The sequence below is a fragment of the Streptomyces cynarae genome (assembly GCF_025642135.1).
GTDB lineage: Bacteria > Actinomycetota > Actinomycetes > Streptomycetales > Streptomycetaceae > Streptomyces > Streptomyces cynarae.
The window spans coordinates 2164853-2279483 of sequence record NZ_CP106793.1 but is presented as its reverse complement, the minus strand read 5'-3'; the positions used below and the strand labels follow the sequence as shown (position 1 = coordinate 2279483).

Here is a 114631-nt window from a genome sequence, read left to right as displayed (position 1 = left end):
TCGTCCGGGTCCAGCCGCCGCAGCTCCTCCGCTATCAGCTCGGCCGTCTCCCGGCGCTTGAGCGCCACGGCACGGTCCGGCTGGCCCTGGATGGACAGGGTCGCGAGCGAGCCGTCCGCGCGGCCCAGGGTGATCGGGCCGCAGCTGGTCTCCATGCGGACAGCGGTCAGGCCGGGGCCCGAGGAGAGCGAGCGCTTCACCGGGACGTGCAAGCGGTCCGCCAGCCACATCGCCAGGAGCTCACAGCTCGGATTGAACTCCTCGCCCTCCACCTCGACCTTGCGCACCTCGCAGGTGACCTGGTCGAGGGCCGCGGCCAGCATCGAACGCCAGGGCGTGATGCGGGTCCACGACAGGTCCGTGTCGCCGGGTGTGTAGGCATCGGCCCGGGCGCTCAGCTCCTGTACCGGCGCCTCCGCCGTGTAGGAGTCCGTCACCCGGCGCTGCGCGAGCGCGCCGAGCGGGTCGTTCGCCGGGTCGAGCGGCGCGTTCACCGGCCACCAGGCGACGACCGGCGCGTCCGGCAGCAGCAGCGGCAGCACCACGGACTGGGCGTGGTCCACCACCTCGCCGTACAGCCGCAGCACCACCGTCTCGCCGGTGCCCGCTTCCGCGCCCACCCGCACCTCCGCGTCCAGACGCGAGGAGGTGCGGTCGCGCGGCGAACGCGAGACGCGCTTGATGACCACGAGGGTGCGCGAGGGGTGCTCGCGCGAGGCCTCGCTCGCGGCCTTCAGCGCGTCGTAGGCGTTCTCCTCGTCGGTGACGATGACCAGCGTGAGCACCATGCCGACGGCGGGCGTGCCGATCGCTCGGCGACCCTGCACCAGCGCCTTGTTGATCTTGCTGGCCGTGGTGTCCGTGAGGTCTATCTTCATGGCCGGCGCCAGCTCCGTCCGTCTCGCTGAAGCATCTCGTCCGCCTCGACGGGCCCCCAGGTTCCGGCCGGGTACTGCGCGGGCCTGCCGTGCTCGTCCCAGTACTCCTCGATCGGGTCGAGGATCTTCCAGGACAGCTCGACCTCCTCCGTCCGCGGGAAGAGGTTGGCGTCACCCAGCAGCACGTCCAGGATCAGGCGCTCGTACGCCTCCGGGCTGGACTCGGTGAACGACTCGCCGTAGGCGAAGTCCATCGAGACGTCCCGGATCTCCATCGACGTACCCGGCACCTTGGAACCGAAGCGCACGGTGACGCCCTCGTCCGGCTGGACGCGGATGACGACCGCGTTCTGGCCCAGCTCCTCGGTGGCCGTGGTGTCGAAGGGGGAGTGCGGGGCCCGCTGGAAGACGACCGCGATCTCCGTCACCCGGCGGCCCAGCCGCTTGCCGGTGCGCAGGTAGAACGGCACGCCCGCCCAGCGGCGGTTGTCGATCCCCAGCTTCACCGCGGCGTAGGTGTCGGTCTTCGACTTCTTGTCGATGCCCTCTTCCTCGAGGTACCCGATGACCTTCTCGCCGCCCTGCCAGCCGGCCGCGTACTGCCCGAACACGGTCGAGGTGCCCAGGTCCTTGGGCAGCCGGACCGCGCCGAGCACCTTGGTCTTCTCCGCGGCGAGCGCGTCGGCGTCGAAGGAGGCGGGCTCCTCCATGGCCGTCAGCGCCAGCAACTGGAGCAGGTGGTTCTGGATGACGTCCCGGGCGGCACCGATGCCGTCGTAGTAGCCCGCGCGGCCGCCGATGCCGATGTCCTCGGCCATGGTGATCTGCACGTGGTCCACGAAGGACCGGTTCCAGATCGGCTCGAACATCGTGTTGGCGAAGCGCAGCGCCAGGATGTTCTGGACGGTCTCCTTGCCCAGGTAGTGGTCGATGCGGAAGACCTGGTCCGGGGCGAAGACCTCGTGCACGATCGCGTTGAGCTCCTCGGCCGACTTCAGGTCGTGGCCGAACGGCTTCTCGATGACCGCGCGGCGCCAGGAGCCGGCCTGCTGGTCGGCGAGGCCGTGCTTCTTCAGCTGCTGGATGACCACCGGGAAGGACTTGGGCGGCACGGAGAGGTAGAAGGCGAAGTTGCCGCCCGTGCCCTGCGCCTTGTCGAGCTCCTCGATCGTCCCGCGCAGCCGCTCGAACGCGTCGTCGTCGTCGAAGGTGCCCTGGACGAAGCGCATCCCCTGGATGAGCTGCTGCCAGACCTCCTCGCGGAACGGCGTACGGGCGTGCTCCTTGACGGCGTCGTGGACCACCCCGGCGAAGTCCTCGTGCTCCCAGTCGCGGCGGGCGAAGCCGACGAGGGAGAAGCCCGGCGGCAGCAGGCCGCGGTTTGCCAGGTCGTAAACGGCCGGCATCAGCTTTTTACGTGACAAATCGCCCGTAACGCCGAAGATGACCAGGCCCGACGGCCCCGCGATGCGCGGGAGCCGTCGGTCCGCGGCGTCACGAAGCGGATTCGCTCCGTGTACGGATGTCAAGATGTCAGCCCTCCGAGGGCGCGAGGCGCTGCAGTTCCGCCTCGGTCGACTTGAGCAGGTCGTTCCAGGAGGCCGCGAACTTCTCGACGCCCTCGTCCTCCAGGAGCTGGACCACCTCGTCGTACGAGATCCCGAGCTTCGCGAGCGCGTCGAGGTCGGCGCGCGCCTGCTCGTAGGTGCCGGCGACGGTGTTGCCGGTGATCTCGCCGTGGTCCTCGGTGGCCACCAAGGTGGCCTCCGGCATGGTGTTCACCGTGTTCGGCGCCACCAGCTCGTCCACGTACAGGGTGTCCTTGTACGCCTTGTCCTTCACGCCGGTGGAGGCCCACAGCGGACGCTGCTTGTTCGCGCCCGCCTTCTCCAGCGCGCTCCACCGGTCCGAGGAGAAGACCTCCTCGTACGCCTCGTAGGCCAGGCGGGCGTTGGCGACGGCGGCCTTGCCGCGCAGCGCCTTGGCCTCGTCGGTGCCCAACTTGTCGATCCGCTTGTCGATCTCGGTGTCGACGCGGGAGACGAAGAAGGACGCCACCGAGTGGATCTTGGAGAGGTCCAGACCCTTCTCGCGGGCCTTCTCCAGGCCGCTGAGGTAGGCGTCCATGACCTCGCGGTAGCGCTCCAGCGAGAAGATCAGCGTGACGTTGACGCTGATGCCGTTGCCGATCGTCTCGGTGATCGCCGGCAGGCCCGCACGGGTCGCCGGGATCTTGATGAGGGTGTTCGGACGGTCCACCAGCCAGGCCAGCTGCTTGGCCTCGGCGACGGTTGCCCGGGTGTTGTGCGCGAGCCGCGGGTCGACCTCGATCGACACCCGGCCGTCCTGGCCCTCGGTGGCGTCGAACACCGGACGCAGGATGTCGGCGGCGTCCCGGACGTCCGCCGTGGTGATCATGCGGATCGCCTCTTCGACGGTGACCTTGCGGGCGGCGAGGTCGGCGAGCTGCTGGTCGTAGCCGTCGCCCTCGGAGATCGCCTTCTGGAAGATCGTCGGGTTGGTGGTGACGCCCACGACGTGCTGCTGGTCGATCAGTTCGGCGAGGTTGCCGGACGTGATCCGCTTGCGCGACAGGTCGTCCAGCCAGATCGCGACGCCTTCCTCGGAGAGGCGCTTGAGTGCGTCTGTCATGGAAAATGCATCTCCTACGTGTCGTGTATCAGCGTCAGCGCTGGGCTGCGGCGATCGATTCCCGGGCGGCGGATGCGACGTTCTCGGCAGTGAAACCGAACTCGCGGAAGAGCACCTTGCCGTCGGCCGAAGCACCGAAGTGCTCCAGGGAAACGATGCGTCCCGCATCCCCGACGTACTTGTGCCAGGTGAGGCCGATCCCGGCCTCGACCGCGACCCGCGCCCTCACCGACGGCGGCAGGACGCTGTCCCGGTACCCCTGGTCCTGCTCCTCGAACCACTCCACGGACGGCATCGACACGACCCGCGTGGGAACGCCGTCGGCCTGGAGCTGCTCGCGCGCCTCGACGGCGACGTGCACCTCGGACCCGGTGGCGATCAGGATCACCTGCGGCTCGCCGCCTTCCGCCTCGAACAGCACGTAGCCGCCGCGCGCGGTGTCCTCGTTCGGCTCGTACGTCGGCACGCCCTGACGGGTCAGCGCCAGACCGTGCGGGGCGCCCTTGCCGAACTCCTTCGTCCAGCGCTTGAGGATCTCGCGCCAGGCGATGGCGGTCTCGTTGGCGTCGGCCGGGCGCACGATGTTCAGGCCCGGGATCGCGCGCAGCGAGGCCAGGTGCTCGACCGGCTGGTGGGTGGGGCCGTCCTCACCGAGGCCGATGGAGTCGTGCGTCCACACGTACGTCACCGGCAGGTGCATCAGCGCGGACAGGCGCACGGCGTTGCGCATGTAGTCGGAGAACACGAGGAACGTGCCGCCGTAGATGCGGGTGTTGCCGTGCAGCGCGATGCCGTTCATCTCCGCGGCCATGGAGTGCTCGCGGATGCCGAAGTGGATCGTGCGGCCGTAGGGGCTCGCCTCCGGCAGGGGGTTGTCGGCCGGGAGGAACGAGCTGTTCTTGTCGATCGTGGTGTTGTTCGACCCGGCGAGGTCGGCGGAGCCGCCCCACAGCTCGGGGATGACCGCACCGAGGGCCTGGAGCACCTTGCCGGACGCGGCACGCGTGGCGACGCCCTTGCCCGCCTCGAAGACCGGGAGCTTCTCCTCCCAGCCGGTGGGGAGCTCGCCCTTGCTGATCCGGTCGAACTCGGCGGCGCGCTCGGGGTTGTTGTCCCGCCACTGCTGGAAGGACTTCTCCCACTCGGCCTTGGCCTCACGGCCCCGCTGAAGCGCCTCGCGGGTGTGCGCCAGGACCTCGTCCGCGACCTCGAAGGACTTCTCCGGGTCGAAGCCGAGGACCCGCTTGGTGGCCGCGACCTCGTCCTCGCCCAGCGCGGAGCCGTGCGCGGCCTCGGTGTTCTGCGCGTTCGGCGCGGGCCAGGCGATGATCGAACGCATCGCGATGAAGGAGGGCCGGTCCGTGACCTTCTTCGCCGCCTGGATGGCGTTGTAGATCGCGTGCGGGTCCAGGTCGCCGTCCGGCTTCGGGGCGACGCGCTGCACGTGCCAGCCGTAGGCCTCGTACCGCCGAGCCGTGTCCTCCGAGACAGCGGTCGCGGTGTCGCCCTCGATCGAGATGTGGTTGTCGTCCCACAGAAGGATCAGATTGCCGAGCTTCTGGTGCCCGGCCAGCGAGGACGCCTCCGCGGAGATGCCCTCCTGCAGGCAGCCGTCACCGGCGATGCAGTAGACGAAGTGGTCGAAGGGGGACTCGCCCTGCGGGGCGTCCGGGTCGAACAGACCGCGCTCGTAGCGGGCGGCCATGGCCATGCCCACGGCGTTGGCGACACCCTGGCCCAGCGGGCCGGTCGTCGTCTCCACGCCCACCGTGTGCCCGTACTCGGGGTGGCCTGGGGTCTTCGAGCCCCAGGTGCGGAAGGCCTTCAGGTCGTCCAGCTCCAGGCCGAAACCGGCCAGGTAGAGCTGGGTGTAGAGGGTCAGGGACGAGTGGCCGGCGGACAGCACGAAGCGGTCACGGCCCACCCAGTCGGCGTCGGCCGGGTCGTGGCGCATCACCTTCTGGAAGAGGGTGTAGGCGGCCGGAGCCAGGCTCATCGCCGTACCCGGATGGCCGTTTCCGACCTTCTGTACGGCATCGGCGGCCAGGACACGCGCGGTGTCGACCGCACGCTGGTCCAACTCGGTCCACTCGAGGTCTGTGGTGGTCGGCTTGGTGCTCACCCTGGGTCAGGGCTCCTCTCCACATGTCGAATGCCGGTGCACTGGGCGCCCACCGGCCGCTGCTGAGCCTACCCCTGTAAGTACGTGCGTCTTTTCGGGTCATTCCAGACTGCCGGGAGTCTTGGACGTCCGCCTCCCGACCCGCCATATCCGTAGTCGGCAACTGAATACGGACCCGCTCATCCGATCGCTCAATCGAGCTCTGCCCGGCTCTTCCTTCCCTCTCCTCCACCAGCGGCACGGCCACCGTCCAACACGACCCACCCCCCGCGAAGGGCGCGCTTCGGGCAACGTCTAAAGTTGCGTGAGTACGCGCGAGCCTTTACTGGGCGTTCACAGCCACGGCTCGCTGGGATGTCTCTGTCAGGGGTGTGCGTGACGGCCGTCGAATCCCGTCCAGCGGGTGGGGGTACCTCCCACGCCCTCAAGGCTGTGGGGGAGCTCGGTGCGCGCCAGAGCCCGAGCCACCGGCCGTTCGGGGCCCGTGTCAAGGCGTTCGTGGCACTGACCAAGCCGCGGATCATCGAGCTGCTGCTGATCACCACGGTCCCGGTGATGTTCCTCGCCCAGCAGGGCGTGCCGGACCTGAAGCTGGTCCTGCTCACCTGCATCGGCGGCTACCTGTCCGCGGGCGGCGCCAACGCGCTGAACATGTACATCGACCGCGACATCGACGCGCTCATGGACCGCACCTCCCAGCGCCCGCTGGTCACCGGCATGGTCAGCCCGCGAGAATGCCTCGCCTTCGGCATCACGCTGGCGGTCGTCTCGACGCTCCTGTTCGGTTTCACCGTCAACTGGCTGTCGGCGTGGCTGTCGCTCGGAGCCCTCCTTTTCTACGTCGTCGTCTACACGATGATCCTCAAGCGCCGTACCTCGCAGAACATCGTGTGGGGCGGCATCGCCGGCTGCATGCCGGTGCTCATCGGCTGGTCCTCCGTCACCGACTCCATGTCGTGGGCGCCCGTCATCCTCTTCCTCGTGATGTTCTTCTGGACGCCGCCGCACTACTGGCCGCTGTCCATGAAGGTCAGGGAGGACTACGCGCGCGTGGGCGTGCCGATGCTGCCGGTCATCGCCTCCAACAAGGTGGTCGCCCGGCAGATCGTGATCTACAGCTGGGTGATGGTCGTCGTCTCCCTGCTGCTGACCCCGCTCGGCTACACCGGCTGGTTCTACACGGCGGTCGCGCTGGCGGCGGGCGGCTGGTGGCTGTGGGAGGCGCACGCGCTGCAGAACCGGGCGAAGGCGGAGGCCACCGGGGCCAAGCTGAAGGAGATGCGGCTCTTCCACTGGTCGATCACGTACGTCTCGCTGCTGTTCGTCGCGGTGGCGGTGGATCCGTTCCTCCGCTGACGAACACCTTCGGGCAGCCGACGTACGTCACAGGGCACCGCTCTCGCCAGTCGATCTACTCGTGGGTAGCATCCTGACCATGGCAGACACGCAGCAGGTTGACCCCAAGGACGAGCGCAGGGCGGCCCGGATCGCCCGGCAGATCGACTCCTTCTCCAAGGCCCACGGCGGCGCCGAGGGCCAGGTCGCGTACATCGGTCAGCGCGGGGCCCGCATCGTGCTCGTCGGCGAGGACGGCACCTGGGGCGACCTCGTGGCGCCCACCTACGCCGTGGCCGAGAAGGCGGTGGAGAAGTCCGGCATCACCGTCCACGAGGCGTTCGACGGCGAGTTCGCGGGCAAGGTGAAGACCGGCCCGTACGAGTGGACGCGCATGGCGGGGATCCAGGTGGGCGGCACGCGCACCGCCCAGTAGCAACACCTCACGCCGGGTTCACCCGTTAGGACCTTCAGGAGGCACGGTCCAGTCACGGGAGTCCGGATGATCGAAACGCCGTCCCTGGTGGACCAGTACTGCCACGGCGTGGTCCGTACCGAGCTGGGCCTCGGCACGTTCGAGGCCCACCTCGCCCGTACCGAGGGCCCGCCCGCCGCCGGTACGACCCTGTTCGACACCCAGACGGGCTTCGCCGTACGCCGCTGGTGTCCGCCGTTGCTCGGGCTGGAGCCGCACTGCCCGCCGGCCCGCTATCTCGCCCGGCGGCGCGAACTCGGCGTCCTGGAGGCGGGGCGCAGGCTGCTGCGAGGCAGCGGCATCACCACCTACCTCGTCGACACCGGGCTGCCCGGCGATCTGACCGGGCCCGCCGAGATGGCGTCCGCCGGGGAAGCCGAGGCACACGAGATCGTCCGCCTGGAGCTGCTCGCCGAACAAGTGGCCGACACCTCCGGCACGGTCGAGGGATTCCTCGCCAATCTCGCCGAGTCGATCCACGGGGCGGCGGCCCACGCGGTGGCGTTCACCTCGGTGGCGGGCGTACGGCACGGTCTGGCGCTCGCGCCGGAGCCGCCGGGGCCGGGGAGGTGCGGGGCGCGGCGGGCCGCTGGCTGGCGGGACGCAGAGTCGGAGGCACCCTGTCGGACCCGGTGCTGCTGCGCCATCTGCTGTGGAGCGCGGTGGCCTCGGGCCGGCCGCTCCAGCTCCACGCCGGCCTCGGAGAACCGGGCCTGCGCATCGACCGCACCGACCCCGTCCTGCTCACCGACTTCGTGCGCGCCACGGCCGGTCTCGGCACGGACCTGATCCTGCTGCACGGCTATCCGTACCACCGGCACGCCGCGCATCTTGCCGGGGTCTTCCCGCACGTCTACGCGGACCTGGGCGCGGCCCTGGTGCGCACCGGCGCCCGGGCCGCGGCCGTCCTGGCCGAGGTCCTGGAGCTGGCGCCCTTCGGCAAGGTCCTCTTCTCCAGCGGCGCCCACGGCCTGCCCGAACTCCATGTGATCGGCGCCCGTCTGTTCCGCGAGGCGCTGTCCCGACTACTGGGCGGCTGGGTCGCCGAGGGCGCCTGGTCGCTCGTGGACGCGCAGCGGGTGGCGGGGATGATCGCGGCGGGGAACGCGCGGCGGGTCTACGGGCTGGAGTGAGCCGTACGGCCGGGGCGTGGGGGCCGTCAGGCGTTGGTGAGGGCCGACTCCGTCGAGGGACCGGGAAGGCCGGCGGTCACGCCGGTGCGTTCCCGGAGCGACAGCAGCACCCGGAGGACCCCGATCCACACCAGGCAGGAGCCGAACATGTGCAGGCCGACCAGAAGCTCCGGCAGGTGCGTGAAGTACTGGACGTAGCCGATGACGCCCTGGCCGAGCAGGATCAGGAACAGCTCACGGGTGCGGTGCAGCGGGCCGCTCGGCGCGTCGACCGCCTTCAGGACGAACCACAGGGCGAACGTCAGCGTCACCACGATCCAGGCGAGCACGGCGTGCAGCTTGGCGACGGTCTCCCAGTCGATCGGGATGCGCTCGACCTCCCGTGAGTCGCCCGCGTGCGGTCCCGCACCGGTGACGACCGTGCCGACCGCGATCAGCAGCACCGAGGCGACGACCAGGAACCACACCAACTGCTGGACGGCCTTGCCGACCAGCGGGCGAGGCGCCGCGTCGCCCTCCCGTGTGCGCTGCCACATCACCGTGGCCACCGTGATCAGCGCGGTGGACAGCAGGAAGTGCGCGGCGACGGTGTACGGGTTGAGGCCGACGAGGACCACGATGCCGCCGAGGACCGCGTTGCTCATCACGATCCAGAACTGTGCCCAGCCGAGCCGGGTGAGGCTGCGCCGCCGCGGCTTCTCCGAACGGGCCGCGATGATCGCCCAGCCGACGGCCGCGCACAGCACGTACGTCAGCATGCGGTTGCCGAACTCGATGGCGCCGTGCCAGCCCATGGCGCGGGTCGTGGTCAGCGAGCCGTCCGTGCACTCGGGCCAGGTGGGGCAGCCCAGCCCGGAGCCGGTCAGGCGCACGGCACCGCCGGTGACGACGATCACCACCGACATCAGGAGCGCGGCGAGCGCCGCCCGCTGAACCGTCCTGGGATTCGGGGTCCAGCGTGCGGCGATGAAGACGAGCGGGTTGCGCACGGCCGCTACGGCGTCGGCGCGGGTCACGTTTGGCACGCCTTTCATGGTAGGGGGCCGCTTGTGCACGCTTTCACGAGGGGTCGGCCCGGGCGGAACGGGTCACTCCCAGCGGAAGAACCTCCCGGCCGCGGCCAGCCCCACCACGGCCCACAGAGCCAGGATGCCCAGGTCGCCCCAGGGTGTTCCGGCCCCGTGCTGCAACACGGACCTGAGGCCGTCGGAGAGGGCGGAGATCGGAAGCAGACCGAGGACGTCCTGCGCGCCCGGGGGGAACTTGTCCAGCGGCACGATCACGCCGCCGCCCACGAGCAGCAGCAGGAACACCAGGTTGGCTGCGGCCAGGGTGGCCTCCGCCTTCAGCGTGCCCGCCATCAGCAGGCCGAGCCCGGAGAAGGCGGCCGTGCCGAGGACCAGCAGGAGCAGCACGGCGAGGGGGTTGCCGTGTGGCGACCAGCCCAGCGCGAACGCGATCACCGTCAGCAGGACCACCTGGAGGACCTCGGTGACCAGGACTGAGGCCGTCTTCGCGGACATCAGCCCCCAGCGGGGGAGCGGGGAGGACGCGAGCCGCTTCAGCACGCCGTAGCGGCGCTCGAAGCCGGTCGCGATGGCCTGTCCCGTGAACGCGGTCGACATCACGGCGAGCGCCAGGACGCCCGGGGCGAGGAAGTCGACGGCCTTGCCCGCGCCGGTGTCGACGATGTCGACCGAGCTGAAGAGGACCAGCAGCAGCGTGGGGATGACGACCGTCAGGAGCAGCTGCTCGCCGTTGCGCAGCAGCATCCGCGTCTCGAGCGCGGCCTGCGCGGCGATCATGCGGGGCAGCGGGGCGGCGCCGGGCTTGGGCGTGTAGGTGCCGACGGTGGTCACGAGCGCAGCTCCTTGCCGGTGAGCTCCAAGAAGACGTCCTCCAGGGTGTGCCGTTCGACCGAGATCCTGTCCGGCATCACCCCGTGCTGCGCGCACCAGGAGGTGACCGTGGCCAGCAGCTGCGGATCGACCTTGCCGATGACGCGGTACGCGCCCGGCGTCAGCTCCGCCGCCGAACAGTCGGCCGGCAGCGCCTTCAGCAGGGAGCCCACGTCGAGGCCGGGCCGCCCGGTGAAGCGGAGCGTGTTCTCGGCGCCGCCGCGGCACAGCTCCTCCGGGTGGCCCTGGGCGATGACCCGGCCCGCGTCGATGATCGCGACGTCGTCGGCGAGCTGCTCGGCCTCGTCCATGTAGTGGGTGGTCAGGATCACGGAAACCCCGTCGGTGCGCAGGTCGCGGACTAGGTCCCAGGTGGCCCTGCGGGCCTGCGGGTCCAGGCCGGCGGTCGGCTCGTCCAGGAACACCAGCTCGGGGCGGCCGACGACGGCCATGGCGAGCGCGAGCCGCTGCTGTTGCCCGCCCGACAGGCGCCGGTACGGCGTCCGCCCGCAGCTGCCGAGCCCCAGCCGCTCGATGAGCGCGTCCACGTCGAGGGGGTGCGCGTGCAGCTTGGCCACGTGGCGGAGCATCTCTTCCGCCCGGGCACCCGAGTACACGCCGCCGGACTGGAGCATCACACCGACCCGCGGGCGCAGTGCGGCGGCCTCCCGGACCGGGTCGAGGCCCAGGACGCGAACCGTGCCGGAGTCCGGCTTCCGGTAGCCCTCGCAGGTCTCGACCGTGGTCGTCTTTCCCGCCCCGTTGGGGCCGAGAACAGCGGTGATGCCCGCCCGGGCCACCAGGTCGAGCCCGTTCACCGCGGTCTTCGTGCCATACCGCTTCACCAGGGCCTGTACCTGGACGACCGGCTCACTTCCCATGGGTCCAGAGTCTAGGTAGGCGCGCCGGGCACCGGACGAGGGGGGCCGGAAACCGATTGCACCGGGTACGACCACGTCCGGAAACTACTCGTCACGCGGCCTGTGCAGTGCCAGCCACCGCTCCGCATACGCCACCGCGTCCGCGACCGGGAACAGCCGCGCGTCGGCCGCGCAAACCTTTCCCCGTGTGACGGGCCGGTCCCGCTCGAAGTCGTGCCCCAGCTCGTCGAAGCGCTCGGAAGTGATCGACACCTCGGTCACCACTTCCCATCCGTTCGGTCCCGGCCGTCCCACCCGGACGAGCGGCGAGGGTATGCGGTACTCGGCCAGATGGAAGCAGGTGCAGGAGTCGTATCCGGCCCCCAGCAGCAGCACGCGGGCGCCCAGGGCCTCCAGCCGGGCCAGCGGGCTGCGCTCGCCCAGGCGGCAGTCGGGCGAGTGGCCCTCGACGATCTCCGCGGCGTGCGGGCCGACCGCGGCGAAGGACGTCTGGGGGTGCGCGCTGCGCAGGGCGCCCGGCCAGGTGCGTACGGTCTCCGGGATCACGCCGACCCCGCGCGTGGGCGTGGTCCGCGGGTCGTACGCGGGCATGGTGGCCCGGATGGTCTCCCACCATTCCTCGGGCACCGGCGGATTTCCCCACAGCGCCGGATCGGACAGATCGCCGGACTGCGTCGGCACCACCAGCGTGCCGTCCGGGCCGAGGGCGTCGAGCAGTGCCTGGACGACCGTGACGGCGCCTCCGTTGACCCAGCCGAGCGCGCTGAGCGAGGAGTGCACGAGGAGGATCCCGCCGGGCGTGACGCCGAGCGCGCGCAGCTGTGCGCGAAGACCGTCCCTGGTGACAAGAGGGCCGGTCGGAAGGGGTGTGGGCATGGGCTCGGAGTCTTGTCCACACCGCCGGTGACCGCCACCGGTTTGATTGACCGCCCAGCGTTTCCGCAGGTCGGCTTAGGTATGCCTAAGTGACGTACCGCACCGGCCGCCCGTCCGGACGGCGCTTGTCAGCTTCTGCGGAATTACGCAACAATGGCGTTGTGAAAAACGTCGGCGAGGCTCGGGAGACCCCGGTGGGGGCCCCTCAGGAGGAGCTCGCGGCTGGGATGCGCTCGGACCGCTCGACGCGCAACCGGGTCGCGCGGTCCATCCTGGACCACGGCCCGTCGACCGTCGCCGAGCTGGCCGGACGGCTGGGGCTCACCCAGGCGGCCGTACGCCGTCATCTGGACGCGCTCGTCGCCGACGACGTCGTGGAGGCGCGCGAGCAGCGTGTGTACGGCACGCGCACGCGCGGACGGCCCGCCAAGGTCTTCGCGCTCACGGACTGCGGCCGCGACGCATTCGACCAGTCGTACGACAAGCTCGCCGCGGACGCCCTGCGCTGGATCGCCGAGCACGAGGGCGGTGAGGCGGCCGTCGCCGCGTTCGCCCGCGCCCGGATCGCCGCCCAGGCCGGCGCGTACCGCGAGGCGATCGAGGCCGCCGCTCCCGAACGGCGCACCGAAGCACTGGCCAAGGCCCTGAGTGCGGACGGGTACGCTGCTACGGCGCGCAGCGCACCGGTCGGCGAGCAGCTGTGCCAGCACCACTGCCCGGTCGCCCATGTCGCGGAGCAGTTCCCGCAGCTGTGCGAGGCCGAGACGGAGGTCTTCTCCCAGCTGCTCGGCACGCACGTCCAGCGACTGGCCACGATCGCGCACGGCGACGGCGTCTGCACGACGTTCATCCCCAAGGCGGCGCACCAGACGCCCCACAAGGCTTCGAAGATTTCCGAGACCACCCACAACGCATCCGCTAGCACGGCCGGGAGGAACCCCGCATGACTCTCCCCACGGAGACTGCCCACCCTGAGCTCGAGGGCCTGGGCAAGTACGAATACGGCTGGGCCGACTCCGACGTGGCCGGTGCCTCCGCCAGGCGCGGCCTCAACGAGGAGGTCGTCCGCGACATCTCGGCGAAGAAGTCCGAGCCGGAGTGGATGACCAAGCTGCGCCTGAAGGGCCTGAAGCTCTTCGAGAAGAAGCCCATGCCGAACTGGGGCTCGGACCTGTCCGGCATCGACTTCGACAACATCAAGTACTTCGTGCGCTCCACGGAGAAGCAGGCGGAGTCCTGGGAGGACCTCCCCGAGGACATCAAGAACACGTACGACAAGCTGGGCATCCCGGAGGCGGAGAAGCAGCGCCTCGTGGCCGGTGTCGCGGCCCAGTACGAGTCCGAGGTCGTCTACCACCAGATCCGTGAGGACCTGGAGCAGCAGGGCGTCATCTTCCTCGACACCGACACCGCGCTGAAGGAGCACCCGGAGCTCTTCAAGGAGTACTTCGGCACGGTCATCCCGGCCGGTGACAACAAGTTCGCCGCGCTGAACACCGCCGTGTGGTCCGGCGGCTCCTTCATCTACGTGCCGAAGGGCGTGCACGTGGAGATCCCGCTCCAGGCCTACTTCCGCATCAACACCGAGAACATGGGCCAGTTCGAGCGGACCCTGATCATCGTCGACGAGGGTGCCTACGTGCACTACGTCGAGGGTTGTACGGCCCCGATCTACAAGAGCGACTCCCTGCACAGCGCGGTCGTCGAGATCATCGTCAAGAAGAACGCCCGCTGCCGCTACACGACCATCCAGAACTGGTCGAACAACGTCTACAACCTGGTCACCAAGCGCGCCGTCGCCTACGAGGGCGCGACCATGGAGTGGGTCGACGGCAACATCGGCTCCAAGGTGACGATGAAGTACCCCGCCGTCTACCTGATGGGCGAGCACGCCAAGGGCGAGACCCTCTCCATCGCCTTCGCGGGCGAGGGCCAGCACCAGGACGCGGGCGCCAAGATGGTCCACATGGCGCCGAACACGTCGTCCAACATCGTGTCGAAGTCCGTCGCGCGCGGTGGCGGCCGTACGTCCTACCGTGGTCTGATCGAGATCGGCGAGGGCGCCGCCGGATCGAAGTCGAACGTGCTCTGCGACGCGCTGCTCGTCGACACCATCTCCCGGTCGGACACGTACCCGTACGTGGACGTCCGTGAGGACGACGTCTCCATGGGTCACGAGGCCACCGTCTCCAAGGTGTCCGAGGACCAGCTCTTCTACCTGATGAGCCGCGGCCTGTCCGAGGACGAGGCGATGGCGATGATCGTGCGCGGCTTCGTCGAGCCGATCGCCAAGGAGCTGCCCATGGAGTACGCGCTGGAGCTCAACCGGCTGATCGAGCTGCAGATGGAGGGTGCGGTCGGCTGACGACCGCCGCCGGACAAGCAGCACGCAGATTTCTGACGCAGGAAGAGAGCACAACGACAGCCATGGCTGAGGCCCAGAACATTCCGGTGGGTTCGACCACCGCCGGCTCGATCGCGGTCGCCGCCGAGTCGACCGTCGCCACGCGCATGAGCGCGCCGCCGTCCTTCGACGTGGCGGACTTCCCGGTGCCGCACGGTCGCGAGGAGGAGTGGCGGTTCACCCCGCTGGAGCGGCTGCGCGGGCTGCACGACGGCACCGCCGTCGCGAACGGCGACGGCGTGAAGGTCGACGTCCAGGCCCCCGAGGGCGTCACCGTCGAGACCGTCGGCCGCGACGACGCGCGGCTCGGCAAGGCGGGCACCCCGGTGGACCGCGTCGCCGCCCAGGCGTACTCCGCCTTCGAGAAGGCCTCGGTCGTGACCGTCGCCAAGGACACCGTCCTCACCGAACCGATCCGTATCGCGGTGCACGGCGAGGGCGGGACCGCCTTCGGCCACCAGGTCATCGAGCTGGGCGCCTTCGCCGAAGCCGTCGTCGTCATCGACCACACCGGTGACGCGGTGCTCGCCGCCAACGTCGACTACGTCGTGGGTGACGGCGCCAAGCTGACCGTCGTCTCCGTCCAGGACTGGGACGACAAGGCCGTGCACGTGGCCCAGCACAACGCGCTGGTCGGCCGGGACGCGAGCTTCAAGTCCGTGATCGTGACCTTCGGCGGCGACGTGGTCCGTCTGCACCCCCGGGTGACCTACGCCGGCACCGGCGGCGAGGCCGAGCTGTTCGGCCTGTACTTCACCGACCGGGGCCAGCACCAGGAGCACCGGCTCTTCGTCGACCACAACACCCCGCACTGCAAGTCGAACGTCGTCTACAAGGGCGCGCTCCAGGGCGACGACGCGCACGCCGTGTGGATCGGTGACGTGCTCATCGAGGCCAAGGCCGAGGGCACGGACACGTACGAGATGAACCGCAACCTCGTCCTGACGGACGGCGCCCGCGTCGACTCGGTCCCCAACCTGGAGATCGAGACCGGCGAGATCGTCGGCGCCGGCCACGCCAGCGCCACCGGCCGCTTCGACGACGAGCAGCTGTTCTACCTGATGGCCCGCGGCATCCCGGAGCACGAGGCGCGCCGCCTCGTGGTCCGAGGCTTCTTCGCCGAGCTGGTCCAGCAGATCGGTGTCGCGGACATCGAGGAGCGGCTGATCGCCAAGATCGAAGAGGAGCTGGAGGCGTCGGTCGCATGAGCGCCTTCGTACGTGTCTGCGGTCTGAGCGAGCTGGAGGAGGACACCCCGAAGCGGGTGGAACTCGACGGCACGCCCATCTCCGTCGTGCGCACCGAGGGCGAGGTGTTCGCGATCAACGACATCTGCTCGCACGCGAACGTCTCCCTGTCCGAGGGCGAGGTCGACGACTGCCACATCGAGTGCTGGCTGCACGGCTCGCGCTTCGACCTCCGCTCCGGCAAGCCGGACGCCCTTCCCGCGACGCGCCCCGTCCCCGTATACCCCGTAAAGATCGAAGGGGACGACGTGCTCGTCTCCCTCACCCAGGAGTCCTGAGGCACCCATGGCAACGCTTGAAATCCGAGACCTGCACGTCACCGTCGAGGCCGACAACGCCACGAAGGAGATCCTCAAGGGCGTCGACCTCACCGTGAAGCAGGGCGAGACGCACGCCATCATGGGCCCCAACGGCTCGGGCAAGTCGACCCTCGCCTACTCGCTCGCGGGTCACCCCAAGTACACCGTCACCGGCGGCACCGTGCTGCTCGACGGCGAGGACGTCCTGGAGATGTCCGTCGACGAGCGCGCCCGCGCCGGCGTGTTCCTGGCGATGCAGTACCCGGTCGAGGTCCCCGGCGTCTCGGTCTCCAACTTCCTGCGCACCTCGGCCACCGCGATCCGCGGCGAGGCCCCGAAGCTGCGCACCTGGGTGAAGGAGGTCAAGGAGGCCATGGAGCGCCTCAACATCGACCCGTCCTTCGCCGAGCGCAACGTGAACGAGGGCTTCTCCGGCGGCGAGAAGAAGCGCCACGAGATCCTCCAGCTCGAGCTGCTCAAGCCGAAGATCGCGATCCTCGACGAGACCGACTCGGGTCTGGACGTCGACGCGCTCCGCATCGTCTCCGAGGGCGTCAACCGCGTCCGCGAGACCGGCGAGGTCGGCACCCTGCTGATCACGCACTACACGCGCATCCTGCGCTACATCAAGCCCGACCACGTCCACGTGTTCGCCGGCGGCCGCATCGTCGAGTCCGGCGGCCCGGAGCTCGCGGACAAGCTGGAGAACGAGGGCTACGAGGCATACGTGAAGGGTGGCGCATCCGCGTGACACAGCTGCCGGGCCTCCTCGACACCGAGGCGATCCGTAAGGACTTCCCCGTCCTGGACCGACTGGTCCACGACGGCAAGAAGCTCGTGTACCTGGACAACGCGGCGACGTCGCAGAAGCCGCGCCAGGTGCTGGACGTCCTCAGCGAGTACTACGAGCGCTACAACGCCAACGTCCACCGCGGTGTGCATGTGCTCGCCGAGGAGGCCACGGCGCTGTACGAGGGCGCGCGTGACAAGGTCGCCGAGTTCATCAACGCGCCGAGCCGCGACGAGGTGATCTTCACCAAGAACGCCTCCGAGTCGCTGAACCTCGTGGCGAACATGCTCGGCTGGGCCGACGAGCCCTACCGGGTGGACTCCGAGACCGAGATCGTCATCACGGAGATGGAGCACCACTCCAACATCGTGCCGTGGCAGCTGCTGGCGCAGCGCACGGGCGCGAAGCTGAAGTGGTTCGGCCTCACCGAGGACGGCCGCCTCGACCTGTCCGACATCGACGAGATCATCACGGAGAAGACGAAGATCGTCTCCTTCGTGCTGGTGTCGAACATCCTGGGCACCGTGAACCCGGTCGATGCGATAGTGCGCCGCGCCCAGGAGGTAGGCGCCCTGGTCTGCATCGACGCCTCCCAGGCTGCGCCGCACATGCCGCTGGACGTGCAGGCCCTGCAGGCCGACTTCGTGGCCTTCACCGGCCACAAGATGTGCGGCCCGACCGGCATCGGCGTGCTGTGGGGACGCCAGGAGCTGCTGGAGGACCTGCCTCCGTTCCTGGGTGGCGGTGAGATGATCGAGACGGTGTCGATGCACTCGTCGACGTACGCCCCCGCCCCGCACAAGTTCGAGGCGGGCACCCCGCCGATCGCGCAGGCGGTCGGTCTCGGCGCCGCCATCGACTATCTGAACTCGATCGGCATGGACAAGATCCTCGCCCACGAGCACGCGCTCACCGAGTACGCGGTGAAGCGGCTGAGCGAGGTTCCCGACCTGAAGATCATCGGCCCCACCACGGCCGAGGACCGGGGCGCCGCGATCTCCTTCACGCTCGGCGACATCCACCCGCACGACGTGGGCCAGGTCCTCGACGAGCAGGGCATCGCGGTCCGTGTCGGCCACCACTGCGCCCGCCCGGTGTGCCTCAGGTACGGAATTCCTGCGACCACGCGAGCGTCGTTCTATCTGTACTCCACGCCGGCCGAGATCGACGCACTGGTCGAGGGCCTGGAGCACGTACGGAACTTCTTCGGCTGAAGGGCGTGAGCTGAAACGTGAAGCTGGACTCCATGTACCAGGAAGTCATCCTGGACCACTACAAGAACCCGCACGGGCGGGGCTTGCGGGATGGCGACGCCGAGGTGCACCACGTGAACCCGACGTGCGGCGACGAGATCACCCTTCGCGTGAAGTACGACGGCACGACGATCAAGGACGTCTCGTACGAGGGCCAGGGCTGCTCCATCAGCCAGGCCTCGGCCTCCGTACTGAACGAGCTGCTCGTCGGCAAGGAACTGGCCGAGGCGCAGAAGATCCAGGAGACCTTCCTGGAGCTGATGCAGTCCAAGGGCAGGACCGAGCCCGACGACGCGATGGAGGACGTCCTGGAGGACGCGGTCGCGTTCGCCGGGGTGTCCAAGTACCCGGCGCGGGTGAAGTGCGCCCTCCTGAGCTGGATGGCGTGGAAGGACGCGACGGCCCAGGCGCTGGGCGGAGCCGAGGCCGAAAGGAAGACGGCATGAGCGACACCGTGGAGATGAAGCCGGTCTCGGAGGAGGAGCTCCGCGAGGCCCTGATGGACGTCGTCGACCCCGAGCTGGGCATCGACGTCGTCAACCTGGGGCTGATCTACGGCATCCACATCGACGAGGCGGCGAACATCGCCACCGTCGACATGACCCTGACCTCGGCGGCCTGCCCGCTGACGGACGTGATCGAGGACCAGGCCAAGTCCGCCACGGACGGCCTCGTCAACGAGCTGCGCATCAACTGGGTCTGGATGCCGCCGTGGGGCCCCGACAAGATCACGGATGACGGCCGCGAGCAGCTGCGGGCGCTCGGGTTCAACGTCTGAGATCCCCGAGGCGCGAGCCACTAGCGGAGAAACGGCGAGGTCCGATGGGGCCTCGCCGTTTCGCATGCCCGGACCGGTTCAGGCGAGTCCGTCCACCAGACGGAACGCCGAGTCCGCCCGGTACAGGTCGCCGGCCTGGTACGGGTCCAGCTTGAGCTGGAAGTTCTGGTGGCGCAGGAAGCGGCCGGGGTAGTTGACCGACTCCAGCATGACCGCTCCGTAGTACGACGACGGGCGGGGGCAGAAGGTGGCGTCCTGCCGGAACAGGGAGGAGCCGTCGTCGGGCTCGTCGCGCAGGAGGAAGTTCCGGTGGCGCAGGTAGGTGCCGTCGGTCGTGGCGAAGGAGTAACAGGAGGCGTCCGCAAGGCCGTTGACGACCTTGAAGTTGGCGTCGCGGCGGGCCGGGGCGGAGCCGATCGGGTCGAGCTTCACGTAGTCGCCGCTGATGTGCCAGTACCGGTCGCGGTAGTTGACCGAGCGGACCGAGCTCCAGGTGGCGGACGGCGTGGACTTCGGGGGCTTGGGGGCGGTCGGCTTCGAGGCGTGAGAGGCGGGCTCTGCCCCGGCCGAGTGCTGGGCGGGCTCGGGAGAGGGCGAGTCCGCCTGGGTGGCCGGGGACGCCTTGCCGGACGTCAGGCCGCTCTTCCCGCTGGGCGCCGCCACGGGGGAGGGGGGCAGCGAGAAGTCGGGCACGTCCGGGTCGCCCAGCGCGACGGCCGTGTCCTGCGCGCGCTTCGGTGACGGGGAGTCACTTGTCCTGCCCAGTACGGAGATCGCTATCGCGCTGGTGGAGAAGACGGCCACGGCGAGCAGCCCTGCCGCCCAGAGTCTGCGGGATCCCGGTGTCCGGGCTTCGCCCGGGACATTGCCCGTCTCCCACACCGGGGAAGGGGCGGGCCGGGCCGGAGCGGGTGGGGGGTTGGTGTCTGGCATGCGCGGTTCCCTCGGCGTCGCCGTACGGCGGACGCGGAATCGTCAGAAAGCGGGTTGTGGCACAACGGGAGAAAGCGGGGAAGACAGAGGCCGACCCGGGCCACGGGCACGCGGAACGGCGGCGACCGTGAAAGCCGGGTGATCGAACGGTGAAACTGTAGTGGACATGACGGGTTCTCAGCACCCGTTTGAGAGCGGTTTCTCGATGGCGCGCCCAGCGTCCCCATTTTGTGCGCGCATCGATGTGTACGGGCGTACACATCGATGCGTACACTCGTCCACATGGGATACGCGTTCCTCTCCGGGGCCATCGCGGCCGAAGTCGCGGCCACGACCGCCATGAAGTACAGCGACGGGTTCAGCAGGCTCGGGCCCTCGCTGGTGACCCTCCTCGGCTATGTCGTCTCCTTCCTGCTGCTGGCACAGACCCTGAAGACCCTGTCGATCGGCACCGCGTACGCGATCTGGTCCGGCGCCGGAACCGCCACCGTCGCCATGATCGGCCTGGTGCTCTTCGGGGAGGGGCTGGGCCTTGCGAAGATCGCCGGCATCGCGCTGATCGTCGGCGGGGTGGTGGTCCTGAACCTGGGAGGTGCGCACTGATGCCCCGCCGCTACGACCCCGAGCGGCGCCGGCGGATCATCGACGCGGCGATCCGGGTGGTGGGGAAGAAGGGCATCGCCGGGCTGAGCCACCGCTCGGTCGCCGCCGAGGCCGACGTGCCGCTCGGCTCCACGACGTACCACTTCAAAACCCTGGACGAGCTGATGGTCGCCGCGCTGCGGCAGGCGAACGAGGGGTTCGCCAGGACGCTCACCGAGAGCGGCCTGCTGGAGAACACCGAGGGCGACCTCGCGGCGGGCCTCGCCCGGCTGCTGGGTAAGTGGCTGGACGGCGACCGCGCGGGCGTCGAGCTGGAGTACGAGCTGTATCTCGCGGCCCTGCGCCGTCCGGCGCTGCGGCCCGTCGCCGCCGAGTGGGCGGAGCAGACCGCCGAGTGGCTGGCGCGGCGTACGGATCCGGCCACGGCCCGGGCACTGCTCGCCCTGCTGGACGGGATCTGTCTACAGGTACTGCTGACGGGGGCGCCGTACGACGAGGAGTACGCGCGGGAGGCCCTGGCCCGGGTCATCCCCTGATCCGTGCCCGACTCCGACGGCGAGGCCGACCGGCACCTGAGACGCCCCCCGCACCGGTTCGCCCCTGCGCGCCCGGCCACGTTAGGTTTCCCCTATGACCGACACGACTGCTCCCCGTACCACCGGTGCCGTGGCCGCCGGCCTCGCCACCGTCGCCGCCGACGGCACCGTTCTCGACACCTGGTTCCCCGCTCCCGAGCTGACCGACGAGCCCGGCCCGTCCGGCACCGAGCGGCTGTCCGCCGAGAAGGCCGTGGAGCTGCTCGGTGAAGGCGCCGCCAAGGCGATCGGCCCGGACGCCCGCCGGGGCGTCGAGGTGGTCGCGGTGCGCACGGTCATCGCCTCGCTCGACGAGAAGCCGATCGACACGCACGACGTCTATCTGCGCCTCCACCTGCTCTCCCACCGCCTGGTCAAGCCGCACGGCCAGAACCTGGAGGGCATCTTCGGGCTCCTCGCCAACGTCGCCTGGACCTCGCTCGGCCCGGTCGCCGTCGACGACGTCGAGAAGGTGCGCCTGAACGCCCGCGCCGAGGGCCTGCACCTCCAGGTGACCTCCATCGACAAGTTCCCGCGCATGACGGACTACGTCGCCCCCAAGGGCGTCCGCATCGCCGACGCCGACCGGGTCCGCCTCGGTGCGCACCTCGCCGAGGGCACGACCGTCATGCACGAGGGCTTCGTGAACTTCAACGCCGGCACGCTCGGCACCTCCATGGTCGAGGGCCGCATCTCCGCGGGCGTCGTGGTCGGCGACGGCTCGGACATCGGCGGCGGTGCCTCCACCATGGGCACGCTGTCCGGCGGCGGCAACGTGATCATCTCCATCGGCGAGCGCTGCCTGATCGGCGCGGAGGCGGGCGTCGGCATCGCCCTCGGCGACGAGTGCGTCGTCGAGGCAGGCCTGTACGTCACCGCCGGCACCCGGGTCACCCTGCCCGACGGCCAGATCGTCAAGGCCCGTGAGCTCAACGGCGCCTCCAACATCCTCTTCCGCCGCAACTCCGTCACCGGCAAGGTCGAGGCCCGGCCGAACAACGCGGTCTGGGGCGGCCTGAACGAGATCCTGCACAGCCACAACTGACCAACGGCGGCCGTGACCTGCGGCCGCCTCATCGATCAACGCCCTGAGCTGCCGAGGTGTGGCAGTCGTCGGCCTTGGTCATCGTTGAGCGCCCTTCCACGGCCCGAGGACGGCCCGGGAGGGCGCTCGTGTCGCTCATGTCCTGCCCCGGACGACAGTGGGCGGCGCCAGGTTCTGGCCTGCGGCCGCCTCCGGGCTGTTCATCGCGGAAGTCCACCGATCGGTTGGGAGATGCCGTGCCCCTGCAGATGAAGTTGGTCGCGATAACCCTCGACTGCCCTGATCCGCCGGCTTTGGCGGCGTTCTACCAGCAGGCCACCGGTCTCGAACCCCACCCGAAGTCGGACGCCGACTTCGCCGGTCTCAACCATGAAGACGGACTCTTCATCGGTTTTCAACGCGTCGACGACTACCGGGCTCCGCGCTGGCCTGAACAAACCGTTCCCCAGCAGCTTCACATCTGCTTCAAGGTCGATGACTTGGACGAAGCCGAAGCCCGCCTGCTGGAGCTGGGCGCGGGCAAGCCGGACCACCAGCCTCACGAGGCTGCCAGGGCGCGGGTTCTCACCGATCCGGCTGGACATCCTTTCTGCATCACCCGGAGCTGACCGGGCATCCAGAGGGGTCGGAAGGGGCACGGCGGTCCCGCTCGGCAGCGGGGACCGGTACGCCGTCGAGGACCTGCTGCGGAACGCTCTGTGGTGATCAGGCCGTCACCAGCCGCTCGTACGCCGCCAGCAGTCCGTCGACCGTCTCGCGGCCGGCGGGCCGCAGCGGCGCGCGGACCGGGCCCGCGGGCCGGCCGAGCGCCCCCAGCAGGCCCTTGGCGGTCACCGTGCCGGGCAGGCCGGCGGCCATCATCAGGTCGATGAGCGGGGTGGCCTGTTGTTGGAGCCGGGCCGCACGAGCCGTGTCCCCCGCGTCGAACGCGTCCAGAACCGACCGGAGCCGGCGCGGGACGGCGTTCGCGACCGTGCTGACGTAACCGGCGGCGCCGACCGCGTAGAGGGCGAGGTTGTGCTCGTCGCAGCCGGCGTAGTACGCCAACTCGGTCCGCGCCAGCACCTTCTGGGTGCCGAGGAAGTCGTACGCGCAGTCCTTGACCGCCACGATCCGCGGATGCGCCGCGAGCCGGATCATCGTCTCCGGCTCGATGCGGGTGCCGGTGCGGCCCGGGATGTCGTAGAGCATGAGCGGCAGTGCCGAGGCGTCGGCGATCTCGCGGAAGTGGGCCTCTACCGCGTCCTGCGGCGGGCGGCTGTAGTACGGCGTGACCACCAGCAGCCCGTCCGCGCCCGCCTTTTCGGCCTCCAGTGCCAGTTCCACGGTGTGCCGGGTGTCCGAGGTGCCGACACCCGCGACGATGGACGCCCGCTCGCCGACCGCCTCCCGTACCGCCCGTACCAGCGCGGACTTCTCGGCGTCGGTGGTGGTCGGGGACTCTCCCGTGGTGCCCGACAGCACCAGGCCGTCGCAGCCCTCGCTCACGAGCAGGTCGGCGAGCCGCTGTGCGCCGTCGAGGTCGAGTGCGCCGGCCTCGGTGAAGGGGGTGATCATGGCGCACAGCGCGCGGCCGAAGGGACGGGCGGTGAGGAGTGTGGTCGTCATGGGAGTAGTCTCGGCATCTCAACCGTGAAGCTCCACTTAATTCTCCTACAGGATATTGATTAGGGATGCTTGAGTGGGGGGGCTTCCAGTGGAGCGAGCCCTTGGGGCGCGGAGTGCACGGGAGGGGCCCACGCGGTGCGCGGTGCGGGACCGTCGGCGACCAGGCACTGGTGCCAAATCGGGCCGCGTGGGTCACCATGGCCGGGACGGTAACCAACAGCCGGGAGGCGTCATGAAGCTGGGCAAGGCACTCGCCACCGGGGTCGCCGAGGAGCGCCCGCAGGTGCATGAGGAACAGGCCGACCTCCGGGTCGCCGACGTCGCCGACATCGCGGAGCCCGTCGAGGAGGCACCCGCCCCCGAAGAGGTTCCGGTCGCGCGATGAGACTGCGGCTCCCCGAGGAACGACCGACGGAGCCGCCGACCGGATACAAGATCGCCCACCCGGTGCTGTCCCAGGACGGCACCCGGGCCGGGTTCACCGGTGTGTCGCTGGGCGGCGCGCTGCCCTACGCGGTCCTCGACGAGGCCCGGTGCGTCTACGGCCTGCGGCACCGCGCGCCGCACCGCCGCTGCGACTGCGGCTTCCACTGCGTCCACGACCGCGCGGAGGCGGAGGCGCTGCTGTGCACCGGGGAGCACCGGGCGGCCGTGCTGCTCGAGGTCGCGGTCCTCGGCGCGTACATCCGCTTCGAACGCGGCTTCCGGTACGCGCGCCAGCGGGTGCGGACGATGACGGTCGGCGCCTGCGCGTGCGGAGCGCCGCCGCGGCGCTGGCCGACGCCGGCTGGGGGCGGCCGGGCTGGCGCGTCCTCCAGGCGTCGTGCGCCGGGTGCGTACGCGGCCGTACGTCCCTGTCGCTCGCGGCGTTCGCCCGGCTCGCGGGGGAGGGGCTGCGGGTTCGGGCCGCATCGGGGGCCGAGGCCCCACCGGCCGATCTCGGCGTGTCCGAGCTGGTCGCCGAGGCGGCCCTGCTCCAGGCCCGGCTCGACTGGTTCCAGAGCCGACTGGCGCGTCTGGAGAACGGCGGACCCAAGCGGTGACCGGGACTCTCTGGTGGCGGGGCCGGCTGGACGGGGTGTTCAGCCGGCCCCGAGCCCGAGGGACGGCTACGGCCGGAACCGCAGCACCTGCGGGTCGTGGTCGCTGATCTGGTCGTGGAACTCCGAGTTGACGTGCACGCTGTCGTAGTCCAGGTCGCAGCCGCGGCGGATCGACGGGCTGACCAGGATCTGGTCCAGGACCTGCTCGTTGCCCTGGTAGTCGTACGTGTACCGCTCGCTCCTCGGCAGCGACTTGATCGCCGACCACAGCTCGCCGTCACCCTCGAGGATCTTCGCGGTGCCGGAGAACTCGAAGTCGTTCATGTCGCCGAGCGCGATGACGTCTGCGTTCTTCTGCGTGTCGAGGATGTCCTTGACGAAGGTGTTCACCTCGGTGGCCTGCAGGTGGCGCTGCACCTCCGAGCTGCGCGTCGGCGGCTGGTACTGCGCGTGCAGCGACTGGTCGCCGCCCTTGGAGGTGAGGTGGTTGGCGATCACGAAGACCGTCCGGCCGCGGAAGACGAACTCGCCGACCAGCGGCTTGCGGCTGGACTTCCATGCGTCGCTGGCCGGGTCGATACGACCGGGCGACACCGTCAGCTGCGCCTTGCCGTGCACCTTGGTGACGCCCACGGCGGTCGTGGAGTCGCCGCCCGGCCGGTCGGTGAAGGAGACCCGCTGCGGGTTGAACAGGAAGACCTGGCGGATGTTGCCGCCGGGCTCGCCGCCGTCCTGGTCGTTGACCGGGTCGATCGAGCGCCAGTCGTACTTCGGGCCGCCCGCCGCGACGATCGCGTCGATCAGCGTGTTCACCGTCTGGCTCGCGTCGACCGTGCCGTCGTCCTTGGCGCCGTTGTCGTCCTGGATCTCCTCCAGGGACACGATGTCCGGCGACTGCAGGTTGTTCACGATCGCGGAGGCGTGGGCCGCGAACGTGGTGTCCGACGGGTCCAGGTTCTCCACGTTGTAGGTCGCCACGGCAAGCTCGCCGCGCTCCTGCTTGCGGGTGGTCTCCCGCTGCAGCCCGCCGCTCTCGAGAGTGCCCAGCCGGCCGGCGACCAGGGTGTAACCCCCGAACTGGTTGTAGTCCAGCGGACCGGTCGTGGTGCCGGCGAGCGTGTCATCGACGTTCGCCTGCGGGAAGTCGGCGGTCGAGCCGAGGGACTGGATCTGCAGCCGTCCGGTGTTCTGGGAGTCGTAGGAGCCGTAGACCGTGCCGCCGCGGCGGTTGGCGTGCTCGTGCGGCTTCACCGTGACCCACAGCTCGCTGTACGGGTCGGTGGCGGTGACCACGCGGGCATCGGCGACCTGGACGTTCATGCCCTCCAGGGACTCGTAGTAGTCCAGGGCGTACGTCGACGGCCGAAGCGTCAGACCGTTGATCGAGCCGTTCGCGGCCGGGTCGCCCGCCGGGGCGTACTCGGCGGGGACGGAGTCCTCGTCGATCACGACCGGCGCCGGGACGGTGTTGCCGCTGGAACGGACCGTCACCGTCGGCTTGGTGATCTCCGTGACCGACTGGTTGCCGGACGAGGTGCCGCCCGGGACGTACTCCGATACCGTGCCCGTCACCGTCACCGCGTCGCCGACCGCGACCTTCGGGGTGGAGCTGGTGAAGACGAAGACGCCCTCACTGGTGGCCGGGTCGTCGTCCGGGGTGGGGTCCTGCATCCAGAACCCTCTCGACGAGCCGTAGGTCCGCACACCCGTGACGATTCCGGCCACGTCCGTGACCTTCTGGCCCGCGAGCGGTGATATCCGGGTGGTGCCCTGGATGTCGTGGATGCGCACGGTGTCCGCGTGCGCGGGAGAGGTGAGGACCACCCCGGACACGGCGGAGCAGACGGCGGCGACGGTGAGCGCGGCGAGCCGCGCGGAAGACTTGCTCGGCAACGGAATCCCTCCGGGGAGATACGTGGGCGCCGGGACGAAGTGGAGCGTGGAACCGGGGGCCGCGACCGGTGGGGCGGTGGCGACGCGCGTAGCAGGCGACGGACGGCACCGAACCTCAGTGAACAGCTGTCCCCCGACTTCTACGCGCGTCAATCTCCTGTGTTCTCAGGCCAGTTGTCAAGGTTTCGGCCATGTACGGCCTCCGGCCAGGAGATGAACCGGGCGGCATGGGTGGAAATCCGTCTAGGCTGAGCAGTGTGTTTCGGGGCGCCCCTCGGCCACCACGTACGTCCCCCAAGGAGACCCAGCCGATGTCACACAGCTCCCTCCTGCCGCCGGTCCGGCTGCGTTCCGAGGCGGAGCTCGCACGGGACGCGCTCGCCACACCGCTGCTCTCCCGCGCTGCCCGGCTCGCCCGCTGGGCCGGACCGGACACACGCGTCGGCCCCGGGGGCGAGTTGGTCGAGGAGCAGCTGCCCGCCGCGGCCGAGGTCCTCGGGCTGACCGGCGAGGGCGCCGTCGCCGACGCGAGCGAGGCCTGGCGGGTCGCCGTCGACGCCGGCCTCGTCCAGGTCGTGGACCTGGAGGCGGGGACGGTCACCACCGGCGCCGACCTGGCATTGCTCACCTCCGGCAGCCCGGGCGACGTGCTCGGCGTCTGGCTGGGCGCGCTGGAGGCCGTGCTCGCCGACGCGAGCGTGCCCGAGCTGGACGGGCTCGCCGACGCCATGGGGGAGGACGGCGGGATCGACCTGTCCTCCCTCGACTGGGACCCGGAGGCGGAGGCCGAGTTCCTCGACGGAGTGCTCGGCAACCTCTACGTGCTGACGGTCAGTGAGGGGGGACCCGGCGACAGCGCGGTGCCGCTGCCTGCCCTCGCCGCGTCGATGATCGTGCCCGACGACATGGGCGAACCCACCGACGACGTCCTGGAGCAGGTCTCGGACGCCATGATGCGGCTGGACGACCAGTTCCGGATCCTCGAGCCCATCGGGCTCGTCGACTTCCAGCCGGTCGACGAGGCGTTGATGACCGACGCCGAGGACGAGTCCACGGCGGGCGTCGACGTGGCGGACGTGAGCCGGTACGGGATGGTACGGCTGACGCCGCTCGGGCTGTACGGGATGCGGACCAGGCTGCAGGAGGCCGGGATGACGGCGCCCGCGGTGGGGGAGCTGGCCGACAAGGGCGCGGACGCCCTGCTCGACGGCACGTCGGGGTTCCCGCCCGCGGCCGCACAGGCGGAGACGGAGCAGTGGCTGGCACGCCGGGAACCGCTGACGGCGGCGCGGGATCTGCTGGCCGCCGCACGGGGCTCGGACGCCGGAGCGCCCCTGCGCCGGCTCCGCTGCCAACAGGCGCTGTCCCTCGTCGGACTTCAGGCGGAGCCCGCGCTGCGCGAGGTGCTGGACGACGCCGAACTGGGCGGCCTGGCACGGGTTTGGCTCACCGAGCGCGGGGCGGCGGACGTGCCGGCACCGCCGGAGTCGATGGTGTTCTGGCTGACCATCGACACGGTGGCCGCGCAGCTGGCGGCCGAGGGCAACTCGGAGGAACTGCAGGGCCTGGTGGAGGGCCTGGCGGCCCAGCACAGCGGCTTCTTCGCGACGGCGTGGCGGGTGGACCATCCGGCCACTCCGGACGTCCTGGAGGCGATGGGGCGTCTGCACCCGGACAAGAAGGTGGCGAAGGAGGCGAGGAAGGCGGCGTTCAAGGCGCGGTCGCAGCAGGGGGGTTGACCGTCGGCGCCGTGGCCTCGCTCGGTGGGTGACGGGGCGGGACGTTGCCGTGGCATTGCCCGGTCTTGGTGTGTGCCCTGCCCGCCCAGAGCTGTGCTTTGCGGATTCATGGAAAAACGTGCCCAGCCGTCGGCTGCCGTTCAACGGGAGTTCAGGCACGGGCGCGACTGTTTCGCCGACCCGAGGTCCGCCACCCTCCACGGCACGCCCACCGTCACAGGAGACACCATGTCGCTCACCCGCAGGGACTTCGCCAGAAAATCCGCGATCACCGGTGCCGGAGTCGCACTGGCGGGCAGCGTCGGCGCCCTCGCCACCGCTCCCAACGCCCTTGCCTCCACGGAGACCGACAGCGAAGGCGCGGAAGCGGCCGGCGCGCACGGCGGAGTCGGCTACGGGCCGCTGGTCCCCGACCCTGACGGCATCCTCGCCCTGCCCGCCGGGTTCTCGTACCGCGTCATCACCTACAGCGGCAGGACCAAGCTGGAGTCCGGCGAGTTCACCCCGTCCAACCACGACGGCACCTCCACCTTCACCGGCCCCCGCGGCGCCACCCTCCTCGTCAACAACCACGAGCTCAAGGGCCCCCGCTCCCAGTGGAAGTACCCGGTACCGCTCACCGAGGGCCTCGTCTACGACCCGGCCGCGTCCGGCGGCTGCACCGTCGTCGAGGTCCGCCAAGACCATGTCGCCGAGTGGGTCGGCATCGCCGGCACCTCCACCAACTGCGCCGGTGGCAACACCCCCTGGGGGACCTGGCTGACCTGCGAGGAGACCGAGGACAAGGCCGGCCAGAACGGCATGACCAAGGACCACGGGTACGTCTTCGAGGTCGACCCCGAGGACCGCCGCGCCAACCGCGGCCCCAAGCCCATCAAGGCCCTCGGCCGCTACGCCCACGAGGCCGTCGTGGTCGACCCCAAGCGCGGCCACCTGTACCTGACGGAGGACGCGTCCGGCCCGAACGGCCTGCTCTACCGGTGGACCCCGCCGGAGGGCTTCAAGCACGGCCGCGGCAAGCTGCGTACCCTCGCGGACGAAGCGGGCGTGCTGCAGGCCTTCAAGTGCTTCGACTCCGGCGGCAAGTTCGTCGACGACCTGTCCCGCGCCACGAAGATCGGCACGGTGTACGGCGTCGACTGGGTGACCGTCCCCGACCGCGACGCCAAGACGACCTCGATCCGCAAGCAGTTCACCGACGGCCAGGTCACCCGCGCCCGCAAGCTCGAGGGCATGTGGTGGGGCGACGGCGGCGCCTACATCGTGTCCTCCTACGCACGCGAGGAGAGCCCCGTCCAACATGACGGCCAGGTCTGGTTCTACGACCCGAAGCGCCGCACCCTCACCCTGAAGGTCCTGCTCGGGGTGAACCCCGACCCGGCCGAGGACGGCGGCTTCGACGGCCCCGACAACATCACCGTCTCGCCGTACGGCGGCCTGGTCATCGCCGAGGACGGCGAGGGCGTCCAGCACCTCTTCGGCGCCACCGACAGCGGCCGCACGTACCCCATCGCCCGCAACGAACTGAACATCGGCACCGAGGACGAGCCGGAGTACAGCGAATTCACCGGCGTCACCTTCTCGCCCGACGGCAGGACCCTGTACGCCAACATCCAGGAGCCCGGCATCATGCTGGCCGTCACGGGGCCCTGGAAGCGGCAGAAGCGCGACTGACGGCGGCAACTCCCGGCGCAATTTAATTCGTTCGCCCGGCCCGCGGTACTCCTCCTAGAGTGATGCACGTCCAGGTGCGAAGGCAGGACCTACTTCCACTGATAATGGGGCGGCCGCGGGTTCGAGTCCCGCCACCGGTACAACAGGCCGGTGTAGCTCAGGGGCAGAGCACCAACGTCGGTTCCGCCGACCTCGATCTCTGGACACCACAACTTCACGCACCTCCCGGTGCGCGGGCTGCGGCTACTTCTTCTCTCCAAAGAATCCGATGCCGCCGCCGACTTGATCTCGGGAGGCGCAGCACATGGTGGATGCCCGGTGCGCAGGCAGCGGATACTTCAGGGACCTGGTCAAGAAATTGGTGCGGGTTCGAATCCCGTCATCGGCTCCGGGCCGATGTGGCGGAACTGGAAGACGCGCCAGGTTACAGTCCCGTCGCCGATCCCTGATCTCGGACACCCTCCTTTCTGCGCCTCTCTCCGAAACCGAAAAGAATTCGGGGGAATTCACCATGGCGCGATTCAACACCAGAACCGCCCGCGCGCAGCCCACTTCGCGCGTCACCTCCACCGGCCGCGTGCTCCGCACGTACGAGGGCGGCCGTGGCCGAGAGCGCGACGCGCGCTCCGAACTTTTTCTGCTCGCGGTCTCGAACTTCGTGTCGCAGCAGACCTTCTACGAGACCGGCACGGACCGCGACGACCGGTTCGCCGCGCTCGTACGCGAACTCGCCGTCACCGACCCCTCGTGGACCGCCGGCCTGCTCGGCTGGCTCCGTGGCGAGGGCAACCTGCGCACGGCGTCCCTCGTGGGCGCCGCCGAGTACGTGAAGGCACGGCTCGACGCGTGCGCGGTCGACGGTCCCTCGAACCGGCAGGTCGTGGACTGCGTGCTGCGGCGCCCCGACGAGCCCGGCGAGCTGCTCGCGTACTGGACGGCCACATACGGCCGCGCCGTCCCCAAGCCCGTCAAGCGTGGTGTCGCCGACGCCGTACGACGCCTCTACACCGGCAAGGCACTGCTGAAGTACGACACCGCATCGAAGGGCTACCGCTTCGGCGACATCCTCAACCTGGTGCACGCCGCGCCGGACCCCGGCAAGCCGTGGCAGGGCGACCTGTTCCAGTACGCGCTGGACCGCCGGCACAACCCGGATGCCGCCGTTCCACCCGTCTCGATCCCCGTGCTCGGCGCGCACCGTGAGCTGATGGCGCTGCCGGTCGCCGAGCGCCGGGCGGTCGTCACGGCTCCCGGCGGCGCCGAGCGGCTGGCCGCCGCAGGCATCACCTGGGAGGCGCTGGCGGGCTGGCTCCAGGGCCCGATGGACAAGGCGGCCTGGGAGGCCGTGATCCCGTCGATGGGCCAGATGGCACTGGTGAGGAACCTGCGGAACTTCGACGAGGCCGGTGTGTCCGACGAGGTGGCTGCCCAGGTCGCCGCGCGCCTCGGCGACCCGGCGGAGGTCAAGCGGTCGCGGCAGTTCCCGTTCCGCTACCTCGCCGCCCACCAGCACGCGCCGTCGCTGCGCTGGTCGTACCCGCTGGAGCAGGCGCTCGGCCACTCGCTGGCCAACGTGCCCGCGCTGCCCGGACGCACGCTGGTGCTCGTGGACCGATCGGGTTCGATGTTCTACTCCCGGCTGTCGGACCGCTCCGAGCTGAACCGTGCCGACGCGGCGGCGATCTTCGGTACGGCGCTCGCGCTGCGGGCGGCGGACGCGGATCTCGTCGAGTTCGGCACGACCAGCAAGCGGCTGAGGTTCCGCAAGGGCGAGTCGGTGCTGAAGGTCCTCGGCCGCTTCGGCGACCTGGGCGGTACCGACACCACCAGCGCGATCCGCTCGCACTACCGGGGGCAGGACCGGGTGCTGATCGTCACCGACGAGCAGTACGGCTACAACGGGCACGGCGACCCGACCGGGCAGGTCCCGGCGCACATTCCGGTCTACACCTGGAACCTGGCCGGATACCGGGTGGGCCACGGCCCGTCCGGGACGGGCAACAGGCACACCTTCGGCGGCCTGTCGGACGCGGCCTTCCGGATGGTGCCGCTGCTGGAAGCCGCCCGGGACGCCGACTGGCCGTGGGCGGAGGTCTGAGCGCCGCTCGATGAGCCTGGCCCGCACCTTCACGGGGGTGCGGGCCGCACCCTTGTTCGCGCGCCTGTTGATATCTAACATTTCAGTCCATGGAGGCCCTTCGACCCGTGCCCCGCACCCTGCTGCGGGACCGTGCCTACGAAGCCATCCGGGACGCCATCGTGGCCGGGGAGATCGAACCCGGGGCGGTGGTGCGCGACACCGAGTTCGCCGAGCGGCTCGGGCTGTCGCGGGCGCCCGTGCGGGAGGCTTTCTCGCGGCTCGTGGACGAGGGGCTGCTGGAGAGCAAGCCGCAGAGCTACACGCGGGTGACCCCGGTCGTCGCCGACGACGTACGGGACGCGGCGGCCGTCGTGGGCGCCATGCACGAGCTGGCCACGAGGGTCGCCGTGCCCCGGTTGCGGGCAGCGGACGTGGCGGAGATGCGCGCGGCCAACGAGCGGTTCGCGGGTGCCGTACGCGCCGGTGACGTGGACGCCGCCCTGCGCGCCGACGACGAGTTGCACGACGTGCTGGTCCGGGTCTGCGGCAATCGAGCGGCCGCCGCCACCATCGCCCGCTGCATGCCGCTCATCCGCCGCCTGGAGCGCCGGCGCTTCGGCGAGGGCGGCACTTGCCGATCCGCCGGGCTGCACGAGCGGCTCATCGAGGCCTGTGCGGACGGTGACGTGGACGGGGCGGTTCACGTCACCGCGGAGATCTGGCGCACTCTCGCAGACCTGGCCGACGAAACCGACCGAACCGACGAAGAGGCCCGCTGATCCCGGGAGGTCCCATGTCCCTGTCCACGTACGAGCGTTTCCCCCTGCTCTTCGGGCCCTCCCCGGTCCACCCGCTTCAGCGGCTCACCGCCCACCTCGGCGGTGCCTCCGTGTGGGCCAAGCGGGAGGACTGCAACTCCGGCATCGCGTACGGCGGGAATAAGACCCGCAAGCTGGAGTACCTCGTCGCCGACGCGCTCGCGCAGGGCTGCGACACGCTGGTCTCGATCGGCGGGGTGCAGTCCAACCACACCCGGCAGGTCGCCGCGGTCGCCGCCCACGTAGGACTCAAGTGCGTGCTGGTCCAGGAGAGTTGGGTGGACTGGCCCGACTCCGTGTACGACAAGGTCGGCAACATCCTCGTCAGCCGGCTCGCCGGGGCCGACGTTCGGCTGGTCAGGGCCGGGTTCGGGATCGGATTCAAGGAGAGCTGGGAGCAGGCGCTGCGGGAGGTCGAGGAGGCGGGCGGCAAGCCGTACGCCATCCCGGCCGGTGCCTCCGACCACCCGCTCGGCGGCCTCGGATTCGCGAACTGGGCGTACGAGGTCGCCGAGCAGGAGCGGGAGTCGGGCGTCTTCTTCGACACCGTGATCGTGTGTTCCGTGACGGGCTCCACCCAGGCCGGCATGATCGCCGGGTTCCGCGCGCTGGAGGAGGCGGGCGGGCGTCCGCGCCGTGTGATCGGCATCGACGCGTCCGCGGAGCCCACCCGCACACGGGAGCAGATCGCCAGGATCGCCCGCGCCACCGGAGAGCTCATCGGTGTGGAGAAGGAGTTGACGGAGGCGGACGTCGAGTTGGACGAGCGGTACCACGCGGGTACCTACGGCATCCCCGACGAGAGGACGCTGGAGGCGATGCGGCTCGCCGCACGCACGGAGGGGATGGTCACCGATCCCGTCTACGAGGGGAAGTCGATGGCCGGGCTCGTCGATCTGGTCTCGCGCGGGGAGATCGGTCGGGACTCCACCGTCCTCTATGCCCACCTGGGCGGACAACCCGCGCTGAACGCGTACAGCGCGCTCTTCTAGCCCGTCATCCATCCCGACGGCCGCTGAGCATGGCGGCCACGGCAGGCAGTCGCCCCATCGCGTGAGCCACTGCGAGGCCGTCCATGTAGTCGCGCACGTGCACGATCAAGCCGTGCCGGACCCGCATCACCAGAAGGCCCGGGAAGGCGAACGGCTCACCGGTGGTGGCCACGGTCCCGGTGACGATCTGCTCCACGATGATCACCTCGGGGTCGGTGGACTCGTGGACGGCCACCTCATGGATCCGCCGCGGCTGCGCCGGACTCGCGCCCCAGGCGGCCCTGTACCCCGCGCGTACCTCTTCGCGTCCGTGATAGCGCGCGGGCATGCCCGGGAAGAGGAACGGCAATTCATGGACGGCATCGACCGAGTACAGGTCGGCCAGATCGTCAGCCGACCTGTCGACCATGGCACTCCGGTAGCGGGCGAGAACGTCTCGGGGGCCGAGGGCGGCCGAGGCAGCGGGGGGCATACGGTGGGACTCCGTTCACTCGGCCGAGGCTCGGATAACCGGGGACTGTCTCCGGTTCAAGTGCCGGATAAGATACGGAGAGAGCCCCCGGTTCGCAAGGAGTAGCTGGATGGCGCAGGTCAGGCCCATGCGAGCGGACGCACGGCGCAACTACGAGCGGTTGCTGAAGGTGGCGGCCGAGGCTTTCGCCGAGCATGGCGAGAACGCGTCGCTCGACGACATCGCGAAGCGGGCGGGGGTCGGGTCGGGCACGCTGTACCGGCACTTCCCGAACCGTCAGGCGCTGCTGGAGGCCGCGTACGTCGACCGGATCGAGGCGATCGCGACCCGGGCCGGCGAGATCGCGAAGGCGCTTCCGCCGGGCGAGGCGCTGGTGGAGTGGCTGCACGAGCTGTGCGTCGGGACGATCCAGGTGCGCGGGATGAAGGTCCTGCTGGGCTCGGCCGTCACGGACGGCAGCTCCGCCGCGGTCACGGCCTGCGGCACCTCGATGAAGGAAGCGGCGTCACGACTGGTGGAGGCGGCGCAGCGGGAGGGGACCCTGCGGGCCGACGTCGAGCCGATCGAGGTGCTGCGACTCGCCCACGGCATCGCCATCGCCTCGGAACTGGCGAACGGTCAGGGCGCCTACATCCGCCGCTACCTGTCGCTGCTGACGGAGGGGTTGCGGCCGTAGACCCCCGGCTGCCTCACCCGCGGGCGCCCGCCGAGGGGCACCCGCGAGTGTGGTGGCTGCCGTACGACCGGCTACAGTGCCTCGGCCGCCGGCTTGACCATGTTCCGTACCGTGCGGGCCTTGACGAAGTCGCCCATCGCGGTCATGTCCCACTCGCCGGAGAACTGGCGGACGAGCTTGGCCATCATCACGCCCGTCTGCGGCTCCGCACCCGTGAGGTCGAAACGCACCAGCTCCTGGTCGGTGGCGGCGTCCACGAGGCGGCAGTACGCCTTGGCGACCTCCGTGAACTTCTGGCCGGAGAACGAGTTCACGGTGAAGACCAGGCCCGTGACCTCCTGGGGCAGGCGTCCGAGGTCGACGGCGATGACCTCGTCGTCGCCTCCGCCCTCTCCCGTGAGATTGTCCCCGGAGTGCTTGATCGCGCCGTTGAGGATGGTCAGCTTGCCGAAGTAGCAGCTGTCGATGTGGTTGCGCTGCGGGCCGTACGCGATGACGGAGGCGTCCAGGTCGATGTCCTTGCCGTGGAAGGCGGGCTCCCAGCCGAGGCCCATCCTGACCTGGGAGAGCAGCGGGCGGCCGGCTTTGACGAGGGACACGGTCTGGTTCTTCTGGAGGCTGACACGGCCCTTGTCGAGGTTGATCTTTCCGGCGCCGGGGGCCGGGGTGGGCGGTGCCGCCGGAGCGACGGGTGCCGGCGGAGCGACGGGTACCGGGGGAATGGTCTGCGGCGGGGCGACGGGCTGCGGCGGCGCGGCCGGTTCCTCCACCGTGACGCCGAAGTCGGTCGCGATGCCCGCGAGGCCGTTGGCGTAGCCCTGCCCCACGGCACGCGCCTTCCACGCGCCGCCCCGCAGATAGACCTCCATGACCACCAGCGCGGTCTCGGTGCCGAGCTGCGGCGGCGTGAAGGTGGCCAGCACGCTGTTGTCGTCCGCGTTGCGGAGGGTGGCCGTCGGCTCGATGCCCTGGAAGGTCTGGCCGGCGGCGTCGGGGCTCGCGGTGACGACGATCTTCTCGATGCCCGGGGGGAGGGAGGCGGTGTCGACTGTGATCGAGTCGGGGTTCGTGCCGCCGCCGGAGCGGTAGGTGACACCCGGGCCCATCGGCTGGTTGTAGAAGATGAAGTCGTCGTCGGAGCGGACCTTGCCGTCGGCGGTGAGCAGCAGGGCCGACACGTCGAGCCGCACCGGGGCGGCGACGTCGACGGTCACGCGGGGGACGCCGAGGGCGAGGTTCGAGCCGGGGGTCATAGCTGTCATGCCAGGGGTAACGAGCGAGGCCGCTTTACCGTTCCCTTACCCGACGCCCCACCGCACGGCCCCAGCCCCCGCCGCCCCTACCCGTCCCCCAACGTCGGGGGGCTGATCTTTCCGCCGGTCGGCATCAGCGAGCCCGTCTGGGGGTTTCCCTGCTCGAAGAGCTTGGGGGAGTTCGAGGACGAGGCCCTTCAGGCCGAAGGGGGGTCTGGGGGCGCAGCCCCCAGGGACGGGAAGGGCAGGGGCGGCGGGGCGAGGACCATCCACGCCGCACCCCTACGGCACCACCACGATCTTCCGCCCCACTCCCGCCGCGAACTGCTCCAGCGCCTGCGGGTACCGCTCCAGAGGCAGGCGATCGCTGATGAAGACCTCGGGGTTCAACACCCCGTTCGCGAACAGCTCCGCCGCCCGTTCGAAGCTGTGCAGCACCGCCATCGAACCCGTGATCGTGAGCTCCTGGTTGTAGATCCGGTACGGATCGATCGTGACCCGCGTCGCATAGTCCGCCACCCCGAACTGCAGAAACGTCCCCGCCTTGGCCACCCGCTCCAGGCCGTCCTGGATCGCCGCCGCGTTGCCCGTGGCGTCCACGACCACGTCCCAGCCCTGCGGTCGGTCCAGTTCGTCCGCGTTCGCCGCCGAGCCCGAGACACCCAGCCGCCGTGCCGTCTCCAGCCGCGCCGCGTTGACGTCCACCACGTCCACGCTGGCCGCTCCCGTCCTCTTGGCCAGCTCCAGCATCATCAGGCCCATCGTTCCCGAGCCGTAGATCAGGACGTGCGCCCCCAGCCGGGACCGCAGGACGTCGTAGCCGCGCACCGCGCACGACAGCGGCTCCACCAACGCCGCGTCCTGGGTGCGGACGTGCTCCGGGAGCTTCACGCAGTTCGCCACCGGCGCGACCGCGTACTGCGCGGCCCCGCCGGCCGTCGTCACACCGATCGCCGCCCATCGTTCGCACAGGTTGTTGTGGCCCGTACGGCAGTACCGGCACTCGTGGCAGTACAGGGACGGGTCCACGGCGACCCGGTCGCCGACCGCCAGCTCCGTGACCTGCGTACCCACTCCGACGACCTCGCCCGCGAACTCGTGCCCGGGCACGATCGGCAGCTTGGGCGCGAATTCGCCCTGGAGGATGTGCAGATCGGTCCCGCACAGACCGCAGGCCGCGACCTCCACGACCACCTCGCGCGGCCCGGGCGTCGGGTCCGGGACCTCGGAGACGACTGCGCGGCCCACGGACTCGATGACGGCGGCCTTCATTTCACGGCTCCCAACGACAGGCCCTGGACCAGTTTGTCCTGGGCGGCGAACCCCGCCGCGAGCACCGGCAGGGAGATGACGAGCGACGCGGCGCACACCTTCGCCAGGAACAGGCCCTGGCTGGTGATGAAGCCGGTCAGGAAGACGGGGGCCGTCTCGGCCACCACGCCGGTGAGCACCCGGGCGAAGAGCAGCTCGTTCCAGCTGAAGATGAAGCAGATCAACGCCGTTGCCGCGATTCCCGGCAGCGCGATCGGGGCCACCACCCGCGTAAGGACCGTCGGCAGGCGCGCCCCGTCCACCCGAGCCGCCTCGATCACCGCGACCGGCACCTCGGCGAGGAACGACTGCATCATCCACACCGCGATCGGCAGGTTCATGGACGTGTAGAGGATGACGAGCAGCCAGATGTTGTCGAGCATCCCGGCGTTCTTCGCGAACAGGTAGACGGGCAGCAGGCCCGCCACCACCGGCAGCATCTTGGTGGACAGGAAGAAGAACAGGACGTCCGTCCACTTCTCCACCCGGCGGATGGACAGGGCGTACGCGGCGGGGAGGGCCAGCAGGAGCACGCACAGGGTCGAGACCACCGACGCCATGGTCGAGTTGATCAACGCCGGCCAGGGGCTCGCGCCGCCGCCCGCGCCGAAGAAGTCCCGGTAGCTGTCCAGGGTCAGGGCGGCCCCGAAGGACGGCGGGTTCGTCGCGGCGTCCGCCTCGGAGTGGAACGACGTCAGGGCCATCCAGGCGATGGGCAGGAAGAACAGCAGACCGACCAGCCAGGCCAGCAGGCCGAGCCCGACTCCGCGGCGACGGCGGGGGCGTACGGTGGCGGTGCGTGCGGCGACGGCGCTCATGCGCGGGACACCTCCTCGCGGAACAGGGACGACACCACGCGCAGGGCGAAGGTCGCGATGATGATCGAACCGATGACGACCAGGACGCCGGCGGCGGAGGCGAGGCCGTTCTCGTGGGCCTGGTAGAAGCTCTGGTAGACGGTGTAGGGGAGGTTCGCGGTGCCCAGGCCGCCCGAGGTGAGCGTGAAGACGGCGTCGAAGTTCTGCACGATGTAGATCGAGCCCAGCAGGGCGCCGAGTTCCAGGTAGCGGCGCAGATGGGGGAGCGTGAGGTGGCGGAAGATCTGCCAGTCGCTCGCGCCGTCGACCCGCGCGGCCTCGAGCTGCTCGTGGTCACGGCTCTGCAGGCCCGCCAGCAGGATCAGCATCATGAACGGCGTCCACTGCCAGATCAGCGAGGCCTCGACCGCCAGCAGGGGGGTGTTGGAGATCCAGTCTGGCTGGGGGCCGCCCACATAGTGCAACAAACCATTGAACAGGCCGTATTCAGGGTTGTAGAGCACGTGTTTCCAGAGCAGTGCGGCTGCCACCGGCACCACCAGGAACGGGGCGATCAGCATCGTGCGAACCACGCCGCGGCCCCGGAACTTCCGGTTGAGCAGCAACGCGATGCCGAGACCCACGACCAGGCTGACAAGAACCACCGTGGCCGTCAGCAGGACCGTCGTCCACACCGAGTGACGCAGGTCCGGGTCTGTGAGGACTTGGCGGTAGTTGTCGACGCCCGTGAAGTGGCGGTCCTTCGGGTAGAGCGCGTTCCAGTCGAAGAACGAGATCACCAGCGTGGCCACGAACGGCAGCTGGGTCACCACGATCATGAAGACCAGGGCGGGCAGCAGAGGCGCTCGGGTGGCCCACGCCCGCATACGGTTCGGCGGCCGGGTCGCCGGCCGCGCGGTGGCGGCGGCGACCCGGGCGGAGGTGGTGATGGTCATGACCCCTCGTACTTCTTGGCGACGGCCTCGGCGAGCGCTTGCGACTTCTTCAGCGCGCTGTCCACGGACTCCCGGCCCGCGATGGCGGAGCTGATCTCCTGCGAGACCTTGGTGCCCAGATCGGTGAACTCGGGGATGTCGACGAACTGGATGCCGGGCGCGGGGCGGGGCTGCACGCCCGGGTCGTTCGGCTTGGCACTGGCTATGGCGTCGCGGGTGACGTCCGCGAAGGCGGCCGCCTCCTTGCGGTACTCCGGGATGTCATAGGTCGACGACCGCTTGCCGGCCGGCACATTGGCCCAGCCTGCCTTCTCGCCCACCAGCTTCTCGTAGTCCTTGCCGGACGCCCATGAGATGAACTTCCAGGCGTCGCCGGCGTTCTTCGACGCCTTCTGGATGCCCCACGCCCAGGTGTAGAGCCAGCCGGAGCTGTCGGTCTTCTCCACCGGGGCCGGGACGTAGCCGATCTTGCCCTTGACCGGGGATCCGGCGGCCTCCAGCGAACCCGCGCCGGAGGTGGCGTCGTACCACATCGCCGTCTTGCCCTGCGTCATGTCGTTCAGGCACTCGGCGAAGCCGGACTGAGGCGCGCCGGACTCGCCGTGCTTGCGCACCAGATCCACGTAGAACTGCGTGGCCTGCTTGAACTCCGGGGAGTCCAGCCGTGCTTTCCAGTCCTTGTCGAACCAGGTGCCTCCGAAGGTGTTGACGACGGTGGTCAGCGGAGCCATCACCTCGCCCCACCCGGGCAGCCCGCGCAGACAGATGCCCTTCATGCCGGGCTCGGCGCCGTCCGCCTTGGCGGCCAGGTCGGCGACCTGCTGCCAGGTGGGCTTGGCCGGCATGGTCAGGCCCTTCTTCTGGAATACGTCCTTGCGGTACATCAAGAAGGAGGACTCGCCGTAGAAGGGCTCGCCGTAGAGCTTGCCGTCCGCGGCGGTGAGGGCCTGCCGCATCGGGGCGAGGATGTCCTGCTGGTCGAAGCCGCTGTCGCTCTTGACGTACGAGTCGAGCGCGTGGAGCCAGCCGTTCTTGGCGTAGATCGGGATCTCGTAGTTGCTGAGGGTGGCGACGTCGTACTGGCCCGCCTGGTTGGCGAAGTCCTGGCTGATCTTGTCGCGGACGTCGTTCTCCGGCAGCACGGTGAAGTTCACCTTGATCCCGGTCTTCTTCGTGAAGTTGTCGGAGGTGAGCTTCTGCAGCTCCACCATCTGCGGGTTGTTCACCATCAGGACGTTGATGGCATGGGCCGATCCGCCGCCCACGCCGCCCGCGCCGCCGGCTCCCGAGCAGCCGGCGAGCAGCGGGGTGATCAGCGTTCCTACGGCGGCCACGGCAAACAGGGCGCGGGGTGTTCGTCGGCTCTGGCTTCGCATGGGGTACTCCTGAACCAATGGGGAGGTAAGGGGCATACGCGGGCGTGGGTGTGCCCCTGGGGGGACTGTGTTCGTTTTCAGACGCGGATGACCTGCGGGCCCTGTAGTGAGTAGCGGTGGGCTTCGGAGGTGGGCAGCAGCGTGCTCGTGACGATCGCCTCGAGTTCGCCGATCTCGGCGAACCGGCAGAAGCTGACCGCCCCGAACTTGGTGTGCACCCCCGCGAACACCGTGCGCCGGGAGGCGCGGACCGCCTGCGCCTTGACCTCGCTGACCGCGGGGTCGGGGGTGGTCAGGCCGTGTTCGCGGGAGATGCCGTTGGCGCCGATGTACGCCAGGTCGATGACGAAACCGGCCAGCATCTTCGTCGTCCAGTGGTCGACGGTGGCGAGCGTGCCGTGCCGCACCCGGCCGCCCAGCAGCAGGACGGTGGTGTTCTCGGCCTCCGCGAGCGCGCCCGCGGTGGCCAGGGACGCGGTGACCACGGTCAGCGGCCGGTCCCGCGGCAGCGCCTCGGCGATGAGCTGCGGAGTGAACCCCTCGTCGACGAAGACGGTCTCGGCGTCCCCGAGCAGGTCGGCCGCGGCGGACGCGATCCGGCGCTTCTCGGGTACGTGGCTGGTGGCGCGGAAGGCGAGGGTCGTCTCGAAACCGGCGCTCTCCACGGGGTAGGCCCCGCCGTGGGTGCGGCGGACCAGGCCGTGGTCCTCCAGGGCGCGCAAGTCGCGTCGTACGGTCTCCTTCGCCACTCCCAGCTCCGCGGCGAGTGTGGTGACGTCGACCGAGCCCGTGCGACGGGCGGCTCTGACGATCTCGCGCTGGCGTTCCTCCGCGGTCCTGTCCGTCATCGCCGACACCTGTCTTTCGTGCTCTTGCGCTCGTTCGCCTCCGGGGTGCCTGACCGGTGGTGCCCGTTCGGGCCCGGCAGGGCTCATGGGGGAAGTTCTACAGCGGGGGCGCGGCGGTGACCAGGCCTGTTGCGTGCCCGTGTGTGCCCGACCCTGCCCGCTTGGCCGGATGTGTGCCCGCGTCGGACCTGGGGCGGAGCGCTGTGCCGGGTGAGATCGGGCAGCTTCCGTGCCCGAAAAGCGGCGCGGGCGGGCCCGTTCGGTGCCCGCCCGCCCTTGGAGTGCGTCGTCTCAGTACGGCCAGATGGGCGGGTCCGTGACGAAGTGGCCGCCCAGGTGTGCGTGCGCCGGGTTGTCCGGGTCCAGCCCGCCCTGCTCGGCGATGAGCTTCTCGGCGTACGGCTCGGAGTCGTCCTGCGGTTCGTAGCCGAGGGCCCGCGCGGTGGTCAGGTCCCACCACAGGCGGGTGTTGGCCGAGGAGCCGTAGACGACGGTGTGGCCGACGTCCTCGGCGGTCAGGGCGGCATGGAAGAGGCGGGCGCCGTCCTCGGGGCTCATCCAGACGGAGAGCATGCGGACGCTGGTGGGCTCCGGGAAGCAGGAGCCGATGCGCACCGACACGGTCTCCAGGCCGTGCTTGTCCCAGTAGAACTGGGCCAGGTCCTCGCCGAAGGACTTGGACAGTCCGTAGAAGGTGTCGGGGCGGCGCGGGGTGTCGATCGGAATCAGCGGGTCGTCGCCCTGGGGGCGCGGGGTGAAGCCGACCGCGTGGTTGGAGGAGGCGAACACGATCCGGCGTACGCCTTCCTCGCGCGCCGCCTCGTACACGTTGTACGTGCCCTCGATGTTCGCCTTCAGGATCTTCTCGAACGTGGACTCCAGGGAGATGCCCGCGAGGTGGATGATCGCGTCGACGCCCCGTACGGCCTCGCGCACGGCGTCCTTGTCCGCGAGATCCGCGGTGATCGCGCCCGGCTCGCCCTCGATCGGCAGCAGGTCGAGGAGGCGCAGTCGGTAGCCGTACTGGGGCAGCAGTCCCCGCATCAGGGTGCCGAGTCCGCCGGCGGCGCCGGTGAGCAGAACGGTGCGGGGAGCGGGCATCCTCGGTCTCCTTGAGATCAACGGCCGCATTCATGCACAGGATTCACATTCGTGGACACGCTAAGGAGCGTCGACCCGACCCGTCAAGTGTGGCGCGGAAGTGCGGAATCCACCTCTGACTTGCCCGATTGCGTGCTTGACCCGCCCCGAGGTGGCCCCATAGCGTGGATTCGTTCAGAAATATGGACGCGGATCAGAAACGTGCACCTGTCCGGGATGTGGTCACCTGTCCGGGGTGTGGTCCACTTGGGAGCGCGCGTCGGTCCGCGTAGGAGCGCCTGTTCAAGGGAGAGCCCGTGACGTCAGCCCTTCTCGCCGCTCGACTCGGCATCCCGAGCGGGCCGCTGTTCTTCCCCGTCACCGCGTACGGGCCCGACGGCACCCTCGCGCTCGACGTCTACCGCGCCCATGTGCGGGGAGGGGTCGAGGCGGGCGCCGCCGCCGTGTTCGCGTGCTGCGGCACGGGTGAGTTCCACGCGCTGACGCCCGAGGAATTCGAGGCCTGCGTACGGGTGGCCGTCGAGGCGACCGACGGACGGGTTCCGGTCGTGGCGGGCGCCGGCTACGGGACCGCGCTCGCCGTGCGCTACGCCAAGCTCGCGGAGGCCGCCGGGGCGGACGGGCTGCTCGCCATGCCTCCCTACCTCGTGGTCGCGGGCCAGGAGGGGCTGCTGCGGCACTACCGGGAGCTGGCCGCCGCGACCTCGCTGCCGACCGTCGTCTACCAGCGCGACAACGCCGTGTTCACGCCCGGGACGGTGGTGGAACTCGCCCGTACGGACGGTGTCATCGGCCTCAAGGACGGGCTCGGCGACCTGGATCTGATGCAGCGCATCGTCAGCGCCGTGCGCAGCGAGGTCCCGGGCGACTTCCTCTACTTCAACGGCCTGCCGACCGCCGAGCAGACCCAGCTCGCCTACCGCGGCATCGGTGTCACGCTGTACTCGTCCGCCGTGTTCTGCTTCGCCCCGGAGATCGCCCTCGCCTTCCACCGCGCGCTCACCTCCGGCGACGACACCACCGTGAACCGGCTCCTCGACGGCTTCTACCGCCCGTTCGTCGAACTGCGCTCCCGCGGCCGCGGCTACGCCGTGTCCCTCGTCAAGGCGGGCGTACGGCTGCGCGGCCTCGACGTCGGCGAGGTGCGGCCGCCCCTGCACGAGCCGTCCGAGGACCACGTCAAACAACTCGCCGCACTGATCGACCACGGGTACGCGCTGCTCGAGGAGGGCATGTGAAGGCGTCGGCGTTCGTCTACCCCTGGGACGTCAACGGGGACCCCGAGGCCCCCGACCGCATCGCCGCGCTGGGCGCCCGGCAGGCGACCCTCGCCTCCGCCTACCACTCCACACGCGCCCTCACGCCCCGGCATCCGCACCACCGCGTCGTGACCGCCCGCCACGCGGCCGTGCTCTACCCGGCGGACGCGCGCTGGGAGGGCCGCGCCCTGCGCCCCTGGCCGGCCGGCGACTGGGCCCCGGGCGACGCCTTCGGCGAGGCGGCCCGCGCGCTCACCGCGGCCGGGCTCGAGGTGCACACCTGGGTGGTGCTGGCGCACAACTCGCGCATGGGTGAGGAGCATCCCGGCACCTCCGTGGTCAACGCCTACGGTGACCGCTACCCCTGGGCGCCGTGCATCGCGCAGCCCGCCACGCGCGCGTACCTCGTCGACCTGGCGGCCGAGGCGGCCGTACGGCCCGGCGCGCGCGGCACCGAGCTCGAATCGCTCGGCTGGTACGGGCTGGCTCACCTGCACGCCCACGACAAGATCGGCGGCGTGACGCTCGGGGACGCCGGGCAGTACCTCATGTCCCTGTGCTTCTGCCCGAGTTGCCGTGAGGGCTACGGACGGCACGGACTGGATGCCGGTGAACTGGCCGCGGCGGTGCGGGCGGCGCTGGAGCCCGTGTGGCGCGGTGCACCCTCCGACGGGGGCTGGGCGGGCGTCGAGCAGCTCCTCGGTGAGGCGAAGGCGGCCGCCACGCGCGCGTGGCGCGACACCACCGCCCGCACGCTCCAGGAGGAGGCCGTGGCAGCGGTCCGGGCGGCCGCGCCCGAGGGCTTCCAGGTACTGCTGCACGCGGATCCGGTCCCGTACCACTGCGGCGCCAACGCGGGCGTCGACCCCGCGCACATCCTGTCCCTGGCGGACGGCGTGGTGGTGCCCTGCACGGGCGGCGCCGGCCTGCTGGCCCCTTTCGCGGAACAGAACCGGACGGGTGCCGTCCTCGCGGCCAACTTCACGGTGGTCTCCGGCATGGGCGGCAGCCCGGGGACACTCGCGCGGGACGCCCGGGGCGCCGCCGAACTGGGCGCGACCGAACTGCGGCTCTATCACGCCGGGTTGGCGTCCGACGGCGACCTCGACGCCGTACGGGACGCTCTCGCGGGGCTCTGAAGCAGCGGCGCCACCGCCACCGGCGCTACCAGGCCCAGCACCACCAGCACCGGCCGGTGGCCGACCGGTTCGACGAGCCCGGCCCCGACGGCCAGCCCGACCGCGTTCGGACCGAACAGCAGCGTGTTCGCCGTGGCGGCCGCACGGCCCAGCAGCGGGCCCGGCGTCTCCCGCTGCACCGCGGTGAACGCCGCGATCAGGACACACGGCAGTCCCGCACCGATGGCCGCGCTGCACACCAGCGTCACCGGGTCGGACGGGATCGCCCTGAACGCCACGCCGGCGGCGAACAGGGCGATGCCGCAGGCCGCGAACCGGCGTTCGCCCAGGCGGCGCAGGGCGGGGCCCGAGACCGTGCCGATCAGCACCGAACCGGTGCCCTGGACGGCGAAGAGCACCCCGGCGTACGCGGGGGAGCGGCCGAGGCCGTCCACGACCGCGTAGACCATCGCGCCGTTGAGCCCGGCGAACAGCATGGTGCTCCCGCCCGCCAGGACCAGCGGCCGCAGCCGCTCGTGCCGCCACAGATGACGCGCGCCCTCGACGGTCCGGGCGCGCCACCCGGCGGTGGGCGGCTCCGGTCCGTCCTCGTGGACCCGCAGCAGCGCGTACAGGCCGGTGGCGAGCACGAACGTGACGGCGTCCAGGAACGCCACGCAGGGGCCGCCGTACGCCGCGTAGATCCCCGCGCCGGCCAGCGGGGCGACGAGCTTCATGCCCTCCGTGGCCGTCATCCTCAGTCCGTTGAAGTCGCCGAGCAGCGAGCCGTCGACGGCGGCGGCGACCACCGCCGACTCGGCCGCGTCGTGCACGATCCCGGCCGCCCCGTAGACGAACAGGACCGCGTACAGCAGCCACAGCCCGTCCCGGGAACGGACGGTGAAGAGCGTCAGCAGGAGGGCCGCGAGGCCGAGATTCGTGGCGATCAGCAGCGGCTTGCGGCGGACGCGGTCGGCAAGCGTGCCCAGGACCGGGCCGGCCAGGACCGGCGCCCACAGGGCGAGGAGGCACAGCGCGGCCAGGCCGTCCGAGCCCGTGAGGTCCTTGACCCACACCCCGGACGCCAGCCACAGCGCCGACGTGCCGAAGCCGGACACCACCACCCCGGCCAGACAGAGCCCCGCATCGCGGTCGCGCAGCACGCGTGCCGCCGTCCATGTCGTCGTCATGCCCGGTCATCGTGGCTCTAAGGACACGGGGGCCGGATCGGGCAGGTGCCTTAGAAAAGCGCGGGTCGGGGGCCGCGCTGGACGGAAATCCGTTGGAACGCCGTCACTTGTGCCCCTGGGAGCGATACGCGGTGAGTGTCCGCCCGTCACGCACACGTTGCCCCAACTCCCTTTGTCAGAAGCATTGACGAAACACAGGACCGCTTTTACCTTCGACGCGTCGTACTTCGTACGTCATATATGAGACGCGATACGCGAGATCAGGTACGCGACATCGCATACGCGACATCCGAGAGGCGCGCATGACCTCTGTGCCCACGCCGATCCCCTCCCGCACGCAGTACGTGCTGGAGGGGATCAAACACCGCATCCTCACCGGGCAGCTGACGCCCGGCCAGGCCCTGGTGGAGACCGAACTCGCCGCACAGTTCGGGGTGTCGAAGACCCCCGTGCGCGAGGCGCTCAAGACCCTGGCCGGGACCGGGCTCGTCGTGATGAGCCAGTACAAGGGCGTCACGGTGCGCATGGTGGACGCGGACATGGCGCGCGAGGTCTACGACGTCCGGCTGCTCCTGGAGCCGGAGGCGCTGCGGCGCTCGGTGCGGCGCGGGGCCTCCCTGGACGCCGCGCGCGACGCGCTGAAGCGGGCCGACGAGGCGAGCGACACCGCCGAACGCTCCCTGGCCAACCGGGAGTTCCACCGCGCCCTGTACCTGCCGTGCGGCAACCCGCTGCTCGGCCGGATGCTCGACGAGGTCCGCGACCAGGCCGCCCTCGTCTCCGCCGTCGCCTGGGCCGCCGATCCCTCCTGGGAGCGGGAGGCCACCGAGCACCGGGAGATCCTGCGGCTCGCCCTCGGAGGCGACGCCGACGGGGCCGCGAGCGCCCTCCATGCCCACATCGCGTCGTTCGTGCGACGGGCCTTCCCCGCGACCGAAGCGGCGGAGCCGGAGGCCCAGGGAGAGGACGGTCAGGCATGACAACGACGTTCGAGACCCAGCGGACGGCATTGGCCGACGTGGTGGCGATCCCGGTGACCCCGTTCACCGAGGACGGCCGCGTGGACCAGACCGCCCACCGGGCCCTGCTGCGTCGCCTGCTCGACGGTGGGGTGAGGACCCTGACGCCCAACGGAAACACCGGCGAGTTCTACGCCCTCACCCCCGAGGAGCGGCGCCTCGTCACCGAACTGACCGTCCAGGAGGCGGGGGAGCGGGCCGCGATCCTGGTCGGGGTGGGACACGACGTGCCCACCGCCGTCGCCTCCGCGCGGCACGCCCGCGAGCTCGGCGCCCAGATGGTGATGGTCCACCAGCCCGTCCACCCGTACGTCTCGGCCGCCGGCTGGGTCGACTACCACCGCGCGATCGCCGAGGCCGTGCCCGAACTGGGCGTCGTCCCCTACATCCGCAACGCCCAGCTGTCCGGCGCGCGGCTCGCCGAGCTCGCCGACCACTGCCCGAACGTCATCGGGGTGAAGTACGCCGTCCCGGACGCCGCGAAGTTCGCGGCCTTCGCCCGCGACGCCGGTCTGGACCGGTTCGTCTGGGTGGCCGGCCTCGCCGAACCGTACGCGCCTTCCTACTTCTCGGCGGGCGCCACGGGCTTCACCTCGGGGCTCGTGAACGTCGCCCCGTCCGTCTCGCTGAACATGATCGAAGCGCTTCGATCGGGCGACTACCCGGCCGCCATGAAGGTCTGGGAACAGATCCGCCGCTTCGAGGAGCTGCGCGCGGCGAACGGCTCCGCCGACAACGTCACCGTCGTCAAGGAGGCCCTCGCCTCCCTGGGCCTGTGCCGCCGGGACGTGCGCCCGCCGAGCAGGGCGCTGCCCGAGGAGGAGCGTGCGGAGGTCGCCGCCATAGCCGCCGGGTGGTCCGTATGAAGAAGCCGGAACAGCTCAGAAGCCACCAGTGGTACGGCACCGACGGGCTGCGCTCCTTCAGCCACCGGGCCCGCACCCGTCAGCTCGGCTATCTGCCCGAGGAGCACCTGGGCAAGCCCGTCATCGCCATCCTGAACACCTGGTCCGACATCAATCCCTGTCATGTGCATCTGCGGGATCGCGCGCAGGCCGTGAAGCGGGGCGTGTGGCAGGCGGGCGGCTTCCCGCTGGAGTTCCCGGTCTCCACGCTCAGCGAGACCTTCCAGAAGCCGACCCCGATGCTGTACCGCAACCTGCTCTCGATGGAGACCGAGGAGCTGCTGCGGTCCTACCCCGTCGACGGGGCCGTGCTGATGGGCGGCTGCGACAAGTCCACGCCGGCGCTGCTCATGGGCGCCGCGAGCGTCGACCTGCCCACGATCTTCGTGCCCGCGGGGCCGATGCTGCCGGGCCACTGGCGGGGTGAGGTCCTCGGCTCCGGCACCGACATGTGGAAGTACTGGGACGACAAGCGCGCCGGCCTCATCGGCGACTGCGAGATGCAGGAGCTGGAGAGCGGCCTCGCCCGGTCGCCCGGGCACTGCATGACGATGGGGACGGCGTCCACGCTGACGGCCGCCGCCGAAGCGCTCGGTGTCACGATCCCGGGCGCATCCAGCATCCCCGCCGTCGACTCCGGGCACGACCGGATGGCCGCCGCCGCCGGCCTGAGGATCGTCGAACTGGTCCACCAGGACCGGAAGCTGTCCGACATCCTCAGCCCTGAGGCGTTCGAGGACGCGGTGACGACGGTCCTCGGGCTCGGCGGCTCCACCAATGCCGTCATCCACCTGATCGCCATGGCCGGACGGGCCGGGGTCAAGCTCACGCTCGACGACTTCGACCGCATCGCACGCACGGTCCCCGTGCTCGCCAACGTCCGGCCCGGCGGCGAGCGGTACTTGATGGAGGACTTCCACTTCGCCGGCGGCCTGCCCGGGTTCCTCTCCCGGATCCCGGACCTGCTGCACCTGGACCGGCCGACGGTGTCCCACGACACCCTGCGCGAGCAGATCGCGGGCGCGCAGGTCCACAACGACGACGTCATCCGGCCCCGCGACAACCCGGTCGCCCGCGAGGGCGGCGTCGCCGTCCTGCGCGGCAACCTCTGCCCGGACGGCGCCGTCATCAAGCACATCGCCGCCGAACCGCACCTGCTCCAGCACACGGGTCCCGCGGTCGTCTTCGACGACTACCGGACCATGCAGCGCACCATCAACGACCCGGACCTCGGCATCACCGCCGACAGCGTGCTGGTCTTGCGCAACGCGGGACCCAAGGGCGGCCCCGGGATGCCCGAGTACGGGATGCTCCCGATCCCGGACCACCTGCTCAAGCAGGGCGTGCGGGACATGGTGCGGATCTCCGACGCCCGGATGAGCGGCACGAGTTACGGCGCGTGCGTGCTGCACGTGGCGCCCGAGTCGCACATCGGCGGACCGCTCGCCCTGGTACGCACAGGGGACAGCATCACCCTCGATGTCGAGGCCCGCACCCTCCGGCTCAACGTGGACGACGCGGAGCTCAGGCGCCGCAGGGCGGAGTGGACACCGCCGCCCGTGCGCTACGAGCGCGGCTACGGCGTGCTCTACAACTCCCAGATCACCCAGGCAGACACCGGCTGCGACTTCGAGTTCCTGGCCCGGTCCGGCCAGGTCCCGGACCCGTACGCCGGCTGACACACCGCACGACCCCCGGGCCCGCCCACGCACCACCGCAGGTCCCGGGGTACCGAGCACCCCCGGTCAGCGCTGTCGAAGCGCTTCAAGCACGTGTACGTAGCAAGCGCTTCCTGCACGCGCTGTAACCAGTCCCATTGCGAACGGAGAACAGTCATGGCCCAAGCCGCAGCCGTGGCGAAACCGCCCGCGCCACCCCGGCGGCGCCGTGCCTCCGCCACGCCGCGCAGGCTCCCGTACCTGCTGATCGCCCCGGCGGCCCTGCTGATGCTGGGCTTCATCGCCTACCCGGTCCTCAGCGTCTTCTACTACAGCCTGCAGAACTACAACCCCACCAAGCCGTGGCGGAACGGCTACGCGGGCTTCGACAACTTCGTCCAGGCCTTCACCAAGGACCCGCAGTTCTGGCACACGCTGACCTTCAGCGCCAAGTGGGTCGTCGTCGAGGTCGGGCTGCAGCTGCTGTTCGGTCTGGCCCTCGCCCTCATCGTCAACCAGACCTTCGTGGGCCGGGCGCTCGGCCGGGCGCTGGTGTTCTCCCCGTGGGCCGTCTCCGGGGTGCTGACCTCCGCGATCTGGGTGCTGCTCTACAACTCCCAGACCGGCATCACCCGTTACCTCGCCGACATGGGCATCGGCTCCTACGGCACGAGCTGGCTGTCGGACACCTCCACCGTCTTCCCGGCGGCGGTCGTCGCCGACCTGTGGCGCGGCGTCCCCTTCTTCGCGATCCTCATCCTCGCCGACCTCCAGTCCGTCTCGAAGGACCTGTACGAGGCCGCCGAGGTCGACGGGGCGAGCCGCTTGAAGCAGTTCTGGCACATCACGCTGCCGCATCTGAAGGACGCCATCGTGCTGTCCACACTGCTGCGCGCGGTGTGGGAGTTCAACAACGTCGACCTGCTCTACACCCTCACCGGCGGCGGCCCGGCCGGTGAGACCACCACGCTCCCGCTGTACATCGCCAACACCAGCGTGGACGCACACAACTTCGGCTATGCGTCGGCTTTGACGACGGTGGCGTTCGTGATCCTGCTCTTCTTCTCGATGGTCTATCTGCGGCTGAGCAAGTTCGGAAGTGAGGACAAGTGATCACCGAGATCGCGCCCGCACCCGACCGCGTGGTGTCCGAGCCGGCCCGTCCGAAGGGCAGGCACCGCGCCTGGGACGAGGTCCCGCGCTGGCAGATCTACCTGCCGCTGTCCCTCTACCTGCTCTTCACCCTCGTTCCGTTCTACTGGATCCTGCTCTTCGCCCTGCGCCCGGCCGGCTCCACCTCGCTGGTTCCCTGGCCGGTCACCTTCGACCACTTCGAGAAGGTGTGGACCGAGCGGGCCTTCGGCACCTACTTCCAGAACAGCGTGCTCGTCGGCCTCGCGACCCTCGTGATGACGACGCTGGTGGCGCTCGCCGGCGGCTACGCGCTCGCCCGGTTCGACTTCCGCCTCAAGCGCGCCTTCATGCTCGCCCTCCTCTGCTCGCAGTTCGTGCCGGGCGCGCTGCTGCTGGTCCCGCTCTTCCAGATCTTCGCCAACCTGCGGATGATCAACTCACTGGGCAGCGTCATCGTCGCCGAGACCGTCTTCCAGCTGCCGCTGTCGATGATTCTGATCAGCGGCTTCATCAGGAATGTTCCGCCCTCGCTGGAGGAGGCCGCCTGGGTGGACGGCTGCAACCGCTTCGCCGCCTTCCGGATCGTCGTCCTGCCGCTGCTGCGGCCCGGCCTGATCGCCGTCGGTTCCTTCGCCTTCGTGCACGCCTGGAACCACTTCCTGTTCGCCCTGATGTTCCTGTCCGACCAGAGCAAGCAGACCATCCCGGTCGGTCTGAACACCCTGATGAGCGCGGACAGCGTCGACCTCGGGGCGCTCGCCGCGGGCGGCATCATCGCCGCCGTACCCGTCGTGATCGTGTTCGCCTTCATCCAGAAGTGGCTGATCACGGGGTTCAGCGCGGGGGCGGTGAAGGGGTGAGGGGAACCGTCGACCAGGCCGGCCGAGAGATGGCGCGCGGGGAGGATCCGATGACGACCACAGCACTGCCCGTCGTACTCGCCGGAGCCCGCGGACACGGCCGCTGGCACATGGAGAACATCCGCCGGCTCCAGCACCGGGGGGTCGTACGGCTCGCGGGCATCTGCGAGCTGACCCCGCTGACCGAGGACGAGATCCCCCGGGGACTGGGCTCACCGCGGCAGTCCGCCGACTTCGGCGCGCTCCTGGAGGCCACCGGGGCCCGGATCGCCGTCGTCTGCACACCGATCCCGACCCACACGGACCTGGCGCTGACGGCCGCCGCGAAGGGCGTCCACCTGCTGCTGGAGAAACCGCCCGCGCCCTCGTTCGCCGAGTTCCGGCGCATGGCCGACGGGGTGGCCCGGGCCGGTGTCGCCTGCCAGATCGGCTTCCAGTCGCTGGGCTCGCACGCCCTGCCCGCGATCCGGGCGCTGATGGCGCGAGGGGCGATCGGAGAGGTCGTCGGCGTCGGCGGGGCCGGTGCCTGGGCACGCGACGAGGCGTACTACCGGCGTGTCCCCTGGGCCGGCAGGCGTCGGCTGAACGGCGTCGACGTCGTCGACGGCGCGCTCACCAACCCCCTCGCCCACGCCGTCGCCACCGCCCTGGCCCTGGGCGGCTGCACCCGCGCCGAGGACGTCACCGGCATCGAGACCGAGCTGTGGCACGCCAACGCCATCGAGTCCGACGACACCTCCTGCGTCCGCGTCACCACCGCGCAGGGCCGCCCCGTCACCGTCGCCGCGACCCTGTGCGCCGAGCACCCCGACGAGCCGTACGTCCTCGTGCACGGCAGCAGCGGCCGGATCACCTTCTGGTACAAGCAGGACCGCGTGCTGCTGCAGCGGGCCGGCCACGGCCCGGAGGAGTTCGAGTACCGCAGGACGGACCTGCTGGAGAACCTCGCCCGGCACCTCACCGACGGCGACGAGCTGCTGGTCACCCCGGACTCGACCGGCGCCTTCATGAAGGTCGTGGAGGCCGTGCGGCAGGCCCCCGACCCGGCACCGCTTCCGCAGGGCGCCTGGCACCGGATCCCCGGCGAGAACCGCCGTGTCGTACCCGGCGTCGACGGCCTGGTCGCGGCAGCCGCCGACACCCTCGCCCTCTACTCCGAGCTGGACGCGCCGTGGGCGCTTCCGGCCGTGCTCCCGGAAGAGGTGAGCACCCGATGACGACCACCGACTCGCTGGTCCTGCGTGTCGCGGGTCGCCCCGTCGGCCGCTACGTCACCCGCCCCGAGCTGCCTGCCCGGCTCTCGCCGCGCCCCTACCTGCACCCGGTCACCACACTGGCGGGCACGGCCGTGACCGAGCTGAGCCCCGCCGACCACCCACACCACCTCGGCGTCGGTGTCGCCGTTCCCGACGTCGAGGGGCACAACTTCTGGGGCGGGCGTACCTTCGTCCGCGGGCAGGGGCCGACCGAGCTGGACGACCACGGCACCCAGCGCCACAGCGCCTTCCAGCTCCGCGACCCCGACGGCTTCGTGGAGGAGCTGCGGTGGGTGGCCGCGCGCAGCGAACTGCTGCGTGAGCGCCGCACCGTCGCCGCCACCGAACTCACCGACGGCGCCTGGGCGATGGACTTCACGTTCTCCCTCACCAATGTGACCTCGGGCCTGCTGTCGATCGGAAGCCCCGCCACCAACGGGCGCCCCGGCGCGGCCTACGGCGGCTTCTTCTGGCGCGCCCGCAAGGAGGCAGAGTCCCCGCGGGTCTTCACCGCCGATCGCCAGGGCGAGAGCGAGGTCCACGGCACCCGCGCCGACTGGCTGGCCCTCGGCGGCAGCACCTGGACCCTGGTCTTCGCCGCGGCCACCGACGACACCCGCCGCGACCCGTGGTTCGTGCGCGCCGAGGAGTACCCCGGCGTGGGCTCCTCCCTGGCCCACGAGGAACGGCTCACCGTCGCTCCCGGCGACACGGTCGTCCGCCGGATCGTCACCGTCGTCGCCGACGGCCGCCTCGGCCGGGACGGGGCCGCCGCCCTGGTGCGCAAGGCGGTGAGCCCATGAGCCTGACCAGCGCGGACCTGGGCGACGGCACGTACCGCAACCCGGTCCTCGACGCCGACTGGTCCGACCCGGACGTCGTCCGCGTCGGCGACGACTTCTACCTGACCGCCTCCAGCTTCGGCCGCGCGCCAGGACTGCCGCTGCTGCACTCCCGGGACCTGGTGAACTGGACCCTCGTCGGGCATGCCCTCGAACGCCTGGAGCCGGAGGACGAGTACGCCTCCCCGCGCCACGACTGCGGCGTGTGGGCACCGTCGATCCGGCACCACGACGACCGCTTCTGGATCTTCTGGGGCGACCCCGACCACGGCGTCCACCAGGTCAACGCCCCCGCGATCCGCGGCCCATGGACCCGCCCCCACCTGGTCAAGGAGGGCAAGGGCCTGATCGACCCGTGTCCGCTGTGGGACGACGAGACCGGCGACGCCTACCTCGTGCACGCCTGGGCGAAATCCCGCTCCGGTATCAAGAACCGGCTCACGGGCCACCGTATGCACCCGGACGGCACGGCGGTCCTCGACGAGGGCAAGGTGATCGTCGACGGTGACCGGATCCCCGGCTGGTTCACCCTCGAAGGGCCCAAGGTCCACCGGCACGACGGCTGGTTCTGGATCCTCGCCCCGGCCGGGGGAGTGGAGACCGGCTGGCAGGGCGCCTTCCGCTCGCGCGACTTCTTCGGACCCTACGAGGAGCGGGTCGTCCTGGAGCAGGGGGACACCGACGTCAACGGGCCGCACCAGGGCGGCTGGGTGCGCACCCCTGCCGGAGAGGACTGGTTCCTGCACTTCCAGCAGCGGGGCGCGTACGGGAGAGTGGTCCACCTCCAGCCCCTGCGCTGGGGGACGGACGGCTGGCCGGTCATCGGGGACGAGGGCGCCCCCGTCGCCGTGCACGCGAAGCCGGACCTGCCGCCGCAGCCGCCCGCCGCGCCGGCCACCGACGACGACTTCCCCGGCGGACGGTACGGCCGCCAGTGGCAGTGGACGGCCAACCCCAGAGGCGGCTGGGTCACCCGGCACTCCGCCGACGGGTTACGGCTGACCTGCGTCCGCTCCGCCGACGTCCATGACCTGCGCACCCTGCCGAACGTCCTCACCCAGCGGCTGCCGGGACGGCCCTGCGCGGTTGAGGTCGAACTGCGGCTGGCCGGTGAGGAGCCCGGGGCCCGGGCGGGGCTGGCGGTGCTCGGGGACGCGTTCAGCTGGATCGGACTGCAACGGGGGGCCGACGGGACGGTTCACCTGGTGCACCGGTTCGCCGAGCAGGTGGCCGAGACGGAGCGCGACGCGGCGTATCCGCGGTTAGTGCCCCAACAGGCAACGTTCGCCCCGTCGCGACGCCCGGCACGCTCCCCCAAGCTCTTCGAGCAGGGGGGACCCCCACTCGCCGCACCGCCCGAAAGCCCAAGTACATCCAGTACGAGGGCTTCCGGCCGGCTCGCCGAGAGCACGCACCGAACGCCGCTCCTTGACGGGCGAACGTTGCCTGCCGGGGCACTAGCACCCGAAGGGCGGGCCCGACTGCGGATCGAGATCGGCCGCGGGGCACGCTGCCGGTTCTCGTACGACCTGGGCGAGGGCTTCCTGCCGTCCGGCCAGGTCTTCTCCGCAACCCCCTGGCGCTGGGTGGGCGCCCTGCTCGGCCTCTTCGCGCTCGCCCCCGCCGGCGAGGGACACGCCGGCGCGGCCACGTTCACGCACTTCCGCATCACCTCCACCTGAAACACCTTCACCTCCCCGTCGTAACCAGAAGAAGAGAGCCGATCAATGAAGATCACCGACCGCAGAAGCAGGCGTGCCGCTCTGGCCGTCGCCGTGGGTTCCGCGCTCGCCCTCACCGCCACCGCGTGCGGCGACGACGGCAGCGGCTCCGCCGGCGACAAGGGCACCGAGGGTTCCGGCAAGGGCCAGATCACCTTCTGGGACAACAACGGCGGTGTGCGCACCGACATCTGGAAGCAGGTCATCGCCGACTTCGAGAAGAAGTACCCGGACATCAAGGTCGACTACGTCGGCATTCCGGCCGCGAGTGCCCAGTCCAAGTACGACACCGCCATCCAGGGCGGCGGCCTGCCCGACGTCGGCGGTGTCGGCACCGCGATGCTCGCCGAGGTCGCCGCGCAGGGCGCGCTGGAGCCGCTGGACAGCCGCCTGGAGAAGAGTCCGCTGGGCGGCAAGCTGAGCCAGAACCTGCTGGACAGCAGCAAGGCGGCGGGCGGCGACGGCAAGCTGTACCAGATTCCGACCTCCGCGAACAACGGCACCCTGTGGTACCGGACCGACCTGTTCAAGAAGGCGGGCCTCGACGCGCCGACCACCTGGTCCACGTTCTACGAGGCGGCGGACAAGCTGACCGACAGGAGCAAGAACGAGTTCGGCTTCACCATCCGGGGCGGCAAGGGCTCCATCGCACCGGCCTTGGACGCGATGTACAGCCAGACCGGCATCACCTCCTTCTGGAACGGCGACAAGACCACCGTCAACGACCCGAAGAACGTGGCCGCCCTCGAGAAGTACGTGGCGCTGTACAAGAAGGACACCCCGACCGCCGACGTCAACAACGACTTCACCAAGATGGTCGCCCAGTGGGACAGCGGCACCATCGGCATGCTGAGCCACAACCTCGGGTCCTACCAGGACCATGTGAAGGCGCTCGGACCGGACAAGTTCCGCGGCATTCCGAACCCGACGCTGGACGACGGGACCCGGGTGCAGGTGTCCAACCCGGTCGACGGTCTGAGCGTGTTCAAGTCCAGCAAGAACAAGGCGGCGGCCTGGAAGTTCATCGAGTTCGCCGTCTCGCACGAGGAGAACTCGAAGTTCAACGAGTCGGCGGGGCAGGTGCCGGCGAACGTGGACGCGGCGAAGGACGCGTGGATCCAGAAGGCCGAGCCGACGAAGCTCGCGGCCGAAGCGCTCAACGGCTCCGGCACCAAGATCGTGCAGCTGCCGTACTACCTGCCGGACTGGAACACGATCTCCAAGGCCGACAACGAGCCGAACTTCCAGAAGGTGCTGCTCGGGAAGATGACGGCCCGGCAGTTCCTGGACACCCTGGCGGACCAGCTGAACAAGGCCCAGGCCGAGTGGAAGAAGCAGCAACGTTAAGACCCGTTTCGGATCAGCGCTGACCCGCGCCTTTCGAGAGGGTGCGGGTCACCACCTCTCTGTGGAAAGGCACCCGCTGTGTCTCTTACTCGTAGACAGGTCACCTCCGCAGCCGTCGCCGCCGTTCCGCTCGCCCTCGCGGTGAGCGGCCCCGCGCGCGCCGCAGGCCGCCGCCACCGCACCCTCTACATCGCCGGAGACTCCACGGCCGCCCAGAAGTACGCCGACGCCGCGCCCGAGACCGGGTGGGGCATGGCGCTCCCCTTCTTTCTGCGTGAGGGCCTGGCCGTCGCCGACCACGCCGTGAACGGGCGCAGTTCCAAGAGCTTCGTCGACGAGGGGCGGCTCGCCGCCGTCCTCTCCGTGATCCGCCCCGGCGACCTCCTTCTCATCCAGTTCGGGCACAACGACGAGAAGACCGCCGACCCGGCCCGATACACCGAGCCCTGGACCACCTACCAGGACTATCTGCGCCTGTACATCGACGGTGCGCGGGCGCACGGCGCCAGGCCCGTTCTCGCCACCCCCGTCGAGCGGCGGAAGTTCGACGCGGACGGCAACGCCGTGCCGACCCACGGCGACTACCCGGCGGCGATGCGCGCCCTCGCCGAGGACGAGCGTGTCGCGCTGCTCGACATCGAGGCCCTGTCGCTGGCGCTGTGGCAGCGGCTCGGTGTCGAGGAGACCAAGAAGTACTTCAACTGGACGGCGACCGAACAGGACAACACCCACTTCAACCCGCCCGGAGCGATCGCCGTGGCCCGTCTCGTCGCGGGCGAGCTGCTGCACCGGCATGTGCTGGCGCCCCGGGACGTCCGCCGGCTCGGCGAGGAGATCCCCGAGTCCTGGATCACCTGGCCGCCGCCCGCCGCGTAACCACCCATCCATCCCAAGGAGAGCCGCACCATGCGCCCACAGAAATGGCATGGTCATGTCACAGCCACAGCCACAGCCACAGCCACAGCCACAGCCACAGCCACAGCCACAGCCACAGCCACAGCCACGGCGACCGTGCTGATCGGCTGCACCGCCCTCGTCCTGACCGTGACCGGCCCCGCCGCGCACGCCGCCCAGCCCCGCGACCTCGGCCGCCGGACCCTCGCCGCGCACGACGGCTGGGGCTCCTACGGCACCGGCACCACCGGCGGAGCGGCCGCCGACGCCGCGCACGTCTACACCGTCACCACCTGGGACCAGTTCAAGGCCGCCCTCGCCGACGGCGGCTCCGCCCCCAAGATCGTCAAGGTGAAGGGCATGATCGACGCCGACGGGCCGAGCTGTGCGTCCTTCGCGGTGCCCGGCTACGACTTCGACACCTACCTGAAGACCTACGCCCCCGAGACGTGGGGCCGCAGCAAGAACCTGGACGGCGAGCCCGACAACAGCCCCGAGGGCCTGCGCCGCGCCTCCGCCGCCGACCAGGACGCCTACATCAAGGCGAACGTCCCGGCCAACACCACCATCGTCGGCATCGGCAAGGACGCCGGCTTCAAGGGCGCAAGCCTCCAGATCAAGGGCGTGGACAACGTCATCGTCCGCAACCTGACCTTCGAGAGCCCCCTCGACTGCTTCCCGCAGTGGGACCCGACCGACACCGCCGACGGCAACTGGAACTCCGAGTACGACAGCGCGGTCGTCTACGGCTCCACCCACGTGTGGATGGACCACAACACCTTCACCGACGGCGACCACCCGGACAGCACGCTGCCGTACTACTACGGCCGGATCTACGAGCAGCACGACGGCGAGCTCGACATCGTCAAGGGCGCCGACTACGTGACCGCCTCCTGGAACGTCTTCGCCGACCACGACAAGACGATCCTCATCGGCAACAGCGACAGCGCCTCCACCGCCGCCGTCGACCGGGGCCACCTGAAGGTCACCTTCCACCACAACCTGTTCTCGAACCTGGTCGAGCGCGCCCCGCGCGTCCGCTTCGGGCAGGTCGACTCCTACAACAACCACTTCGTGGCGGGCGACGGCTACTCCTACAGCTACGGCATCGGCATGGAGTCCCAGCTCGTCGCCGAGCACAACGCGTTCACGCTGCCCGACGGGGTCAAGGCAGGCTCGATCCTGAAGAAGTGGAAGGAGGCGCCGGTCACCGCTGCCGACAACTACGTCAACGGCACGCTCACCGACCTGATCGCCGTGCACAACGCGGAGATCCCCGGCGAGACGTTGCAGTCGGGTGCCGACTGGACGCCGACCCTGCGTACCAAGGTCGACCCGGCCCGGGCGGTTCCGGGGATCGTCGACCACCGCGCGGGTGCGGGAAAGGTCTGCTGACCGTGGCGGCCACCGTGGGACGCAGAGCCCTCCTCGCCGCGAGCGCCGGCGCCGCCGTCGCGCTCGGTCTCCCGTGCCCCGCCCGGGCGGACTCCGCGTTCGGGCGGTACGGCTCGCCGTCCGCCCGCCTCACCGGGAAGACCCTGTACGTCCACCCGGGCGGCGCCGGGGACTTCACCAGCGTGCAGGCCGCCGTCACGGCCGCGAGCGGGGACGGGTACACGCTGGTCATCGCCCCGGGGACGTACCGGGAGACGGTCGTCGTGGACGCCGTCCGCACCGGCATGACCTGGATCGGCGCCTCCGGGAACGCCCGGGACGTGGTGATCGTGTACGACAACGCCAACGGGACGCCCAAGCCCGGCGGCGGCACCCACGGCACCACAGGCTCGGCCACCACCACCGTGCAGGCCGACGGGTTCACCGCCCGCCACCTCACCTTCACCAACGACTTCCTGCGCGCCGACCACCCCGAGATCACCGGCACGCAGGCCGTCGCCATCAAGGTGCAGGGCGACCGCAGCGCCTTCGAGCGGTGCCGGTTCCTCGGCCACCAGGACACTCTGTACGCCGACTCGATGGCGCTCGGCACCTTCGCCCGGCAGTACTACCGGGACTGCTACGTCGAGGGCGACGTCGACTTCGTGTTCGGCCGGGCCACCGCCGTCTTCGAGGGCTGCCACTTCCGCACTGTGAACCGGACGGACCTGGCAGCCGCCCCCTACGGCTTCGTCTTCGCCCCCTCGACCGCGGTCGCCGACCCGCGCGGCTACCTGGTCACGAGGAGCCGCATCAGCAGCGAGGCTCCGGACGCGTACTACAAGCTCGCGCGTCCGTGGGTGCCCGGATCCGACCCCACCGCCCGCCCGATGCTGACCGTCCGGGACACCCACCTCGGTGCCGGCATCGACGCGGTCGCACCGTACGCCAACATGTCCGACTCCCACCCGTGGCAGAACCAGCGGTTCGCGGAGTACCGCAACACGGGACCCGGCGCCGCGATCAGCGTCCCCGCCAATCGGCCCCAGCTCACCGCCCCGGAGGCCCGGTCGGCCACCCGCGAGGCCTACCTCGGTGACTGGACCCCCTGGTGGAAGGGGTGCTGACAATGGACCGACGCACCCTGCTGACCGCATTCGCCGGCGGTCTGCTCGCCGCCGGCACCACCCCCGCCTTCGCGTCCGCCGCACGCCGGGTCCTGCACGTACGCCCCGGCGGTTCGGTACAGGCCGCGGTGGACGCGGTCACCGGGCCCGGGTGGACGATCGTCCTCCACCCGGGTACCTACCGGGAGGTCGTGAGCGTGCCCGCCACCGCACGCGAGTTGACCCTGCGCGGCGCCACGGGCGACCCCCGGGACACCGTCATCGTCCACGACAACGCCAACGGCACCCGGAAACCGGACGGCTCCGGCACCTACGGCACGGCCGGCTCGGCCACCTTCACCTCGGCCGCGCCCGGCCTGACCGTGCGCGACCTGACCCTCGCCAACGACTGGCTGCGGGCCGACCACCCGGAGATCACGGGCACGCAGGCGGTCGCGGCGTACGTGACGGGGGACCGCTCCCTCTTCCACCGCGTCCGGCTGCTGGCCCACCAGGACACCCTGTTCGCGGACACCACCGTCCTGGCCTCCTTCGACCGGCAGTACTACCGGGACTGTTACATCGAGGGTGACGTCGACTTCGTGTTCGGCCGGGCCACCGCCGTCTTCGAACGCTGCCACTTCCACACGCTCGACCGGTACGTCGCCTTCAAGCCGGAGGGCATGGTCTTCGCACCCTCCACGGCCCGCGCCAACCCGCGTGGATTCCTCGCGGTCCGCTGCCGGGTGACCTCCGGCGCCGAGGACGGGGCGTACAAGCTGGCCCGGCCCTGGGTGCCGTCGTACGAGACGACCGCCTGGCCGTCGCTGGTGGTCCGGGACACCTGGCTCGGACCCGGCATCGACGCGGCCGCCCCCTACACCGACATGCGGGACGCCCACCCCTGGCAGTCCATGCGCTTCCGCGAGTACCGGAACACCGGACCCGGCGCCGTGATCAGCGTGCCCGACAACCGCCCCCGACTCACGGACGAGGAAGCCGCGCTCCACACGCGGGAGACCTACCTCGGCGACTTCAGGCCCCGCGTCCCCCACTGACGCACCAACCCCCCACCCCTTCCCCGAGACGAAAGGACCGCACTCCATGTCTCGTCGCACCGCTCTCACCCTGGGCGCCGCCCTGGCGTTCGGCGCAGGTCTCGCCGTGCTCCCCACCCAGGCGCAGGCCGCGACGGTCGTCGTCAGCAACTCGACCGACCTGGCGAACGCCGTCAAGACCGCCACCGCCGGCACCGTCATCCAGGTGCGCGGCGGCACCTACTATCCGACGGCGACCCTGCAGTCCACGGCCAACGGCACCTCCTCGACGCCGATCACGCTCACCGCGTACGGCTCGGAGACGGTGAAGATCGACGGCTCCAAGTTGCCGTCCGGCTCGTGGATCTTCAAACTGACCGCCGACTACTGGAACGTCTCCAACATCACCTTCCAGAACTCCCCGGACAGCGCGGTCGTCTGCCAGTCCTGCACCGGCACCAACTGGAACAACATCAAGACCATCAACGGCGGCGACTCCGGATTCACGCTCACCGGCGACGGCACCGTGAACAACACGGTGAAGAACCTCGACTCCTACGGCAACTACGACGCCGCCGACCACGGTCAGAACGCCGACGGCGTCGCCATCAAGTTCGGCTCCGGGACCGGCAACCTGGTCACCGGGGCCCGGCTCTACAACAACTCGGACGACGGCATCGACCTGTGGTCGTTCTCGTCCCCCGTCACCATCGAGCACACCTGGTCCTTCGGCAACGGCAAGAACCGCTGGAACGACCCCGCCTTCGAGGGCAACGGCAACGGCTACAAACTGGGCGGCAACGGCGTGACGGTCGCCCACGTCGTCAACAACTCCGCCGCCTGGGACAACGCGGGCAACGGCTTCACCGAGAACTCCAACACCGGTGCCATCGTCATCAACCGCACCACCGCGTACGCCAACGCCAAGTGGGGCTACTACTTCGCCACCAGCTTCGCGAAGCTCGGAAGGAACCTGGCGGTCGGCAACGGCAGCGGCCTGGTCAGCAAGGGCTCCAAGGTGACCTCGGCCGGCAACAACTGGGACTCCGGTGTCTCGACCCCGGCCTTCAGGTCCACGGACGCGTCGACCACGTACAACGCCCGCAAGTCCGACGGCTCCCTGCCTGACACGACCTTCCTGACCACGGGCAGCACCACCGTCGGCGCGACCATGAACTGACCCGGGAGGGGCACCGCATTGGGCCCGTTGGCCGGTCGGGAAGGTATCGATCGGGCAACGGGCCTCGCGCTCACGGTGGTGACGCGCGTAGAAAACCTGTCATGCATAAGCCACTTCGTATCGCGGCCCTCGTCGCCGCCTGTGCCGTCGCCGGCGGGGCCCTCTACGGCGCCGGCGCGGCCACCGCCGGTCAGTCGACGGCGAACTCCACCCACGAGCCCTACAACATCGGGCTCCTGGTGAAGGACATCGACACCTACTACGGCACCACGGCCGACGCCAACGGTGTCTACCAGGCGTCCCCGGACAGCCCGTACGCCGAGGACCTGGCGCGCATCGACGCCGACGCCAAGCACTACATCGACAAGGCCGCCCGCAAGGCGCACCACCGGGGTGAGAAGCCGGCCGTCGTCTTCGACATCGACGACACGCTGCTGCTCAGCCTCGACTACGAGAAGCGCTACAACTACACGTACAACTCGGCGACCTGGGCCGCGTACGTGAACAGGGCGGACCGCCCCGCGGTGTTCGGCAGCCCCGAACTCGTCCGGTACGCCGCGTCCAAGGGCGTCGAGGTCTTCTACAACTCGGGGCTCAGCGAGGCGCAGCGCTCCGCCGCCGTCGAGAACCTGAAGAAGGTCGGCGCCGATGTGAACCTCGACGCCGACCACATGTTCCTCAAGGACGCGGCCAACCCGCCGTCCTACCTGAGCGGCTGCGCCACCCCGGGTGCCTGGAAGTGCACGACCGTCCAGTACAAGTCCGGCACCCGCAAGCACATCGAGGACCTGGGGTACGACATCGTCGCCAACTTCGGCGACCAGTACTCCGACCTTGACGGCGGCTACGCCGACCGGACGTACAAGCTGCCCAACCCGACGTACTTCGTCAGCTAGGCCGCACCGGCTTCACCGACTGCAGGGTCGGCACCACCGGATTGATCGTGCCGTCGGCCGCGAACTCCATGCGGTCGACGGTCGTCTCCCGGTGCATGCCGTCCCCGCCGGCCTTGCCGGGGCCGTTCAGGGCGAACCGGTGGTACACGATGTACCAGTCGTCGGTGCCGGGCACGTTCACCACTGAGTGGTGGCCGGTGCCCAGGATGCCGTACTCGGGGCGCTTGGACAGGATGGTGCCCCGCTTGGTCCACGGGCCGAGCGGGGACGGGCCGGTGGCGTAGGCGACGTGGTAGTTCTCGCTGCGGGTGTCGTCCTCGGACCACATGAAGTAGTACGTGCCGTTGCGCTTGATCACGAAGGATCCCTCACGGAAGTCGCCCGTGGTGATGTCCTTCACCTGGGAGGCGACGTACGACGTCATGTCCGCGTTCAGCGGGACGACGTACGCGTGGCCGTTGCCCCAGTACAGATACGACTGGCCGTCGTCGTCCGTGAAGACCGCAGGGTCGATCATCTGGCCCTTCAGGCTCCCGCCCTTGGCGACCAGCGGTTTGCCCAGCGCGTCCTTGAACGGGCCCGCGGGCGAGTCGGCCACCGCCACGCCGATCTGCTGCTCGGCGCAGAAGTAGAAGTAGTACTTGCCGTTCTTCTCGGCGATCGTCGGCGCCCACGCGTACTTGTCCGCCCAGGAGACGTCCGGGCCGAGATCCAGGATCACGCCGTGGTCCTTCCAGTGGACCAGGTCCTTCGACGAGTACGCCTTGAAGCTGGTGCCGCTCCAGCCGTTGTAGCCGTCGCTCGTCGGGTAGATCCAGTACTGGCCGTCCAGGTAGGCGACGTCGGGGTCGGCGTTCAGGCCGGGCAGGACCGGGCTGCGGGTCGGCACCGCCTCCACCGTCCAGGTGCGCTTCGTGCCGTCGGCGGCCGTGACGCTGTACGTCTGCGGGGTGCGGAAGTCACGGCGGGTACCGGAGGGCGGGGTGATGGTCGCGCCCTCGCCCAGCCACAGCCTGGGAGCCAGGTGCCGCAGGTCCGCGTCCGGGTCCATCGGCAGGACCACCTTGCTCGACGCCTCGGTGACGACCGCGTACCCCTTCTGGCCGTGCGCCGTCGCGTCCACCACCGACGTGCCGGTCGCCGGGTAGGCGGCCAGCAGCCGGTCGTACTCGGCCTGCGTCACCGGGAGCACGGTGCCGTGACGGGGGCTCGCCGGCAGCTGGTAGTTCGTGGACGGAGTCCACTTGCCCGAGTCCAGGTCGGTCGTCTCGAACGGGACGTAGCCCCGGCCGCCGTACTCGTCGATGAACAGGTACCACTTCTTCTCGGTGTTGGACTTGAACACCGTCGGGCCCTCGCCGCGGTCCATCGCGCCGCTGCCGATGCAGTCGGCGACGAAGTCGTACTTCGTCGAGGTCAGAGACGCCGACTTCTCCGCGGTGATGAACTTCGAGCAGGGGGAGCTGGAGGACGGGTCCCGCTCGTCCTTGGTGTAGCGGTAGTAGGTGTCCTTGTACTTGACCACCGTGGAGTCGATCACCGAGTAGCCGGGGTCGTCCCACACCTTGGGCGCGCTGAAGGTGCGGAAGTCCTTCGTCGTCGCGTAGAGCATCTTGTTGTACGTCGAGCCCGTGTGGTCCGGGTCGTCGTCGGCGTACAGCTTCGAGGCCCAGAAGACCACGTACTCGCCGAGCGAGTCGTCCCAGTAGGCCTCCGGCGCCCAGGTGTTGCCCGCGTTGTCGGGCGCGACCTTCACCAGGCGCTGGTCGGTCCAGTGGACCAGGTCGGTGGACTCCCAGATCATGATCGACTTGCTGCCGTGGCGCTGGACGTAGTCCCAGCTGCCGCTGCTGTTCTTGTACATCCTGAGGTCGGTGGCGATCAGGTAGAACTTGTCACCCTTGGGGGAGCGGATGACGAAGGGGTCGCGCAGGCCCTTCTCGCCGATCGTGGACGTCAGCACCGGCTTGCCGCCGTTCAGCTCCCGCCAGTGCAGCGGGTCGTTGCCACGGCTGAGCGCGTAGCGGATCTGCTCGCCGTCGGCAGTGCCCTCGCCGGTGAAGTAGGCGAAGAGGTAGCCGGCGTACTCGGGGTGGTTCACGGGCGGTGCTCCGGAGTGTGCGGGGCTGGGCGGCGCGGCGAGCAGGCTCAGCAGGAGGGCGAGGAGGGGGACCAGGAGCGTGCGGGCGGTGCGGGGTCGCATGACACATCCTGTGGGAGTCTGATGGATTCTGTTGGCTGCACTGCCATCGGAGTGTCACCAGTGGGGGACAGAACGTCAATCGGTGCGTGAGGGGTGCGGGGGACCGAAAATTTCGATCGCTTTCGGGCCCGGTGCGGCAACCCTCTTGGCCCGCGGCGGCGACCAGTTACTGCCCTCGCCGACCGGAACCGGCGGGGGCGTTCTCGTGCGCTCCTGGTCGGCGCTTGTTACGAGTCGCCGCCCGCGCCGTCGCCTTGCGCGGCGAAGTCGCCCTTCACCGCGAGGTGTTCCCCACCCGCCGTCGCCGTCATCGTGTAGCTGTCGCCCCTGGCGTCCCGGCCGCCGCGGGCGTGGTCGTACTGCCCCGCGAACACCCACTGGCCCGCCGGGACCGTACGGCCCTGTTCGAGCACCCAGGTGTAGACGAGGAAGCCGTCCTTCTCGGCGACCGTGAAGGTGAAGTCCTGCTCCGGAAGCGACCGCCAGGAGCCCGTCGAGGACACCCCGCCGGTCTGCGCGACCTTCAGCTCGACGGTGAGCGAGGTGAGTTTCTCGCTGGTCTTCAGGGTCAGGTTGCTCTGTGCCCAGAAGTCGTTGCTGTGCGGGTCCACCGAGCCGTCCGACCACAGCGGACCGTCCTGGGCGCCGGAGGCGGCCGGCGGGGTGGTGGCGGTCGCGGGGGTCTTCGGGGACGCCGACGCCGAAGGGCTCTGTTTGCCCGGGGCGTGGGACGCGCCCTTGCCCGGGGTCGGCTCGGCCGGGCCCACCGGTGCGCGGCTCGTCGCGGACGGGGACGGGGTCGGCGTGGGCGGGACGGCGACCGTCTGCCGGGCGGGGGTGTCGTCCTTCACCGCCGAGGCGACCGCGTAGCCGCCCAGCGCGAGGACGCCCGCGACCCCGGCCGTGGCGCCCATGACCCGCACCCAGCCCCACAGCGGCGGACGCGTGGCCCGGCGGCTCGGACGGAACGGCGCGGCCATGCCGCGCTCGACGCGGGCCAGGATGCGCGCGCGGTCGGGCTCGTGCGCCTCGGCCGCCGCGTGCAGCCTGGCGCGCAGCTCGTCGTGCACGTCACGCGGCGTAGTCATCGGTCCCTCCCTCCAGTGCGCACCACCGCGGCGTGAACGCGCCGAGGCGCCTCGACGGTGCCCAGGAGCCGCTGCAATTCGGCCATCCCCTTCGACGTCTGGCTCTTCACCGTACCCACCGAGATGCCGAGCGCGAGCGCCGTGTCCTTCTCGGAGAGGTCGAAGGCGTGCCTCAGCACCACGCACGCCCGTTTGCGGAACGGCAGCCGGCGCAGGGCCTCCTGGACGTCCACGACCGCCGGGACGTCCGGGTTCTCGGTCTTCTCCTCGCGCTGCGACCAGAAGAGGGCGATCCGGCGGCGTTCGCGCACCGCGCTGCGGATCCGGGTGCGGGCCAGATTGGCGACCACCCCGCGCGCGTACGCCACCGGGTGGTCGGCGGCGCGCACCCGGTCCCAGCGGTGCCACAGCGCGAGCAGCGCGTCGGCCGCCAGATCGTCCGCGGCCTCCGCCTCACCGGTCAGCAGGTGGGCGAGCCGGGCGAGTTCGGCGTAGTGCCGCTCGAAGAAGGCGTGGAACTCCACGGAGGCGGCGTCGTCGACGACAGTGCCCACGTCCGACCTCTCCTCGCTGCGGCTCCGGCACCTCTACCGGCACCTGTGGATGTGATGTAAGTGCCATGTGGACGTCCGGAGCGCGGTCCGGGACGAGATCCGGAAGCGTAGCAGCGTTCGTACGGAGCTTCGAACGTCGTATGGCGGGCCGAATTCTCCGATTCCGTAACACGGTGAAAACCTGAAACGGGTTCACCACGGGAACAATCCAGCCAGCATCCCGCACCGGTTCAACAGGCAACAAGGAGTACTGCCATGCCCGACACACAGAAGGTGGCCGGCCGGTCAAGTGCCGCGCCCCCGGCGGCCAACGGCCTCGACCGGTTCTTCCGGATCTCCGAAGGGGGCACCACCTTCGGCCGTGAGATACGCGGCGGCCTCGCCACGTTCTTCACGATGGCCTACATCCTTGTCCTGAATCCGATCATCCTGGGTAGCGCCAAGGACAAGTTCGGTCACCAACTGGACACCGGCCAACTGGTCACGGCCACCGCGCTGGTGGCCTGTGTGATGACGATCATCATGGGTGTCGGCGGCAATCTGCCGCTCGCCATCGCCGCCGGCCTCGGACTCAACGCTGTCGTCGCCTTCCAACTCGCTCCCCTGATGAGCTGGGCCGACGCCATGGGCCTCGTCGTCATCGAGGGCGTCCTGATCTGCGTCCTGGTGCTCACCGGACTGCGCGAAGCGATCATGAATGCGATCCCGCAGCAGCTGAAGCAGGCCATCGGCGTCGGCATCGGTCTGTTCATCGCGTTCATCGGCTTCGTCGACGCCGGGTTCGTCAGCCGCATCCCGGACGCCGCGAACACCACCGTGCCGGTGCAACTGGGCGCCGTGGGGCACCTGACCGGCTGGCCCGTCCTGGTCTTCTGCCTCGGCGTGCTGCTCACCATCGCGCTGCTCGCCCGCAGGGTGAAGGGCGCCATCCTGATCAGCATCGTGACCATGACGGTCGTCGCGATCGTCATCAACGCCGTCGCCGACATCAAGAGTTGGGGCCTGACCACCCCGAAGCTCCCCGACAAGGTCGTGGCGGCCCCCGACTTCGGGCTCGTCGGTCACTTCAGCCTGTTCGGCGCCTTCGGCGAAACGAGCGCCATCACCGTCGTCCTGCTGATCTTCACGCTGATCCTGTCGGACTTCTTCGACGCCATGGGCACCATCGTCGGCATCAGCGCGGAGGCCGGGCTGCTCGACGAGCAGGGCCAGGTGCCGGGCATCGGCCGGGTGCTGTTCATCGACGGCGCCGCCGCGATCGCCGGCGGCGTGGGCTCCGCCTCCTCCAACACCGCGTACATCGAGTCCGCCGCCGGCGTCGGCGAGGGCGCGCGCACCGGGTTCGCCAACCTGGTCACCGGCGGCCTCTTCGGCCTCGCGCTGTTCCTCACGCCGCTGCTGACCATCGTGCCGCTCCAGGCGGCGGCGCCCGCCCTGATCGCGGTCGGATTCCTGATGATGACGCACGTCAAGCACATCGACTGGGACCGGTACGAGATCGCCATCCCGGCGTTCCTCACCATCGCCGCGATGCCGTTCACGTACTCGATCACCGACGGCATCGGTGCCGGATTCCTGTCGTACGTCGTGATCAAGACGGTCCTCGGCAAGGCCAAGGAGGTCAACTGGCTGCTGTGGGGCGTCTCCGCGCTGTTCCTGGTGTACTTCGCGATCGATCCGGTGGAGCAGATCCTCGGCGTGCGGTAGTTCCCGCGGAACGCCGCATTCGACTGCGACTGCGACTGCGACTGTGACTGGGCCGCGGGCCGGACCCCGGCCGGGACAGCACCGGCCGGGGGCTTCACGGCGCTCGGCTCAGCTCTTGAGCGCGGCCTGCATCATGGCCTTGGCCACCGGCGCCGCCAGTCCGTTGCCGCTCACCTCGGAACGCGCCGCGTCCGACTGCTCGACCACCACCGCGACCGCGACCTCCTTGCCCGTCGCGTCGGACTTGCCGTACGCCGTGAACCAGGCGTACGGCACCTGGCTGTTGTTCTCGCCGTGCTGCGCGGTACCGGTCTTGCCGCCCACGGTGACGCCCGGGATCTGCGCGTTGGTACCCGTGCCCTTCTCGACGACCGTCTGCATGGCGGACTCCAGCTGGGCCGCGGTCGAGGAGCTGACGATCCGCTTCGTGGACGTGTCGTTGTCGTAGTTCTTCAGCACATCGCCGCCGCTGTCGGTGATCTGCGACACCATGTGCGGGCTGACCAGCTCACCGCCGTTGGCCAGGGCGGCGGACACCATGGCCATCTGGAGCGGGGTCGCGGTCACGTCGAACTGGCCGATACCGGACAGGGCCGTCTGCGCCTGGTCCATCTTCGAGGGGTACACGCTCGGGTACGCCCGCACCGGCACGTCCAGCTGGTCGTCGTTGAAGCCGAACTTCTCGGCCATCGCCTTCACCTTGTCCTGGCCGAGGTCGACGGCCATCTTCGCGAAGACGTTGTTGCACGAGTATTCCAGGGCCACCCGGATCGAGGCGTTCTCGCAGGGCGCGGAGGGGTTCTCGTTGGACAACTCGTCGGTCGACAGCGGCAGCCGGTACGGGTTCGGGCTGACCGTCTTCTGGTCCACCGACGAATAGAGCCCGTCCTCCAGCGCGGCCGCCGCCACCACCAGCTTGAACGTCGATCCCGGCGGCAGGGGCTGGCGCAGCGCGCGGTTGGTGAGCGGCTTGTCCGGATCGGCGTTGAGCTGCTTCCAGGCGGCCCCGGCGGTGTTGGCGTCGGTCAGCGACGACGGGTCGTAGGACGGGGTCGAGACGACAGCGAGGATGCGGCCGGTCTTCGGGTCGATCGCGACGGCGGCGCCCTTCTTGTCGCCGAGTGCGTCGTACGCCGCCTTCTGCACGTCCGGGTCGATGGTCGTCACCACGTTGCCCGGTTCGGCCCGCTGGTTGGTGACCGTGTCCATGACGGTCTTCAGACGGGGATCAGTGCCGTCGAGCAGCTCCTGGTAGATGCCTTCGAGTTGGGTGGGCGCGTAGCTCTGCGAGGCGTAGCCCGTCACCGCGGCGTACAGCCTGCCGTCGGTGTAGGTGCGCTTGTACGCGAGGTCGCCGCCGGTCGTCCGGGCCGAGCCGGTGACCGACCTTCCGGCCACGATGATGTTCCCCAGCGGCTGCGAGTACGTCTCGATCGCGCCTCGCCGGTTGTCCTTGTCGTCCGCGAGCGCCTTGCCGTCGTAGAACTGCACCCAGGTGGCCCTGACCAGCAGAGCGAACACCAGTGCCAGCACGAAGACGGAGGCGCGCCTGATCGTCTTGTTCATCGCGCCAGGAAGACGAACGGGACGGGCCGGATCGTTCCCGAACGCCCCATTTCTCATCCCGCGCTCATGAACGGCTCAGGCGTCCAGCGTCAGCACGACCTCGTCGATCTCCTCGTCCCGCGCCCACGCGTAGCCCCTCGCTCGCGCGCTCTCACGGAACCCGCACTTCTCCAGCACGCGCAGCGACCCCGCGTTGCCCACCGCCGCCCGTGCGTACAGCGGGCGTTCCGGCACCTGAGCCGGCAGCGCCCGCAGCGCGGCCGTCGCCACGCCACGCCCCCAGTACCCGCGGTCGATCCAGTACGTCACGTCGCGCTCGCCCGGTTCCCCGTACTCCCCCAAGCTGCTTCGAGCAGGGGGTACCCCCAGCCGCGCTCCCCACCACGTCGCCGTCCGCCAGGACCGTGCGGGCGAGGACGTCGGACGAGGACCGTATCTTCTTCCAGTGGGCGTCGAAGACGTCCGGGTCGGCCGGGTCCCCGGGGGCGAAGCGGCCATCCGGACCGCCGCGGGATCGCTCATCTGCCGCTAGAACACCTGCAGGTCGCCGTCGTGGACCTCGCGGAGCACGACCTCCATGGTTCACAGCCTCCGGGTGGCGAGCGTCAGACGGTCCCTCGCGTCGAACAGGGCGTCCTTGATCATCTGTTCGTGGGCCGGGGTCAGGCGGGCCACCGGGACCGAGCAGCTGATCGCGTCGCGGGCCGGGGTGCGGTAGGGGATCGCGACCCCGAAGCAGCGCAACCCCAGCGTGTTCTCCTCCCGGTCCACGGCGAAGCCCTGCTCGCGGACCTGGTGCAGCTCCTCGATCAGCTTCTCACGGTCCGTGAGGGTGTGTTCGGTCAGCGCCGGGAGCGTCTCCGGGAGCATCTTGCGGACCTGCTCGTCCGTGTACGTGCTCAGCAGCGCCTTGCCCAGCGACGTCGAGTGCGCGGGCAGCCGGCGCCCCACCCGCGTGAAGGGCCGCAGGTAGTGCTGCGACTGGCGGGTCGCCAGGTACACCACGTTCGTGCCGTCGAGGCGCGCCAGGTGGATCGTCTCCGTCGTGTCGTCCGACAGCCGGTCCAGGGTCGGGCGGGCCGCCGCCACCACCTCGTCGCCGTCGATGTACGACGTGCCGACCAGCAGAGCGCGCACCCCGATGCCGTACCGCGTGCCCGTCGCGTCCGTCTCCACCCAGCCCAGCTCCACGAGCGTGCGCAGCAGCATGTACAGGCTGGACTTGGGGTATCCGACGGCCTCCTGCACGGAGGCCAGCGAGTGCATGCCGGGGCGGCCGGCGAAGTACTCGAGCAATTCGACCGTCCGCACCGCGGACTTGACCTGCGCCCCGCCGCCTGTCTCGCCTGCCGACATCGCCCTTGACCCCTTCGTTCGCCGGGAAATAGTCTCCGAGCAGCATATTCATCATCAGAGACAGCGTTCAGTATATCGAACGACTCTGATGGATGGCGTACGAACTGCGGCATGACATCTGGAGGGACCCGCGGTGGCAGCAGCACCAGTCTGGAGTGTCGACCCCCGAACCGGGAAGCAGCGTGAACAGGTTGCGGTGGAGGCCACAGCTGAGGAGGTGGACGCCGCCGTCCGGGCCGCCCACGACGCGCGTGGCTCCCTCGCCGACCGGACGGTCCGCTCGGCGTTCCTGCGTGCCGCCGCCGACGAGCTGGAGGCGGCCAAGGACCACCTCGTCGAGGCGGCGGACGCGGAGACCGCCCTCGGTCCGGTCCGGCTGAGCGGCGAGCTCGCCCGCACCTGCTACCAGCTGCGTGCCTTTGCGGACATCGTCGACGAGGGCGCCTTCCTCGACGTCGTGATCAACCACCCCGACGACACGGCGACCCCCCCGATCCCCGACCTGCGCCGCTACAAGGTCCCGCTGGGCGTCGTCGCCGTGTACTCGGCCTCCAACTTCCCCTTCGCCTTCTCGGTGGCCGGCGGCGACACCGCGAGCGCGCTCGCCGCGGGCTGCCCCGTCGTCGTCAAGGCCCACCCCGACCACCCGGCCCTGTCCGAACTGGTCGCGGCGGCCCTGCGCCGCGCCGCCGAGCGGCACGACATCCCGAAGGGCGTGCTCGGTCTCGTGCACGGTTTCCAGGCGGGCATCGAACTGATCAAGCACCCGCTGGTCGCCGCCGCCGGGTTCACCGGCTCCGTTCGCGGCGGCCGTGCCCTCTTCGACGCGGCGGCCGCCCGCCCCGTCCCGATCCCGTTCCACGGTGAACTCGGCTCGCTCAACCCGGTGGTCGTCACCGAGGCCGCCGCCGCCGAGCGCGCCGAGACGATCGGCGCGGGTCTCGCGGGCTCCATGACGCTGGGCGTCGGCCAGTTCTGCGTCAAGCCCGGCCTGGTCCTGGCCCCCACGGGAGCGGCGGGCGACCGCCTGGTGAAGTCCCTGACCGAGGCGGTCAGCGACACCGACGCCGGCGTCCTGCTCGACCACCGCATGCGGGACAACTTCGTCGCCGGGGTCGCCGAGCGCGCGGCCCTCCCCGATGTGGAGTCCCCGGTCACCGCCGGCCCGGGCGGCGAGCACACCGTGAGCGCGGGCTTCCTCACCGTCCCGGCCGAGAAGCTCACGACGGAGGGCGAGTACGACCTGCTTCTCGAGGAGTGCTTCGGCCCGATCACGGTCGTCGCCCGCTACGAGGACGAGGACGAGGCCAAGCGCGTCCTGGGCCGGCTCCCCGGCAACCTCACCGCGACGGTGCACCTGTCGAGTGAGGAGGCGGCGGGGGAGGGCCGTGGCGCGGAGATCCTTCAGGAGCTGACCCCGCTGGCAGGGCGCGTACTTGTCAACGGCTGGCCCACCGGGGTGGCGGTCGCGCCCGCTCAGCACCACGGTGGTCCGTACCCGGCGACCACGTCCACGTCCACGTCGGTCGGCGGTACGGCGATCGAGCGGTGGCTGCGGCCCGTGGCGTACCAGAACGCTCCGGAGGCCCTGCTCCCGCCGGAGCTGCGGGACGACAACCCGCTGGGTCTGCCGCGGCGGTTCAACGGCCGTCTGGAGCGGTGACCGTTTCATTGCGGTTCGTGCCGTAGGGGCGTTGCGGGGTGCGGCGCCTCCGTGGTCGGTCGCGGCCGAGCCGCGCGAGGCGTCAGATCCCCGCACCCCCGAAAACCACTGCCCCCTACCTCGGCACCTGGGACACTCTGGCAATGGACCTCGAACTTCCCGAACTCCCTTTCCTCCTTCGTACGTACGGGCCCGAAGGCCACTGGTCGTACGAGGACGGGGTGCTCACCGGCTGGGCCGGGGCCCGGCAGGATCGCTTCGTGCCGCCCACGGGTGAGTCCCTGGACGCCGCCTCCGACGCACCCCGGCTGCTCGGGGCGCCGGAAGGGGACTTCCAGCTGATCGCCCGCGTCACCGTCGGCTTCGCCGCGGCCTTCGACGCCGGTGTGCTGTACGTCCACGTCGGCGAGCGGGCGTGGGCGAAGCTGTGCCTGGAGTACTCGCCGGACGTGCCCACCGTGTGCACCGTGGTGACGCGGGGCCACTCCGACGATGCCAACTCCTTCACCGTGGAGGGCAGTTCGGTCTGGCTCCGGATCAGCCGGACCGGCCGCGCCTTCGCCTTCCACGCCTCCCGGGACGGGAAGCGGTGGACGTTCGTCCGGTTGTTCACCCTGGGCGACGAGAAGGAGACGGACGCGGCGCTGGTCGGCTTCATGGCCCAGTCCCCGATGGGCGAGGGCTGCGTGGTGACGTACGACGGGATCGAGTACCGCCCGCACTGGCCGCAGGACCTGCGGGACGGTTCATGAGGAACCGGCCGGGCGCCGCAGGCGCAGCGTGGCCACGGCCGTCGTGGTGAACAGCACCGCCGACACCGCGAGCCCCCACCGCATCCCGGCCTCGAAGCCCCCGCCCACCAGCGCACCGAACACGGCGATGGCCAGGCCCCCGGCCACCTGACGGGCCGAGTTCAGCACGCCCGCCGCGAGGCCCGCACGGTCCGGGGGAACCGCCTCCATCATCGTCGCCGTCAGCGGCGGCACCGTGAGGGCGCATCCCAGGGCCGTCGGGACCAGCAGGACGGCCACCGCGGCGGACGGTGTCGACGTGTCGACACACAGCAGGAGCAGCAGCCCCGCCACCGCCAGCCACTGCCCCAGCAGCATCGGCAGCCGGGCGCCGTACCGGCCCGCCAGCTTGCCCGACGCGATGTTGGTCACCGAGATCAGCCCCGTCATCGGAAGGAACATCAGCCCGGCGGACAGTGCGGAGCGCCCCTGTATCTGCTGGAAGAACAAGGAGAAGAGGAACACCACACCGTAGAACGCCACGCTGCACGCCGCCCCCGCCGCGACGGCCACGCGGACGTACCGGCTGCGGAAGAGCCCGAGCGGTAGGACGGGGTGTGCCTGCCGGGTCTCGATCCGTACGAACGCCGCACCCGCGACGATGGCGGCCGCGAACGCCACCAGGCCCGTGGTGCCACCCTCGATCACCGCGGACGTCAGCGCGGCGAGGGCCACGACCGCCGTGAGTTGACCGGGGACGTCCAAGGGCGCCGGCCGTGGCTGCGAGCGCGGTGTGCGGAGCAGCGACAGCAGCGCCAGTGCGCCCACCGGCAGATTGATGAAGAAGATCCAGCGCCAGTCCCACGCCGTCGTCAGCGCCCCGCCGGCCACCGGGCCCAGGGCGACCGCCACCGAACCGCCCGCCGCCCACACTGCCACAGCGCGCGCCCGCCGCGCCGCGTCCGGGTACGCCTGCCGCACGAGCGCGAGGGAGGCCGGCAGGACCACGGCCGCCGCCGCGCCCTGAACCACCCGCGCCCCGATCAGCATCGCCAGGTTCGGTGCTCCTCCGCATGCTGCAGACGCCAGGGTGAACACGGCGATGCCCGCCCCGAAGGCCCGGCTCGCCCCGGCCCGGTCCGCGAAGGCCCCCGTCGACAGCATCAGCGCCGCGAACGCCAGCGTGTAGGCGTCGACGACCCACTGGAGCCCCGACAGACCGGACTTCAGCTCGGTCCCGATCGCCGGGAGCGCCACGTTCACCACGGAGGCGTCGAGCGTGGTGACCGCGAAGCCGAGAAGGGCGGCGGTCAGGGTGAGCGCGGCCGAGGTCGGTCGCAACTGCCGCTCGGTACCGCCTGGGGGCTGAGTCTTCGTCATCGTGCGGTCGGTCGACATGTCTTCACTGTGCGGATCTCCGGCGGCGTACAGTAGTGGCCCGAATGCCATACGTCCGGAGGTTTTGGCCATGGCCGAGGAGCAAGGGGTCCGCCGGGTCGCCGTCATCGCGGCGTCCCCCGTCTCGATGTTCAACCTTGCCATCCCCGAGCTGCTGTTCACTAAGACCGAGGTCGACGGACGCCCCGGCTACGAGGTGGTCATCTGCGCCCCGGAGCCCGGTCCCGTCCCCACCACCGGCGGCCTTGACCTGTGCGTGCGCCACGGCCTCGAGGCCCTGCGAGAGGCTGACACGGTGCTTGTCGCGGGCACCGGGTCGGCGCACGCGCCGGACCCGCGGGTCGTGGCCGTCCTGCGCGAGGCGGCCGCCGCGAACAAGCGCATCGCCTCCATCTGCACCGGTGCCTTCCTGCTCGCCGAGGCGGGCCTGCTCGCGGGCCGCCGCGCCACGACGTACTGGGAGCACGCCGATGAACTGCGCGCACGGTACCCGGAGGTGGACCTCAAGGGAGACGTTCTGTACGTCCAGGACGGCCAGGTCCTGACGTCGTCCGGATACGCCGCCGGAATCGACCTGTGCCTGCACATCATCCGCACCGACTACGGCGCCGCCGTCGCCAACCGGGTCGCCCGGCTGGCCCTGGTCGCCCCCGTGCGCCCCGGCGGCCAGACCCAGTTCACCCAGACGCCGCTGCCACCCGAACGGGGCAACGCCTGTTCCGACACCCGCGGCTGGGCCATGCGCAACCTCGACAAGCCGCTCACGCTCACCGACCTGGCCCGGCACGCGGGCGTCAGCGTGCGCACCCTCACCCGCCGCTTCCACGCCGAGAGCGGGGTCAGCCCGCTGCAGTGGCTGCTCCACCAGCGCATCGAGCGGGCCAAGGAACTCCTGGAGACGACCACTCTGCCCATGGACCGGATCGCCGAGGCCTCGGGCCTCGGCACAGCCGACTCGCTGCGCGCTCATCTCGTCCGCCGGACGGGCCTGACGCCGAGCGCCTACCGCGCCCAGTTCAGCCGCCTCGGAACCGCCCCGGCCGCTGTCACGTCCTCCGTTGCATGATCCAAGAGCGTGTGACCGGAAGCCGGGTGATCCGCACCGCCCTGTCCGCCGAGGCGCCGGCCGTGGCCGATCTGCACGTGCGGGCCAGGGCGACGTACTACCCCAAGGGGCTGCCGCAGGACGGCACCGACTGGCTCGCCGCCTGGCGGGCCGCCATCCAACGGCCTGACGGACATGTGCTGTGCGTCGTCGAACACGGGCACCTCGTCGGCGTCGCCTCCTTCCGCACGCCGGAGGGAGCCCCCGCCGACACGGTCAAGCTCTTCCAGTTCCACGTCGACCCCGGTCACTGGCGCCGCGGCATCGGCTCGCAACTCCACGCGGCCTGTGTGGAGGAGTGGCAGGCCGACGGCAAGCGGACGGCCGTCCTCGACGTGCACGTGGACAACCGGCGCGCCCAGGTCTTCTACGCCCGCCACGGCTGGGTCCCCGACCTTGAGAACCCGCCCGCCGAGGACGACCACCACGTCCACCTCCGGTACACCGTCCCCGGTGTCCCGGGGGAATGAAACGGAGCGCTTGAACGTTCACACAGCCTGCGGAGGGAGGCTCCGTACCCGTACGACCTGGAGAGAAGCCGAAGACATGCGCGTGGAGATCTGGTCCGACATCGCCTGCCCCTGGTGCTATGTCGGAAAAGCCCGCTTCGAGAAGGCGCTCCAGGCCTTCCCGCACCGGGACGAGGTCGAGGTGGTGCACCGCTCCTTCGAGCTGGACCCGCACCGCGCCAAGGACGACGTGCAGCCGGTCCTCACGATGCTCGCCAAGAAGTACGGGATGAGCGAGGCGCAGGCCCAGGCCGGTGAGCACAACCTGGGCGCCCAGGCCGCCGCCGAGGGCCTCGAGTACCGCACCACGGGCCGCGACCACGGCAACACCTTCGACATGCACCGCCTGCTGCACTTCGCCAAGGAGCAGGGCAAGCAGGACGAGCTGATCCAGATCCTGTACCGGGCGAACTTCGCCGAGGAACGGTCCCTGTTCACCGAGGGCGACGAGCGGCTGGTGGAGCTGGCCGTGGAGGCCGGGCTCGCCGCCGAGGACGTCCGCAAGGTCCTCGCCGACCCCACCGCCTACGCCGACGCCGTGCGCGCCGACGAGCGCGAGGCCGCCGAGCTGGGTGCGAACGGCGTCCCCTTCTTCGTCCTCGACCGGAAGTACGGCGTCTCCGGCGCCCAGCCGGCGGAGCTCTTCGCGCAGGCGCTGACCCAGGCGTGGGGCGAACGCTCGCCGCTGAAGCTGATCGACCAGGGTGACGCGGACGCCTGCGGCCCGGACGGCTGCGCGGTGCCGCAGCACTGAGGACCCGCAGGTCAGGCGGATGTGTAAGGGCTCCTTGATGGAACCACGCACAAATAGGCGATGGACTGGGACTTCCGCGGGCCGCACAGTGGTCCCATGGAGACCTTCGAGACCCTCGTCCGCGCCGAGTTCGCCCCGAAGAACACCTACCTGAACACCGCGAGCACCGGGCTGCTGCCGGCCCGCACGGTGGAGGCCCTGCGGACCGCCGTGGAGTCGGCCGCCGTCGGGCAGCCCACCGACATGTTCGCCGACGTGGAGGCCGCCCGCGCCTCCTTCGCCCGGTTGACCGGAGTTCCCGACCGCCGGGTGGCGGCGGGGGCCTCGGTCGCCGTCTACACCGGGCTGATCGCCGCCTCGCTGCCCGAGGGCGCCGAAGTCGTCACCGCCGAGGGCGACTTCAGCTCGGTGGTGAACCCCTTCCACATGCGCCGCGACCTGAGGGTCCGCACCGTGCCGCTGGAGCGGATCGCCGAGTCCGTGGGGCCCGGCACCGCGCTCGTCGCGGTCAGCGCGGCGCAGTCCGCCGACGGCCGGATCGCCGACCTGTCCGCCATCGGCGCGGCGGCCCGGGAGCACGGCGCCCGTACGTATGTGGACGCGTCACAGGCCGTCGGCTGGCTGGACCTCGACGCGGACGCGTACGACTATGTCGCCGCCGTCGCCTTCAAGTGGCTCTTCTGCCCGCGCGGCGTGGCCTTCCTCGTGGTCCCGGAGGACCTCGGCTCCCTCTCCCCGCTCTTCGCCGGCTGGGTCGCGGGGGAGGAGCCCTGGGGCAGCTGCTACGGACCGGTCGCCGAACTCGCCCGCTCCGCACGGAGGTTCGACGAGAGCCCGGCACTGTTCTCGTACGCGGGTGCCCGCCGCTCCCTGGAGCTACTGGAGGAGGTGGGCGTGGCCCGGGTGCGGGCCCACGACCTCGCCCTCGCCGACCGGTTCCTCAAGGGCCTCGGCGCACTCGGCCACGAACCGGTCGCCGCACCGGGCTCACCGATCGTGTCCGTGCCCGGACTCGGCCACCGGCAGGGCGAGTTGAGCCGGGCGGGCGTCGAGGTCTCGAACCGTGCGGGCAACCTGCGGGCGGCCTTCCACCTCTACAACACGCCCGCCGACGTCGATCGCCTCCTGGACGTGCTGTCCGACTGACCAGCGGCGCCTGGAGCCCCTCGCACGAAGGGCTCCAGGCACCCGGCGGTCACTTCACCGGGGTGAAGTCCCGCGCCCCGATGCTGTGATCTCCGGGGGCGACCCCCGGACCCCCGGCCGGGTTCCGGCTCACTTCACCGGGGTGAAGTCCCGCGCCCCGATGCTGTGATCTCCGGGGTGACCCCGGACCCCCGGCCGGGTTCCGGCTCACTTCACCGGGGTGAAGTCCCGCGCCCCGATGCTGTGATCTCCGGGGGCGACCCCCGGACCCCCGGCCGGGTTCCGGCTCACTTCACCGGGGTGAAGTCCCGCGCCCCGATGCTGTGATCTCCGGGGGTGACCCCCGGACCCCCGGCCGGGTTCCGGCTCACTTCACCGGGGTGAAGTCCCGCGCCCCGATGAACTCGGGACGCCGGACCGGAGCCGCGAAGGGCTCCACCGCCGCGTTCTCCACGCTGTTGAACACGATGAACACGTTGCTGCGCGGGAACGGGGTGATGTTGTCGCCCGAGCCGTGCATGCAGTTGCAGTCGAACCAGGTCGCCGAACCGGCCTTGCCTGTGAACAGCTTGATGCCGTACTCGGAGGCCATCTTCGTCAGCGCTTCGTCGGACGGGGTGCCCGCGTCCTGCATCTGCAGCGACTTCTTGTAGTTGTCCTTCGGCGTGGCGCCGGCGCAGCCGAGGAACGTCTTGTGCGACCCCGGCATGATCATCAGGCCGCCGTTGGTGTCGTAGTTCTCGGTCAGCGCGATCGAGACGGACACCGTCCGCATGTTCGGCAGACCGTCCTCGGCGTGCCAGGTCTCGAAGTCGGAGTGCCAGTAGAAGCCGCTGGCGCCGAAGCCCGGCTTGACGTTGATCCGCGACTGGTGGACGTACACGTCCGAGCCGAGGATCTGCCGCGCCCGCCCGACGACCCGCTCGTCGCGCACGAGTTTCGCGAACACCTCGCTGATCCTGTGCACCTCGAAGACGGACCGGATCTCCTTCGACTTCGGCTCCACGATCGACCGCTCGTCGGCGCGGATGTCCGGATCGGTGACGAGCCGCTCCAGCTCCTGCCGGTAGACGGCGACCTCGTCCTCGGTGATCAGCTCGTCGATGGCCAGGAAGCCGTCGCGCTCGTACGCCTGGAGGTCGGTCAGCGAGATCGGCCCCGGTGTACCCGGAGCGCCCCACACGACCGGGTCCTGGCGCGGGACCGCCACCTCGGTGGCGCCGCGGCTGGGATAGAGATCGGTGACGGCTGTGCTGGTGGTCAGGGTCATCGGTGATTCACACCTCCTCGGTGAGCAGGGGGTAGACGCCGTTCTCGTCGTGGTCCTCACGGCCGGTCACGGGCGGGTTGAAGACGCAGAGGCAGCGGAAGTCCTCCTTCACGCGCAGCGTGTGCCTCTCGTGCCCGTCCAGCAGGTACATGGTCCCGGGCGTGATCGTGTACGTCTTCCCGGTCTCGTGGTCGGTCAGCTCCGCCTCGCCCTCGACGCACACGACCGCCTCGATGTGGTTCGCGTACCACATCGACGTCTCGGTGCCCGCGTACAGGATCGTCTCGTGCAGGGAGAAGCCGACCTTCTCCCGGGCGAGGACGATGCGCTTGCTCTCCCAGGTCCCCGACGCGGCTTTCACATGCCGGTCGGTACCTTCGATGTCCTTGAACGAACGGACGATCACGGTACTGTGTGCCTCCTTCTCAGGGGTTTTCAGACGGTTTCGCGGACGGCGCGGGCGAGGATGCCCAGACCCTCGTCCAGCTCGTCGGGGGTGATGGTGAGGGCGGGCAGCAGTTTGACGACCTCGCTCTCGGGACCCGAGGTCTCCACGAGCAGCCCGAGCTCGAACGCGCGGCGCGCGATCCGCGAGGCCCGCTCCTTGTCGTGGAACTCCAGGCCCCACACGAGCCCGCGGCCGCGGTACTCCTTCACGTCGGCGCGGTTCTCGTCGGCGATCGAGGCCAGCTCGCGCTCGACCAGCTCGCCGCGGGCCCGGGTCTGCTTCTCCATCGCGGACCCGTCGGTCCAGTAGGCCTCCAGAGCGGCGGTGGCCGTGACGAACGCCGGGTTGTTGCCGCGGAAGGTGCCGTTGTGCTCGCCCGGCTCCCAGACGTCCAGCTCCGGCTTGAACAGGCACAGCGACATCGGCAGCCCGTAGCCGCTGATCGACTTGGACACGGTGACGATGTCCGGCACGATCCCGGCCTCCTCGAAGGAGAAGAAGGCGCCGGTACGGCCGCAGCCCATCTGGATGTCGTCGACGATCAGCAGCATGTCCTGCCGCTCGCACAGCTCGGCGAGGGCGCGCAGCCACTCGGGGCGCGCGACGTTGATGCCGCCCTCGCCCTGCACGGTCTCGACGATCACGGCGGCGGGTTTGTTGAGGCCGGACCCCTGGTCCTCCAGGAGCCGCTCGAACCAGAGGAAGTCCTGGACCGTGCCGTCGAAGTAGTTGTCGAAGGGCATGGGCGTGCCGTGCACCAGCGGGATGCCGGCGCCGGCGCGCTTGAAGGCGTTGCCGGTGACGGCCAGCGACCCCAGGGACATCCCGTGGAAGGCGTTGGTGAAGGACACGATGGCCTCGCGTCCCTTCACCTTGCGCGCCAGCTTCAGGGCGGACTCGACGGCGTTGGTGCCGGTCGGCCCCGGGAACATGACCTTGTAGGGCAGGTCACGCGGGCGCAGCACGACGTCCTGGAAGGTCTGCAGGAAGGAACGCTTGGCGACGGTGGACATGTCGAGCCCGTGGGTGACGCCGTCCCGCTCCAGATAGTCGATCAACGCCCGTTTCAGTACGGGGTTGTTGTGGCCGTAGTTGAGTGATCCTGCGCCGGCGAAGAAGTCGAGGTACTCGTGCCCGTCCTCGTCGTACATGCGGCTGCCCTGCGCGCGGTCGAAGACGGTGGGCCAGCCGCGGCAGTAGCTGCGCACCTCCGACTCGAGGGTCTCGAAGACGCTGAGGTCCGGCTGGGTGATGGTCACGACGAAAACGCTCCTCGGTGTGTGGGGGAGGGGGAGTCGGACTGGAGGTGGGGGTGAGGGGATCAGGCGGTGTGCTCGAGGGGCCCGATGCGGTACAGGACCTCCGGGTCGTGCGGTCCGTCCGGGAACTGGCGTGTGTCGAAGAGCACTTCACGCTCGACGGTCGCGCCGTGCCGGGCGGCGAACGAGGTGAACAGCCGCTCGGAGGCGGTGTTGCCCGGGGTGATGGTGGTCTCGACGCCGGTGACGCCGTGCTCGGCGGCGACCCGTGCCGCGACCGCGTCGAGCAGGCGGGCGGCCAGGCCGCGCCCGCGGTACGCGGCGTCCACGGCGACCTGCCACACGAGGAGGGTGTGGGGGCGCTCGGGCCGGAGGTACGCGGTGAGGAACCCGACGGGCCGCCCGTCGGGCTCGGCGCGCACCACAGCCGAGGTGCCGGCGAAGTCACGGCACCACAGCAGATAGCTGTAGGAGGAGTTCAGATCGAGGGCTTCGGAGTCCTTGGCGATACGCCAGAGAGCGGCACCGTCCGCCACCTCCGGACGGTCGATCCGTAGTCCCTCCGACACTTCCAGGAATTCCGCTGACAGGTCTGCTTGTGCGGCGGTCATGCGGATTCAATTTACCCGTGGAAATTCGAAAATGCATCGCCGGATGGGGTTACGGACGGGCGATGGATGTGATATCGCGCGGGCGCGCACCTATGCGCGAACCGGCGGTGCTTGCTGGAGAAATATACGGACATTGAAGGACGAAACATCCGTCCTGTGGAGTCGATCACACGCTGGTAACCCACACGAGATCTGCCCGAATTACCTCGGACGACGTTCGCAGAATCTTTGCGTTTAGGCCGGAGAAGAGCGGGCAGAAGAATGCGGGGAGCTACCCTGGAATGGAATTTCAGAATTACCTGGAAGAACTCTGGAGGGCAATGCCGATTTCAGGCCCCGGTCACTCCGCCGACACGTTTCCGGCAAGTTGGATAGGCGGCGACCACGGGAGTCGGCGCCCGGGGGTGGGAAGGGTGAGGGCGGCGGGGGCGAGAACCCCTCGGCCCCCGCACCCGCACCCGTTCACCGCTGGCCCCACAGTTCCCCGACCACTCCCCGAGCCCGCTCCACGTCCACATCCACCCCGAGCTCCCCCAGTGCCGCCCCCAGCGCGGCGAGACTCGCCGACACCGTCTCCGCCGTCGCGTCGGCCCCGTAGTGGTTGACCCGGATCATCTCCTTGGCCAGCGCACCCCCGCCCGCCGCCAACGGCACCCCCGGGTCGCACTCCAGCGCCCGCGCGACCAGCTCCGCCGCCACCACACCGGACGGTGCCCGCAACGTCGTGGCCACCGGCGCCGCCTCCGACGCCTCATGCACGTACGGCTCCAGACCGCCACCGAGCGCGACCGCCCCCGCGCGCGTCGCCGCCGCCGCGGACCGGTGCCGGGCCATCACCGTCTCCAGCCCGTCCGCCTCGATCCGCTCCAGGCACGCCTCGAGCGCCAGCATCTCCAGCTGCGCCGGAGCGTGCAGCAGCGCCTTCCGACCGCCGTCGATCCAGCGCTCCTTCCAGTCGAGCAGCGACAGATACGACCGCCGCGGCGCCCCCGGGTTCGCCGCCATCCGCGCCCACGCCCGCTCGCTCACCGACACCGCCGACACCCCCGCCGGCCCGCCCATCGCCTTCTGGGCCCCGATCACGCACAGGTCCACCCCCCACGCGTCCGGCAGCACAGGCTCGGCGCCGATCGAGGCCACGGCGTCCAGATAGAAGAGTGCGCGGTGCTCCCGCACCACCGCCCCGATCTCCGCCGCCGGGTTCGTGTTCCCGGTCGCCGCCTCCGCGTGCACCAGCGACACGAAGTCGATCTCCGGGTGCTCGGCGAGCGCCTGACGGACCTGCTCCGCCGTCACCGCCGTGTGGAACGGCACCGCCAGGTCGTACACCGTCGCCCCGCAGTCCCGCAGCCAGTCGCCGAAGGTCTGCCCGTACGGCCCGGTGATCACGTTCAGGGCCGTCGTCCCGGGCCCGGCGGTCCCGCGGATCGCACCCTCCAGCGGCAGCAGCGCCTCACCCTGCATGATCACGACGTCCTGCTCGGTGCACAGCAGCCGCGCCACCCGGTCCTCGATCGAGGCGAAGCGGGCGGCGCTCAGCGGGGGGAGGTCCAGGAGGGGCTGGGTCACGGCGGTGCTCTCTTCGCTCGCGGGGGGCCGACAGCCTCGGTGTTCGGTATCGGGTGTCGGTGCGGTGTCGATGTCGGTGTGGATGACGGTCTTGAGGGTAACCGGCGGCCGTCTTCACCCGTTTGCCGATCGCTTCTGAGGTCAGAAGGCCCTCCAGCCATCGGTTTGGTTTGAGGATCCCAAACTGCTCCTTATAATCGGAACCCGCTCATCCCCCCCACAGGGGAAGTCGAGATTCCCCACAGAGAGGTCCTCCGTGAACACGCTCCTCGGGCGCCGGGCCCGCATCCTGGCCGCCACCACCGCGACGGCCGGCGTGCTGCTCGTGGCCGGCTGCACCTCGAGCGGCAGCGGCGGCAGCGCCGCAAGTCGGCCGCCGGCGGGGTGGAACTCGTCAAGGCCGGTCAGCTCACCACCTGTACCCACCTGCCCTACCCGCCCTTCCAGTCGGAGATCAACGGCAAGGTGCAGGGCTTCGACGTCTCGATGATCGACCTGGTCGCCAAGGACCTCGGAGTGAAGCAGGCCGTCGTCGACACCCCCTTCGAGAACTTCAAGACCGGCGCGTTCCTCAACTCCGGCCAGTGCGACCTCGCCGCGGCCGGCATGACCATCACCGCCGAGCGCAAGAAGCACGTCGACTTCTCCGACCCGTACTTCGACGCCACCCAGGCCGTGCTGGTCGACAAGAAGAGCGGCATCACCTCTCTGGCCGACGTCAAGGCCAAGGGCAAGAAGCTCGGCACCCAGGCGCAGACCACCGGCGAGGACTACGCGAAGAAGCAGGGCTTCGACCCGATCTCCTTCGAGTCCTCCGACGCCGTCCTCAACGGCCTGCGCACCGGCCAGGTCCAGGCCGTCGTCATCGACTACCCGGTCGTCCAGGGCTGGCTCAAGGACCAGGCCAACGCCGACGCCTTCAAGTTGGCCGGCAACATCAACACCGGTGAGCAGTACGGCTTCACGGTGAAGAAGGGCAACACCAAGCTCCTCGCCGCCATCAACAAGGCGATCAAGGACGCGAAGGCCGACGGCACGTACAAGAAGCTGTACGAGCAGTGGATCGGCCCCTACAACCCGTCCGTCGCCTCGCCCTCCGCCTCATGACCGACACGACGGACACGGCCAGGGCCGACGTGCAGCCCCGTAGGAAGGGGCTGACCCGGACCCAGAAGCGCAGGGTGTCGCGCGGTGTCCAGTACGCCGTCTTCGTCGTCGCCGTGATCGCCTTCGCGGTCACGGCGGACTGGGGACGGCTGCAGAACCAGTTCGCGCAGGTGGACATCGCCCGGCAGATGTTCCCGGACGTCATCACGCTGGCGCTGAAGAACACCGTGCTGTACACCCTGTCCGGCTTCGTCGTCGGCCTGGTGCTCGGCATGCTCCTCGCACTGATGCGGCTGTCGTCCGTCGGACCGTACCGCTGGGTCGCCGGCGTCTACATCGAGATCTTCCGCGGCCTGCCCGCGCTGCTGATCTTCATCTTCGTCGGTGTCGCCGTGCCGCTCGCCTTCCCCGGCACGGAGATCATCGGCGGCACGTACGGCAAGGTCGCCCTCGCACTCGGCCTGGTGTCGGCTGCGTACATGGCGGAGACGATCCGCGCGGGCATCCAGGCCGTGCCCAAGGGCCAGATGGAGGCGGCGCGTTCGCTGGGCTTCTCGCCCGCTCGCGCGATGATCTCCATCATCGTCCCGCAGGCCTTCCGGATCATCCTCCCGCCGCTCACCAACGAACTCGTCCTGCTCTTCAAGGACTCCTCGCTGGTGCTGTTCCTCGGCGTCACACTGGAGGAGCGCGAACTGTCCAAGTTCGGCCGCGACCTGGCCAGCACGACCGCCAACTCCACGCCGATCCTGGTCGCCGGCCTTTGCTACCTGCTGGTCACGATCCCGCTCGGCTTCGTCGTCCGCCGTATGGAGGCCAAGGCCCAGGGAGCCGCCAAGTGAGCAGCACCCCCGAGATCGCGATCCGCGACCTGCACAAGTCCTTCGGTGACAACGAAGTGCTGCGCGGCATCGACCTGGAGATCGGCCAGGGCGAGGTGGTCTGCGTCATCGGCCCTTCCGGCTCCGGCAAGTCCACCCTGCTGCGCTGCGTCAACCTCCTGGAGGAACCCACCAAGGGCCAGGTATTCGTCGGCGGCACCGAGGTCACCGACCCCGATGTGGACATCGACGCCGTACGCCGCCGTATCGGCATGGTGTTCCAGCAGTTCAACCTCTTCCCGCACCTCACGGTGACCGAGAACCTCACGCTGCCGCAGCGCCGGGTCCTCAAGCGGGACAAGGCCGAGGCGGCGAAGATCGCCGCCGAGAACCTGGAGCGGGTCGGCCTGTCCGAGAAGGCGGACGCGTACCCGGCCTCCCTCTCCGGCGGCCAGCAGCAGCGCGTCGCCATCGCCCGCGCCCTCGCCATGGGCCCCGAGGTGATGCTGTTCGACGAGCCGACCTCGGCGCTCGACCCCGAGCTGGTCGGCGACGTCCTCGCCGTGATGCGCAGGCTGGCGCAGGAGGGCATGACGATGATGGTCGTCACCCACGAGATGACCTTCGCGCGCGAGGTCGCCGACCGGGTCGTCTTCATGGACGGCGGCGTGATCGTCGAGGACGGCACCCCCGAGCAGGTCATCGGCGACCCGGGCCACGAGCGCACCCGGCACTTCCTCTCCCGGCTCCTGGACCCCGCGAGGGCCGAGGTGGAGGAGGAGACCTCCGACCAGGTAGGCCGGAAGCAGTAGCAGGCGGACGCCAACTAAGGTGCAGTACATGAGCGATCACGCGGTGCTGCACGTGAGGGGACGGGTGCTCGTCGGGCCCGAGGACGTCCGCGACGAGCTGTGGGTGGTCGACGGCCGGATCTCGTACGACCGCCCCGCCGGGGCCCGCGACGTCCGTACCGTCGAGGGCTGGGCGCTGCCCGGCCTGGTCGACGCGCACTGCCACGTCGGCCTCGACGCGCACGGCCCGGTCTCCGAGGACGTCGCGGAGAAGCAGGCACTGACGGACAGGGACGCGGGCACGCTGCTGATCCGGGACGCGGGCTCCCCCTCGGACACCCGCTGGGTCGACGACCGGGACGATCTTCCCAAGATCATCCGGGCCGGGCGGCACATCGCGCGCACGCGCCGCTACATCCGCGACTACGCCTGGGAGATCGAACCGGACGACCTGGTCGCCTACGTCGCCCAGGAGGCACGGCGCGGCGACGGCTGGGTGAAGCTGGTGGGCGACTGGATCGACCGTGTGGTGGGGGACCTGTCGGCCTGCTGGCCGCGGGAGGCGGTGGAGGCGGCGATCGCGGAGGCCCACCGCCTGGGCGCGCGGGTCACAGCGCACTGCTTCGCCGAGGACTCGCTGCGGGACCTGGTCGAGGCGGGCATCGACTGCATCGAGCACGCGACGGGGCTGACGGAGGAGACGATCCCGCTGTTCGCGGAGCGGGGGGTCGCGATCGTGCCGACGCTGGTGAACATCGCGACGTTCCCGGGACTGGCGGACGGCGGCGAGTCGAAGTTCCCCCGCTGGTCGGCCCATATGCGCCGGCTGTACGAACGGCGCTACGACACGGTGCGGGCGGCATACGACGCCGGGATCCCGGTGTACGTGGGCACCGATGCCGGGGGCTCGCTGGCCCACGGCCTGGTCGCGGGTGAGGTGGCCGAGCTGGTGACCGCCGGGATCCCGCCCGTCGAGGCCCTTTCGGCAGCCACCTGGGCCGCCCGGACCTGGCTCGGGCGTCCCGCGCTGGACGAGGGAGCCCCCGCCGACCTCGTGGTGTACGAGACGGACCCGCGAGCGGACGTACGGGTCCTGGCGGTACCGCGGCGCGTCGTGCTCAACGGACGGGTGGTCGGCTAGGGCCCCGGTGTCCGGGTTCCGGATCAGCCGGCCCACGTCGGGCTGCGGATCAGTCCGGGGGCCAGGCTCGGGACCCAGACGACGGCGATGGCCAAAGCGAGGGAGACCACCCCCGCGATCCGGGCCACCACCGGACCCGCCGGGAGGAGCTTCTCGGCGCTCAGTACGGCCGCCAGGCCCACCATGGCCCACAGGTTCATCACGCCGAACGCCGCCAGCAGCGCCATGAGCGACCAGCAGCAGCCCAGGCAGAATGCGCCATGGTGGACTCCCGCGCGCACATCGCGGGACCGCCCCGGGTACGACGCGTAGCGCAGCATCAGCCCGATCGGCGAGCGGCACCGGGCGAGGCAGCGGTCCTTGAGGGGCGTGAGCTGGTAGACGCCGTTGGCCGCGAAGATGGCAGCAGCGACCGCGGTGGCGGTGGCCGCATGCGTGCCCGCCGCCCGGCCGGCGACGGCCACCAGGGCATAGGCGGGCAGCCCGGCGGCGGCCCACACCAGCAGGTAGCCGAAGGTGAAGGCGACCACGCGCCGGAACCGCTGGCTGAGGATCGTGCGCGCGTACAGGGACGCGACGGGCGCCGTGGCGGGCAGCATCATCGCCGCCGACATCACCGTCCACACGGGCAGGAAGGCCGGCAGATCCAGCCCCATCGTCCCGGGCATGCCCCCCATACCGCGCCCACGCCCCACCACCCAGGCCCAGGCGACCGCCGCCGCGAGCAGCACCAGCCAGGTGGAGCCGAGCCTGCCGCGCCGGGCGAGCGGACCGGCCGTCACGCGGACCATGCGAACGGCGCCGAGTGCCCGTTGCCGCCGGTGAAGTCCCATGACCGGCCGTACACCCCGGTGCCGGTCGCCCGGGTGGAGCGGGCGACCGTCAGCGTGCTGCTCACCGGGTGGAAGACGCCGGTCAGCCCCATCACCGGGCCGTCCGCGCCGAACTGCGGGGCGACCTGGTCCTCGATCTCGATGTCGATGGCATCGGCCACGCGCACCGCGTGACGGCGACCGTCGTCCCGGTAGTCGATGGGGACGCGCTCGACGCCGAGGAGCTCACCCACGAGGGGGACGAGCGCCGCCATCGGCCCGCCGGCCTGCCCGGAGAACACCCTGCCCAACGCCTCCGCCTGGCCGTCGTCGGCCGCCGCGTCCACATACAGCGCCACCTGCCAGCCGCCGTCGGCCATCACCCGGGGTGCGTCGACGAAGACGACGACGCTGCGGCCCGACACGTCCACGCCGTCGACATCACCGCCGTCGACGTGGAAGGCGAAGGTCACCTGGCAGCGCTCATGGTCGGCGGGCGCGGTCAGACCCGAGGTCGTGCACGGGCACACCGCGTCGCAGTTGCAGCTCTCCAGATAGGTCCCGCTCAGATTCCAGGGCATGATCGGCCTCACTGGTGCGGGCACCGGGACCGCGAGGCGCCCATCGGCACAGACCGCTGGTTCCGGTGCTGTTGCTCGGGGCTCTTCCAGCCTAGGGCCTGTCCGACATTTCCCGCCTGCCCTGCGACGCCTGGCGCGGACGCTCGCCGCAGGGCCCGCCCTTCGGGCGGACGACGGGGATTGTCAGACAGGCCCTAGCCCCCGGGGCGGGCGACAGGCCTGGCGCCCGCCGCCCCGCTCAGCCCTGTGCCAGGGCCATCGCCCGGTCCAGCGCCTGCAGGAAGCGGTTGACCGTCACCCGGTCCCGTACCGCCAGCCGCAGCCACTCCTCGTCCAGCCCCGGGAACGTGTCCCCGCGGCGCACCGCGAAGCCGAGGTCCCGCAGATGCCGCCGCACGGCAGCCGCCCGCGCCATGCGGACCAGCACGAACGGCCCCTCCGCCGGCTCCGCCACATGCAGTCCGTCCGGCCCGAACTCCCGCAGCCCCGCCACCAGATGCGCCCGGTCCGCCGCCACCCGGTGCGCCGCGTGCGCCGCCTCCGCCAGGGCCCGCGGCGACATGCAGGCCTCAGTCGCCGCGAGCGCCGGTGTCGACACGGGCCACAGCGGCTGCGCCCGCTCCAGTTGCGCGATCGTCCCGGGGTCGGCCAGGAGGTAGCCGATGCGCAGCCCCGCCAGACCCCAGGTCTTGGTCAGGCTGCGCAGGACCACCAGGCCCGGCACGTCCGTCCGGCCCGCCAGCGCCTCCCGTTCCCCGGGTACCGCGTCCATGAACGCCTCGTCGACCACCAGCACCCGCCCCGGGCGGGCCAGTTCCTCGATCACCGACGCCGGGTGCAGGACGGACGTGGGGTTCGTGGGATTCCCGATCACCACCAGGTCCGCGCCCTGCGGCACCAGGGCCGGATCCAGCCGGAAACCGTCCGCCTGCCGCAGCAGCACCCGATCCACCACGTGCCCCGCGGCCCGCAACGCCGCCTCCGGCTCCGTGAACTGCGGGTGCACCACGACCGGCCGCCGCACCTTCAGGGCGCGGGCGAGCAGCACGAACGCCTCCGCCGCCCCCGCCGTCAGCAGCACCCGCTCGGCCGGCACCCCGTGCCGCTCCGCCACCGCCGCCCGCGCCGCCCGCCCGTCCGGGTAGGCCGCGAGGCCGCCCAGCGACTCGGCGACCACCTCCCGCAGCCACGCCGGAGGCGTGTCCGCACGCACGTTCACCGCGAGGTCGGTCAGGCCCGCCCCGCCGTCACGGACCTCGGCGTCCCCGTGGTGCCGCAGGTCGTGCTGTGCTCCGTCCCGTTCAGTGCGCATGGGAGTGCGCGTGCCCCCCGTGGTGGTGTCCATGACCGTGATGGTGATGCCCGTCGTCGTCCGGGTGGAAGTGCGGCTGCTGCGGCAGCCCCACCTTGTCCTCGAAGCCGGGCAGCGCGATCCGGTACACGCACGAGTCGCAGTTCATCCGCAGATCCCCCTTCAGCGCCTCCTGGTACCGCTCCATCACCAGGTCCAGCAGCTCCGGTTCCGGCCCGATGACGCCCGCCGACCGCACCTCGACCCGCGGATGCGTCGCCGCCCAGTCCTCCGCCTGCTGCCGCACCCGGTCCGGCAGGATGCCCGTGAACAGGAAGTACGGCAGGACGACGATCCGCTTCGCACCCAGCTTCGCGCACCGGTCGAGGCCGCTCGGCACGTCCGGCGCCGCCAGCGACACGAACGCCGTCTCCACGCCCGCGTACCCGCGCCCCTCCCACAGCAGCCGCGCCGCCTTGTACACCTCGGCGTTGGCGTCGGGGTCGGTGGAGCCACGGCCCACCAGCAGCACCGTCACCTCGGCGCGCTCCTCGGGCGTCCGCGCCGCCCCGGCGAGGGCCTCGTCCAGGCGCCGCTCCAGCACCGACAGCAGCGCCGGGTGCGGGCCGAGCGGACGACCGTAGGTGTACGAGATGCCCGGGTGCCGCTCCTTCTCCCGGGCCAGCGCCGCCGGGATGTCCCCCTTGGCGTGCCCGGCGGACACCAGCATCAGCGGCACGGCGGCGAACCGGCGCACCCCGCGCTCCACCAGCTCGGTCACCGCCTCGCCCAGCGGCGGCGGCGACAGCTCGATGAAGCCGCCCGCGACGGGCAGCTCGGGGTGGCGGCGCCCCAGCTCCCGTACGAAGTCGCGGAACGCCTCGGCTCCGGCCTCGTCCCGGGTGCCGTGGCCGGCGATGAGCAGGGCGGGCGGCGGGGTGGTCACGATGTCTCCTCGAACTTCGAAACGGGGTGGTACAGCAGGGCGTTGAGCGCGGCGGCGGCGACCGCCGAACCGCCCTTCTCGGACACGTTGCTCACGGCCGGCAGGCCGCTCTGGCGCAACGCGGCCTTGGACTCGGCCGCGCCGACGAAACCGACGGGCAGACCGATGACGAGCGCGGGGGAGGCGTCCAGCTTCAGCAGCTCCTCCAGGGCGGTCGGCGCGCAGCCGATCACCCACAGGGCGCCCGGGCCGACGTCCTCGTACGCCAGCCGGATCGCGTGCGCCGAACGGGTCATGCCCGGGCCCGACCTGGCGTCCTTGAGGCGGCAGACCGTCTCGCGGCGCGTGATCCCGGCCGCGACCATCTCCACGTCCACCACCACCGGCGCCCCGGCGTGCAGCGCCGTGTGCGCCTTCTCCAACTTGCTCTCGTCCATGACGAGGTCGGTGGCGTAGTCGAGGTCGGCGGCGGAGTGGATGACGCGCTCCACCACCGCCCGGGTCAGCGGCGGGAAGTGCGAGGTGTCGAGGCGGGCGCGCAGCCGCCGGAAGGACTCCTGCTCGATCGGGTGCACCAGACGGTTCACTTCGCCTCCTCCTGCCGGTCGTCCTGCCAGCGGTATCCGCGCGGCGTCACCATGCGGCCCGCGATCTCACGGGTCGCCGTGTTGCCCACGGTCACGACCGTCATCATGTCGACCGTCGCCGGGTCCAGTTCGGCCAGGGTCGTGAGGCGACTGGACTCGTCCGGCCGTGACGCGTTGCGCACGACACCGACCGGTGTCGTCGGCTCCCGGTGCCCGGCGAGGATCGCGAGGGCCTTCGGCAGCTGCCAGTCGCGGCCCCGGGAGCGGGGGTTGTAGAAGGTGACGACCAGGTCGGCCTCGGCCGCGGCCCGTACCCGCCGCTCGATGACCTCCCACGGCGTGTGCAGGTCGGAGAGGCTGATGGACACATGGTCGTGGCCGAGCGGCGCGCCCAGGATCGCCCCGGCCGCGAGCGCCGCCGTGACGCCGGGCACCCCGACCGCGTCGATGTCGTCGGACGCCTCGGCGAGCGCGGGGAGGCCATCGCGTACACCCCGGCGTCCCCGCTGCCGATCAGCGCGACGGCGTGCCCCTTGCGCGCCTCTGCGACCGCCGTGCGCGCCCGCTCCTCCTCGGCGCCGAGCCCCGACTCCAGGACCCGGGTGCCGGGCCGCAGCAGGTCACGGATCTGGTCGACGTACTGGTCGAGGCCGACGAGCACGGACGCGCGCCGCAGCTCCCGCTGCGCGCGCGGCGTGAGCAGGTCCCGGGCGCCCGGCCCCAGCCCGACGACCGCGAGCCGTCCGCGCCCCGGCCGGCGTCCGACCGCGCAGGTGGCCATGGCCGACTTCCGCTTGGGTACGAGGAGTTCGCCCCGTCCACCAGCGCGGCGGCCTCCGCGACGGACGGCGTTCCGACGGCGGCGAGCGGCGCCTCGGACGGGTTGGGCACGTCGACCCTCGCCAACTCCTCGGCGGCGTACGTCACGAGCGGAACGCCGAGCCGCCGCGCCGCCTCGACGATGCCGGGCTCCTCCGCCTTGGCGTCGACGGTGGCGAGCTCGGCGAGCGAGGCCACGGAGAGCCCCGCGTCCCGCAGGGCACCCTCGACGAGCCCCAGCACCTCCTCCACCGGGGCACCCCTGGAGGCGCCGACGCCCGCGACCAGGGTGGGCGGCCGCAGCACGACCTCCCGTTCGGCGGGTTGGACGGCCCGGTCGGTGACCCGGATCGTGTAGGCGCCCTCGGCGGCGACGGGCAGCGGCGGCAGCGGCCAGCTCACCTCCGCCTCCAGCGCCACCGGCTCCCCGTCGAGCAACGCCCGCGAGACGGCGGCGACATCGCCCTCCACCGGGAACCCGAGCGTGTCGAGCCCGGGCAGCCCCACGGCGTCCGTGGCGGTCGTGACGACCGGTTCCGCGCCCAGCACCCCGCCCACCACGCGGGCCAGCTCATTGGCGCCGCCCGCGTGCCCGCCCACCAGGGACACCGCGAACCGCCCGCCCTCGTCGACGCACACCACACCCGGGTCGGAAGCCTTCTCACCCAGCAGCGGCGCGATCAGCCGTACGACCGCCCCCGTCGCCAGGAAGCACACGAGCTGCTCGCACTCCGCGAAGGCGGCCCGTACGGCGTCCTTCACGGGCCCGTCGTACACCCGCGTACGGTCCGGCCACGCCGCGGCCAGCCGGTCCCGCGCAACCGCCCCCGCCGCGGTGGCGGAAATGAGGCCGATCACTGAGCTTCTCCTTCGTGCAGTGCCGGGGCCCGCGTGCCCCACAGCAGGAAAACAGGGTTGGTCGCCGCGAGCCGGGTCACATCACCCGGCAGCGGCGCGAGGCGCGACGCCTGCAGCAGGACGCCGTCGCAGGAGAACCCGGCGGCGACGAGCGCCTCGCGCGCCGCAGGTACGCGGTCCAGTGCCGCCATGGCGACCACCACCGCCCGCCGGGCGCGCCGCGCGCACGCACTGACGATGGCGGGGAGTTCGCGTCCGCCGCCGCCGACGAACACCGCGTCGGGGTCGTCGAGTCCGTCCAGCGCGTCCGGTGCGGTCCCGTGCACGACCCGCACGTCCACGCCGTGCGCGGACGCGTTGGCGCGGATCCTCTCGACCCCGTCGGGCGTCTTCTCGACGGCGGTGACGGCGGCGCCCAGCCGTGCGCACTCGACGGCGACCGAGCCGGAGCCCGCGCCGACGTCCCAGACCAGATCGCCGAGCCGCGGCCCGAGCCGGGCCAGGGCCAGGGCGCGCACCTCGAACTTGGTGATCATCGAGTCCCGGTGCGCGAAGGCGCTCTCGTCCAGGGCCCATGCGGAGGGACCCGAGGGCGCCCCCGCGACCGTTCGCACCGGCCCCAGCGCCCGCGCCTCGTCCAGGCACAGCACCACGCTCACCGCCGCCCCCCAGTCGCGTTCCGCCGCCTCGGCGGGCGTCACCCGCTCCACGCGCTCACGCTCCGGGTCGCCGAGCGCGGTCGCCACGACGAGGACCCGGCCGGCGCCACCGTCGCCAAGCGCCGCCCCCAGCTCGGCGGGACCGGCTCCGGGCCCGGTGAGCACGGCGACCTTGGGACGCGCCCGGCACACGTTCACCGCGGTGCGCATCTCGCGCCCGTGCGCGCTGACCACCACCGCGTCGTCCCAGGTCAGCCCGAGGCGCGCGAAGGCACCGGCCACCGACGACACGCCGGGCCGCACATCCAGCCGGTCCGGCCCGAACCGCTCGCCCAGCGCCCGCACGATGCCGAAGAACCCGGGATCACCGGAGGCGAGCACGACGACCCGCCGCTCGTTGTCACCCTTCTCCAGGGTCCGCTCGATGGCGTCCAGCGCGGGCGCCAGCGGCCCGAGCACGACCCGTTCGGCGCCCTCGGGCAGCCGGGCGGCGTCCAGATGCCGCCGCCCGCCCACGACGAGGTCCGCCGCCACGAGGACCTCCTCGGGAAGCGGCGCCCCCGTGCCCGTGCCGACGACCGTGATCACGTGCTCGCACCCCGTGTGCGCAGGGCCTTGCGGGCCTCGGGGTCGGCCTTGCGGTAGCCGTGGAAGTGACCGGGGTGGTAGAGGTGCGAGCGGGTGCCGTGCGCGTCGAGCGCCGGGCCGACCAGGAAGAGGGTGTGCTTCCAGAGCTTGTGCTCCTTGACCGTCTCCTCCAGCGTGCCGATCATGCACTTCACGACCAGCTCCTCCGGCCAGGTCGCCTGGTAGGCCACGACGACCGGGGTGCTCGTCGGGTAGCCGCCCTCCAGCAGCTCCCGCACCAGCTGCCCGCTGCGGGCCGCCGACAGGAAGATCGCCATGGTGGTGCCGTGCCGGGCGAACTCGCGCACCTCCTCGCCGGGCGGCATCGGCGTCTTGCCGCCGCCGAGCCGGGTGAGGACCACGGACTGCGCGACCTCGGGGATCGTCAGCTCCCGCTGGGCGAGCGCGGCGACGGCGGAGAAGGAGGAGACGCCGGGGACGACCTCGGTCGCGATGCCGATCTCCGCGCACCGGTCGAGCTGCTCCTGGGTGCCGCCCCACAGGGCCGGGTCGCCGGAGTGGATGCGGGCGACCTTCAGCCCCTCCGTGTGCGCCCGCCGGTAGACGGCGACGACGTCCTCCAGCGACATGGTCGCCGAGTCCAGGACCTCCGCGTCCGCACGCGCGTGCTCCAGGACCTCCGCCTGGACCAGGCTGGCCGCCCAGATCACGACGTCGGCCTCGGCGATGGCGCGCGCGGCACGGAACGTCAGCAGGTCGGCGGCGCCGGGGCCGGCACCGACGAAGGTCACCTTGCCGGTGGGGGCATCGGCCATGGGTTCAGGTCCTCTCGTACGGAATGTCACGATGTGTGCGGGCGGAATCGGGGCCGGATGTGCGCGACCGGGGCCTGATCGGATAGCAAGGGCACATGGCGGTCTTCGTCGCGCTCGGCGCGTTCCTGATGACGCTGGCCGGCGGCTGGACGGCACAGCACGTGACCGACCGTCGCCATCTGGTCCTGGGCCTGGCCGGCGGACTGATGCTCGGTGTGGTCGGCCTGGACCTGCTGCCGGAGGCACTGCACGCGGCGGGCACCGAGGTGTTCGGCGTTCCGGCGGCCCTGCTGCTGTTCGTGGGCGGCTTCCTGCTGGCCCACCTGGTGGAGCGGCTGCTCGCCGCCCGCCGGGCGGCGCACGGCGCAGGGGAGCACGATCACCATCGCGCGCCCGAAGTGGGCCTCACAGCGGCGGCCGCCATGGTGGGTCACAGCGCCATGGACGGCGTGGCGATCGGTGCGGCCTTCCAGGTGGGCGGCGGCATGGGTCTCGCGGTGGCGCTCGCCGTCATCGCCCACGACTTCGCGGACGGCTTCAACACGTTCACCCTCACCAGCCTGTACGGCAACGCGCGCCGCAAGGCGGTCGCGATGCTGTTCGCGGACGCGCTGGCGCCCGTGCTGGGCGCGGCCTCGACCGCGTTCCTCGCCATCCCGGAGTGGTTCCTCGGCGGCTACCTCGGTCTCTTCGGCGGTGTCCTGCTCTACCTCGCCGCGGCCGAGATCCTGCCGGAGGCCCACCACGAGCACCCCGCCCACACGACCCTGCTGTGCACGGTCGCGGGCACGGCGTTCATCTGGCTGGTGGTGGGCCTCGCGGGCTGATCCGCCGCCGGTCACAGCTTGCCGCCGCGGGTGCCGTCGCGCCGGGCGGGCGCGATGAGGGTGGAGAGGTAGGGCAGCGAACCGCCGTCGAGGTCGGCGGCCGGGCGGATGGACTCCTCCGGGAGCCCGAGCGCGGACCCCCACACGGCGTCCTCGATCCGCCCGGTCTCCCGCAGCGCCTCGGCGACCTCCCGCGCCTGCCGCCCGAACTTGTACGCGACGACGGTCCCGGGACCGGCGAGCGCTTCCTTGAGCACGGCGGAACCGGCCGTGACGGGCACGAGCGTGAGCGGCTCGGTGCCCTCGGTCAGCACGGCACCCGACCGCGCGGCCAGGTCCTGCATGGCGGTGATGCCGGGCACCGTCTCGACGACGGTCCCGGGCACGAGCTCCTGCACGGTCTGCGCGAGGTACGTGAACGTCGAGTACACGTTGGGGTCGCCGATGGTGGCGAACGCGACGGCCGCGTGCCGCTGAAGCAGCCGGGCGACACGCTCCCCGGCGGCGTCCCAGGCGGCCTCGCGCCGCGCCCGGTCGGTCCGCTCGTTCAGCGCGAAGACGACGCGGACGACCTTCTCCTCGGGCACGTAGTGCAGCACGGTCGCCTCGGCGCGCCCCCGCTCACCCACATCTGTTCCGTCAGACGCAGCCATCACGGGGACGACGACGACATCGGCGGCGCGCAGAGCGCCCACGCCCTTGACGGTCACCAGCTCGGGGTCGCCGGGGCCCACCCCGACTCCGATCAGCCTGCTGCTCATGACGTCCGGCACCTCTCCACGAACCGACGGGCCACACCGGGCGCGGCGGCCCAGTGCGTGTGCAGATAACTCGCGTGCACCCCTTGCTGCACGAAACCTTCCACGCGCGGCCGAGGAGCGCGCAGCCCCCAGGCGGGGGCGGCCCCCGCGCCGGGCTCGACGACGGTGCGGTGGAACTCGTGCCCCCGCATACGGGTCCCCGCCGCGGCGAGCACGCTGTCACCGACGGCCACGGCGTCGCGATAGCCGAGGGTCAGCCGCTCGGTCATCCGGGCGGCGGCGTCGAGCACACCGCACATGGGCTGCCCGTCCAACTCCCGGCACAGGTACAGCAGTCCGGCACACTCGGCGGCGACGGGCGCACCGCCGAGCGCCAGTTCGGCGACGGCTTTGCGCAACGGCTCGTTGGCGGACAGCTCGGCGGCGTACACCTCCGGAAAACCGCCGCCGATGACCAGGCCGCGGGTCCCTTCGGGCAGTTGCTCGTCGCGAAGGGGGTCGAAGGGGACGACCTCGGCGCCGGCGGCGGCGAGGAGTTCGGCGTGCTCGGCGTAGGAGAACGTGAAGGCCGCACCTCCGGCAACGGCGACCACCGGGGCCGGGGCGTTCGAGTCCAGTCCAGCGCCACTCAGCCCGTCCTGGGGGTACCCCCTGCTCGAAGAGCTCGGGGGAGTTTGAGGACGAGGCCGTTCAGGCCGATAAGGGGGGTCTGGGGGCGCAGCCCCCAGGGACGATGGGGGTCCCCCCTGCTCGAGCGAAGCCGAGAGCTTGGGGGAGGGAAGGGGTGGCCGGGGCGAAACACCGAGAACCTCAGCCGCATCCCACGCCGCACCCGGCAACGCACCCGCAGTCCGCGCCAGCGCCATCAGCGCATCCAAGTCGCACCCGTCGGAGACCTGCGCGGCCATCGCCGCAACCGCCGCCACGGCCTCTGCCCGCCGCTCGGCGACCGGTACCAGCCCAAGGTGCCGCGACGGCGTGTCGACCTGCGGAACTCGTCGCAGGACGCCCAGCACCGGCACCCCGGCCGACTCCAACGCCTCCCGCAGCAACGCCTCGTGCCGGTTGGACGCCACCTTGTTCAGGATCACGCCCCCGACCCGCACCTCCGGATCCCACGAGGCGAACCCGTGCACCAGAGCCGCCACCGACCGGGACTGCGACGACGCGTCCACGACCAGCACGACCGGCGCCCGCAGCAGCTTGGCGACATGGGCCGTGGAGGCCAGCTCACCTTCCCCCGCGGCCCCGTCGTACATCCCCATCACGCCCTCGACGACCGCGATGTCGCACCCGCGCGCACCGTGCGCGAACAGCGGACCGATCAACTCGGGTCCGCACAGGTACGCGTCGAGGTTCCGTCCCACCCGCCCGGTGGCGAGCGAGTGATAGCCCGGGTCGATGTAGTCCGGCCCGACCTTGTGCGGAGACACGGCAAGCCCCCGCGCGGCGAACGCGGCCATCAGCCCCGTGGCAACGGTGGTCTTGCCACTGCCGGACGACGGCGCGGCGATGACCAACCGTGGGACGGAACGTGTCACCACTCGATGCCCCTCTGGCCCTTCTGTCCCACGTCCATCGGGTGCTTGACCTTGGACATGTCGGTGACAAGGTCCGCGAAGTCGACCAGCTTCTCCGGCGCGTTCCGCCCGGTGATCACGACATGCTGGGTGCCGGGCCGGTTGCGGAGCACGTCGACGACCTCGTCGGTGTCGACCCAGCCCCAGTGCATCGGGTACGCGAACTCGTCGAGCACGTACAGCCTGTACGTCTCGGCGGCCAGGTCCCGCTTGACCTGCTCCCAGCCCTCCCGGGCCTTCTCCTCATTGGTCGAGTTGTCGCCCTGGATGTCCCGCTGGACCCAGGACCAGCCCTCGCCCATCTTGTGCCAGGCCACGGTCCCGCCCTGCCCGGACGCCCCCAGCACCTTGAGCGCGTTCTCCTCGCCGACCTTCCACTTCGCCGACTTGACGAACTGGAACACCCCGATCGGCCACCCCTGGTTCCAGGCCCGCAGCGCCAGCCCGAAGGCCGCGGTCGACTTGCCCTTGCCGACGCCCGTGTGCACGACGACGAGGGGACGGTTGCGACGCTGACGGGTCGTCAGTCCGTCGTCCGGTACGACACTCGGCTGTCCCTGCGGCATTACGCGGCCCTCCTCTGTCCGGCTCCCTGCACATCCCGCACCAACCCGGCGATGCTGTCCGCGCGCAGCTCGTCCAGCGTCACAGCGGTTCCGCCCAGCTCACCGGCGAGCTGCCCCGCCAGCCCGAGCCGCACCGGCCCCGACTCGCAGTCCACGACCACGGACGCGACCCCCTCGGCCGCGAACAGCCGGGCCGCCCGGCCGGCCAGCGCGACCGGCTCAGGGCCACCCGTGGCCCGCCCATCCGTCACCACGACCACGAGCGCCCGCCGCGCCGGGTCCCGCAGCCGCTCCACGCGCAGTACGTCGTGCGCCTTCAGCAGCCCGGCGGCCAGCGGCGTGCGGCCCCCGTGGGCAGCGACTCCAACCGGGCCGCCGCCGCGTCCACCGACGAGGTCGGCGGCAGCGCCACCTCGGCCGCCGAGCCCCGGAAGGTCACCAGCCCCACCTTGTCCCGCCGCTGGTAGGCGTCCAGGAGCAGTGACAGCACGGCGCCCTTCACCGCGCTCATCCGCTGCCGGGCCGCCATCGAGCCGGATGCGTCGACCACGAACAGCACGAGGTTGCCCTCGCGCCCCTCCCGCGCCGCCTGCCGCAGATCGTCCCGGCGCACCACGAGCCCGGGCCCCGACCGCCCGCGCGCCCGCTGATGAGGCGCCGCCGCCTGCACGGTCGCCGCCAGGTGCAGCTTGGTGAGCGCGCCCTGGGGCCGTCGGGCCCCGGTGGTCCGCCCGGCTTGCGTCCGCGCCCGCGAGCGCCGCCCGGCGGCGCCGTCACCGAGCCCGGGCACGGTGAGCACCTTCGTACGGAAGGGCTCGGAGGCGCGTGCAGGTGCCTGCTCGCCGGCTCCGGAGGCCTGCGACGGGCCGCCCTCGCCGGGCTCGGCCTGCGCCGGCGTGTCGCCGTCACCCGTGGGGCCGTCCTGCGGCGGCCGGCCGCCACCCCCGCCGGGCCCGTCCGGATCAGGATCGTCGTCCTCGCCGGACTCCCCGGAATCCCCGAACTGCTCCAGCGTCTCGTCAAGCTTGTCCTCGTCGAGCCCCGGCGCGTCGAAGGGGTTCCGCCGCCTGCGGTGCGGCAGCGCGAGCAGCGCGGCCTGCCGTACGTCCTCGGCGAGCACGTCGCCCCGCCCCGCCCAGGCGGCCAGCGCGGTCGCCGTACGCGCCATCACGATGTCGGCGCGCATACCGTCGACCTCGAACGCGGCACAGGTCGCCGCGATCTGCCGCAGCGCCCCGTCCCCGAGCCGTACGGACGGCAGCAGCTCGCGCGCGGCCACGATGCGGGCGCGTACGGCGGCCTCCTCCTCGGCCCAGCGTGCCGCGAAAGCGGCGGGGTCGTCGTCGTAGGCGAGCCGCCGCCGGACGACCTCCACGCGCTGGTCGGGTTCGCGGGAGGCGGTGACCTCGACGGTCAGCCCGAACCGGTCGAGCAACTGCGGCCGCAGCTCGCCCTCTTCGGGGTTCATGGTGCCGACGAGCAGGAAACGCGCGGCGTGCCGCACGGAGACGCCCTCGCGCTCGACGTACGAGGCGCCCATCGCGGCGGCGTCCAGGAGCAGGTCGACCAGGTGGTCGTGGAGGAGGTTGACCTCGTCCACGTACAGGATGCCGCGGTGCGCGTCGGCGAGCAGGCCCGGCTCGAAGGCCTTCACGCCCTCCGCCAGCGCCCGCTCGATGTCCAGGGCGCCCACCAGGCGGTCCTCGGAGGCCCCGACGGGCAGCTCGACCATGCGGGCCGGACGGGACACCCCCGCCCCTGCTTCGTGCGGCCCGTCCGGGCATGTCGGATCCGGTGCCGCCGGGTCGCACGAGAACCGGCACCCGGGGACGACCGCCACCTGAGGCAGCAGCGCGGACAGGGCGCGCACGGCCGTCGACTTGGCGGTGCCCTTCTCACCGCGCACCAGCACACCGCCGACCGCCGGCGAGACCGCGTTCAGCAGCAGCGCGAGCCGCAGGTCGTCCTGACCCACTACGGCCGTGAACGGAAACGGGGTACTCACTTCTCGTCGCCCTCCAGGTCGCCTTCCAGCTCCAGATAGGTGGCGCGCAGCCGCTCCAGCGTGTCCGCGTCCGGCTCGGCCCACAGGCCCCGGTCGGCGGCCTCCAGGAGTCGTTCCGTGATGCCGCGCAGCGCCCACGGGTTGGACTTCTTCATGAAGTCCCGGTTCTCGGCGTCGAAGACGTACTCCGCGCTGAGCTTCTCGTACATCCAGTCGTCGACGACCCCGGCCGTGGCGTCGTACCCGAACAGGTAGTCGACGGTCGCCGCCATCTCGAAGGCGCCCTTGTAGCCGTGGCGCCGCATGGCCGCCATCCAGCGGGGGTTGACCACGCGGGCGCGGAAGACGCGGTGGGTCTCCTCACCGAGGGTGCGGGTCTTGATCTGGTCGGGCACGGCCGAGTCGCCCACGTACGCCTCGGGACTCGCCCCCGTCAGGTGGCGCACCATGGCGACCATGCCGCCGTGGTACTGGAAGTAGTCGTCGGCGTCGACGAGGTCGTGCTCGCGGGTGTCGACGTTCTTCGCGGCGACGGCGATGCGCTTGAACGCCGTCTCCATGTGCCCGCGCGCCGCCCGCCCGTCGAGCCCGCGCCCGTACGCGTAGCCGCCCCACACCGCGTACACCTCGGCGAGGTCGGCGTCGGAGCGCCAGTTGCGGGCGTCGATCAGCGGCAGCAGACCGGCGCCGTACGCACCCGGCTTGGAGCCGAAGACACGGGCCGTGGCGCGCCGCCGGTCGCCGTGCTCGGCGGTGTCCTCGTCGGCGTGCGCCTTCACGAAGTTCTTCGCGGCGGGCTCGTCCAGCTCGGCCACCGCGCGCACCGCGTCGTCGATCAGACCGACGACGTGCGGGAACGCGTCCCGGAAGAACCCGGAGATGCGGACCGTTACGTCGATACGGGGGCGGCCCAGCTCCTCCAGCGGGATCACCTCGAACCCGGTCACGCGGCGCGAGGCGTCGTCCCAGACGGGTCGGCAGCCCAGCAGGGCCAGGATCTCGGCGATGTCGTCGCCCTGAGTGCGCATCGCGGACGTGCCCCAGACCGTCAGGCCGACGGACTTCGGGTACTCGCCGGTGTCCTGGAGGTAGCGGGCGACCAGGGAGTCGGCGAGTGACTGACCGACCTCCCAGCTCAGGCGGGACGGAATCGCCTTGGGGTCGACCGAGTAGAAGTTGCGGCCGGTCGGCAGGACGTTGACCAGGCCGCGGGTCGGGGAGCCGGACGGGCCCGCCGGGACGTAACCGCCGTCCAGCGCCTTGAGGATGTGTCCGATCTCGTCGGTGGTGCGGGCGAGGCGGGGCACGACCTCCGTGCACGCGAACTCCAGCACCGCGACGGCGTCGGGGTGTTCGGTGCCCAGTACCTCCCGTACCAGAGCACCGCTCTCGGAGGCCGCCCAGCCGCGCGCCTCCATCCCCTCCGCGATCCGCCGGCACAGCTGCTCCAGCAGGTCGATCGCGTCAGCCGCCGTACGGGACGGACCTTCCACCAGGTCCGTCAGCTCCACCGGCACCTTCACCGGAGCGCCGGGCTCCGCCAGCAGCTCCTTCTCCACCAGGCCGAAGTGCTCCGCCAGCGAGGCACGCAGACCGGGCAGCGCGTTCGCCTGCCCGCCCCACACCTGCGAGGCGCGCAGCACCGCGAGCACCAGGTTGACGCGCGGCTCGCCGACCGGGCCGCCGCCCAGGACGTGCAGGCCGTCGCGGATCTGCACGTCCTTGATCTCGCACAGATAGCCGTCGATGTGCATGACGAACTCGTCGAACTCGTCGTCGTCCGGCTGCTCGTCCACATGCAGGTCGTGGTGGAGCTCGGCCGCCTTGACCAGCGTCCAGATCTGGGCGCGTACGGTCGGCGCCTTGGTCGGGTCCAGGTCGGAGACCAGCGCGTACTCGTCGAGGAGCTGCTCCAGCTTGGCCAGGTCGCCGTAGGTGTCGGCTCGCGCCATCGGCGGTACGAGGTGGTCGACCACGGTGGCGTGGCCACGCCGCTTGGCCTGGGTGCCCTCGCCGGGGTCGTTGACGATGAAGGGGTAGATCAGGGGCAGGTCGCCGAGGACGGCGTCCGGCGCGCATCCCCTGCTGAGACCGAGGCCCTTGCCGGGCAGCCACTCCATCGTCCCGTGCTTGCCCATGTGGACGACGGCGTCGGCGCCGAAACTGTTCTCCAGCCAGCGGTAGGCCGCCATGTAGTGGTGCGACGGCGGCATGTCGGGGTCGTGGTAGATCGCGATCGGGTTCTCGCCGAAGCCGCGCGGCGGCTGGATCATGACCACGACGTTCCCGAACTGGAGCGAGGCGAGCACGATGTCGTCGCCGTCGACGTACAACGAGCCCGGCGGCTCACCCCACGCCTCGGTCATCGCGTCCCTCAGCTCCGGGTCGAGCTTCTCGAACCACGCCCGGTAGTCGGCCAGCGGCACGCGCGCGGGGGCGGCGGCCAGCTGCTCCTCGGTCAGCCACTCCACGTCGTGACCGCCGGCCTCGATGAGGCGGTGGATCAGCTCGTCACCGCCCGCCGGGTACTCGGTGAGGCCGTACCCCGCCTCCCGCAGCGCGTCCAGCACCCGTACCGCCGAAGCGGGCGTGTCCAGGCCGACCGCGTTGCCGACCCGTGAGTGCTTGGTCGGGTACGCGGTGAAGACGAGCGCGATCCTCTTCTCCGCGTTCGGCTTGTGCTTGAGCCGCGCGTGCCGTACGGCGATCCCGGCGACCCGCGCGGCCCGCTCCGGGTCGGCGACGTACACCGGGACGTCGTCCGGGCCCTGCTCCTTGAAGGAGAACGGGACCGTGATCAGCCGGCCGTCGAACTCCGGGATGGCGACCTGCATCGCCGCGTCCATGGGGGACAGGGCGGCGTCCGACGCCTCCCACGCGGCGCGCGAGGAGGTCAGGCACAGCCCTTGCAGCACCGGGACGTTCATCTCGGCCAGCGCGCCGATGTCCCAGGACTCCTCGTCACCGCCGGCCGAGGCCTGCGAGGCGTGCGTGCCGCCTGCTGCGAGGACCGTGGCCACCAGGGAATCGGCCTTGGAGAGGACCTCGTACAGCCCGGCGTCGGCGCCGCGCAGCGAACCGCAGTAAACGGGAAGGGCGTTGGCGCCGTGCGCCTCGATCGCGTCGCACAGGGTGTCCACGAAGGCGGTGTTGCCGCTGAGTTCGTGGGCCCGGTAGAAGAGCACGCCGACGGTCGGACGGTCCTCGCTGAACGGGCGCGCGCCGTGGACGCCGTACTCCGGCATCTTCCGCGGCTCGTCGAAGCCCTCGCCGGTCAGCAGCACCGTGTCGGACAGGAACCGGGCGAGTTCGGTGAGGTTGGCGGGGCCGCCCTCGACCAGGTACTTCAGCGCCTCCGCCACGACACCGGCCGGTACGGACGACTCGGCCATCAGCTCGGCGTCGGGGACGGTCTCCCCGCCGAGCAGCACGGTCGGGATGCCGGCCGCCTTCAGCCGGGCCAGTCCGTCCTCCCAGGCGCGCTTGCCGCCCAGCAGGCGTACGACGGCGATGTCCGCGCCCTCGATCAGCCCCGGAAGCTCATCGGCGACGTCCACCCGGGTCGGGTTGCCGATCCGGTAGGGCGCGCCGGAGGCACGGGCCGCCAGCAGATCGGTGTCGGCGGTCGACAACAACAACACTGTGCTCATGCGGGCGCTCCCGGGGGGATGAAAGGCAGTCCTTGCGGCGCGCCGGACTCGATGAGCCGCCACAGCGCGTCCGTGTCCGCGTGCTGTTCGATCAGGTCGCCGAGCCGGTCGAGCTGCTCCTCGCGCAGCGCGGCGAACGAGGTGTCGGGGGACGGCACGAAGCGGCGGCCCGCGGCGGCGGCCACCTCGCGCAGGAAGGCCCGCCGGAAGCCGTCCGACTCCAGGGACCCGTGCCAGTGGGTGCCCCAGGTCTGCCCGACCCGGCAGCCGTCCAGGAAGGGTGTGCCGCCGGTGACTTCGGCGACCCCGTGGTGGATCTCGTACCCTTCGACGGGCTCGCCGAGGGCTTCCCCCGCCGGCCGGGTGAGGGTCTTCTCGCGGGCGAACCGCACCCGCACGGGCAGCACTCCGAGCCCTTGGACACTGCCGACGCGCGACTCGACCTCGTCCTCGATGTGCTCGCCGAGGATCTGGAAGCCGCCGCAGACGCCGAGGATCGGCCGCCCTTCCGCGGCCCTTCGGACGAGGGCGTCCGCGAGGCCGCGCTCGCGCAGCCACTCCAGGGCGCGGACGGTTCCCCGGGTTCCCGGGATCACGACGAGGTCGGCGTCCGCCAGCTCCTCCGGCCGGTCCACGAACCGGACGACCACACCCGGCTCGGCGGCCAGCGCGTCCACGTCCGTGAAGTTGGACATGAGGGGGATCGCGCAGACGGCGACGCGCAGCACGTCCTCACCGACGGGGGCGGTCACCTCGGACTCGCGGACCGCGCCCCGCAGGGACACCCTGAGCCCGTCCTCCTCGTCGATCCCGAGCCCGTGCCGGAACGGCAGGACTCCGTAGGTGCGCCGCCCGGTGAGGTCCCGCAGCATGTCGAGGCCCGGTTCCAGCAGGCTGACGTCCCCGCGGAACTTGTTGACCAGGAATCCGGCGACGAGCTCCTGGTCCTGGGGCGAGAGCAGCGCCACCGTCCCGAAGAAGGACGCGAAGACACCGCCGCGGTCGATGTCGCCGACGACGAGCACGGGTAGCCGGGCGTTGCGGGCGATCCCCATGTTCACGATGTCGGTGCGCCGCAGGTTGATCTCCGCCGGGCTGCCGGCCCCCTCACAGATCACCGCGTCATACGTGCCCCGCAACTCGGCGAGGCAGTCCAGCACGGTGCCGAGGAGCCGCTGCTGCCGACCCCCGTGGTACCCGCGCGCGCTCAGTTCACCGACCGGCTTGCCCAGCAGCACGACCTGGCTGCTCTGCTCGCCGCCCGGCTTGAGCAGCACGGGGTTCATCAGCGCGGTCGGCTCGATACGGCACGCCTGGGCCTGCATGGCCTGCGCCCGCCCGATCTCGGCGCCCTCGCGGGTGACGAAGGAGTTCAGGGACATGTTCTGCGCCTTGAACGGCGCGACCTCGACCCCCTGCCGTACGAGCCAGCGGCAGATACCGGCGGTGACGACGCTCTTGCCGGCGTCGGAGGTGGTACCGGCGACGAGGAGTCCGCCGCTCATGACGTCCGTCCCTTCGCGAGAAGCCTTCGGGCCGCCAGGCGCCCGGCGACCGTGATGCCGAGCGCGAGCCCGCTCACGCGCCGGGAGAGCCGTACGGCCCGCTCGATGTCGTCCGTACGGACGGCGCGCCCGGCCGCGTTGAGCACGGGCCGGTGCTCCACGCGCCCCCCGTACGACAGCGTTCCGCCCAGCCGCACACCCAGGGCGCCCGCGAACGACGCCTCCACGGGCCCGGCGTTGGGGCTCGGGTGCTTCGCGGCGTCGGCGCGCCAGGCGCGTACCGCGCCCCGCGGATCGGGGCCCGCCGCTGCCGCGAGAACGGCGGTGAGCCGTGCTCCCGGCCATCCCGCGACGTCGTCGAGGCGCGCCGAGGCCCATCCGTAGCGCCGGTAGCGGGGCGACTTGTGCCCGACCATGGCGTCGAGCGTGTTGACGGCGCGGAAACCCACGAGACCGGGCACCCCGGCGACGGCTCCCCAGGCGAGCGCGCCCACCACGGCGTCGGAGGTGTTCTCGGCGACGGACTCGACGACCGCCCGGGCGATCCCGTCCGCGTCCAGCGCCTGCGGGTCCCGCCCGCACAGATGCGGCAGCCGGGCGCGTGCGGCCTCGACGTCCCCCGCCTCCAGGGCGCGCCCGATGGCGCCTGCCTCCCGGGCGAGCGACGTGCCCCCGACCACGGCCCAGGTGGCGGCAGCAGTCAGGGCCGTGGCGGCGGTACGGGAGGGACGTACGGCGGATGCGGCGAGCGCCGCCGCTGTCACGGCACCCCCGGCGCAGACGGCGGTGTGCAGTGCGCCCCACCCGCGGTGGTCCCGCCACAGCACCCGTTCCACGGCCGCCGCGGCCCGCCCGAACGCGGCGACCGGATGCCCGCGGCGTGGATCGCCCAGCAGGAGGTCGCCGAGGAGGCCGGCGGCGGCGCCGTACGCGAAGACGCGATCGGCACCCATCGGCTCAGCCGACCGTGCGGTCGGACAGTGCTCGGTGACAGAACCTCAATCGGCAGCCGCGCATGGCGATATGTCCTCACTCAGGGTGTCCACGCCCTGGTTCGACGAGACCGGCGGCGAGAGTTCCTGGCTCCCGGGGAGTTCTTCCCCGGTGACAGTGGCGGGACCGCGCCGGACTCGCACCGGCTTCCTCTCCTGCCGCCGTACTGGCTCCGGCAGTCCACCACGCACCCAGAACAGCCGTCAACTTGCTCTTGACCTGCGACGCTGTGGTGTGCTGAGTCCCACACCACTGAAATCGCGTCAGTTGCCCGAATCGCGCCTTTGGTTGTGAAGTGACGGTCCCAGTAGGTGGTCCAGGGGCGTGCGTTCCGGCGCGTGACTCGAAACGGCGCACCGGTCCGGTGCTCGTCTTTCGCCGTACGGCGGGGTGTGCTTTGCTGGCCGGACTCGAGAAACCCGGCAGTGGACGGCGTCCGAGCGAACCGTCCAGAGGACGGGAGGGACCCACATGGGGGACAGGGCCAAGGAATTCTCGGCAGGCGCGGGAGGTCCCCACGCGCCGCACCCCTCGCTGGCGGCAGCGGCTCCGCTGGCACTCTTCTCCCTGACGACGGGGATGTTCGCAGTCGGCATCGGTGCGCTGGCGGCGCTGCTGGTGCCCGGGACCCCGGCGCGGGCCCTCGTGTGGCTGGTGGTCACCATCGCGGCCGCCGCCTGCGCGGGCCTGTGGTGGGGCCTCACCCCGGTCGCGGAGCGTCTCCGTGTCCTGGGCCGGGCGACGGCGGCCGTCCGGCAACGCGACTCGCGGACCCCTTGACCTCGGTAACGCGAGAAACCCCCGCAGCGACACCGCTGCGGGGGTGACGCGCAGCGACAGCGCTGCGTGTGCGATTCCGAAGTGCTCCGGCCGTCAGGCGACGATCAGATGGATACCGTACGCGACCGCAGCCGCGCAGGCCGCGAAGCAGGCGTAGGCGCCGGTCGCCGCCAGGGCGGCCGCGCCGCCCCGGGCCGAGTCCTTCTTGGTGAGGCCCACGACGCCCAGGGTGAACAGGGCCACCAGGGCCACGGTGACCCCGAGGCTGACGCCGAAGACGGAGCCGAGGGCTGCCCAGTCGATCTTCATGAGTGGTGATTCCTTAAACCGTGGCGGCGGGGGCCGGCTCCGCGGAGGGGCCGTCAGGGGCCGGGATCGTGGCCTGCAGGTCGGTGGTGGCGTCCGTGTCCGCCGGGGCGGTGCCGGGCGCCGCGCTGTCGGCCGCGGCGACGGGGCCCGCCGGGGGCGGGATGACCGCCGCGATCGCCGCGGTGACGACGCCCGCGGGCTCCGTCTCGATGTCGTTGACGTTGTCCACCGTGACCGGCTTGCGGCGCGACAGGGTCCAGATGACCCCGGCGCCGGCGACCAGCAGCACGCCGGTGGCGACCGTGCCCCAGGTGCCCTGCTTGGTGAGGAGTTCGGCGCCCGCGCCGACCAGGCCGGCCGCCGGGAGCGTCAGAACCCACGCGGTCAGCATCCGGGTCGCGGTGGACCAGCGGACCACGCCGCCCTTGCGGCCGAGGCCCGCGCCCATGACGGCGCCGGAGCAGACCTGGGTGGTGGAGAGGGAGAAGCCGAGGTGCGAGGAGGCGAGGATCGCGGTCGCCGCGCTGGTCTGTGCGGCGAAGCCCTGCTGCGGCGCCAGGTCCGTCAGGCCCTTGCCGAGGGTGCGGATGATGCGCCAGCCGCCCAGGTAGGTGCCGAGCGCGATGGCCAGACCGGCCGAGACGATGACCCAGGTGGGAGGGTTCGAGCCGGGGGCGATGACACCGCCGGTGACCAGGGCCAGCGTGATGATGCCCATCGTCTTCTGCGCGTCGTTCGTGCCGTGGGCCAGGGAGACCAGGCCCGCCGAGGCGATCGAGCCGGCCCGGTAGCCCTTCGCGGTCGCCTTCTCGTCGGCGCGGCTGCCGATCACGTACGACAGGCGGGTGGCGAGCATCGAGGCGAGGCCCGCCACGAGCGGCGCGGCCACCGCGGGGATCAGGACCTTGGTGACGATCGTCGAGCCGTTCACCGCGGACCAGCCGGCCGAGGTGACGGCGGCACCGATCAGACCGCCGAAGAGGGCGTGGGAGGAACTGGACGGCAGACCCAGGAGCCAGGTCAGCAGGTTCCACAGGATGGCGCCCACCAGGGCGGCGAAGATCACTTCGACGCGTATGCCCTGTTCGTTGATGATGCCGCCGGAGATCGTCTTGGCGACCTCGACAGAGAGGAAGGCGCCGAGGAGGTTCAGCGCGGCGGACATCGCCACCGCCGTCTTGGGCCTCAGGGCGCCAGTCGAGATGGTCGTCGCCATCGCGTTGGCTGTGTCGTGGAAACCGTTCGTGAAATCGAACACGAGAGCGGTGACGATCACGATTCCGAGGAGGAGCGTGATGTGTTCCATTTACCCAGGCTTCTGTGGGGAAGGTCAGTGGCTGTTGGACCGTAGGCAACCTGGGTGAACGGAAGATGAACTGAGACGGGCCGCAGGGTGTACCGATCGGCGTATCGGCGTTCCGTTTGTGGTCGGCCGACGGGGGTCGCACCTCGAACGAAGCCGCAATTCAGGCTTCCGGAAGCTCTGGTACGTGTCCGGGGGACGTCTCGGGGAGTTGCGCCGGGCTCTTCGCCGGCTCGTCGTGAACCGCTTCAGCCGGTCCCGGGACCGGCTGAAGAGATTTCGGTCACCCTCCAGCCTCTCGCTGGTGTAACCGCCTCCTGGGGGAGGTGTGTCCATATATGTACACTTCCGGGCCCGTGGCTTCCGGCCTGCTGTGCGCCGGGCCACCCCCGCGCGGACCCCGCCTGGCAGGATCGCGGCATGGCCGATCAGCGACATGACGCAGGGGACGCCCGGGAGGCCGTACGGCACGGGCGGGGGGCGGCCGCGGCGGGGGAGGTGGCGCGGGCCTGGGACCAGCTCGTCGCGACGGCCCGCCGCACGGTCGCCGACGGACTGGTCGTCGGTACCTCCGGCAACGTCTCCGTACGCGTCGGCGACACCGTGCTGGTCACCCCCACCGGAGTGCCGTACGAGCGGCTGACGCCGGGCGACGTGGTCGGGGTCGACCTGGACGGACACCAAGTGCTCGGCACGCTGCGCCCGACCAGCGAGCTGCCCATGCACCTGGCCGTCTACCGCACGACGGACGCCCGGGCCGTCGTGCACACCCACGCCCCCGACGCCACGGCCGTCTCCACGCTCGTACAGGAGCTGCCGCTGATCCACTACATGGCCGCCGCGCTGGGAGGTGCGGTCCGGGTCGCGCCCTACGCGACCTACGGCACCCCCGAGTTGGCCGAGAACATGCTCCGCGCCCTGACCGACCGCAGCGCCTGCCTGCTGCAGAACCACGGCACGGTCGCCCACGGTGCCTCGCTGGACCAGGCCTACGACCGCACGGCCCAGCTGGAGTGGATGTGCCGCGTGTGGCTGACGGCGTCGTCCGTGCCGGGCCTCACCCCGCACCTGCTCAGCCGGGAACAGGTGGCGGAGGTAGGGGAGCGGTTGCGGGGGTACGGGCAGCATCAGGGGTCGACGAACCCCTAGTGGACCGGCCGGCCGGGGCCGCCTTGCGGGGCGCCCCGTGGGTCACACCGCGCCCTTCTCCCCACTGGCCGGGGGCGGGCTCCACCGGGAGACTGGATGGATGCGCACTGTGAAAGCGGCGGCCGCAGCCGTCACCGTAGCCATCGCCGCGGGCGCCGCCGGCGTCGCCGCGGGCCGCTTCGCCAGCGACGCCGCGTTGAAGGCGCCGCCGGGGCGTCCGCTGCCCACGGAACCCCGCCTCACCGTGCACTCCCTGGCGGCCGGCCGGATCGCCCTCACCCGTGACCTGGCCTCCCAGCGTCCCGGCACCTACGGGCTGACCGGTAACGGCTCGCACGCGGTCGTCGGCCCGGTCCTGGACTCCGCCCCGCACACCGTCGACACGGTCGTACGCCGTCTGGAACGCGTCACGCACGGCACGCTCGAGCCCGGTGACAAGGTCTGGCTCACCCCCGCCCTGTACACCGGCGATCCCCGCACCGCCCTCGGCCTCGACCACACCGACGTGGAGGTGCCCGGCGAACTCGGGACCCTGCCCGCCTGGTTCCTGCCGGGCGCCCGTGACACCTGGGTGATCACCGTGCACGGGCTGGGCACCACCCGCGAACACCCCATGAACGTCATGGGATTCCTGCAGCGCCACCACTTCCCGGTCCTCGACATCGCCTACCGCGGCGACCCCGGGGCGCCCCGCTCCCCGGACGGCCTGAACCACCTCGGCGAGACCGAGTGGCGCGACGTGGACGCCGCGATCCGCCACGCGGTGCGGTCCGGGGCCGAACGGGTCGTGCTGCACGGCTGGTCCACCGGCGCCGCCATGGCGCTGCACGCCGCAGCCCACTCGGCGGTGCGCGAGCGGGTCTCCGGGCTCGTCCTGGACTCACCCGTCCTCAGCTGGGAGGCCACGCTGCGCGCCCTGGCCGCCGCCCGCCGCACCCCGGAGCCCTGCTGCCGCTGGCCGTCCGCGCCGCGCAGGGCCGCACCGGTGTGCACGGCGACCGCACCCAGAAGGCTGCGGACCCGCAGCACCTCAACGTGCCGGTGCTGATCTTCCACGGGCCCGACGACACGATCGCCCCCTGGGGGCTTTCACGCCGTCTCGCCGAACGGCGCGCGAACCTGGTCACCCTGCACACGGTGGAGAACGCCCCGCACGGCGCCATGTGGAACGCCGACCCCGAGGCCTACGAGGAGGCCATGCGGCGCTTCCTCACGCCGCTGATGTGACGGTTCCGGAGCAACGGCCCGCGCCGGCGGGCACACGCTGCGGCGCCTCTTCGCACCCGCTTCCGCTTGGCCCACCCGACCAGCGCTGTCCCCCTTCCCAGGCCCTCTGAGGCCCCTCTCGCCGACTACCGTCGGCGTCCCTCGAGGCATTCCGTTTGGGTTTTCGGACCGTCAACCGGAAGACTGCACCTGTGACGTCCCGTACTCCGCGCGACTCCAGGCTCCGACTCGTCCGACCGCGGCCGCTGGCCGCCGCCCCCGAGCGGTGACCCAGCGCCGCACGCGCCGCCCCGCACCCAGGCCGCCGGAGGGCACGCCGCCGCCCGCGGAACTCGCGAAAATGGCCCGCGCCCGCCTGGCCGGAGCGGCCCGTGTCGCCCACTGGGCCGACGCCACGCTAGGGCCCGGCCGCGAGGGCGCGTCCCCCGACGGCAAGGGCACCCTGTCCGACGCCACCGCGGAACGGGCGGCCGCCGACCTCGGCCTGACCGTCGCTCAGGTGCGCGCCGACTGGGACACCGCGCGCCTGGCCGGTCTCGTCGAGGTGCACGGCGACAGCGCCCGCCCCGGCTGGCGGCTGCGCGCCTGGGACCGGGACGACTCCGCCGTACTGCGCGGCTGGGTCGCCCTCTTCGACGCCTGGTCGCTCGCCTGCCCCGAGCCGGCGGACCGAGAGCACGCCGCCGTCGCCGAGGTCGTCTCGGCCATGCCCCAGGTGCTCTCCTTCCTCCAGCTGTCCGCCGGGCCCGTGCCCGTCGAGCAGCTCCTCGACCTGCTCCAGCAGCGGGTCACCGAACTGCGCACCGAGCGCTGCGAGGTCCCCTACGGACCCCGGCCCGAGCCTGTCGTGCCGCCGGTCCCCGACTCCGCCGACGAGTCCGAGCTGGCCCCCCTGCTCGCCTGGGCCCTCGACGCGCTCGCCTACGTCGGCGCCCTCACCTGCGCCGACGGGCAGGCCACCCTCACCCCGCTCGGCAGCTGGGCGGTCTGGGTCAAGCTGGAGCAGATCTGCGTCGCCGCGCAGAGCCCCGCAGGGAACATCGAGCAGAACGCCGAGGACATGCTCCGCGGTTGCGCCCAGCTCCGTCCGAACGCGGCTCGCGCCGAGTACCGCGCCTGGCTGGCCGCCCGCCCCGTCGGCAGCGCCGTCACCGAACTCCTCGGCGCCGCCCGTGGCGAGGACGCCCTGCTGCGCGGACTGGCCTTCGAGGCGCTGCGCGTGGTCGGCGCGCCCGCCGAGCCCGAGGTGCGCCGCGCCGCCGAGGACACCACGCTGCGCCCCTACGCCCTGCTCTGGCTCGCCGAGCACGACGGCGCCGACCCGGAGGACGCCCACGAGGTGCTCACCCGTGAGGAGGCCACCTGGCTGTGGGTCGACACCGCCGCCGCCGTCGCCGACCACGGTGAGGCCCCGCTCCTGGTCCGCCACCTTGAGTCCGCCGTGCAGGCCACCGTGCCCGCGCTGCTCGACGAGGTGCGCGCGGTCGGACACCCCCGTACCGTCCAGGTCCTGGTCGCGCTCGCCGCCGCCCACCCGGACCCGGCGCTCGCCAGGGCCGTGCGCCGAGCCGCCTTCCAGGTCCACACCGGAGGCAGCTGACCCCCTCGAACAG

At 71.1% G+C, this 114631-nt stretch carries 99 protein-coding genes, 7 pseudogenes and 1 riboswitch (1 of these 107 only partly in view); of the genes and pseudogenes, 57 read left to right on the top strand and 49 right to left on the bottom strand.

All coding sequences use genetic code 11. The features are described from left to right. The 4 genes in view from opcA to tkt are tightly spaced (at most 34 nt apart) and all read right to left on the bottom strand, a layout consistent with a single transcriptional unit that may run on beyond the window. Nucleotides 1-878, bottom strand: partial view of a glucose-6-phosphate dehydrogenase assembly protein OpcA gene (gene opcA, locus N8I84_RS10745; protein WP_263229308.1) — the 5' portion only. The gene continues 169 nt to the left of window position 1, outside the view; only the first 878 of its 1047 coding nucleotides appear in the window; the start codon lies at nt 876-878; its stop codon lies off the left edge, out of view. Then, nucleotides 875-2407: a glucose-6-phosphate dehydrogenase gene (gene zwf / locus N8I84_RS10740; protein ID WP_263229307.1), complete on the bottom strand. Its 1533-nt coding sequence runs from the start codon at nt 2405-2407 to the stop codon at nt 875-877. The genes opcA and zwf overlap by 4 nt, the downstream gene beginning before the upstream one ends. Nucleotides 2408-2411: 4 nt before the next feature. Then, nucleotides 2412-3530 carry a transaldolase gene (gene tal / locus N8I84_RS10735; RefSeq protein ID WP_263229306.1) on the bottom strand — a complete coding sequence of 373 codons (1119 nt, stop codon included), beginning with the start codon at nt 3528-3530 and terminating at the stop codon, nt 2412-2414. A gap of 34 nt (nt 3531-3564) precedes the next feature. Further along, nucleotides 3565-5652 (bottom strand): transketolase, encoded by a 2088-nt coding sequence (tkt, locus tag N8I84_RS10730; protein WP_263229305.1) that lies wholly within the window; start codon nt 5650-5652, stop codon nt 3565-3567. Nucleotides 5653-6021: 369 nt separating this feature from the next. On the opposite strand from tkt, the gene N8I84_RS10725 reads away from it, so the two are divergent. The 3 genes and pseudogenes from N8I84_RS10725 (at nt 6022) to N8I84_RS10715 (ending at nt 8595) form a co-directional block, all read left to right on the top strand. Next, nucleotides 6022-7008 carry a heme o synthase gene (locus N8I84_RS10725; RefSeq protein ID WP_263234730.1) on the top strand — a complete coding sequence of 329 codons (987 nt, stop codon included), beginning with the start codon at nt 6022-6024 and terminating at the stop codon, nt 7006-7008. Nucleotides 7009-7087: 79 nt separating this feature from the next. Next, complete coding sequence (locus N8I84_RS10720; RefSeq protein ID WP_263229304.1) at nt 7088-7423, top strand: hypothetical protein; 336 nt, start codon at nt 7088-7090, stop codon at nt 7421-7423. Between the two features lie 66 nt (nt 7424-7489). Then, a pseudogene (locus N8I84_RS10715) lies at nt 7490-8595 on the top strand (amidohydrolase family protein). Nucleotides 8596-8621: 26 nt separating this feature from the next. On the opposite strand, the gene N8I84_RS10710 reads toward N8I84_RS10715, so the two are convergent. The 4 genes from N8I84_RS10710 to N8I84_RS10695 form a co-directional block, all read right to left on the bottom strand. After that, nucleotides 8622-9629 carry a COX15/CtaA family protein gene (locus N8I84_RS10710; protein WP_263229303.1) on the bottom strand — a complete coding sequence of 336 codons (1008 nt, stop codon included), beginning with the start codon at nt 9627-9629 and terminating at the stop codon, nt 8622-8624. Between the two features lie 54 nt (nt 9630-9683). Next, entirely contained in the window at nt 9684-10400 is a 717-nt protein-coding gene (locus N8I84_RS10705) for an ABC transporter permease (RefSeq protein WP_263234729.1), read from the bottom strand. A 50-nt stretch (nt 10401-10450) separates the two neighbouring features. Continuing rightward, nucleotides 10451-11374, bottom strand: coding sequence for an ABC transporter ATP-binding protein (locus N8I84_RS10700; protein WP_263229302.1), 924 nt, complete (start codon nt 11372-11374; stop codon nt 10451-10453). 84 nt (nt 11375-11458) lie between these two features. Further along, the gene (locus tag N8I84_RS10695; protein WP_263229301.1) at nt 11459-12250 is read right to left on the bottom strand and encodes an aminoglycoside N(3)-acetyltransferase; all 792 of its coding nucleotides are present in this window, start codon (nt 12248-12250) and stop codon (nt 11459-11461) included. A gap of 161 nt (nt 12251-12411) precedes the next feature. Here N8I84_RS10695 and N8I84_RS10690 point away from each other — a divergent pair, with 161 nt between their 5' ends. From N8I84_RS10690 to N8I84_RS10655, 8 genes are all read left to right on the top strand, one after another. After that, nucleotides 12412-13197, top strand: a complete 786-nt coding sequence (locus tag N8I84_RS10690; protein ID WP_263229300.1) for a helix-turn-helix transcriptional regulator — start codon at nt 12412-12414, stop codon at nt 13195-13197. Then, nucleotides 13194-14615, top strand: coding sequence for a Fe-S cluster assembly protein SufB (sufB, locus tag N8I84_RS10685; RefSeq protein ID WP_200423273.1), 1422 nt, complete (start codon nt 13194-13196; stop codon nt 14613-14615). Before N8I84_RS10690 ends, sufB begins: the two co-directional genes overlap by 4 nt. 62 nt (nt 14616-14677) lie before the next feature. Next, on the top strand, nt 14678-15862 hold the full coding sequence (sufD, locus tag N8I84_RS10680) for a Fe-S cluster assembly protein SufD (RefSeq protein WP_263229299.1): 1185 nt from the start codon (nt 14678-14680) through the stop codon (nt 15860-15862). Further along, nucleotides 15859-16179 carry a non-heme iron oxygenase ferredoxin subunit gene (locus N8I84_RS10675; RefSeq protein ID WP_103844430.1) on the top strand — a complete coding sequence of 107 codons (321 nt, stop codon included), beginning with the start codon at nt 15859-15861 and terminating at the stop codon, nt 16177-16179. Before sufD ends, N8I84_RS10675 begins: the two co-directional genes overlap by 4 nt. A gap of 7 nt (nt 16180-16186) precedes the next feature. Then, complete coding sequence (sufC, locus tag N8I84_RS10670; RefSeq protein ID WP_103844431.1) at nt 16187-16951, top strand: Fe-S cluster assembly ATPase SufC; 765 nt, start codon at nt 16187-16189, stop codon at nt 16949-16951. Continuing rightward, nucleotides 16948-18204: a cysteine desulfurase gene (locus tag N8I84_RS10665; protein ID WP_263229298.1), complete on the top strand. Its 1257-nt coding sequence runs from the start codon at nt 16948-16950 to the stop codon at nt 18202-18204. Before sufC ends, N8I84_RS10665 begins: the two co-directional genes overlap by 4 nt. A gap of 17 nt (nt 18205-18221) precedes the next feature. Beyond that, entirely contained in the window at nt 18222-18689 is a 468-nt protein-coding gene (gene sufU, locus N8I84_RS10660) for a Fe-S cluster assembly sulfur transfer protein SufU (protein ID WP_263229297.1), read from the top strand. After that, complete coding sequence (locus tag N8I84_RS10655) at nt 18686-19021, top strand: metal-sulfur cluster assembly factor (protein ID WP_103844434.1); 336 nt, start codon at nt 18686-18688, stop codon at nt 19019-19021. Before sufU ends, N8I84_RS10655 begins: the two co-directional genes overlap by 4 nt. A 78-nt stretch (nt 19022-19099) precedes the next feature. On the opposite strand, the gene N8I84_RS10650 is transcribed toward N8I84_RS10655, so the two are convergent. Beyond that, nucleotides 19100-19954: an AbfB domain-containing protein gene (locus N8I84_RS10650; protein ID WP_263229296.1), complete on the bottom strand. Its 855-nt coding sequence runs from the start codon at nt 19952-19954 to the stop codon at nt 19100-19102. 282 nt (nt 19955-20236) lie between these two features. On the opposite strand from N8I84_RS10650, the gene N8I84_RS10645 reads away from it, so the two are divergent. From N8I84_RS10645 to N8I84_RS10630, 4 genes are all read left to right on the top strand, one after another. Continuing rightward, a complete protein-coding gene (locus tag N8I84_RS10645; protein WP_263229295.1) occupies nt 20237-20557 on the top strand; it encodes a DMT family transporter in 321 nt (106 codons plus the stop codon). After that, entirely contained in the window at nt 20557-21093 is a 537-nt protein-coding gene (locus N8I84_RS10640; protein WP_263229294.1) for a TetR/AcrR family transcriptional regulator, read from the top strand. Before N8I84_RS10645 ends, N8I84_RS10640 begins: the two co-directional genes overlap by 1 nt. A 94-nt stretch (nt 21094-21187) precedes the next feature. Beyond that, nucleotides 21188-22177 (top strand): 2,3,4,5-tetrahydropyridine-2,6-dicarboxylate N-succinyltransferase, encoded by a 990-nt coding sequence (gene dapD / locus N8I84_RS10635; RefSeq protein WP_263229293.1) that lies wholly within the window; start codon nt 21188-21190, stop codon nt 22175-22177. Between the two features lie 236 nt (nt 22178-22413). After that, nucleotides 22414-22785 carry a VOC family protein gene (locus tag N8I84_RS10630; protein ID WP_200423264.1) on the top strand — a complete coding sequence of 124 codons (372 nt, stop codon included), beginning with the start codon at nt 22414-22416 and terminating at the stop codon, nt 22783-22785. Nucleotides 22786-22882: 97 nt separating this feature from the next. Here the strand turns inward: N8I84_RS10630 and dapA are convergent, their stop codons facing one another. Next, nucleotides 22883-23785 carry a 4-hydroxy-tetrahydrodipicolinate synthase gene (dapA, locus tag N8I84_RS10625; protein WP_263229292.1) on the bottom strand — a complete coding sequence of 301 codons (903 nt, stop codon included), beginning with the start codon at nt 23783-23785 and terminating at the stop codon, nt 22883-22885. A gap of 232 nt (nt 23786-24017) precedes the next feature. On the opposite strand from dapA, the gene N8I84_RS10620 reads away from it, so the two are divergent. After that, nucleotides 24018-24170: a hypothetical protein gene (locus tag N8I84_RS10620; protein ID WP_263229291.1), complete on the top strand. Its 153-nt coding sequence runs from the start codon at nt 24018-24020 to the stop codon at nt 24168-24170. Next, nucleotides 24167-24828: pseudogene (locus N8I84_RS10615) on the top strand (hypothetical protein). The gene N8I84_RS10620 and the pseudogene N8I84_RS10615 overlap by 4 nt, the downstream one beginning before the upstream one ends. A gap of 66 nt (nt 24829-24894) precedes the next feature. On the opposite strand, the gene N8I84_RS10610 reads toward N8I84_RS10615, so the two are convergent. After that, nucleotides 24895-26721 (bottom strand): endonuclease/exonuclease/phosphatase family protein, encoded by a 1827-nt coding sequence (locus N8I84_RS10610; RefSeq protein WP_263229290.1) that lies wholly within the window; start codon nt 26719-26721, stop codon nt 24895-24897. Nucleotides 26722-27032: 311 nt separating this feature from the next. Here N8I84_RS10610 and N8I84_RS10605 point away from each other — a divergent pair, with 311 nt between their 5' ends. From N8I84_RS10605 to N8I84_RS10585, 5 genes are all read left to right on the top strand, one after another. Beyond that, nucleotides 27033-28460 (top strand): hypothetical protein, encoded by a 1428-nt coding sequence (locus N8I84_RS10605; protein ID WP_263229289.1) that lies wholly within the window; start codon nt 27033-27035, stop codon nt 28458-28460. Between the two features lie 228 nt (nt 28461-28688). Beyond that, nucleotides 28689-30134 carry a PhoX family protein gene (locus N8I84_RS10600; protein WP_263229288.1) on the top strand — a complete coding sequence of 482 codons (1446 nt, stop codon included), beginning with the start codon at nt 28689-28691 and terminating at the stop codon, nt 30132-30134. 511 nt (nt 30135-30645) lie between these two features. After that, nucleotides 30646-32232, top strand: coding sequence for a TROVE domain-containing protein (locus N8I84_RS10595; protein WP_263229287.1), 1587 nt, complete (start codon nt 30646-30648; stop codon nt 32230-32232). An 89-nt stretch (nt 32233-32321) separates the two neighbouring features. Then, a complete protein-coding gene (locus N8I84_RS10590; RefSeq protein WP_263229286.1) occupies nt 32322-32993 on the top strand; it encodes a GntR family transcriptional regulator in 672 nt (223 codons plus the stop codon). Between the two features lie 14 nt (nt 32994-33007). Next, a complete protein-coding gene (locus tag N8I84_RS10585; RefSeq protein WP_263229285.1) occupies nt 33008-34024 on the top strand; it encodes a 1-aminocyclopropane-1-carboxylate deaminase in 1017 nt (338 codons plus the stop codon). 4 nt (nt 34025-34028) lie between these two features. Here the strand turns inward: N8I84_RS10585 and N8I84_RS10580 are convergent, their stop codons facing one another. Next, entirely contained in the window at nt 34029-34496 is a 468-nt protein-coding gene (locus N8I84_RS10580; RefSeq protein WP_263229284.1) for a nuclear transport factor 2 family protein, read from the bottom strand. Nucleotides 34497-34605: 109 nt separating this feature from the next. On the opposite strand from N8I84_RS10580, the gene N8I84_RS10575 reads away from it, so the two are divergent. Further along, nucleotides 34606-35172: a TetR/AcrR family transcriptional regulator gene (locus N8I84_RS10575; RefSeq protein WP_263229283.1), complete on the top strand. Its 567-nt coding sequence runs from the start codon at nt 34606-34608 to the stop codon at nt 35170-35172. A 71-nt stretch (nt 35173-35243) separates the two neighbouring features. On the opposite strand, the gene N8I84_RS10570 is transcribed toward N8I84_RS10575, so the two are convergent. The 7 genes from N8I84_RS10570 to N8I84_RS10540 all read right to left on the bottom strand — a co-directional run bounded on the left by N8I84_RS10570 (nt 35244) and on the right by N8I84_RS10540 (nt 42814). Next, entirely contained in the window at nt 35244-36425 is a 1182-nt protein-coding gene (locus N8I84_RS10570) for a TerD family protein (protein WP_263234728.1), read from the bottom strand. 282 nt (nt 36426-36707) lie between these two features. Then, nucleotides 36708-37697 carry a zinc-dependent alcohol dehydrogenase family protein gene (locus tag N8I84_RS10565; protein ID WP_263229282.1) on the bottom strand — a complete coding sequence of 330 codons (990 nt, stop codon included), beginning with the start codon at nt 37695-37697 and terminating at the stop codon, nt 36708-36710. After that, entirely contained in the window at nt 37694-38554 is an 861-nt protein-coding gene (locus N8I84_RS10560) for a carbohydrate ABC transporter permease (protein WP_263229281.1), read from the bottom strand. The genes N8I84_RS10565 and N8I84_RS10560 overlap by 4 nt, the downstream gene beginning before the upstream one ends. Further along, complete coding sequence (locus N8I84_RS10555; protein WP_263229280.1) at nt 38551-39489, bottom strand: carbohydrate ABC transporter permease; 939 nt, start codon at nt 39487-39489, stop codon at nt 38551-38553. The genes N8I84_RS10560 and N8I84_RS10555 overlap by 4 nt, the downstream gene beginning before the upstream one ends. Next, nucleotides 39486-40865: an ABC transporter substrate-binding protein gene (locus N8I84_RS10550; RefSeq protein WP_263229279.1), complete on the bottom strand. Its 1380-nt coding sequence runs from the start codon at nt 40863-40865 to the stop codon at nt 39486-39488. Before N8I84_RS10550 ends, N8I84_RS10555 begins: the two co-directional genes overlap by 4 nt. Nucleotides 40866-40942: 77 nt before the next feature. After that, nucleotides 40943-41713 (bottom strand): DeoR/GlpR family DNA-binding transcription regulator, encoded by a 771-nt coding sequence (locus N8I84_RS10545; RefSeq protein WP_263229278.1) that lies wholly within the window; start codon nt 41711-41713, stop codon nt 40943-40945. A gap of 291 nt (nt 41714-42004) precedes the next feature. Continuing rightward, entirely contained in the window at nt 42005-42814 is an 810-nt protein-coding gene (locus N8I84_RS10540) for an NAD-dependent epimerase/dehydratase family protein (RefSeq protein ID WP_263229277.1), read from the bottom strand. 296 nt (nt 42815-43110) lie between these two features. On the opposite strand from N8I84_RS10540, the gene N8I84_RS10535 reads away from it, so the two are divergent. Continuing rightward, nucleotides 43111-44052: a 5-dehydro-4-deoxyglucarate dehydratase gene (locus N8I84_RS10535; RefSeq protein ID WP_263229276.1), complete on the top strand. Its 942-nt coding sequence runs from the start codon at nt 43111-43113 to the stop codon at nt 44050-44052. Next, a complete protein-coding gene (locus N8I84_RS10530) occupies nt 44049-45212 on the top strand; it encodes a hypothetical protein (RefSeq protein WP_263229275.1) in 1164 nt (387 codons plus the stop codon). The genes N8I84_RS10535 and N8I84_RS10530 overlap by 4 nt, the downstream gene beginning before the upstream one ends. On the opposite strand, the gene N8I84_RS10525 is transcribed toward N8I84_RS10530, so the two are convergent. After that, complete coding sequence (locus N8I84_RS10525; RefSeq protein WP_263229274.1) at nt 45149-46381, bottom strand: MFS transporter; 1233 nt, start codon at nt 46379-46381, stop codon at nt 45149-45151. The two genes, N8I84_RS10530 and N8I84_RS10525, sit on opposite strands and share 64 nt — an antisense overlap. Nucleotides 46382-46683: 302 nt before the next feature. Here N8I84_RS10525 and N8I84_RS10520 point away from each other — a divergent pair, with 302 nt between their 5' ends. The 15 genes from N8I84_RS10520 (at nt 46684) to N8I84_RS10450 (ending at nt 63610) form a co-directional block, all read left to right on the top strand. Further along, nucleotides 46684-47361, top strand: coding sequence for a GntR family transcriptional regulator (locus N8I84_RS10520; RefSeq protein ID WP_263229273.1), 678 nt, complete (start codon nt 46684-46686; stop codon nt 47359-47361). Further along, nucleotides 47358-48266: a dihydrodipicolinate synthase family protein gene (locus N8I84_RS10515; RefSeq protein ID WP_263229272.1), complete on the top strand. Its 909-nt coding sequence runs from the start codon at nt 47358-47360 to the stop codon at nt 48264-48266. The genes N8I84_RS10520 and N8I84_RS10515 overlap by 4 nt, the downstream gene beginning before the upstream one ends. Next, the gene (araD, locus tag N8I84_RS10510) at nt 48263-49984 is read left to right on the top strand and encodes an L-arabinonate dehydratase (RefSeq protein ID WP_263229271.1); all 1722 of its coding nucleotides are present in this window, start codon (nt 48263-48265) and stop codon (nt 49982-49984) included. The genes N8I84_RS10515 and araD overlap by 4 nt, the downstream gene beginning before the upstream one ends. A gap of 156 nt (nt 49985-50140) precedes the next feature. Then, the gene (locus tag N8I84_RS10505) at nt 50141-51076 is read left to right on the top strand and encodes a carbohydrate ABC transporter permease (RefSeq protein WP_263229270.1); all 936 of its coding nucleotides are present in this window, start codon (nt 50141-50143) and stop codon (nt 51074-51076) included. Nucleotides 51077-51084: 8 nt separating this feature from the next. Then, complete coding sequence (locus N8I84_RS10500) at nt 51085-51957, top strand: carbohydrate ABC transporter permease (RefSeq protein WP_263234727.1); 873 nt, start codon at nt 51085-51087, stop codon at nt 51955-51957. Nucleotides 51958-52007: 50 nt separating this feature from the next. Further along, nucleotides 52008-53174, top strand: a complete 1167-nt coding sequence (locus tag N8I84_RS10495; protein WP_263229269.1) for a Gfo/Idh/MocA family protein — start codon at nt 52008-52010, stop codon at nt 53172-53174. Further along, on the top strand, nt 53171-54016 hold the full coding sequence (locus N8I84_RS10490) for a DUF6807 domain-containing protein (RefSeq protein WP_263229268.1): 846 nt from the start codon (nt 53171-53173) through the stop codon (nt 54014-54016). Before N8I84_RS10495 ends, N8I84_RS10490 begins: the two co-directional genes overlap by 4 nt. After that, complete coding sequence (locus N8I84_RS10485) at nt 54013-55737, top strand: glycoside hydrolase family 43 protein (RefSeq protein WP_263229267.1); 1725 nt, start codon at nt 54013-54015, stop codon at nt 55735-55737. The genes N8I84_RS10490 and N8I84_RS10485 overlap by 4 nt, the downstream gene beginning before the upstream one ends. A 45-nt stretch (nt 55738-55782) precedes the next feature. Further along, nucleotides 55783-57123 (top strand): ABC transporter substrate-binding protein, encoded by a 1341-nt coding sequence (locus N8I84_RS10480; protein ID WP_263229266.1) that lies wholly within the window; start codon nt 55783-55785, stop codon nt 57121-57123. Between the two features lie 78 nt (nt 57124-57201). Further along, nucleotides 57202-57999, top strand: coding sequence for a rhamnogalacturonan acetylesterase (locus N8I84_RS10475; protein WP_263229265.1), 798 nt, complete (start codon nt 57202-57204; stop codon nt 57997-57999). A gap of 30 nt (nt 58000-58029) precedes the next feature. Continuing rightward, nucleotides 58030-59412, top strand: coding sequence for a pectate lyase family protein (locus N8I84_RS10470; RefSeq protein ID WP_390898874.1), 1383 nt, complete (start codon nt 58030-58032; stop codon nt 59410-59412). Between the two features lie 2 nt (nt 59413-59414). Further along, nucleotides 59415-60518, top strand: a complete 1104-nt coding sequence (locus tag N8I84_RS10465; RefSeq protein WP_263229264.1) for a pectinesterase family protein — start codon at nt 59415-59417, stop codon at nt 60516-60518. Between the two features lie 2 nt (nt 60519-60520). Next, nucleotides 60521-61555, top strand: a complete 1035-nt coding sequence (locus tag N8I84_RS10460) for a pectinesterase family protein (RefSeq protein WP_263229263.1) — start codon at nt 60521-60523, stop codon at nt 61553-61555. 46 nt (nt 61556-61601) lie between these two features. Beyond that, a complete protein-coding gene (locus tag N8I84_RS10455; RefSeq protein WP_263229262.1) occupies nt 61602-62714 on the top strand; it encodes a right-handed parallel beta-helix repeat-containing protein in 1113 nt (370 codons plus the stop codon). A 101-nt stretch (nt 62715-62815) separates the two neighbouring features. Continuing rightward, the gene (locus tag N8I84_RS10450) at nt 62816-63610 is read left to right on the top strand and encodes an HAD family acid phosphatase (protein ID WP_263229261.1); all 795 of its coding nucleotides are present in this window, start codon (nt 62816-62818) and stop codon (nt 63608-63610) included. Here the strand turns inward: N8I84_RS10450 and N8I84_RS10445 are convergent. From N8I84_RS10445 to N8I84_RS10435, 3 genes are all read right to left on the bottom strand, one after another. After that, nucleotides 63603-65813, bottom strand: coding sequence for a family 43 glycosylhydrolase (locus tag N8I84_RS10445; RefSeq protein ID WP_263229260.1), 2211 nt, complete (start codon nt 65811-65813; stop codon nt 63603-63605). The genes N8I84_RS10450 and N8I84_RS10445 overlap by 8 nt on opposite strands. A 227-nt stretch (nt 65814-66040) precedes the next feature. Further along, nucleotides 66041-66901 carry a hypothetical protein gene (locus N8I84_RS10440; RefSeq protein ID WP_263229259.1) on the bottom strand — a complete coding sequence of 287 codons (861 nt, stop codon included), beginning with the start codon at nt 66899-66901 and terminating at the stop codon, nt 66041-66043. Beyond that, a complete protein-coding gene (locus N8I84_RS10435) occupies nt 66898-67455 on the bottom strand; it encodes a SigE family RNA polymerase sigma factor (RefSeq protein ID WP_263229258.1) in 558 nt (185 codons plus the stop codon). Before N8I84_RS10435 ends, N8I84_RS10440 begins: the two co-directional genes overlap by 4 nt. Nucleotides 67456-67710: 255 nt before the next feature. Between N8I84_RS10435 and N8I84_RS10430 the strand changes: the two genes are divergently transcribed. Next, nucleotides 67711-69162, top strand: coding sequence for an NCS2 family permease (locus N8I84_RS10430; RefSeq protein WP_263229257.1), 1452 nt, complete (start codon nt 67711-67713; stop codon nt 69160-69162). A gap of 108 nt (nt 69163-69270) precedes the next feature. Here N8I84_RS10430 and N8I84_RS10425 read toward each other — a convergent pair whose 3' ends face one another. The 3 genes and pseudogenes from N8I84_RS10425 to N8I84_RS10415 form a co-directional block, all read right to left on the bottom strand. Further along, entirely contained in the window at nt 69271-70728 is a 1458-nt protein-coding gene (locus N8I84_RS10425) for a peptidoglycan D,D-transpeptidase FtsI family protein (RefSeq protein ID WP_263229256.1), read from the bottom strand. Between the two features lie 75 nt (nt 70729-70803). Next, nucleotides 70804-71250 (bottom strand): annotated as a pseudogene (locus N8I84_RS10420) (GNAT family N-acetyltransferase). 60 nt (nt 71251-71310) lie between these two features. Then, nucleotides 71311-72084 carry an IclR family transcriptional regulator gene (locus N8I84_RS10415; protein WP_263229255.1) on the bottom strand — a complete coding sequence of 258 codons (774 nt, stop codon included), beginning with the start codon at nt 72082-72084 and terminating at the stop codon, nt 71311-71313. 133 nt (nt 72085-72217) lie between these two features. On the opposite strand from N8I84_RS10415, the gene N8I84_RS10410 reads away from it, so the two are divergent. After that, entirely contained in the window at nt 72218-73747 is a 1530-nt protein-coding gene (locus N8I84_RS10410; RefSeq protein WP_263229254.1) for an aldehyde dehydrogenase (NADP(+)), read from the top strand. A 143-nt stretch (nt 73748-73890) separates the two neighbouring features. Beyond that, the gene (locus N8I84_RS10405; protein WP_263229253.1) at nt 73891-74499 is read left to right on the top strand and encodes a DUF1349 domain-containing protein; all 609 of its coding nucleotides are present in this window, start codon (nt 73891-73893) and stop codon (nt 74497-74499) included. On the opposite strand, the gene N8I84_RS10400 is transcribed toward N8I84_RS10405, so the two are convergent. After that, nucleotides 74494-75876 (bottom strand): MFS transporter, encoded by a 1383-nt coding sequence (locus N8I84_RS10400; RefSeq protein ID WP_263229252.1) that lies wholly within the window; start codon nt 75874-75876, stop codon nt 74494-74496. The two genes, N8I84_RS10405 and N8I84_RS10400, sit on opposite strands and share 6 nt — an antisense overlap. Before the next feature lie 70 nt (nt 75877-75946). On the opposite strand from N8I84_RS10400, the gene N8I84_RS10395 reads away from it, so the two are divergent. The 4 genes from N8I84_RS10395 (at nt 75947) to N8I84_RS10380 (ending at nt 79390) form a co-directional block, all read left to right on the top strand. After that, complete coding sequence (locus N8I84_RS10395; RefSeq protein WP_263229251.1) at nt 75947-76942, top strand: GlxA family transcriptional regulator; 996 nt, start codon at nt 75947-75949, stop codon at nt 76940-76942. Beyond that, entirely contained in the window at nt 76939-77451 is a 513-nt protein-coding gene (locus tag N8I84_RS10390; RefSeq protein ID WP_263229250.1) for a GNAT family N-acetyltransferase, read from the top strand. Before N8I84_RS10395 ends, N8I84_RS10390 begins: the two co-directional genes overlap by 4 nt. A gap of 76 nt (nt 77452-77527) precedes the next feature. After that, nucleotides 77528-78244 (top strand): DsbA family oxidoreductase, encoded by a 717-nt coding sequence (locus tag N8I84_RS10385; protein ID WP_263229249.1) that lies wholly within the window; start codon nt 77528-77530, stop codon nt 78242-78244. A gap of 96 nt (nt 78245-78340) precedes the next feature. Next, on the top strand, nt 78341-79390 hold the full coding sequence (locus tag N8I84_RS10380; RefSeq protein ID WP_263229248.1) for an aminotransferase class V-fold PLP-dependent enzyme: 1050 nt from the start codon (nt 78341-78343) through the stop codon (nt 79388-79390). A gap of 367 nt (nt 79391-79757) precedes the next feature. Here N8I84_RS10380 and thpD read toward each other — a convergent pair whose 3' ends face one another. The 5 genes from thpD to N8I84_RS10355 all read right to left on the bottom strand — a co-directional run bounded on the left by thpD (nt 79758) and on the right by N8I84_RS10355 (nt 84547). Beyond that, nucleotides 79758-80660 (bottom strand): ectoine hydroxylase, encoded by a 903-nt coding sequence (gene thpD, locus N8I84_RS10375; protein ID WP_263229247.1) that lies wholly within the window; start codon nt 80658-80660, stop codon nt 79758-79760. A 7-nt stretch (nt 80661-80667) separates the two neighbouring features. Then, nucleotides 80668-81066, bottom strand: coding sequence for an ectoine synthase (locus N8I84_RS10370; RefSeq protein WP_103844648.1), 399 nt, complete (start codon nt 81064-81066; stop codon nt 80668-80670). Between the two features lie 29 nt (nt 81067-81095). Beyond that, the gene (ectB, locus tag N8I84_RS10365; protein ID WP_263229246.1) at nt 81096-82367 is read right to left on the bottom strand and encodes a diaminobutyrate--2-oxoglutarate transaminase; all 1272 of its coding nucleotides are present in this window, start codon (nt 82365-82367) and stop codon (nt 81096-81098) included. 62 nt (nt 82368-82429) lie between these two features. Beyond that, nucleotides 82430-82978, bottom strand: a complete 549-nt coding sequence (gene ectA, locus N8I84_RS10360) for a diaminobutyrate acetyltransferase (protein ID WP_263229245.1) — start codon at nt 82976-82978, stop codon at nt 82430-82432. A gap of 462 nt (nt 82979-83440) precedes the next feature. Then, on the bottom strand, nt 83441-84547 hold the full coding sequence (locus tag N8I84_RS10355; protein WP_263229244.1) for a pyridoxal-phosphate-dependent aminotransferase family protein: 1107 nt from the start codon (nt 84545-84547) through the stop codon (nt 83441-83443). Between the two features lie 256 nt (nt 84548-84803). On the opposite strand from N8I84_RS10355, the pseudogene N8I84_RS10350 reads away from it, so the two are divergent. From N8I84_RS10350 to N8I84_RS10335, 4 genes and pseudogenes are all read left to right on the top strand, one after another. Further along, nucleotides 84804-85654: pseudogene (locus N8I84_RS10350) on the top strand (transporter substrate-binding domain-containing protein). Then, nucleotides 85651-86496 carry an amino acid ABC transporter permease gene (locus N8I84_RS10345; protein WP_263229243.1) on the top strand — a complete coding sequence of 282 codons (846 nt, stop codon included), beginning with the start codon at nt 85651-85653 and terminating at the stop codon, nt 86494-86496. The pseudogene N8I84_RS10350 and the gene N8I84_RS10345 overlap by 4 nt, the downstream one beginning before the upstream one ends. After that, a complete protein-coding gene (locus N8I84_RS10340; RefSeq protein WP_313884248.1) occupies nt 86493-87287 on the top strand; it encodes an amino acid ABC transporter ATP-binding protein in 795 nt (264 codons plus the stop codon). The genes N8I84_RS10345 and N8I84_RS10340 overlap by 4 nt, the downstream gene beginning before the upstream one ends. 28 nt (nt 87288-87315) lie before the next feature. Continuing rightward, a complete protein-coding gene (locus tag N8I84_RS10335; protein ID WP_263229242.1) occupies nt 87316-88407 on the top strand; it encodes an amidohydrolase family protein in 1092 nt (363 codons plus the stop codon). A gap of 23 nt (nt 88408-88430) precedes the next feature. Here N8I84_RS10335 and N8I84_RS10330 read toward each other — a convergent pair whose 3' ends face one another. The 8 genes and pseudogenes from N8I84_RS10330 to cobM form a co-directional block, all read right to left on the bottom strand. Then, a complete protein-coding gene (locus N8I84_RS10330) occupies nt 88431-89189 on the bottom strand; it encodes a DUF2182 domain-containing protein (RefSeq protein ID WP_263229241.1) in 759 nt (252 codons plus the stop codon). After that, nucleotides 89186-89800 (bottom strand): DUF1326 domain-containing protein, encoded by a 615-nt coding sequence (locus N8I84_RS10325; protein WP_263229240.1) that lies wholly within the window; start codon nt 89798-89800, stop codon nt 89186-89188. The genes N8I84_RS10330 and N8I84_RS10325 overlap by 4 nt, the downstream gene beginning before the upstream one ends. 238 nt (nt 89801-90038) lie before the next feature. Next, complete coding sequence (gene cobC, locus N8I84_RS10320) at nt 90039-91112, bottom strand: Rv2231c family pyridoxal phosphate-dependent protein CobC (RefSeq protein WP_263234724.1); 1074 nt, start codon at nt 91110-91112, stop codon at nt 90039-90041. Beyond that, complete coding sequence (locus N8I84_RS10315; RefSeq protein WP_263229239.1) at nt 91102-92037, bottom strand: sirohydrochlorin chelatase; 936 nt, start codon at nt 92035-92037, stop codon at nt 91102-91104. The genes cobC and N8I84_RS10315 overlap by 11 nt, the downstream gene beginning before the upstream one ends. After that, a complete protein-coding gene (locus N8I84_RS10310; protein ID WP_263229238.1) occupies nt 92034-92624 on the bottom strand; it encodes a precorrin-8X methylmutase in 591 nt (196 codons plus the stop codon). The genes N8I84_RS10315 and N8I84_RS10310 overlap by 4 nt, the downstream gene beginning before the upstream one ends. Next, nucleotides 92621-94301, bottom strand: a pseudogene (cobJ, locus tag N8I84_RS10305) (precorrin-3B C(17)-methyltransferase). The gene N8I84_RS10310 and the pseudogene cobJ overlap by 4 nt, the downstream one beginning before the upstream one ends. After that, nucleotides 94298-95548: a precorrin-6y C5,15-methyltransferase (decarboxylating) subunit CbiE gene (cbiE, locus tag N8I84_RS10300; protein WP_263229237.1), complete on the bottom strand. Its 1251-nt coding sequence runs from the start codon at nt 95546-95548 to the stop codon at nt 94298-94300. Before cbiE ends, cobJ begins: the two are co-directional and overlap by 4 nt. Then, a complete protein-coding gene (cobM, locus tag N8I84_RS10295) occupies nt 95545-96363 on the bottom strand; it encodes a precorrin-4 C(11)-methyltransferase (RefSeq protein WP_263229236.1) in 819 nt (272 codons plus the stop codon). Before cobM ends, cbiE begins: the two co-directional genes overlap by 4 nt. Before the next feature lie 95 nt (nt 96364-96458). Between cobM and N8I84_RS10290 the strand changes: the two genes are divergently transcribed. Then, a complete protein-coding gene (locus N8I84_RS10290) occupies nt 96459-97190 on the top strand; it encodes a ZIP family metal transporter (protein WP_263229235.1) in 732 nt (243 codons plus the stop codon). Between the two features lie 11 nt (nt 97191-97201). Here N8I84_RS10290 and cobI read toward each other — a convergent pair whose 3' ends face one another. From cobI to N8I84_RS10255, 7 genes and pseudogenes are all read right to left on the bottom strand, one after another. After that, nucleotides 97202-97951 (bottom strand): precorrin-2 C(20)-methyltransferase, encoded by a 750-nt coding sequence (gene cobI, locus N8I84_RS10285; RefSeq protein WP_263229234.1) that lies wholly within the window; start codon nt 97949-97951, stop codon nt 97202-97204. Beyond that, nucleotides 97948-99492, bottom strand: a complete 1545-nt coding sequence (locus tag N8I84_RS10280) for a cobyrinate a,c-diamide synthase (protein WP_263229233.1) — start codon at nt 99490-99492, stop codon at nt 97948-97950. Before N8I84_RS10280 ends, cobI begins: the two co-directional genes overlap by 4 nt. Next, entirely contained in the window at nt 99489-100097 is a 609-nt protein-coding gene (gene cobO / locus N8I84_RS10275; RefSeq protein WP_263229232.1) for a cob(I)yrinic acid a,c-diamide adenosyltransferase, read from the bottom strand. The genes N8I84_RS10280 and cobO overlap by 4 nt, the downstream gene beginning before the upstream one ends. Continuing rightward, nucleotides 100097-102102: pseudogene (locus tag N8I84_RS10270) on the bottom strand (putative cobaltochelatase). The gene cobO and the pseudogene N8I84_RS10270 overlap by 1 nt, the downstream one beginning before the upstream one ends. Beyond that, entirely contained in the window at nt 102099-105752 is a 3654-nt protein-coding gene (cobN, locus tag N8I84_RS10265; RefSeq protein WP_263229231.1) for a cobaltochelatase subunit CobN, read from the bottom strand. The pseudogene N8I84_RS10270 and the gene cobN overlap by 4 nt, the downstream one beginning before the upstream one ends. Beyond that, the gene (locus N8I84_RS10260) at nt 105749-107257 is read right to left on the bottom strand and encodes a cobyric acid synthase (RefSeq protein WP_263229230.1); all 1509 of its coding nucleotides are present in this window, start codon (nt 107255-107257) and stop codon (nt 105749-105751) included. The genes cobN and N8I84_RS10260 overlap by 4 nt, the downstream gene beginning before the upstream one ends. After that, nucleotides 107254-108210 (bottom strand): cobalamin biosynthesis protein, encoded by a 957-nt coding sequence (locus tag N8I84_RS10255; RefSeq protein WP_263229229.1) that lies wholly within the window; start codon nt 108208-108210, stop codon nt 107254-107256. The genes N8I84_RS10260 and N8I84_RS10255 overlap by 4 nt, the downstream gene beginning before the upstream one ends. 100 nt (nt 108211-108310) lie before the next feature. Further along, a riboswitch (cobalamin riboswitch) is annotated at nt 108311-108451 on the bottom strand. Nucleotides 108452-108545: 94 nt separating this feature from the next. On the opposite strand from N8I84_RS10255, the gene N8I84_RS10250 reads away from it, so the two are divergent. Together N8I84_RS10250 and N8I84_RS10245 are read left to right on the top strand one after the other, a co-directional pair. Beyond that, nucleotides 108546-108821 carry a DUF397 domain-containing protein gene (locus N8I84_RS10250; RefSeq protein WP_263229228.1) on the top strand — a complete coding sequence of 92 codons (276 nt, stop codon included), beginning with the start codon at nt 108546-108548 and terminating at the stop codon, nt 108819-108821. Then, entirely contained in the window at nt 108722-109030 is a 309-nt protein-coding gene (locus tag N8I84_RS10245) for a hypothetical protein (protein ID WP_263229227.1), read from the top strand. The genes N8I84_RS10250 and N8I84_RS10245 overlap by 100 nt, the downstream gene beginning before the upstream one ends. A gap of 93 nt (nt 109031-109123) precedes the next feature. Here the strand turns inward: N8I84_RS10245 and N8I84_RS10240 are convergent, their stop codons facing one another. Continuing rightward, nucleotides 109124-109339, bottom strand: a complete 216-nt coding sequence (locus N8I84_RS10240) for a hypothetical protein (RefSeq protein WP_103844529.1) — start codon at nt 109337-109339, stop codon at nt 109124-109126. 13 nt (nt 109340-109352) lie between these two features. Beyond that, entirely contained in the window at nt 109353-110645 is a 1293-nt protein-coding gene (locus tag N8I84_RS10235) for an inorganic phosphate transporter (protein ID WP_263229226.1), read from the bottom strand. A gap of 417 nt (nt 110646-111062) precedes the next feature. Here N8I84_RS10235 and N8I84_RS10230 point away from each other — a divergent pair, with 417 nt between their 5' ends. The 3 genes and pseudogenes from N8I84_RS10230 (at nt 111063) to N8I84_RS10220 (ending at nt 114618) form a co-directional block, all read left to right on the top strand. Continuing rightward, on the top strand, nt 111063-111791 hold the full coding sequence (locus N8I84_RS10230) for a class II aldolase/adducin family protein (RefSeq protein ID WP_263229225.1): 729 nt from the start codon (nt 111063-111065) through the stop codon (nt 111789-111791). Between the two features lie 100 nt (nt 111792-111891). Continuing rightward, nucleotides 111892-113018 (top strand): annotated as a pseudogene (locus tag N8I84_RS10225) (alpha/beta hydrolase). 340 nt (nt 113019-113358) lie between these two features. Beyond that, a complete protein-coding gene (locus N8I84_RS10220; RefSeq protein ID WP_263229224.1) occupies nt 113359-114618 on the top strand; it encodes a hypothetical protein in 1260 nt (419 codons plus the stop codon). The last annotated feature ends 13 nt before the right edge of the window (nt 114619-114631 follow it).

Coding starts and splice junctions, on each gene's coding strand:
- N8I84_RS10415 (WP_263229255.1), bottom strand. CDS start 72,084: ATGTCGGCAGGCGAGACAGGCGGCGGGGCGCAGGTCAAGTCCGCGGTG.
- N8I84_RS10565 (WP_263229282.1), bottom strand. CDS start 37,697: ATGAAGGCCGCCGTCATCGAGTCCGTGGGCCGCGCAGTCGTCTCCGAG.
- sufD (WP_263229299.1), top strand. CDS start 14,678: ATGGCTGAGGCCCAGAACATTCCGGTGGGTTCGACCACCGCCGGCTCG.
- N8I84_RS10605 (WP_263229289.1), top strand. CDS start 27,033: ATGTCACACAGCTCCCTCCTGCCGCCGGTCCGGCTGCGTTCCGAGGCG.
- N8I84_RS10520 (WP_263229273.1), top strand. CDS start 46,684: ATGACCTCTGTGCCCACGCCGATCCCCTCCCGCACGCAGTACGTGCTG.
- N8I84_RS10645 (WP_263229295.1), top strand. CDS start 20,237: ATGGGATACGCGTTCCTCTCCGGGGCCATCGCGGCCGAAGTCGCGGCC.
- N8I84_RS10515 (WP_263229272.1), top strand. CDS start 47,358: ATGACAACGACGTTCGAGACCCAGCGGACGGCATTGGCCGACGTGGTG.
- N8I84_RS10440 (WP_263229259.1), bottom strand. CDS start 66,901: ATGACTACGCCGCGTGACGTGCACGACGAGCTGCGCGCCAGGCTGCAC.
- N8I84_RS10675 (WP_103844430.1), top strand. CDS start 15,859: ATGAGCGCCTTCGTACGTGTCTGCGGTCTGAGCGAGCTGGAGGAGGAC.
- N8I84_RS10430 (WP_263229257.1), top strand. CDS start 67,711: ATGCCCGACACACAGAAGGTGGCCGGCCGGTCAAGTGCCGCGCCCCCG.
- sufC (WP_103844431.1), top strand. CDS start 16,187: ATGGCAACGCTTGAAATCCGAGACCTGCACGTCACCGTCGAGGCCGAC.
- N8I84_RS10700 (WP_263229302.1), bottom strand. CDS start 11,374: ATGGGAAGTGAGCCGGTCGTCCAGGTACAGGCCCTGGTGAAGCGGTAT.
- tal (WP_263229306.1), bottom strand. CDS start 3,530: ATGACAGACGCACTCAAGCGCCTCTCCGAGGAAGGCGTCGCGATCTGG.
- N8I84_RS10525 (WP_263229274.1), bottom strand. CDS start 46,381: ATGACGACGACATGGACGGCGGCACGCGTGCTGCGCGACCGCGATGCG.
- N8I84_RS10720 (WP_263229304.1), top strand. CDS start 7,088: ATGGCAGACACGCAGCAGGTTGACCCCAAGGACGAGCGCAGGGCGGCC.
- N8I84_RS10325 (WP_263229240.1), bottom strand. CDS start 89,800: ATGCCCTGGAATCTGAGCGGGACCTATCTGGAGAGCTGCAACTGCGAC.
- N8I84_RS10485 (WP_263229267.1), top strand. CDS start 54,013: ATGAGCCTGACCAGCGCGGACCTGGGCGACGGCACGTACCGCAACCCG.
- N8I84_RS10560 (WP_263229281.1), bottom strand. CDS start 38,554: ATGAGCGCCGTCGCCGCACGCACCGCCACCGTACGCCCCCGCCGTCGC.
- N8I84_RS10230 (WP_263229225.1), top strand. CDS start 111,063: ATGGCCGATCAGCGACATGACGCAGGGGACGCCCGGGAGGCCGTACGG.
- N8I84_RS10620 (WP_263229291.1), top strand. CDS start 24,018: ATGAAGCTGGGCAAGGCACTCGCCACCGGGGTCGCCGAGGAGCGCCCG.
- cobC (WP_263234724.1), bottom strand. CDS start 91,112: ATGCGCACTGAACGGGACGGAGCACAGCACGACCTGCGGCACCACGGG.
- N8I84_RS10590 (WP_263229286.1), top strand. CDS start 32,322: ATGGAGGCCCTTCGACCCGTGCCCCGCACCCTGCTGCGGGACCGTGCC.
- N8I84_RS10705 (WP_263234729.1), bottom strand. CDS start 10,400: ATGATCGCCGCGCAGGCCGCGCTCGAGACGCGGATGCTGCTGCGCAAC.
- araD (WP_263229271.1), top strand. CDS start 48,263: ATGAAGAAGCCGGAACAGCTCAGAAGCCACCAGTGGTACGGCACCGAC.
- N8I84_RS10240 (WP_103844529.1), bottom strand. CDS start 109,339: ATGAAGATCGACTGGGCAGCCCTCGGCTCCGTCTTCGGCGTCAGCCTC.
- N8I84_RS10290 (WP_263229235.1), top strand. CDS start 96,459: ATGGCGGTCTTCGTCGCGCTCGGCGCGTTCCTGATGACGCTGGCCGGC.
- N8I84_RS10455 (WP_263229262.1), top strand. CDS start 61,602: ATGTCTCGTCGCACCGCTCTCACCCTGGGCGCCGCCCTGGCGTTCGGC.
- dapA (WP_263229292.1), bottom strand. CDS start 23,785: ATGACGACCACACTCCTCACCGCCCGTCCCTTCGGCCGCGCGCTGTGC.
- cobI (WP_263229234.1), bottom strand. CDS start 97,951: ATGAGCAGCAGGCTGATCGGAGTCGGGGTGGGCCCCGGCGACCCCGAG.
- cobM (WP_263229236.1), bottom strand. CDS start 96,363: ATGGCCGATGCCCCCACCGGCAAGGTGACCTTCGTCGGTGCCGGCCCC.
- cobO (WP_263229232.1), bottom strand. CDS start 100,097: ATGCCGCAGGGACAGCCGAGTGTCGTACCGGACGACGGACTGACGACC.
- N8I84_RS10405 (WP_263229253.1), top strand. CDS start 73,891: ATGGACCTCGAACTTCCCGAACTCCCTTTCCTCCTTCGTACGTACGGG.
- N8I84_RS10495 (WP_263229269.1), top strand. CDS start 52,008: ATGACGACCACAGCACTGCCCGTCGTACTCGCCGGAGCCCGCGGACAC.
- N8I84_RS10640 (WP_263229294.1), top strand. CDS start 20,557: ATGCCCCGCCGCTACGACCCCGAGCGGCGCCGGCGGATCATCGACGCG.
- N8I84_RS10585 (WP_263229285.1), top strand. CDS start 33,008: ATGTCCCTGTCCACGTACGAGCGTTTCCCCCTGCTCTTCGGGCCCTCC.
- N8I84_RS10450 (WP_263229261.1), top strand. CDS start 62,816: ATGCATAAGCCACTTCGTATCGCGGCCCTCGTCGCCGCCTGTGCCGTC.
- N8I84_RS10385 (WP_263229249.1), top strand. CDS start 77,528: ATGCGCGTGGAGATCTGGTCCGACATCGCCTGCCCCTGGTGCTATGTC.
- N8I84_RS10505 (WP_263229270.1), top strand. CDS start 50,141: ATGGCCCAAGCCGCAGCCGTGGCGAAACCGCCCGCGCCACCCCGGCGG.
- N8I84_RS10480 (WP_263229266.1), top strand. CDS start 55,783: ATGAAGATCACCGACCGCAGAAGCAGGCGTGCCGCTCTGGCCGTCGCC.
- N8I84_RS10490 (WP_263229268.1), top strand. CDS start 53,171: ATGACGACCACCGACTCGCTGGTCCTGCGTGTCGCGGGTCGCCCCGTC.
- N8I84_RS10570 (WP_263234728.1), bottom strand. CDS start 36,425: ATGACCCCCGGCTCGAACCTCGCCCTCGGCGTCCCCCGCGTGACCGTC.
- N8I84_RS10335 (WP_263229242.1), top strand. CDS start 87,316: ATGAGCGATCACGCGGTGCTGCACGTGAGGGGACGGGTGCTCGTCGGG.
- N8I84_RS10655 (WP_103844434.1), top strand. CDS start 18,686: ATGAGCGACACCGTGGAGATGAAGCCGGTCTCGGAGGAGGAGCTCCGC.
- N8I84_RS10650 (WP_263229296.1), bottom strand. CDS start 19,954: ATGCCAGACACCAACCCCCCACCCGCTCCGGCCCGGCCCGCCCCTTCC.
- ectA (WP_263229245.1), bottom strand. CDS start 82,978: ATGACCGCCGCACAAGCAGACCTGTCAGCGGAATTCCTGGAAGTGTCG.
- N8I84_RS10425 (WP_263229256.1), bottom strand. CDS start 70,728: ATGAACAAGACGATCAGGCGCGCCTCCGTCTTCGTGCTGGCACTGGTG.
- N8I84_RS10710 (WP_263229303.1), bottom strand. CDS start 9,629: ATGAAAGGCGTGCCAAACGTGACCCGCGCCGACGCCGTAGCGGCCGTG.
- N8I84_RS10245 (WP_263229227.1), top strand. CDS start 108,722: ATGGGGGACAGGGCCAAGGAATTCTCGGCAGGCGCGGGAGGTCCCCAC.
- N8I84_RS10445 (WP_263229260.1), bottom strand. CDS start 65,813: ATGCGACCCCGCACCGCCCGCACGCTCCTGGTCCCCCTCCTCGCCCTC.
- N8I84_RS10235 (WP_263229226.1), bottom strand. CDS start 110,645: ATGGAACACATCACGCTCCTCCTCGGAATCGTGATCGTCACCGCTCTC.
- N8I84_RS10260 (WP_263229230.1), bottom strand. CDS start 107,257: ATGAGCGGCGGACTCCTCGTCGCCGGTACCACCTCCGACGCCGGCAAG.
- N8I84_RS10400 (WP_263229252.1), bottom strand. CDS start 75,876: ATGTCGACCGACCGCACGATGACGAAGACTCAGCCCCCAGGCGGTACC.
- sufB (WP_200423273.1), top strand. CDS start 13,194: ATGACTCTCCCCACGGAGACTGCCCACCCTGAGCTCGAGGGCCTGGGC.
- N8I84_RS10695 (WP_263229301.1), bottom strand. CDS start 12,250: ATGCCCACACCCCTTCCGACCGGCCCTCTTGTCACCAGGGACGGTCTT.
- N8I84_RS10580 (WP_263229284.1), bottom strand. CDS start 34,496: ATGCCCCCCGCTGCCTCGGCCGCCCTCGGCCCCCGAGACGTTCTCGCC.
- N8I84_RS10395 (WP_263229251.1), top strand. CDS start 75,947: ATGGCCGAGGAGCAAGGGGTCCGCCGGGTCGCCGTCATCGCGGCGTCC.
- N8I84_RS10390 (WP_263229250.1), top strand. CDS start 76,939: ATGATCCAAGAGCGTGTGACCGGAAGCCGGGTGATCCGCACCGCCCTG.
- N8I84_RS10575 (WP_263229283.1), top strand. CDS start 34,606: ATGGCGCAGGTCAGGCCCATGCGAGCGGACGCACGGCGCAACTACGAG.
- N8I84_RS10255 (WP_263229229.1), bottom strand. CDS start 108,210: ATGGGTGCCGATCGCGTCTTCGCGTACGGCGCCGCCGCCGGCCTCCTC.
- cobN (WP_263229231.1), bottom strand. CDS start 105,752: ATGAGCACAGTGTTGTTGTTGTCGACCGCCGACACCGATCTGCTGGCG.
- dapD (WP_263229293.1), top strand. CDS start 21,188: ATGACCGACACGACTGCTCCCCGTACCACCGGTGCCGTGGCCGCCGGC.
- N8I84_RS10220 (WP_263229224.1), top strand. CDS start 113,359: ATGGCCCGCGCCCGCCTGGCCGGAGCGGCCCGTGTCGCCCACTGGGCC.
- N8I84_RS10380 (WP_263229248.1), top strand. CDS start 78,341: ATGGAGACCTTCGAGACCCTCGTCCGCGCCGAGTTCGCCCCGAAGAAC.
- N8I84_RS10470 (WP_390898874.1), top strand. CDS start 58,030: ATGCGCCCACAGAAATGGCATGGTCATGTCACAGCCACAGCCACAGCC.
- thpD (WP_263229247.1), bottom strand. CDS start 80,660: ATGACCCTGACCACCAGCACAGCCGTCACCGATCTCTATCCCAGCCGC.
- N8I84_RS10545 (WP_263229278.1), bottom strand. CDS start 41,713: ATGACGGACAGGACCGCGGAGGAACGCCAGCGCGAGATCGTCAGAGCC.
- N8I84_RS10345 (WP_263229243.1), top strand. CDS start 85,651: ATGACCGACACGACGGACACGGCCAGGGCCGACGTGCAGCCCCGTAGG.
- N8I84_RS10540 (WP_263229277.1), bottom strand. CDS start 42,814: ATGCCCGCTCCCCGCACCGTTCTGCTCACCGGCGCCGCCGGCGGACTC.
- N8I84_RS10600 (WP_263229288.1), top strand. CDS start 28,689: ATGTCGCTCACCCGCAGGGACTTCGCCAGAAAATCCGCGATCACCGGT.
- N8I84_RS10555 (WP_263229280.1), bottom strand. CDS start 39,489: ATGACCATCACCACCTCCGCCCGGGTCGCCGCCGCCACCGCGCGGCCG.
- N8I84_RS10550 (WP_263229279.1), bottom strand. CDS start 40,865: ATGCGAAGCCAGAGCCGACGAACACCCCGCGCCCTGTTTGCCGTGGCC.
- N8I84_RS10595 (WP_263229287.1), top strand. CDS start 30,646: ATGGCGCGATTCAACACCAGAACCGCCCGCGCGCAGCCCACTTCGCGC.
- N8I84_RS10460 (WP_263229263.1), top strand. CDS start 60,521: ATGGACCGACGCACCCTGCTGACCGCATTCGCCGGCGGTCTGCTCGCC.